General features: G+C 56.4%; 111 protein-coding genes, 5 tRNA genes, 2 pseudogenes and 1 other annotated feature (1 of these 119 cut by a window edge). Of the genes and pseudogenes, 43 read left to right on the top strand and 75 right to left on the bottom strand.

Features of this window, described 5'->3' with window-relative positions; translation table 11 throughout:
* Positions 1-369: 369 nt before the first annotated feature.
* The 3 genes from clpB to rluD form a co-directional block, all read right to left on the bottom strand.
* Entirely contained in the window at positions 370-2,943 is a 2,574-nt protein-coding gene (clpB, locus tag S7A_RS00005) for an ATP-dependent chaperone ClpB (protein ID WP_009086781.1), read from the bottom strand.
* A 125-nt stretch (positions 2,944-3,068) separates the two neighbouring features.
* Positions 3,069-3,797 carry a purine nucleoside phosphorylase YfiH gene (gene yfiH / locus S7A_RS00010; protein ID WP_009086783.1) on the bottom strand — a complete coding sequence of 243 codons (729 nt, stop codon included), beginning with the start codon at positions 3,795-3,797 and terminating at the stop codon, positions 3,069-3,071.
* The gene (gene rluD, locus S7A_RS00015; RefSeq protein ID WP_009086786.1) at positions 3,797-4,774 is read right to left on the bottom strand and encodes a 23S rRNA pseudouridine(1911/1915/1917) synthase RluD; all 978 of its coding nucleotides are present in this window, start codon (positions 4,772-4,774) and stop codon (positions 3,797-3,799) included. The genes yfiH and rluD overlap by 1 nt, the downstream gene beginning before the upstream one ends.
* A gap of 129 nt (positions 4,775-4,903) precedes the next feature.
* Here rluD and bamD point away from each other — a divergent pair, with 129 nt between their 5' ends.
* From bamD to pheA, 4 genes are all read left to right on the top strand, one after another.
* Positions 4,904-5,635, top strand: a complete 732-nt coding sequence (gene bamD / locus S7A_RS00020; RefSeq protein ID WP_009086788.1) for an outer membrane protein assembly factor BamD — start codon at positions 4,904-4,906, stop codon at positions 5,633-5,635.
* A 279-nt stretch (positions 5,636-5,914) separates the two neighbouring features.
* On the top strand, positions 5,915-6,250 hold the full coding sequence (gene raiA / locus S7A_RS00025; RefSeq protein ID WP_009086789.1) for a ribosome-associated translation inhibitor RaiA: 336 nt from the start codon (positions 5,915-5,917) through the stop codon (positions 6,248-6,250).
* An 88-nt stretch (positions 6,251-6,338) separates the two neighbouring features.
* Positions 6,339-6,463 (top strand) — a sequence feature (Phe leader region).
* The gene (pheL, locus tag S7A_RS21545) at positions 6,340-6,387 is read left to right on the top strand and encodes a pheA operon leader peptide PheL (RefSeq protein ID WP_193387678.1); all 48 of its coding nucleotides are present in this window, start codon (positions 6,340-6,342) and stop codon (positions 6,385-6,387) included. It overlaps the preceding feature by 48 nt.
* Positions 6,464-6,485: 22 nt before the next feature.
* Positions 6,486-7,649: a bifunctional chorismate mutase/prephenate dehydratase gene (gene pheA / locus S7A_RS00030; RefSeq protein ID WP_009086794.1), complete on the top strand. Its 1,164-nt coding sequence runs from the start codon at positions 6,486-6,488 to the stop codon at positions 7,647-7,649.
* A 31-nt stretch (positions 7,650-7,680) separates the two neighbouring features.
* Here the strand turns inward: pheA and tyrA are convergent, their stop codons facing one another.
* Entirely contained in the window at positions 7,681-8,802 is a 1,122-nt protein-coding gene (gene tyrA, locus S7A_RS00035) for a bifunctional chorismate mutase/prephenate dehydrogenase (RefSeq protein WP_009086795.1), read from the bottom strand.
* Positions 8,803-8,807: 5 nt separating this feature from the next.
* Entirely contained in the window at positions 8,808-9,887 is a 1,080-nt protein-coding gene (locus S7A_RS00040) for a 3-deoxy-7-phosphoheptulonate synthase (RefSeq protein WP_009086797.1), read from the bottom strand.
* Between the two features lie 288 nt (positions 9,888-10,175).
* On the opposite strand from S7A_RS00040, the gene S7A_RS00045 reads away from it, so the two are divergent.
* Positions 10,176-10,712: a GNAT family N-acetyltransferase gene (locus S7A_RS00045; RefSeq protein WP_009086799.1), complete on the top strand. Its 537-nt coding sequence runs from the start codon at positions 10,176-10,178 to the stop codon at positions 10,710-10,712.
* A 213-nt stretch (positions 10,713-10,925) separates the two neighbouring features.
* Here S7A_RS00045 and S7A_RS20605 read toward each other — a convergent pair whose 3' ends face one another.
* The 4 genes from S7A_RS20605 to S7A_RS00055 are packed head-to-tail and all read right to left on the bottom strand — an operon-like array spanning position 10,926 to position 13,982.
* Positions 10,926-11,834, bottom strand: a complete 909-nt coding sequence (locus S7A_RS20605; RefSeq protein WP_071987787.1) for an FRG domain-containing protein — start codon at positions 11,832-11,834, stop codon at positions 10,926-10,928.
* Positions 11,818-12,873 carry a tyrosine-type recombinase/integrase gene (locus S7A_RS00050; protein ID WP_009086804.1) on the bottom strand — a complete coding sequence of 352 codons (1,056 nt, stop codon included), beginning with the start codon at positions 12,871-12,873 and terminating at the stop codon, positions 11,818-11,820. Before S7A_RS00050 ends, S7A_RS20605 begins: the two co-directional genes overlap by 17 nt.
* Before the next feature lies 1 nt (position 12,874).
* Positions 12,875-13,123 (bottom strand): hypothetical protein, encoded by a 249-nt coding sequence (locus tag S7A_RS21135; RefSeq protein ID WP_141629797.1) that lies wholly within the window; start codon positions 13,121-13,123, stop codon positions 12,875-12,877.
* Positions 13,124-13,130: 7 nt separating this feature from the next.
* Complete coding sequence (locus S7A_RS00055; RefSeq protein WP_009086806.1) at positions 13,131-13,982, bottom strand: phage repressor protein CI; 852 nt, start codon at positions 13,980-13,982, stop codon at positions 13,131-13,133.
* 122 nt (positions 13,983-14,104) lie between these two features.
* On the opposite strand from S7A_RS00055, the gene S7A_RS00060 reads away from it, so the two are divergent.
* The 9 genes from S7A_RS00060 to S7A_RS00095 all read left to right on the top strand — a co-directional run bounded on the left by S7A_RS00060 (position 14,105) and on the right by S7A_RS00095 (position 19,442).
* Positions 14,105-14,329, top strand: coding sequence for a hypothetical protein (locus S7A_RS00060; protein ID WP_009086808.1), 225 nt, complete (start codon positions 14,105-14,107; stop codon positions 14,327-14,329).
* A gap of 35 nt (positions 14,330-14,364) precedes the next feature.
* Entirely contained in the window at positions 14,365-14,874 is a 510-nt protein-coding gene (locus S7A_RS00065; protein WP_009086810.1) for a phage regulatory CII family protein, read from the top strand.
* A gap of 3 nt (positions 14,875-14,877) precedes the next feature.
* The gene (locus S7A_RS20610) at positions 14,878-15,066 is read left to right on the top strand and encodes a phage filamentation protein Fil family protein (protein ID WP_009086812.1); all 189 of its coding nucleotides are present in this window, start codon (positions 14,878-14,880) and stop codon (positions 15,064-15,066) included.
* A complete protein-coding gene (locus tag S7A_RS00070; protein ID WP_009086814.1) occupies positions 15,030-15,368 on the top strand; it encodes a DUF5347 family protein in 339 nt (112 codons plus the stop codon). The genes S7A_RS20610 and S7A_RS00070 overlap by 37 nt, the downstream gene beginning before the upstream one ends.
* Positions 15,369-15,437: 69 nt before the next feature.
* Positions 15,438-15,665: a DUF2732 family protein gene (locus S7A_RS00075; RefSeq protein ID WP_009086816.1), complete on the top strand. Its 228-nt coding sequence runs from the start codon at positions 15,438-15,440 to the stop codon at positions 15,663-15,665.
* Complete coding sequence (locus tag S7A_RS00080) at positions 15,665-15,892, top strand: TraR/DksA family transcriptional regulator (RefSeq protein ID WP_009086818.1); 228 nt, start codon at positions 15,665-15,667, stop codon at positions 15,890-15,892. The genes S7A_RS00075 and S7A_RS00080 overlap by 1 nt, the downstream gene beginning before the upstream one ends.
* Positions 15,889-16,689, top strand: coding sequence for a DNA adenine methylase (locus S7A_RS00085; RefSeq protein WP_009086820.1), 801 nt, complete (start codon positions 15,889-15,891; stop codon positions 16,687-16,689). The genes S7A_RS00080 and S7A_RS00085 overlap by 4 nt, the downstream gene beginning before the upstream one ends.
* Positions 16,689-19,058 carry a replication endonuclease gene (locus S7A_RS00090; protein WP_033736015.1) on the top strand — a complete coding sequence of 790 codons (2,370 nt, stop codon included), beginning with the start codon at positions 16,689-16,691 and terminating at the stop codon, positions 19,056-19,058. The genes S7A_RS00085 and S7A_RS00090 overlap by 1 nt, the downstream gene beginning before the upstream one ends.
* Positions 19,059-19,256: 198 nt before the next feature.
* The gene (locus S7A_RS00095) at positions 19,257-19,442 is read left to right on the top strand and encodes a hypothetical protein (protein WP_009086824.1); all 186 of its coding nucleotides are present in this window, start codon (positions 19,257-19,259) and stop codon (positions 19,440-19,442) included.
* Positions 19,443-19,713: 271 nt separating this feature from the next.
* Here the strand turns inward: S7A_RS00095 and S7A_RS00100 are convergent, their stop codons facing one another.
* The 5 genes from S7A_RS00100 to S7A_RS00115 all read right to left on the bottom strand — a co-directional run bounded on the left by S7A_RS00100 (position 19,714) and on the right by S7A_RS00115 (position 26,505).
* Complete coding sequence (locus S7A_RS00100) at positions 19,714-21,939, bottom strand: S8 family peptidase (RefSeq protein WP_033736016.1); 2,226 nt, start codon at positions 21,937-21,939, stop codon at positions 19,714-19,716.
* Positions 21,940-21,942: 3 nt separating this feature from the next.
* Positions 21,943-22,890 (bottom strand): AAA family ATPase, encoded by a 948-nt coding sequence (locus tag S7A_RS00105; protein ID WP_237712291.1) that lies wholly within the window; start codon positions 22,888-22,890, stop codon positions 21,943-21,945.
* Positions 22,891-22,901: 11 nt separating this feature from the next.
* The gene (locus S7A_RS21565; protein ID WP_237712293.1) at positions 22,902-23,048 is read right to left on the bottom strand and encodes a hypothetical protein; all 147 of its coding nucleotides are present in this window, start codon (positions 23,046-23,048) and stop codon (positions 22,902-22,904) included.
* Between the two features lie 656 nt (positions 23,049-23,704).
* Positions 23,705-24,739: a phage portal protein gene (locus tag S7A_RS00110; RefSeq protein WP_009086830.1), complete on the bottom strand. Its 1,035-nt coding sequence runs from the start codon at positions 24,737-24,739 to the stop codon at positions 23,705-23,707.
* Positions 24,739-26,505: a terminase ATPase subunit family protein gene (locus S7A_RS00115; protein ID WP_009086832.1), complete on the bottom strand. Its 1,767-nt coding sequence runs from the start codon at positions 26,503-26,505 to the stop codon at positions 24,739-24,741. Before S7A_RS00115 ends, S7A_RS00110 begins: the two co-directional genes overlap by 1 nt.
* 142 nt (positions 26,506-26,647) lie before the next feature.
* Between S7A_RS00115 and S7A_RS00120 the strand changes: the two are divergent.
* The 11 genes and pseudogenes from S7A_RS00120 to S7A_RS00160 form a co-directional block, all read left to right on the top strand.
* Positions 26,648-27,469: pseudogene (locus S7A_RS00120) on the top strand (capsid scaffolding protein); the annotation flags it as partial.
* A 6-nt stretch (positions 27,470-27,475) separates the two neighbouring features.
* Positions 27,476-27,904: an Rz-like lysis system protein LysB gene (lysB, locus tag S7A_RS21460; RefSeq protein ID WP_192810375.1), complete on the top strand. Its 429-nt coding sequence runs from the start codon at positions 27,476-27,478 to the stop codon at positions 27,902-27,904.
* Positions 27,798-28,037: an Rz1-like lysis system protein LysC gene (lysC, locus tag S7A_RS21570; RefSeq protein ID WP_233267932.1), complete on the top strand. Its 240-nt coding sequence runs from the start codon at positions 27,798-27,800 to the stop codon at positions 28,035-28,037. The genes lysB and lysC overlap by 107 nt, the downstream gene beginning before the upstream one ends.
* Positions 28,000-28,431: a phage tail protein gene (locus S7A_RS00125; RefSeq protein ID WP_009086839.1), complete on the top strand. Its 432-nt coding sequence runs from the start codon at positions 28,000-28,002 to the stop codon at positions 28,429-28,431. The genes lysC and S7A_RS00125 overlap by 38 nt, the downstream gene beginning before the upstream one ends.
* A complete protein-coding gene (locus S7A_RS00130; RefSeq protein WP_009086840.1) occupies positions 28,424-28,870 on the top strand; it encodes a phage virion morphogenesis protein in 447 nt (148 codons plus the stop codon). The genes S7A_RS00125 and S7A_RS00130 overlap by 8 nt, the downstream gene beginning before the upstream one ends.
* A 76-nt stretch (positions 28,871-28,946) precedes the next feature.
* On the top strand, positions 28,947-29,525 hold the full coding sequence (locus S7A_RS00135) for a phage baseplate assembly protein V (protein WP_009086843.1): 579 nt from the start codon (positions 28,947-28,949) through the stop codon (positions 29,523-29,525).
* Positions 29,522-29,878 (top strand): GPW/gp25 family protein, encoded by a 357-nt coding sequence (locus S7A_RS00140; protein ID WP_009086845.1) that lies wholly within the window; start codon positions 29,522-29,524, stop codon positions 29,876-29,878. The genes S7A_RS00135 and S7A_RS00140 overlap by 4 nt, the downstream gene beginning before the upstream one ends.
* Positions 29,865-30,779 (top strand): baseplate J/gp47 family protein, encoded by a 915-nt coding sequence (locus tag S7A_RS00145; protein WP_009086846.1) that lies wholly within the window; start codon positions 29,865-29,867, stop codon positions 30,777-30,779. The genes S7A_RS00140 and S7A_RS00145 overlap by 14 nt, the downstream gene beginning before the upstream one ends.
* Positions 30,776-31,387 carry a phage tail protein I gene (locus S7A_RS00150; RefSeq protein ID WP_009086848.1) on the top strand — a complete coding sequence of 204 codons (612 nt, stop codon included), beginning with the start codon at positions 30,776-30,778 and terminating at the stop codon, positions 31,385-31,387. Before S7A_RS00145 ends, S7A_RS00150 begins: the two co-directional genes overlap by 4 nt.
* On the top strand, positions 31,384-32,442 hold the full coding sequence (locus tag S7A_RS00155; protein WP_009086850.1) for a phage tail protein: 1,059 nt from the start codon (positions 31,384-31,386) through the stop codon (positions 32,440-32,442). The genes S7A_RS00150 and S7A_RS00155 overlap by 4 nt, the downstream gene beginning before the upstream one ends.
* Complete coding sequence (locus S7A_RS00160) at positions 32,442-33,032, top strand: tail fiber assembly protein (RefSeq protein ID WP_009086853.1); 591 nt, start codon at positions 32,442-32,444, stop codon at positions 33,030-33,032. The genes S7A_RS00155 and S7A_RS00160 overlap by 1 nt, the downstream gene beginning before the upstream one ends.
* A gap of 294 nt (positions 33,033-33,326) precedes the next feature.
* Here S7A_RS00160 and S7A_RS00165 read toward each other — a convergent pair whose 3' ends face one another.
* Both S7A_RS00165 and S7A_RS00170 read right to left on the bottom strand, forming a co-directional pair.
* The gene (locus S7A_RS00165) at positions 33,327-33,728 is read right to left on the bottom strand and encodes a tail fiber assembly protein (protein WP_009086855.1); all 402 of its coding nucleotides are present in this window, start codon (positions 33,726-33,728) and stop codon (positions 33,327-33,329) included.
* Entirely contained in the window at positions 33,729-34,097 is a 369-nt protein-coding gene (locus S7A_RS00170; protein ID WP_009086857.1) for a hypothetical protein, read from the bottom strand. It abuts the gene before it with no gap.
* A gap of 60 nt (positions 34,098-34,157) precedes the next feature.
* Between S7A_RS00170 and S7A_RS00175 the strand changes: the two genes are divergently transcribed.
* The 9 genes from S7A_RS00175 (at position 34,158) to S7A_RS20630 (ending at position 41,597) form a co-directional block, all read left to right on the top strand.
* A complete protein-coding gene (locus tag S7A_RS00175) occupies positions 34,158-34,781 on the top strand; it encodes a recombinase family protein (RefSeq protein ID WP_009086858.1) in 624 nt (207 codons plus the stop codon).
* 45 nt (positions 34,782-34,826) lie between these two features.
* Complete coding sequence (locus S7A_RS00180) at positions 34,827-35,996, top strand: phage tail sheath protein (RefSeq protein WP_009086860.1); 1,170 nt, start codon at positions 34,827-34,829, stop codon at positions 35,994-35,996.
* 12 nt (positions 35,997-36,008) lie between these two features.
* On the top strand, positions 36,009-36,524 hold the full coding sequence (locus S7A_RS00185; protein ID WP_009086863.1) for a phage major tail tube protein: 516 nt from the start codon (positions 36,009-36,011) through the stop codon (positions 36,522-36,524).
* 55 nt (positions 36,525-36,579) lie between these two features.
* Complete coding sequence (locus S7A_RS00190) at positions 36,580-36,888, top strand: phage tail assembly protein (protein ID WP_009086865.1); 309 nt, start codon at positions 36,580-36,582, stop codon at positions 36,886-36,888.
* 14 nt (positions 36,889-36,902) lie between these two features.
* Entirely contained in the window at positions 36,903-37,022 is a 120-nt protein-coding gene (locus S7A_RS00195) for a GpE family phage tail protein (RefSeq protein WP_009086867.1), read from the top strand.
* Entirely contained in the window at positions 37,015-39,720 is a 2,706-nt protein-coding gene (locus S7A_RS00200; RefSeq protein WP_009086868.1) for a phage tail tape measure protein, read from the top strand. Before S7A_RS00195 ends, S7A_RS00200 begins: the two co-directional genes overlap by 8 nt.
* Complete coding sequence (locus S7A_RS00205; protein ID WP_009086869.1) at positions 39,717-40,199, top strand: phage tail protein; 483 nt, start codon at positions 39,717-39,719, stop codon at positions 40,197-40,199. Before S7A_RS00200 ends, S7A_RS00205 begins: the two co-directional genes overlap by 4 nt.
* Complete coding sequence (locus S7A_RS00210) at positions 40,196-41,296, top strand: phage late control D family protein (RefSeq protein ID WP_033736017.1); 1,101 nt, start codon at positions 40,196-40,198, stop codon at positions 41,294-41,296. The genes S7A_RS00205 and S7A_RS00210 overlap by 4 nt, the downstream gene beginning before the upstream one ends.
* 70 nt (positions 41,297-41,366) lie before the next feature.
* On the top strand, positions 41,367-41,597 hold the full coding sequence (locus S7A_RS20630) for an ogr/Delta-like zinc finger family protein (protein ID WP_071987788.1): 231 nt from the start codon (positions 41,367-41,369) through the stop codon (positions 41,595-41,597).
* Positions 41,598-41,743: 146 nt separating this feature from the next.
* Here S7A_RS20630 and rplS read toward each other — a convergent pair whose 3' ends face one another.
* The 5 genes from rplS to ffh all read right to left on the bottom strand — a co-directional run bounded on the left by rplS (position 41,744) and on the right by ffh (position 45,252).
* Positions 41,744-42,091 carry a 50S ribosomal protein L19 gene (gene rplS, locus S7A_RS00220; protein WP_003849035.1) on the bottom strand — a complete coding sequence of 116 codons (348 nt, stop codon included), beginning with the start codon at positions 42,089-42,091 and terminating at the stop codon, positions 41,744-41,746.
* 42 nt (positions 42,092-42,133) lie between these two features.
* The gene (gene trmD / locus S7A_RS00225) at positions 42,134-42,898 is read right to left on the bottom strand and encodes a tRNA (guanosine(37)-N1)-methyltransferase TrmD (protein ID WP_009086876.1); all 765 of its coding nucleotides are present in this window, start codon (positions 42,896-42,898) and stop codon (positions 42,134-42,136) included.
* Between the two features lie 35 nt (positions 42,899-42,933).
* The gene (rimM, locus tag S7A_RS00230) at positions 42,934-43,482 is read right to left on the bottom strand and encodes a ribosome maturation factor RimM (RefSeq protein WP_009086878.1); all 549 of its coding nucleotides are present in this window, start codon (positions 43,480-43,482) and stop codon (positions 42,934-42,936) included.
* Positions 43,483-43,500: 18 nt separating this feature from the next.
* Positions 43,501-43,749, bottom strand: a complete 249-nt coding sequence (rpsP, locus tag S7A_RS00235) for a 30S ribosomal protein S16 (protein WP_009086880.1) — start codon at positions 43,747-43,749, stop codon at positions 43,501-43,503.
* 141 nt (positions 43,750-43,890) lie between these two features.
* The gene (ffh, locus tag S7A_RS00240; RefSeq protein ID WP_009086882.1) at positions 43,891-45,252 is read right to left on the bottom strand and encodes a signal recognition particle protein; all 1,362 of its coding nucleotides are present in this window, start codon (positions 45,250-45,252) and stop codon (positions 43,891-43,893) included.
* Positions 45,253-45,416: 164 nt separating this feature from the next.
* On the opposite strand from ffh, the gene S7A_RS00245 reads away from it, so the two are divergent.
* Positions 45,417-46,217 (top strand): inner membrane protein YpjD, encoded by an 801-nt coding sequence (locus tag S7A_RS00245; protein WP_009086884.1) that lies wholly within the window; start codon positions 45,417-45,419, stop codon positions 46,215-46,217.
* A gap of 15 nt (positions 46,218-46,232) precedes the next feature.
* On the top strand, positions 46,233-47,519 hold the full coding sequence (locus S7A_RS00250; RefSeq protein ID WP_033736021.1) for an HlyC/CorC family transporter: 1,287 nt from the start codon (positions 46,233-46,235) through the stop codon (positions 47,517-47,519).
* 61 nt (positions 47,520-47,580) lie between these two features.
* Here S7A_RS00250 and luxS read toward each other — a convergent pair whose 3' ends face one another.
* The 22 genes and pseudogenes from luxS to S7A_RS00360 form a co-directional block, all read right to left on the bottom strand.
* Positions 47,581-48,096: an S-ribosylhomocysteine lyase gene (gene luxS, locus S7A_RS00255; protein ID WP_009086888.1), complete on the bottom strand. Its 516-nt coding sequence runs from the start codon at positions 48,094-48,096 to the stop codon at positions 47,581-47,583.
* 150 nt (positions 48,097-48,246) lie between these two features.
* Positions 48,247-49,853, bottom strand: a pseudogene (gene gshA / locus S7A_RS00260) (glutamate--cysteine ligase).
* Between the two features lie 31 nt (positions 49,854-49,884).
* Complete coding sequence (locus S7A_RS00265; protein WP_009086892.1) at positions 49,885-50,313, bottom strand: YqaA family protein; 429 nt, start codon at positions 50,311-50,313, stop codon at positions 49,885-49,887.
* The gene (gene yqaB, locus S7A_RS00270) at positions 50,310-50,876 is read right to left on the bottom strand and encodes a fructose-1-phosphate/6-phosphogluconate phosphatase (RefSeq protein WP_009086894.1); all 567 of its coding nucleotides are present in this window, start codon (positions 50,874-50,876) and stop codon (positions 50,310-50,312) included. Before yqaB ends, S7A_RS00265 begins: the two co-directional genes overlap by 4 nt.
* A gap of 399 nt (positions 50,877-51,275) precedes the next feature.
* Positions 51,276-51,352, bottom strand: a tRNA-Arg gene (locus tag S7A_RS00275).
* A 194-nt stretch (positions 51,353-51,546) separates the two neighbouring features.
* Positions 51,547-51,623 (bottom strand) — tRNA-Arg (locus S7A_RS00280).
* 60 nt (positions 51,624-51,683) lie between these two features.
* Positions 51,684-51,760 (bottom strand) — tRNA-Arg (locus S7A_RS00285).
* Between the two features lie 84 nt (positions 51,761-51,844).
* Positions 51,845-51,921 (bottom strand) — tRNA-Arg (locus S7A_RS00290).
* Positions 51,922-51,929: 8 nt separating this feature from the next.
* Positions 51,930-52,022 (bottom strand) — tRNA-Ser (locus S7A_RS00295).
* Positions 52,023-52,304: 282 nt separating this feature from the next.
* On the bottom strand, positions 52,305-52,490 hold the full coding sequence (gene csrA, locus S7A_RS00300; protein ID WP_008927091.1) for a carbon storage regulator CsrA: 186 nt from the start codon (positions 52,488-52,490) through the stop codon (positions 52,305-52,307).
* A gap of 249 nt (positions 52,491-52,739) precedes the next feature.
* Positions 52,740-55,367 carry an alanine--tRNA ligase gene (alaS, locus tag S7A_RS00305; RefSeq protein WP_009086895.1) on the bottom strand — a complete coding sequence of 876 codons (2,628 nt, stop codon included), beginning with the start codon at positions 55,365-55,367 and terminating at the stop codon, positions 52,740-52,742.
* Between the two features lie 133 nt (positions 55,368-55,500).
* Positions 55,501-56,025: a regulatory protein RecX gene (locus S7A_RS00310; protein WP_009086897.1), complete on the bottom strand. Its 525-nt coding sequence runs from the start codon at positions 56,023-56,025 to the stop codon at positions 55,501-55,503.
* Between the two features lie 123 nt (positions 56,026-56,148).
* Positions 56,149-57,216 (bottom strand): recombinase RecA, encoded by a 1,068-nt coding sequence (gene recA / locus S7A_RS00315; protein WP_009086899.1) that lies wholly within the window; start codon positions 57,214-57,216, stop codon positions 56,149-56,151.
* A gap of 95 nt (positions 57,217-57,311) precedes the next feature.
* Entirely contained in the window at positions 57,312-57,806 is a 495-nt protein-coding gene (pncC, locus tag S7A_RS00320) for a nicotinamide-nucleotide amidase (RefSeq protein WP_009086901.1), read from the bottom strand.
* A 101-nt stretch (positions 57,807-57,907) separates the two neighbouring features.
* Entirely contained in the window at positions 57,908-58,681 is a 774-nt protein-coding gene (gene tam, locus S7A_RS00325; protein WP_009086903.1) for a trans-aconitate 2-methyltransferase, read from the bottom strand.
* A 178-nt stretch (positions 58,682-58,859) separates the two neighbouring features.
* Positions 58,860-59,195: a zinc ribbon domain-containing protein YjdM gene (locus tag S7A_RS00330; RefSeq protein ID WP_009086905.1), complete on the bottom strand. Its 336-nt coding sequence runs from the start codon at positions 59,193-59,195 to the stop codon at positions 58,860-58,862.
* Positions 59,196-59,274: 79 nt separating this feature from the next.
* Positions 59,275-60,357: a lytic murein transglycosylase B gene (gene mltB, locus S7A_RS00335; protein WP_033736026.1), complete on the bottom strand. Its 1,083-nt coding sequence runs from the start codon at positions 60,355-60,357 to the stop codon at positions 59,275-59,277.
* Positions 60,358-60,507: 150 nt separating this feature from the next.
* Positions 60,508-61,185 carry a respiratory nitrate reductase subunit gamma gene (gene narI, locus S7A_RS00340; protein ID WP_009086908.1) on the bottom strand — a complete coding sequence of 226 codons (678 nt, stop codon included), beginning with the start codon at positions 61,183-61,185 and terminating at the stop codon, positions 60,508-60,510.
* Positions 61,182-61,910: a nitrate reductase molybdenum cofactor assembly chaperone gene (gene narJ / locus S7A_RS00345; protein WP_009086909.1), complete on the bottom strand. Its 729-nt coding sequence runs from the start codon at positions 61,908-61,910 to the stop codon at positions 61,182-61,184. Before narJ ends, narI begins: the two co-directional genes overlap by 4 nt.
* Positions 61,907-63,451, bottom strand: coding sequence for a nitrate reductase subunit beta (narH, locus tag S7A_RS00350; RefSeq protein WP_009086911.1), 1,545 nt, complete (start codon positions 63,449-63,451; stop codon positions 61,907-61,909). Before narH ends, narJ begins: the two co-directional genes overlap by 4 nt.
* The gene (locus tag S7A_RS00355; RefSeq protein ID WP_009086913.1) at positions 63,448-67,209 is read right to left on the bottom strand and encodes a nitrate reductase subunit alpha; all 3,762 of its coding nucleotides are present in this window, start codon (positions 67,207-67,209) and stop codon (positions 63,448-63,450) included. Before S7A_RS00355 ends, narH begins: the two co-directional genes overlap by 4 nt.
* 99 nt (positions 67,210-67,308) lie before the next feature.
* A complete protein-coding gene (locus tag S7A_RS00360; RefSeq protein WP_009086915.1) occupies positions 67,309-68,703 on the bottom strand; it encodes a NarK family nitrate/nitrite MFS transporter in 1,395 nt (464 codons plus the stop codon).
* Between the two features lie 313 nt (positions 68,704-69,016).
* Here S7A_RS00360 and narL point away from each other — a divergent pair, with 313 nt between their 5' ends.
* On the top strand, positions 69,017-69,667 hold the full coding sequence (narL, locus tag S7A_RS00365; RefSeq protein WP_009086917.1) for a two-component system response regulator NarL: 651 nt from the start codon (positions 69,017-69,019) through the stop codon (positions 69,665-69,667).
* Between the two features lie 23 nt (positions 69,668-69,690).
* Here the strand turns inward: narL and S7A_RS00370 are convergent, their stop codons facing one another.
* Entirely contained in the window at positions 69,691-70,614 is a 924-nt protein-coding gene (locus tag S7A_RS00370; RefSeq protein WP_009086919.1) for an amidohydrolase family protein, read from the bottom strand.
* Positions 70,615-71,199: 585 nt separating this feature from the next.
* Between S7A_RS00370 and mutS the strand changes: the two genes are divergently transcribed.
* Positions 71,200-73,761: a DNA mismatch repair protein MutS gene (gene mutS, locus S7A_RS00375; protein WP_009086921.1), complete on the top strand. Its 2,562-nt coding sequence runs from the start codon at positions 71,200-71,202 to the stop codon at positions 73,759-73,761.
* Between the two features lie 120 nt (positions 73,762-73,881).
* On the opposite strand, the gene rpoS is transcribed toward mutS, so the two are convergent.
* The 13 genes from rpoS to cysG all read right to left on the bottom strand — a co-directional run bounded on the left by rpoS (position 73,882) and on the right by cysG (position 85,253).
* Positions 73,882-74,874: an RNA polymerase sigma factor RpoS gene (rpoS, locus tag S7A_RS00380; RefSeq protein WP_009086923.1), complete on the bottom strand. Its 993-nt coding sequence runs from the start codon at positions 74,872-74,874 to the stop codon at positions 73,882-73,884.
* Between the two features lie 57 nt (positions 74,875-74,931).
* Complete coding sequence (gene nlpD / locus S7A_RS00385) at positions 74,932-76,032, bottom strand: murein hydrolase activator NlpD (protein ID WP_009086925.1); 1,101 nt, start codon at positions 76,030-76,032, stop codon at positions 74,932-74,934.
* A 162-nt stretch (positions 76,033-76,194) separates the two neighbouring features.
* Positions 76,195-76,821, bottom strand: a complete 627-nt coding sequence (locus S7A_RS00390) for a protein-L-isoaspartate(D-aspartate) O-methyltransferase (protein ID WP_009086927.1) — start codon at positions 76,819-76,821, stop codon at positions 76,195-76,197.
* On the bottom strand, positions 76,815-77,576 hold the full coding sequence (surE, locus tag S7A_RS00395; RefSeq protein WP_009086929.1) for a 5'/3'-nucleotidase SurE: 762 nt from the start codon (positions 77,574-77,576) through the stop codon (positions 76,815-76,817). The genes S7A_RS00390 and surE overlap by 7 nt, the downstream gene beginning before the upstream one ends.
* Positions 77,577-77,767: 191 nt before the next feature.
* Positions 77,768-78,808, bottom strand: coding sequence for a tRNA pseudouridine(13) synthase TruD (truD, locus tag S7A_RS00400; RefSeq protein WP_009086931.1), 1,041 nt, complete (start codon positions 78,806-78,808; stop codon positions 77,768-77,770).
* Positions 78,805-79,287 carry a 2-C-methyl-D-erythritol 2,4-cyclodiphosphate synthase gene (gene ispF, locus S7A_RS00405; RefSeq protein WP_009086933.1) on the bottom strand — a complete coding sequence of 161 codons (483 nt, stop codon included), beginning with the start codon at positions 79,285-79,287 and terminating at the stop codon, positions 78,805-78,807. The genes truD and ispF overlap by 4 nt, the downstream gene beginning before the upstream one ends.
* Complete coding sequence (gene ispD, locus S7A_RS00410; protein ID WP_009086935.1) at positions 79,287-80,003, bottom strand: 2-C-methyl-D-erythritol 4-phosphate cytidylyltransferase; 717 nt, start codon at positions 80,001-80,003, stop codon at positions 79,287-79,289. Before ispD ends, ispF begins: the two co-directional genes overlap by 1 nt.
* A gap of 3 nt (positions 80,004-80,006) precedes the next feature.
* Positions 80,007-80,324 (bottom strand): cell division protein FtsB, encoded by a 318-nt coding sequence (ftsB, locus tag S7A_RS00415; protein ID WP_009086936.1) that lies wholly within the window; start codon positions 80,322-80,324, stop codon positions 80,007-80,009.
* A 176-nt stretch (positions 80,325-80,500) separates the two neighbouring features.
* Positions 80,501-80,821 (bottom strand): DUF3561 family protein, encoded by a 321-nt coding sequence (locus tag S7A_RS00420; protein WP_009086937.1) that lies wholly within the window; start codon positions 80,819-80,821, stop codon positions 80,501-80,503.
* 54 nt (positions 80,822-80,875) lie between these two features.
* Positions 80,876-81,481, bottom strand: a complete 606-nt coding sequence (gene cysC / locus S7A_RS00425) for an adenylyl-sulfate kinase (protein WP_009086939.1) — start codon at positions 81,479-81,481, stop codon at positions 80,876-80,878.
* A complete protein-coding gene (gene cysN, locus S7A_RS00430) occupies positions 81,481-82,908 on the bottom strand; it encodes a sulfate adenylyltransferase subunit CysN (protein ID WP_009086941.1) in 1,428 nt (475 codons plus the stop codon). The genes cysC and cysN overlap by 1 nt, the downstream gene beginning before the upstream one ends.
* Positions 82,909-82,919: 11 nt before the next feature.
* Positions 82,920-83,828, bottom strand: a complete 909-nt coding sequence (cysD, locus tag S7A_RS00435) for a sulfate adenylyltransferase subunit CysD (protein WP_009086943.1) — start codon at positions 83,826-83,828, stop codon at positions 82,920-82,922.
* Positions 83,829-83,837: 9 nt separating this feature from the next.
* Positions 83,838-85,253, bottom strand: coding sequence for a siroheme synthase CysG (gene cysG, locus S7A_RS00440; RefSeq protein ID WP_009086945.1), 1,416 nt, complete (start codon positions 85,251-85,253; stop codon positions 83,838-83,840).
* Between the two features lie 364 nt (positions 85,254-85,617).
* Here cysG and S7A_RS00445 point away from each other — a divergent pair, with 364 nt between their 5' ends.
* Together S7A_RS00445 and S7A_RS00450 are read left to right on the top strand one after the other, a co-directional pair.
* On the top strand, positions 85,618-86,631 hold the full coding sequence (locus tag S7A_RS00445) for an aminopeptidase (protein ID WP_033736029.1): 1,014 nt from the start codon (positions 85,618-85,620) through the stop codon (positions 86,629-86,631).
* A gap of 9 nt (positions 86,632-86,640) precedes the next feature.
* Positions 86,641-86,925, top strand: a complete 285-nt coding sequence (locus S7A_RS00450; protein WP_009086949.1) for a YciI family protein — start codon at positions 86,641-86,643, stop codon at positions 86,923-86,925.
* A 59-nt stretch (positions 86,926-86,984) separates the two neighbouring features.
* Here the strand turns inward: S7A_RS00450 and S7A_RS00455 are convergent, their stop codons facing one another.
* From S7A_RS00455 to cysJ, 3 genes are read right to left on the bottom strand one after another with little or no spacing between them, the layout of a single operon-like run.
* Positions 86,985-87,719, bottom strand: a complete 735-nt coding sequence (locus tag S7A_RS00455; protein WP_009086951.1) for a phosphoadenylyl-sulfate reductase — start codon at positions 87,717-87,719, stop codon at positions 86,985-86,987.
* Positions 87,716-89,437: an assimilatory sulfite reductase (NADPH) hemoprotein subunit gene (cysI, locus tag S7A_RS00460; protein WP_009086953.1), complete on the bottom strand. Its 1,722-nt coding sequence runs from the start codon at positions 89,435-89,437 to the stop codon at positions 87,716-87,718. The genes S7A_RS00455 and cysI overlap by 4 nt, the downstream gene beginning before the upstream one ends.
* On the bottom strand, positions 89,437-91,248 hold the full coding sequence (gene cysJ, locus S7A_RS00465) for an NADPH-dependent assimilatory sulfite reductase flavoprotein subunit (RefSeq protein ID WP_009086955.1): 1,812 nt from the start codon (positions 91,246-91,248) through the stop codon (positions 89,437-89,439). The genes cysI and cysJ overlap by 1 nt, the downstream gene beginning before the upstream one ends.
* Before the next feature lie 299 nt (positions 91,249-91,547).
* On the opposite strand from cysJ, the gene queD reads away from it, so the two are divergent.
* On the top strand, positions 91,548-91,907 hold the full coding sequence (gene queD, locus S7A_RS00470; protein WP_009086958.1) for a 6-carboxytetrahydropterin synthase QueD: 360 nt from the start codon (positions 91,548-91,550) through the stop codon (positions 91,905-91,907).
* A gap of 105 nt (positions 91,908-92,012) precedes the next feature.
* On the opposite strand, the gene queE is transcribed toward queD, so the two are convergent.
* From queE to rlmD, 6 genes are all read right to left on the bottom strand, one after another.
* The gene (gene queE, locus S7A_RS00475; RefSeq protein ID WP_009086960.1) at positions 92,013-92,684 is read right to left on the bottom strand and encodes a 7-carboxy-7-deazaguanine synthase QueE; all 672 of its coding nucleotides are present in this window, start codon (positions 92,682-92,684) and stop codon (positions 92,013-92,015) included.
* Between the two features lie 229 nt (positions 92,685-92,913).
* Positions 92,914-94,209, bottom strand: coding sequence for a phosphopyruvate hydratase (eno, locus tag S7A_RS00480; protein WP_009086962.1), 1,296 nt, complete (start codon positions 94,207-94,209; stop codon positions 92,914-92,916).
* Positions 94,210-94,285: 76 nt separating this feature from the next.
* On the bottom strand, positions 94,286-95,923 hold the full coding sequence (pyrG, locus tag S7A_RS00485) for a glutamine hydrolyzing CTP synthase (protein WP_009086964.1): 1,638 nt from the start codon (positions 95,921-95,923) through the stop codon (positions 94,286-94,288).
* 232 nt (positions 95,924-96,155) lie between these two features.
* Positions 96,156-96,941: a nucleoside triphosphate pyrophosphohydrolase gene (mazG, locus tag S7A_RS00490; protein ID WP_009086966.1), complete on the bottom strand. Its 786-nt coding sequence runs from the start codon at positions 96,939-96,941 to the stop codon at positions 96,156-96,158.
* Between the two features lie 156 nt (positions 96,942-97,097).
* Complete coding sequence (relA, locus tag S7A_RS00495; protein ID WP_009086968.1) at positions 97,098-99,329, bottom strand: GTP diphosphokinase; 2,232 nt, start codon at positions 99,327-99,329, stop codon at positions 97,098-97,100.
* A gap of 29 nt (positions 99,330-99,358) precedes the next feature.
* On the bottom strand, positions 99,359-100,675 hold the full coding sequence (gene rlmD / locus S7A_RS00500) for a 23S rRNA (uracil(1939)-C(5))-methyltransferase RlmD (RefSeq protein WP_009086970.1): 1,317 nt from the start codon (positions 100,673-100,675) through the stop codon (positions 99,359-99,361).
* Positions 100,676-100,767: 92 nt separating this feature from the next.
* On the opposite strand from rlmD, the gene barA reads away from it, so the two are divergent.
* Positions 100,768-103,497: a two-component sensor histidine kinase BarA gene (gene barA, locus S7A_RS00505; protein WP_009086972.1), complete on the top strand. Its 2,730-nt coding sequence runs from the start codon at positions 100,768-100,770 to the stop codon at positions 103,495-103,497.
* Positions 103,498-103,515: 18 nt separating this feature from the next.
* Here the strand turns inward: barA and S7A_RS00510 are convergent, their stop codons facing one another.
* From S7A_RS00510 to S7A_RS00535, 6 genes are all read right to left on the bottom strand, one after another.
* Positions 103,516-104,655, bottom strand: coding sequence for a glycerate kinase (locus S7A_RS00510; protein ID WP_009086974.1), 1,140 nt, complete (start codon positions 104,653-104,655; stop codon positions 103,516-103,518).
* 75 nt (positions 104,656-104,730) lie between these two features.
* Complete coding sequence (gene garR, locus S7A_RS00515) at positions 104,731-105,615, bottom strand: 2-hydroxy-3-oxopropionate reductase (RefSeq protein ID WP_009086976.1); 885 nt, start codon at positions 105,613-105,615, stop codon at positions 104,731-104,733.
* A gap of 18 nt (positions 105,616-105,633) precedes the next feature.
* On the bottom strand, positions 105,634-106,404 hold the full coding sequence (garL, locus tag S7A_RS00520; RefSeq protein WP_009086978.1) for a 2-dehydro-3-deoxyglucarate aldolase: 771 nt from the start codon (positions 106,402-106,404) through the stop codon (positions 105,634-105,636).
* A gap of 42 nt (positions 106,405-106,446) precedes the next feature.
* On the bottom strand, positions 106,447-107,778 hold the full coding sequence (gene gudD, locus S7A_RS00525; RefSeq protein WP_009086980.1) for a glucarate dehydratase: 1,332 nt from the start codon (positions 107,776-107,778) through the stop codon (positions 106,447-106,449).
* 10 nt (positions 107,779-107,788) lie between these two features.
* Positions 107,789-109,135, bottom strand: coding sequence for an enolase C-terminal domain-like protein (locus tag S7A_RS00530; RefSeq protein WP_009086982.1), 1,347 nt, complete (start codon positions 109,133-109,135; stop codon positions 107,789-107,791).
* A complete protein-coding gene (locus S7A_RS00535) occupies positions 109,132-110,493 on the bottom strand; it encodes an MFS transporter (RefSeq protein WP_009086984.1) in 1,362 nt (453 codons plus the stop codon). The genes S7A_RS00530 and S7A_RS00535 overlap by 4 nt, the downstream gene beginning before the upstream one ends.
* A 505-nt stretch (positions 110,494-110,998) precedes the next feature.
* On the opposite strand from S7A_RS00535, the gene garD reads away from it, so the two are divergent.
* Positions 110,999-112,558: a galactarate dehydratase gene (gene garD / locus S7A_RS00540; RefSeq protein ID WP_009086986.1), complete on the top strand. Its 1,560-nt coding sequence runs from the start codon at positions 110,999-111,001 to the stop codon at positions 112,556-112,558.
* Positions 112,559-112,613: 55 nt separating this feature from the next.
* Here the strand turns inward: garD and S7A_RS00545 are convergent, their stop codons facing one another.
* The 3 genes in view from S7A_RS00545 to S7A_RS00555 are tightly spaced (at most 12 nt apart) and all read right to left on the bottom strand, a layout consistent with a single transcriptional unit that may run on beyond the window.
* Positions 112,614-113,060, bottom strand: a complete 447-nt coding sequence (locus tag S7A_RS00545) for a flavodoxin (protein ID WP_009086989.1) — start codon at positions 113,058-113,060, stop codon at positions 112,614-112,616.
* 12 nt (positions 113,061-113,072) lie between these two features.
* On the bottom strand, positions 113,073-113,852 hold the full coding sequence (gene truC / locus S7A_RS00550) for a tRNA pseudouridine(65) synthase TruC (protein WP_009086991.1): 780 nt from the start codon (positions 113,850-113,852) through the stop codon (positions 113,073-113,075).
* Positions 113,852-113,971: the final stretch of a YqcC family protein gene (locus S7A_RS00555; RefSeq protein WP_009086993.1), read on the bottom strand. The gene runs 210 nt beyond the window's last position; 120 of the gene's 330 nt are visible here — the last part of the coding sequence; its start codon lies beyond the right edge, outside the window; it ends in the stop codon at positions 113,852-113,854. Before S7A_RS00555 ends, truC begins: the two co-directional genes overlap by 1 nt.

Genomic DNA, 113,971 nt, shown 5'->3' on the forward strand with positions numbered 1-113,971 from the left:
GGAGACGCTGATATCAATCCTGCGAGTGCCCACACAGATTGTCTGATAAATTGTTAAAGAGCAGCGCGAACAGTGCGTTAGCGTCCTGTCGCGAGGTGGCGTATATTACGCTTTCCTCCTTCAGAGTCAACCTCTTTTTCAGAAGTTTTTCTCCGGCGGCTCAGTCTCCTGAACCTTCAACCCGTTTCCCGTTGCCGGTGTGCCGTGTCGATGGAGGCGCATTATAGGGAGCGGTTCAGATAGCGCAAGTGCAAATGACAACTTTTTTACCGACCGTTCACTTTGCACTCAATTCGCTGCCTTATTAAACAAAACTCAGGTAAACGGGCATAAAAAAACGGGCCAGCGGCCCGTTTTTATCTCGCAGGATTACTGATGAGCTGTAATCACATCGTTTTCCACATCCATCTGGATTGTTTTGCCCGGCACCAGTGAACCAGAAAGGATCTGCTGTGCCAGCGGGTTTTCGATCTGCTGCTGTATCGCCCGTTTCAGCGGACGCGCACCATAGACCGGATCGTAGCCATTCTCCGCCAGCAACCGCAGAGCCTCCTCGGAGATCTGCAACTGATAGCCCCGCTCCTCCAGACGGTGATACAGCCGCTGCAGCTGAATCTGAGCAATAGAGGCAATATGTTTCTCAGCCAGCGGATGGAACACCACGACCTCATCAATACGGTTGATGAATTCAGGACGGAAGTGCTGGCCAACCACACCCATCACAATCTCTTTCATTTCCGGATAGCCGAGATCGCCGAACCGCTCCTGAATTAAATCTGACCCAAGGTTAGAGGTCATGATCACCACGCTGTTACGGAAATCGACCGTTCTGCCCTGTCCATCCGTCAGGCGTCCATCATCCAGCACCTGCAGCAGAATGTTAAAGACATCAGGATGCGCCTTTTCGACCTCATCCAGCAGGATGACGGAGTAAGGACGACGGCGTACCGCTTCAGTCAGATAACCGCCCTCTTCATAACCGACATAGCCCGGAGGGGCACCCACCAGCCGTGATACCGAATGTTTTTCCATAAATTCGGACATGTCGATTCGCACCATGGCATCGTCACTGTCGAACAGGAAGTTAGCCAGCGATTTACACAGCTCGGTCTTACCTACACCGGTCGGCCCCAAGAACAGGAACGAACCGATAGGACGGTTAGGATCCGACAGACCAGCACGGCTGCGACGAATCGCATTGGATACCGCCTCAACGGCTTCATCCTGTCCGATAACCCGGCCATGCAGCTCCTGCTCCATCCGCAACAGCTTATCGCGCTCGCCTTCCATCATTCGTGCTACCGGGATACCGGTCCAGCGGGCCAGCACATCGGCAATCTCCACATCTGTTACCCGGTTACGCAGTAACTTCATGGTTTTGCCTTCCGCCTGGGTGGCTGCAGCTAACTGTTTTTCCAGGGCAGGAATTTTACCGTACTGCAGCTCTGACATCTGAGCGAGATCGCCCTGACGACGGGCCTGCTCTAAATTGAGACGCGCCTGCTCCAGTTCAGCTTTGATGTTCTGCGTGCCGGATAATGAGGCTTTCTCGGTTTTCCACTCATCTTCAAGCTCGGCATACTCCCGCTCTTTCTGATTCAGCTCGCTCTCCAGCATCTCAAGGCGTTTGATGCTGGCATCATCAGCCTCTTTCTTCAGTGCCTGCTGCTCCAGCTTCAGCTGAATGATGCGACGCTCCAGGCGATCCAGTGACTCCGGCTTCGAGTCCATCTGCATACGAATGCTGGATGCCGCCTCGTCGATCAGGTCAATCGCCTTGTCAGGCAGCTGCCGGTCCGCAATGTAACGATGAGAAAGCGTTGCAGCCGCGACGATCGCCGGGTCAGTGATCTGCACATGATGATGCAGTTCATAACGCTCTTTCAGGCCGCGCAGAATGGCGATGGTATCTTCGACACTCGGTTCAGCCACAAAGACTTTCTGGAAACGGCGCTCCAGCGCAGCATCTTTTTCAATATACTGCCGGTACTCATCCAGCGTAGTGGCACCGACACAGTGCAGCTCGCCACGCGCCAGCGCGGGTTTAAGCATATTGCCGGCATCCATCGCGCCGTCAGCTTTACCGGCACCGACCATCGTGTGCAGCTCGTCGATGAACAGAATGACGTTTCCTTCCTGCTTCGACAGATCGCTCAGCACCCCTTTCAGGCGCTCTTCGAATTCACCGCGATATTTAGCACCGGCCACCAGCGCACCCATATCCAGCGCCAGAACCCGCCGGCCTTTCAGACCTTCAGGCACTTCGCCATTGATAATGCGCTGCGCCAGCCCTTCAACAATCGCTGTTTTACCCACGCCGGGTTCACCAATCAGCACCGGGTTATTTTTGGTACGGCGCTGCAACACCTGGATGGTGCGACGGATCTCTTCATCACGGCCGATAACCGGATCGAGTTTGCCCTTCTCGGCGCGCTCGGTCAGATCGATAGTATATTTCTTCAGTGCCTGGCGCTGATCTTCAGCCCCCTGATCGTTCACGTTGTCTCCTCCCCGCATTTGTTCAATCGCACTGGTGATTTTTTCGCGAGTGGCACCTGCCGCTTTGAGCAGATCGGCCAGAGAGCCGCGTGATTCCAGGGCAGCCAGAACAAATAATTCAGATGAAATAAAGTTGTCGTTGCGCTTCTGCGCCAGTTTGTCGCACAGGTTTAATACCCGGACGAGGTCAGATGAGGGTTGAACATCCCCTTCGCTGCCTTCAACCTGCGGCAGGCGGTCAATGGCCTGCTCAACCTGCGCGCGAAAAGGTGTCACGTCGACACCGGCCGACGTCAGTAAAGGCGAAACCGATCCGCCTTCCTGTTTGAGCAATGCGCTCATCAGGTGCAGAGGTTCAATAAATTGGTTGTCGTGTCCCAGAGCCAGGGACTGCGCGTCGGCGAGAGCCAGCTGAAATTTGTTGGTAAGACGATCCAGACGCATAATTCCTCCCATTACAGGTCAAAATGCTACTGGAGATTAAATGAGGTCATCCCTCAAATTTTCAAGGTTAATGACCTGAGATTTGAGTAAAAAATACGCTAACTGGACCGTCTTATCGCGTAAGGTTATAACAGCCAGATCAAAGTTGCCATACGCCCGGTGATCCCATCGCGGCGGAAAGAGAAGAAATCGTCACGCTGTGTAAAGGTACAGCGGCTGTCGGCGCTGATGGAACGGACGCCTGCAGCCTGCAGTCGCCTGCGCGCCAGCAGCCAGATATTGGCGTAGAATCGCTCTCCCGACGGATGAAAAGCCTGTCCGGCGTGGGGGTCCTGAGCCACAAAGGCGTCGCGCACTTCGGCACCGACCTCAAACGCATCCGGGCCGATTGCCGGCCCCAGCCAGGCATGAATCTGATCGGGCGGCGATCGGAACTGCGCCAGGGTATTTTCCAGAACGCCGGCACAGAGGCCACGCCAGCCGGCATGCGCGGCCGCCACTTCAGCACCGTCCTGCGAACAGAACAGCACCGGCAGACAGTCAGCCGTCATAATGGCGCAGACCACGCCAGGCTCGGAGGTAATGCAGGCATCAGCGCGTAATGGCGTCTCTCCGCCCTCAGCCAGACGCACGACGCCGGTGCCGTGCACCTGATCCAGCCACTGTGGCATCGCAGGCAACCCCGCCTCATCAACCAGCAACTGACGGTTACGCGCAACCGCGCCGGGATTATCCCCCACGTGCCCGCCCAGGTTAAGCGCATCCCACGGGGAATCACTGACTCCGCCCTGGCGGCGGGTTGAGCAGGCCCGGACACGCGCCGGTGCGGGCCATTGAGGAATAATCAGATCCATTACCAGTCCATCTGGTCTTTAAATTCTGCGGTGTCTGCTTTTAACGCCGCAATCAGATCGACCATGTCCTGCGGGATGGCCGCATGAAACTCCATTTCAATACCGCTGATAGGATGGTAAAGACGCAGCATCGTAGCGTGCAGCGCCTGACGGTCGAAGCCCCGTAGCGTAGCGATAAACGCCTCTGACGCGCCTTTTGGCGGACGCGGGCGACCACCGTAGAGCGGATCGCCCACCAGCGGATGGCTGATGTGTGACATATGAACGCGGATCTGGTGAGTACGCCCGGTTTCCAGACGCAGACGCAGACGCGTGTGCGCACGGAAATGCTCCATGATGCGGTAGTGCGTGACCGCCGGTTTCCCCATCGGGTGTACGGCCATGTGCGTACGTTTGGTGGAGTGACGACTGATCGGCTCTTCGACCGTGCCGCCCGCGGTCATATTACCTATCGCAACGGCTTCATATTCGCGGGTAATTTCACGCCGCTGCAGTGATTCCACCAGATGCGTCTGTGCCGGTACGGTTTTCGCCACGACCATCAGGCCGGTCGTGTCTTTATCCAGGCGGTGTACGATGCCCGCACGAGGCACATCCATGATCGCAGGATAGTGATGAAGCAATGCATTCAGCACCGTGCCATCCGGATTACCGGCACCGGGATGCACCACAAAATCGCGGGGTTTATTGATGACAATGATGTCTTCATCTTCGTAAACGATGTCGAGTGGCAGATTTTGCGGTTCCCAGCGCTGTGCCTCCTCAATCTCAGCGTTAATCGCGACCAGCTCGCCGCCCAACACTTTTTCTTTTGGGGTATCGACCATGACGCCGTTTACCGTCACGCGACGATCGAGGATCCACTCTTTTATGCGTGAACGTGAATAATCAGGGAACAATTCCGCCAAAGTCTGATCTAAGCGTTGTCCGAGTTGTGATTCGGATACCGTTGCGGTGAGTTGAACTTGTTGTGCCATATACAGCTTCTTCGTTAACGTTGGGTTTTCACGGCGATGCCGTTTAATATAATGTGCTATCGTACCTGGTCATTACCGGGAGCTATACGGACAGCTTCCGCCATAACATTTGAGGATAATCACTTCGTCATGACGCGTATGAAACATCTGGTGGCTGCTGCCACACTGAGCCTGGCACTTGTTGGTTGTTCCGGCTCAAATGACGCGGTACCGGACAGCCCGCCTTCTGAAATCTATGCCACAGCGCAGCAAAAGCTGCAGGACGGTAACTTTAAAGCTGCGATTAAGCAACTGGAAGCGCTGGATAATCGTTATCCGTTCGGTCCTTACTCGCAGCAGGTGCAGCTGGATTTAATCTACGCGTACTATAAAAATGCCGATCTGCCTCTGGCACAGGCTGCCATTGCGCGCTTTATGCGCCTCAACCCGACCCATCCGAACATCGACTATGTCATCTATATGAAAGGTCTGACGGACATGGCGCTGGATGATTCAGCACTGCAGGGCTTCTTCGGTATCGATCGTTCTGACCGCGACCCGACGCACGCACGTGATGCTTTCCGTGACTTCTCACAGCTGCTGCGCAGTTACCCGAACAGTCAGTATGCCGCTGACGCGCAGAAACGTCTGGTCTACCTGAAAGATCGCCTGGCCAAATATGAGCTTTCAGTGGCGCAATTCTATACTAAGCGTGAGGCTTATGTCGCGGTTGTTAACCGGGTTGAAGGGATGATGCGCGATTATCCGGATACGCAGGCGACACACGACGCACTGCCGCTGATGGAGAATGCCTACCGCAACCTGCAGCTGAACGCTGAAGCGGATAAAGTGGCGAAAATCATCGCGGCTAACAATAGCTGACAGCAGGCTGCGTTTCAGCCATAAAAAAAGCAGCCGGAAAGGCTGCTTTTTTTTGCTCACAAAACAGTCATAACTGGATCTGAAATCAGCGAGCTAACCCATCAAGAATGCCGGGTTTATCGGTTCGCTTCAAGGTATTTCCGCCCGTTTCTGAGCCTTTCTCACAGATTGTCAAAACTGACAAAAAGTGACATTTTTCCGTGATAGAAATCTCACATTCAGCGCTTTTTCGCGCTATGCTGAGAAGACCAAGACGGAAATGACAGAGAGGTAAGAACGATGATTCTGAACATTACCAGTAAGCAAATGGAAATCACCCCGGCCATCCGAAGCCATGTTGAAGACCGTCTCGCCAAGCTCGAAAAATGGCAAACCGACCTGATTAATCCGCATATTGTTCTGTCGAAAGAGCCCAAAGAATTCGTGGCCGATGCCACCATTAACACCCCAAACGGGACTCTGGTGGCCAGTGCCAAACATGACGATATGTACACCGCGATCAACGACCTGATTGCGAAGCTGGAGCGCCAGCTCAACAAAGTACAGCACAAGTCTGAAGCACGCCGCGCCAGTGCCAGCGTGAAAGACATCATTCCTGCTGACGAAGCGTCCTGATTTTCTTAACGCGCCTCCGGGCGCGTTTTTTATTGACAGCTTTTAAGCTGTACGGTTACTCTCCCCCTACTCCTTTTACGGACATTTCCATGAAACATGATCTGTTTTTCTTCGCTTTCTTTTTTACCTTCCCCTGAACGGGAGGCCATTCGTCGTGAGAAAATGAAAGCGAAGACGAACAACCAAGCCTCCCAGCCGGGAGGCTTTTTTTTTGGATAGCATACAGGTGAGCCCTATGAATCCCGACAATCCATTGCTGGCGCTACGCGATAAGATCAGCGCAGTGGATAAAAAACTTCTGACGCTGCTGGCTGAGCGTCGTCTGCTGGCAGTGGAAGTTGCGCAGGCCAAGCTGGCTACACATCGCCCGATTCGGGATGTCGAGCGCGAACGCGCGCTGCTGGAAAATCTGATTGTGCTGGGTAAGGCCCATCACCTGGATGCGCATTATATCACCCGTCTGTTTCAGCTGGTCATTGAAGATTCCGTTCTGACCCAGCAGGCGCTGCTGCAAAAGAACCTCAACCACCCTCATGCCCATGCGGCGCGTATCGCCTTCCTCGGTCCTAAAGGCTCTTACTCCCATCTGGCGGCACGCAACTATGCATCGCGCCACTTCGATAATATGGTGGAGTGTGGCTGCCTGAAGTTTCACGACATCATCAAACAGGTCGAAAATGGCGCAGCCGATTACGCCGTCATGCCGATTGAGAACACCAGTTCAGGCTCCATCAATGATGTTTATGACCTGCTGCAGCAGACCAGCCTCTCCATTGTGGGTGAACTGACGCTGCCTATCGACCACTGCGTCCTGGTGAAGGGTAGCAGCGACCTGCAGCAGATAGAGACGGTTTACAGCCATCCTCAGCCGTTCCAGCAGTGCAGCCAGTTTATTAACCGTTTCCCGCACTGGAAAATCGAATATACCGAGAGTACGGCCGCGGCAATGGAAAAGGTCGCAGCGCTCAACTCCCCTGCCGTTGCGGCCCTGGGCAGTGAAGCCGGTGGTGAACTCTATCAGTTGCAGGTGCTGGAGCGGAATCTGGCCAATCAGCAGCAAAACCACACCCGCTTCATCGTGCTGGCGCGTAAGGCGATCGATGTGTCAGATCAGGTGCCAGCCAAAACCACGCTGATCATGGCAACCGGTCAGCAGGCGGGCGCGCTGGTCGATGCGCTGCTGGTACTGCGTCAGCACAACCTGATTATGAGCAAACTGGAATCACGCCCGATTCACGGTAATCCGTGGGAAGAGATGTTCTACATTGATGTGCAGGGCAATCTGCAATCAGAGCGGATGCAGCAAGCGCTGCAGGAATTACAGACAATGACCCGCTCGCTGAAGGTGCTGGGCTGTTATCCCAGCGAGAATGTCGTGCCCGTTGAACCTGCCGAATAGAAAAAAGGCATCCGGAAGGATGCCTTTTTCTTTATGGGCGGCTGTCGTTCGCCGATCGCAGCAGGCTGCGACTCTCAATGAGGAAGCGTCGGGCATGATCGCCAAACCACTGCTCTACGCGATTAAAGCTGGCGATAAACGCCTGTTTGTCACCCTGCTCCAGCAGCGCAATCGCTTCACCAAACCGCTGGTAGTAACGTTTAATCAGCGCCAGATTACTCTCTGAAGACATAATGATATCGGCGTAAAGCTGCGGGTCCTGAGCGAATAACCGCCCGACCATTGCCAGCTCCAGCCGGTAAATCGGTGATGAAAGCGCCAGCAGCTGGTCAAGATTGACGTTCTCTTCGGCTAAATGCAGGCCATAAGCAAAGGTGGCAAAGTGACGCAGCGCCTGGATAAACGCCATGTTCTGATCGTGCTCAACCGCACTGATGCGATGCAGGCGCGCACCCCAGACCTGAATCTGCTCCAGGAACCACTGATACGCCTCCGGCTGCCGGCCATCACACCAGACCACCACCTGTTTCGCCAGGCTGCCACTGTCCGGGCCGAACATCGGATGCAGACCCAGCACCGGACCATTATGGGCGGCCAGCATCGCCTGCAGAGGGCGGTTTTTGACCGACGCCAGATCGACCAGAATGCAGTCGTCTGGCAGAGGGGGTAATTGTGCAATCACCTGTTCAGTCAGGTGAATTGGCACGCTGATGATGACCATACCGGCATCACGGAGTAAGGTCTCCGCCTGCGGCCAGTCCTCTTTATCCAGCGTTTTCACCGTATAGCCTGACAGGCCGAGCATCTTTTCAAAGAGTCGGCCCATCTGGCCCTTGCCGCCAACGATCACCACCGGACGCAGTGCCGGGCATAGGGTTTTAAAGCCTTTATCATTCTCGCTGGTATAGGATTCGCGCATCACGCGACGCAGCACATCCTCAATCAGATCCGGCGGCACACCGAGCGCTTCAGCCTCTTTGCGACGGGAAGCCAGCATTGACGCTTCCCGTTCAGGCACATAGATAGGCAGGCCGTAACGGCTTTTAACTTCCCCTACCTCAGCGACCAGCTCCAGACGTCTGGCCAGCAGATCAAGGAGCGCTTTATCAACACTATCAATTTGATCGCGTAACGCGGTCAGTTCAGCCACCATTCCTCTTATACCTCTTGTGACAGACGCGCCGACAGCACTCCCTTCAGATCCTGATGCATCTCACGCAGCAACGTTTCGGTCACGTCCCAGCTGATGCACGCATCGGTGACGGAAACGCCATATTTCATTTCGCTGCGTGGCAGTTCAGAAGACTGGTTACCCTCATTGATATGGCTTTCCAGCATCAGACCAATGATTGAACGGTTCCCGTCTTTGATCTGGGCGATAGCGGATTCCGCTACGCCAGGCTGACGGCTGTAGTCTTTGTTCGAATTACCATGGCTGCAATCTATCATTAAGGCAGGACGCAGTCCCGCCTTCTGCATCTCTTTTTCACACTGTGCGACATCTTCAGGACCGTAGTTCGGCGCTTTACCACCACGCAGAATCACATGCCCATCCGGGTTGCCCTGCGTCTGCAGCAGGCAGACCTGACCCGCCTGATTGATGCCGACGAAGCGATGCGGCATTGCCGCGGCGCGCATCGCATTGATCGCCGTGCCAAGGCTGCCATCGGTGCCATTTTTAAAGCCTACCGGCATGGAGAGACCCGAAGCCATTTCGCGGTGCGTCTGGGATTCGGTCGTGCGTGCGCCAATCGCGGACCAGCTGAACAGATCACCCAGATATTGCGGGCTGTTTGGATCGAGCGCTTCTGTCGCCAGCGGCAGGCCCATTTCAACCAGGTCCACCAGCAGCTTACGAGCGATGTGCAGACCCGCTTCCATATCGAACGAGTTATCCATGTAAGGATCGTTGATCAGCCCTTTCCAGCCGACGGTGGTGCGGGGTTTTTCAAAGTAGACGCGCATAACGATATAGAGCTGATCGCTCAGCTGTTCAGAAAGAGTTTGCAGACGACGCGCATAGTCCAGTGCGACTTCGGTATCGTGAATTGAACAGGGTCCGCATACCACCAGCAGACGCGGATCGCGCCCGGCAATAATGTCAGAGATGGTCTGGCGTGAAGCCGCAACCTGCTCCTGCTGTTCCGGCGTCAGTGGAAACTTCGCTTTCAGCTCTTCAGGTGTAATTAAAACCTGTTCACCGGCGATGTGCACATTGTTCAGCGCGTCTTTTTGCATGATGGCGATCCTTTATCTCGTATTAGCGGTTCTGGACTCCTCGCTGAGGATTGACGTCACTGTATCACAGCCGGTACAGAGCGCAAGATAGTATGTACACATTAATTACCACAGATCAATAACCGTCGCAGCTCACTATAAATTAAGCAATAAAATCATATATATAAATAATAACACAGAAGAAAGCACCAAGGCTAAAATGTAATTATATCTTTACACCCGCTTTTGTTGTTTTTCTTACCGGCGCAGGCAAAATGAAACGATTAAGGGTTTGCATCCGGGAATGATATGCCTTCTTCACCACGCACGACGCATCTGCGACCTTTCCTGTTAAGCGATGTCCCTGCGTTTACCGCTGCGGTGAACGCCTCGCTGGACAGCCTGATCCCCTGGATGGCCTGGGCACATCACGACTATCAGTCGCATGAGGCGGAAAGCTGGATCCGCTTTACCCACTGGCAACGGATGCGGGAAGAAGCTGAAGAGTTTGCGATTGTCGATCAGCACGATCAGCTGCTGGGAGGCGCAGGCGTGCGCTTTGCCCGCCATCCCGGCGCTGCCAGTGCAATTGGCTACTGGGTGCGTAGTGATGTTCAGCGTCAGGGGATTGCGACCCGTGCCGTCGCCGCTTTATTGCCGCTGGGGTTTTCACGACCTGAAACACGGGTAATTGAGATTCTGGTGGCCGAGGATAATCTCGCCAGCAGAGCCGTCGCGGAGAAGTCGGGCGGCGATTTTATTGGCTGTCGTTACGGCCTGATCGTGCTCAATGACGGGCCGGTCAATACCGCGATTTATCATTTTCAGCGGCCAGAGACTGCTTAACGGCAGGCAACAGGACAAAAAAAAGGGGCTGGCAGATGCCAACCCCTTGTTTGCTATTAACTTTCAGATGTCGCGTTAGCGATACCTTAGTTAAGACGCTTTTTCAAGACACCATTGATATATAACGATTTTCATTATAAAACAGTTAGTTAATACTATATCTGGTGCATCCAAAGGCAGTCACGTACATGCTGTGTAGTCAGTTTGTGGACACTATAAAGAACTGTCGTCACCTCGCCCGCTTCGACCAAATCCATATGACTCAGAGATAAATTTTGCTGATTTGTCAATTTCTGGAAACAAGGTTCTTTCATGTATCCCTAGCATCGCAAGGTCTTCCCTTATTTTTGCTTTATCATCTTCATGTATCCAAATTCGATCTTGCCGTATACGATTACTCATTCTGCCAGTATTTTTTAATATTCCATGCAATAAAAAAGCTCCAGACTGGGCAATTATTCTTTTATTAGACATTTTGGGTTTGACATAAATAGGCCGCAGCAAATCCTCAGGATCTATAATATTCCGAAAATGAGACTTCTCCATTCTAACGTGGGAAACCAAAATATCAGCTATTTCTGATAAATTAAACGCTGGAACATCATCCGTAGAAATTATTGCATCAAGAAGAAGCTCTTTTTGCTTTTTTGTTAAGTTAGCAATATTAGCCATGCAGCTCACCCTATCACTATCATAGTATCGCTGCCTATCTTTTGGTATTGATAATGCCTGAACTGCTCCATGAAATTCGTCAGCATCCAAACTTGGTTCAGAAGCAAACCATAAAGCTACTAAGGGGTTAATGGTAACATCTAGCAATCGCGTGGGCAGTCCGAAGTGTTGCATTCTCACTAACCTATCAAACATCGTCTTATCAGAATCAAACTCTCCCGGATGCAAAGAAACGATATCTCTTACAGCTAAGTTTTCGCTGTTGTAAACATTATTGTCATTCCTAAATATTTTAGGAGACGATTGCCACCCATAATGTCGCTGACCTCGAAACGCTGTAGGAGGCGAATCATCTAAATTCCAATTTACGACATGATTAACAAACTCTGAAACGGTTTCAATTCTATTTACAGGGCGAAGCCTTTTAATATCCTTACTCAAAATTTTCATTAAGCAGTCCTTTGGGATTTTTTACTCTTGCTAAGGGATTCAACGAAGCTGCCTCTTCTAAATGATCAGGAGCAAAATGAGCATACTTCATCGTCTCACGTATGTTTGCATGACCGAGAATTCTTTGCAGTACCAGAATATTGCCACCATTCATCATAAAATGGCTGGCAAAAGTGTGCCGGAGAACATGAGTTTTCTGGCCTTCTATAAGCTGGATAGTTGTAGTAGCTAGCATCTTCTTGAAGTCCTGATAGCATGGCTTAAACATCCTTCCTTGCCGCTCCTTTAGCTCGTCATAAAGCCATTGCTGAATAGGAACCGTTCTGTTTTTGCCGCCTTTAGTTTTAAAGAATGAAAGTTTATTAGGTGACAGCTGCGAACGGGTCAGTGTTTCCGCTTCGGTCCAACGCGCACCTGTAGCCAAGCAAACTTTGCATATCATCTTTAAATCTGGCTTTCCGTAAAGCTCGCACCCATCCAGAAGCTCGGTGATCTGCTTTAAGGTAAGCCAGGACATTTCCTTTTCGTCTTCCCGGAATGTCCGAACGCCTTCAAGTGGGTTAGGTAAAGACCATTCCCCTAGTCTCTTAAGCTCATTGAAAACAGCGGCAAGATAGTTTTGCTCTCTGTTAACCGTTATGGGTTTTACTTTCCATTTAGAAGGGTCATCGTGATAGCCGTTGGAAATCTCACCCTTAAGACGGCGATCACGATAATGCGCCCAATCTTTTGCCGTCAGCTGAGAAGCTATCGGGTCCCCTAATCCAGCACACACTATATCTAGTTTTGCCTTTCGAGATTTAACGGCCTTGAGTGACTGCCCGTGCAAAGAGTCCCAGAGTTTAATTAATTCGCTTAGCTTCCTGCGATCTTCCTTTTCCTTTATCCACGGTTTATTTTCAGCCTCAGCGCGTGTGAAATCTTCAAAGGCTACCGCTTCCCCTTTTGTTGTAAAGCTTTTCCTGATGCGTCTACTGCCACGTCCATCTAAATAAAAATCAGCAAGCCATTCGCCAGATGAAAGTTTTTTAATGGACATGTTATCTAACCAGTGTTTTTTTGTATTCAGAAATATTATTAATTAGGATGATAACGCACATAGCCGCTAATAAATATGAAACCCAAGTTGGCGTAAAAAAACTGAAAAGCATAATTGTGCCTAAAGCAGCACCACCAAGGCATAGACTTATGAAAGCCTTGAAACCTACGATGCTTTTGGTTTTGCAATTGTAGTGAGCTGAACCAATGCCGCTCACTATTGCTATTATTAATAAAATAAATTCAGCCATAGTTTACCTATAAACATTTAGATATAGTCAGCATGACAAACCCTATAGGGGTTACATCAGTATCTAAGCATTCAAATGAAGATGTATTGTTGGTAACTTTAATTCTATTACCCGGAAGGCGCGACACGGTATAAATATCTTTATAGCCATCTATATCTAATAACCAATCACCATTTCCAATAGTTTGAGCGCCCCCCTCAACAATCCAAGAAATCGAGCCGCGCTGGATAAATATAGGGTTAGTTAAGTCAAGGCCAAACAGAGAAAGATTGAAACTCACATTATCCTGATTCTCTAAGGTGCCTCCAGAGAGTTTTCGTGATGGTATGGATGGTATCATTTGCTCAGTTGTATTCCTCGCTGGTAATGCCTCATCCTCATGACCAGTAGCTAACCAAGATAGAGAAACCCCCGTATCTAGGGCGCAAGTAATGACCACATCACCAGGGAAGTAATCTCTCCGGACCCAGGCGCTCATCGTGGCTGAAGGAATATCAAGCAAGTCACCAAGCTGCTTCTGCATATTGAAGCCATATGCGTGCATTATGCGATCTAAGACCGCCCGCCCGCCATTAGCCAGCATGGCATCGTGTAGTTTTTTCCCTTTAAGAGATGAATGCCTCTCGCCCCCACAACTTACATTTGTAAGTTCACCGCTAACGAGCCATTTGAGATTCGCACCAGTATCCAGTGCGCACTGAACGATGTAGTCCCCTGGCAGGCTCTGACGAGATACCCAGTTCTGGATTGTAGGCAAAGGAATTTTAAGCAGTTCGGCCAGCTCTGGGCGTGAGCTAACACCATAAGATTTAAGGATTCTTTCAAGTATGCCCTTCACATCGCTGTTGTAATCGGTCATATGCCCTTCAACTAATCCAAAATGATCTGTTTACACAGATACAATTGGAATATATCATCCATTTCGTTAATGAAAATGCACGCCAATGCACCATACATACTGCCAACTGGAGATAATCCCCGATGACCAATCAAATTACAATACCTAGTGGCCCCGACCTGATGACGTATGAACAGTTCGCGCAAACCTATGGTTACTGCCTCCGCACCGTAAAACAGATGGTTGAAGACGGCGATTTGCTTGTAATGCCTCGCAAAAAAGCCGGTGGTGCAGCCCGGATCAATATGGTTGCCTTTCGCGCGCGTTTGCTCGCTCAGGGTATCAATTGCCACTACGTCGCTGCGTAACAACTTAATTATTTAAGTTGAGCAAAGGAATGACCATGTTTGATTTTAAGACATCCACCCATAACCACTATGACGATGCGTGTCGCAAGTTTGCGCTGACTCACAACATGCGTGAGCTGGCCCAGCAAGCGGGCATGAAAGTGCAGACGCTTCGCAACAAACTTAACCCTGATCAGATGCATCAGCTGACCGTCGCAGAGTTGCTGTTGCTTACAGACCTGACCGAAGACGCGACTTTGATCGATGGGATGCTGGCGCAGCTGCACTGTCTGCCGTGTGTTCCAGTTAACGAGCACGCTGCTGAGAAGTTCCCGGCCTATGTTCTCAACGCTTCTGCACAGGTAGGAACTCTGGCTGCCAGTGCGGCTAATCACGCCAGCATTACAACCTCATGCCGTCGCGGGATCGTTGAAGCAGCTAATACCGGCATTCGCTGCATGATGCTGGCAGCCCTTGCCGTACAGACTCGCGTTCAGTCAAACCCTGCGCTGTCAGGTACTGCCGATGTGTTAAGCGGTATCGGTGCATCAATCGGGATGGTATGAGGCATGGCATTTTCAGTGGCCCCGCTTCTGAAGCGGCAAAGCCCGTCCCACGCATACGGCCACGGCTGGATTGCGGCAGATAAGGGCAGGCGCTGGCACCCGGCAATTTCACAGGCCGAACTGCTGGCAGGATTAACCGGTAAGAGGAAAGAATCATGGCTTACAAGGCTGAAAGTATCACTGTTCAGATGAACGCTGGGCAGCGTGCCAGTGCGCTTAATCACATCTCTGCGCTTCGCACCATGATGCACGGCGATTGCAGCAATGAACTGAAACGCTTTATCGCAGACATGCGTGATAAGCGCGATCACCAGGCAGAACATAATAGCCGCGCACTGAGCGCGATTTTCTTCCTGGCAAATATCAGCAAAGAACGTCACGGCGTTGATTTTAGTGAACTGACGAGTGACGAAAAAACGGCGCTGATTTGCGCAATGAATCACTTAAAAGCAGTCGTGAGTTTATTTCCAAAGAATCTGACGTTACCTAATTAATTAACCCAAAGAAATTAAATGGCGTAAACCCGCCGGGCATTCTTTTGCCCGAATTCAGGAGAATGAGAAATGCGAAATATCCAGACCCGTAGTTTTAAAGCTGACGACGACGCGCTTAATGCCCTGCTGAGCAAGGCCAAATCTGAGCAGCGTAGTGATGATGCCATGTCAGTTTCTATCCGCTTGGCCGCGCTGGCGATTCATGCCCGCAAAGAGGAAATGTCTGCGGCGGAAATCATCGAGCTTCTGGACAAAGAAGCAGATCGCTTTGAGAACCAGGCGCAGGAGATGCACTGATGGCCGATTCAATGGATCTGGTACAGCAGCGCGTGCAGGAAGAGCTGGCGCGCAATCTGGCAAACGCGACTCACCGCCCCGCAGGGGCGAGTGAGTTTTTCTGCCTTTCATGCGGCGAAGAGATTCCGGAGCAGCGCCGCCGCGCACTGCCGGGCGTTTCCCTCTGCGTAACCTGCAAACAAATCAGTGAGCTGAAAAGCGCGCATTACAAAGGTGCAGCGTTATGAAAACCATTCTGAAATGGGCCGGCAGCAAGTCCGGCCTGATGCCTGAACTGATTAAGCACCTGCCCGCCGGTGATCGTCTGGTTGAGCCGTTTGCCGGTTCCTGTGCGGTCATGATGAATACGGATTACCCGGCTTATCTGGTAGCCGACGTGAATCCCGATCTGATTAACCTCTATCGCCAGGTTAAAGAACATACGCGCCCGTTTATTGTCGTGGCGTTATCACTCTTTAATCAGAACAAAACGGAAGAGAGTTATTATCAGGTCCGCAAAGATTTTAACTTCAACGCGGCACTGCCACTGCTGGAACGTGCTGCGCAATTCCTCTACCTGAACCGCCACGGCTACCGTGGCCTTTGCCGTTATAACAAGCGCGGCGAATTTAATAATCCTTACGGCCATTACAAACAGCCATATTTCCCTCTGGCCGAAATTGAGGCTTTTGCCCTGAAGTCCCAGCGCGCTACGTTTGAATGCCTGGGCTACAGCGAAACCCTGAACATGGTCCGTGCCGGTGATGTCGTGTACTGCGATCCGCCTTATCACGGCACGTTTACCGCTTATCACACCGATGGGTTCAGCGAAGATGATCAGCATTCGCTGGCCTGCATCCTGCTGGGTATCTCTGAGCGTAACCCGGTCATCGTTTCAAACAGCGACACGATGTTTACCCGCAGTATCTACCGCGAATTTGGCCTGACCAAAATCACTGTTGCCCGCTCTGTTGGCGTGGCCGCCGGTGAAGGTAAGAGCGCGCCAGAAATCATCGCGGCGCGTCACATGAGTCTGGCGGTGTAATGGCTCAGGTATTCGCATACCCGTGGAATGCCCCTAAAAGGGCAATAAATCCACAGCTGGACCCGGCGGAAGTTGCGCCGGTGTCTGCGCTTTCAAACCTGATCGCTCTCTATGCTGCTGACAACGAGCAGGAGCAGCTGCGCCGTGAGACATTGAGCGATCAGGTTTGGGACCGCTACTTTTTCAACGAATCCCGCGATCCTGTTCAGCGCGAAATTGTGCAGGACAGAATCATCAGCCGGGCAAAGATGGCCCGCGAACAGCAGCAGTACAATCCTGATCTGGTCATCGTGGCAGATGTCAGCGCCCAGCCGTCGCACATCAGCAAGCCTCTCATGGACCGCATTGAGTTTTTCCACAATCTCGGCAGGCCGCAGGCTTATTCCCGCTATCTGCGCGAAACTATCCGCCCCTGCCTTGAGAGGCTGGCACGCGTGCGCGAAAGCCAGATTTCACCCTCATTCCGGTATATCGCCGGTCACGACGGGCTGGACGGCCTGCTGGCCTTGCCTGAAATGAACCAGAATCATGTCAAGCGTTTGTCAACGCTGGTTGCTGCTCACATGAGCATGTGTCTCGATAAAGCCAGCGGGCATCTGTTCGTCAGTGACGATGTGACGCCGGAGCAGGTCCGCCAGGCATGGGAAGCTGTTGCAGCGGAAGCAATGCGCCTGGACGTAATCCCCCCGGCCTTTGAGCAACTGCGCCGCAAAAAGCGCCGCCGCAAGCCAGTGCCCTATGATCTGATCCCGCCATCGCTGGCCCGTATGCTCTGCGCGGATTGGTGGTATCGCAAGTTATGGCAGCTGCGTTGTGAATGGCGTGAAGAGCAGCTGCGTGCCGTCTGCCTGGTCAACAAAAAAACGTCCCCCTACGTCAGCTATGAAGCAGTGATCCATAAGCGCGAGCAGCGCCGGAAATCTCTGGAGTTCTTCCGCTCACATGAGCTGGTCAGCGACGACGGCGATACGCTGGATATGGAAGACGTGGTGAATGCCAGCAACAGCAATCCGGCACACCGCCGTAATGAAATGATGGCCTGCGTTAAGGGGCTGGAGCTTATCGCAGAGATGCGCGGCGACTGCGCCATGTTTTACACCATCACCTGCCCTTCGCGTTTCCACGCCACCCTGAAAAACGGCAGACCCAATCCTAAGTGGACCACGGCCACGGTTCGCCAGAGCAGTGATTATCTGGTTGATACGTTTGCCGCCTTCCGCAAGGCCATGCACAAAGCCGGGATGCGCTGGTATGGCGTGCGGGTTGCGGAGCCGCATCATGATGGAACCGTACACTGGCACCTGCTGTGCTTCATGCGCAAAAAAGAGCGCCGTTCAGTCACTGCCCTGCTGCGGAAATTTGCCATTCGTGAAGACCGCGAAGAGCTTGGCAGCAATACAGGTCCGCGCTTTAAGGCTGAGCTGATCAATCCGCGCAAAGGTTCACCGACCAGTTATATCGCCAAATATGTGAGCAAGAATATTGACGGGCGCGGACTGTCGGAAGAGATCAGCGCAGAAACGGGTAAATCACTGCGTGACAGCGCGGAGAACGTGGGCGCTTGGGCATCACTTCATCGTGTGCAGCAGTTCCGCTTCTTTGGCATTCCGGGCCGCCAGGCTTACCGGGAACTACGTCTGCTTGCCGGTCAGGCGCTGAGAAATCAAAGCGATAAAAAAGCCGGGGCGCCGGTGCTTGAAAACGCGCAGCTGGACGCCGTGCTGGCCGCTGCAGATGTGGGCTGCTTTGCCACCTACATCATGAAACAGGGCGGCGTGCTTGTTCCGCGCAAACATCACATTGTCAGAACCGCTTATGAGCTTAACGATGAGCCTACCCCTTACGGCGATCACGGCACCCGTATTTATGGCATCTGGTCCCCGTTAGTGGCGGGCCGCATCTGCACGCACGCAACGAAATGGAAAATGGTCCGTAAGGCCGTTGACGTTCAGGAGGCGACAGCCGACCAGGGCGCTGGCGCCCCTTGGACTCGTGGCAATAACTGTCCCCCTGATGAAAAACTGAACATTTCAGGGGGTAAGCCGGTATCTGTTGAACCTGTCGAGCCGGGTGAAACGCCTGTGTATGGTCCGGCAGACTTCAACAACATGACCAGAAAACAGCGCCGTGATCTGCTGGCGCGTCTCCGGGTGGTTAAGCCGCGCCAGAAACGGAGTTATAAGCAGGAAATTGACGATGATCAGCGGGCGCTTCTGGTTGCAGAACTGAGGGTAAGAGGATTTACCGGGGATGAAAGAGAAACAAACCTGCTTCTGTCAGGGGGGAGTCTGGATTCTGGTGCAGGTATGCGCATTTTCTACCGGAACGCGCGGCTGCAGGAAGACAATAAGTGGCATCAATGGATCTGAACTAATAAAGCTGGCACAAGCGAAGCCGCTAACGGCAGGTAGTAAACGCTTTATCCAATCAAAATAACAGTTTGTAATCGCTGAATATCGCAGTTTTCATTTTCAGATTAGGACCGATTGAAAGAAAAAACATTTCACATTTCGCAACGCACCCACTACTGTATGCTTATACAGTTTTTAGAGTAAAGGGAGGGTTAGATGGACACTCAAGATTTGGCACCGATAAATCGTAAGATGGCTTGCGTTCAGTTCATTGCTGAGGTATCGCTTATAGCAAATTGCAAGCAATCTGACATGAAACTGGCAATGAGTATCATTGCAGAGTTAGCACATTCGAGTTATGAGAATGTCTCTGAAGATGAAATTTTTTACGCTGTAGAATAGGGAATCTTGTGGACAACTTGCAGGCAGTATGGGAAGACGATAGCTGCATCACTGATAACCGCGCTGGCGTCAAAAGATGTGTTTGGCACAAGCGTGGTTAAAACAGATAAGATTAGCTGTTAATTCACCCTTCCTTTAGGTACATATGAATATGTAAATAAAGGATTTCGTCCATAATCTTGAAATATTTTAATATTCCTAGCAAGTGTAAAAATTTAAAAAAATCAGGCGATACATAAAATTAACCGCCTGATTTTAATAGCATTATTCTTTAAACAAGACCATCAAGATTGATATCTTGCTCGATGTTTGCAACTTCAACTTTATTACCTAATCGTTGCGTCATCGAGTTATAAATGGCTGGATCTTTTCCGTGAGTTTTGAAGGTTAAAACAAAAGCAACATCTTGTTCCTCAATCTCATGATGGGTTGAAAAACCAAATTGGAATAAATCCCTTGTAAAAATTCTTGCATATAATCTTACTTTATCATTATCAACAGAAACTCCCTTGAAGGATTTTCCATGGTGTCTTACAGGACTCCATTTTGCTAACTCTTGACGAGAATCAACTTCTTTATCAGTCGATTCCCGCATTGAACCAAGCAAACTCTTCGTTTTTCCATCATTAGAAACATGCTGTAAGGCGCACTGTAATCTTGTAGAAAAATAATTATCGCCACCTAATTCGGATACCAAAGGTTTAATAATAGCAGTTAAGATTATATCCCCTTTTATTTTCCCACCAATAATCATCTCAGATGGTAGAGGGATATCGTTCCAGTAGTATGAACTCCCTGCTTTTAACTTTGAATTCCATGCCAGAGTGACAGTGCCGTCATCGCACAACCAAGGCATTGCATTTCCTTTATGCCAAGGTGTTCCCCATCCAAGACGTACGTCATGCTCAATTTGTTCAGCTTTGTTTATCAGTAAAGCTTTTACTAAGTCAGGTGTTGGGTTCTTGATATTTTTGAAAGTGTGGGCCGCTATAGATGATACAAGTGGGGCGCTAAAACTAGTGCCAACATCTACATCGCCTCCAATCATCCTTAGTGTTGAGAACCATGAAAGCTCAGGTTTCTTCATCCCAGCTGGAGCCGGGCCACGTAAACTGTGTGGACAGGCTTGATCAACATCACCATTATTATTCGCCGTTCTTCCGGCAATAGTAAGAGCCGCCTCACAATCTGCTGGAGGACACAACTTTGATTTATTAGAATTATCAATATTCCCAATTGAGATAACTGGTAATATATTAAACTCCCGAGCTATTGCATTAATTTCATGGCCAAGATAACTTATTTCTTCAAAATTTTTTGAAGGACTTGATTCATTGAAGGATAGATTCCATACAGAAGCTTCTCCTTTTGTTCTTTCTGCGACGCGTCTTAGATAGTTTATGAACTGCTCGGAAGTTGGCTGATTAGCTACTCCAACCTTGTTAATTGCTTGAACACTTATGAATTTACACTCTAAGCTTGGAAGTGATAAATTATTGTTCCAGCCTGAAGCTTGACAGATTATAGATGTTACTCGATTTCCATGTTTTAGATCGGCGTCAGACTGTTCAATTAAAGGTCTTATTTTCATTACGTTAAGTGGCAAGTATGATGGTGCCGAGCAACCTCCATCGACAATAACTACTACTGGTGCATTTTCATGATCAATTCTCTTAGGTGAAGGTTCTTCACCGCTTCCAGGAGGTGTCGATTTAGTTGTAATAGAATTCACTGGTTCAATTCTATATATAGCACCTGAACTAATTAATTTCTGAAAGTCATTTTTTGTTTTTAAAATGGTTGTAAAAGAGAGATAACCTTCAGCTAAATATCTATTAAGTCGTTCAATAAAATTACTGTCAGCTGAATTATTTTCAGCCTCTTCAAATACATTGGTAAATTTTTTGTCACCAAACTTAAGCGTTCCGTCTTTGACTAAGCTTTTAAGTTCATTTGCAACCGAAATGCGCGCATTAGAATCATGAAAAGGCAAAAGCCAAACATTAAATTCTTTTTCCGCCTTCTCGTTAATATCAAATAAATCATCGTTATTTCTTAAAATTTCTTTTTTACCAAACCCCGATATACTTTTTAGCCTAGAAATATCTACTTTAATCTTATCCGTCTGAGCAGATTTGATTCTATTAATAACATCATCCAATTTGGCTTTATAGGTTTCAACGAGAAACCCCTTATATGCTGGAGATACGATTCTTGTGAGTGAGTTAGTTTCAAAAAGGTCATTAGGGGTCCATGAAGGAGCCAAAGAATCATCAAACATTTTAACCAAAAGATGTATTTTACCGGAGTGTGGGATTAACTCCTCATCACTCTGGATATCCTTAAGGCTTTCGCTCAAGGACTCTTTTTGCGCTTCTAAACGTGACCAGCTTATTCCGTCAGCATTTTTACCCCCCCCGGTCACTCCTTTCGGTACAGGCTTTTCCAAAAAACTTAATATCGGATTTATTGTAGCTTTACCATTGCCAGTTGCCATGACTTATTCCTTTATATAATTAGAAACTGTTTGCCTACTAATATTAAGTAAACTTGCAACTTCAGACTGTGTGAAAAGTTTAGTGCTATAAAGAATGTTACTTACTATCTTGTTTTTTGCTGAATCGAGTTCATTTACACCTGGCATGGCAAAGTTTTTTAAATCACTATCTACAATAGAAAAAATAACTGATGGTACGTTTAATTTTTTATTTTTTAACAACGAATCTCTTCGCGCGGATATGGCAATAGTTTCAATATCTGCACCGCTCAAGCCTGAGGATACAGCTCCTAATGCTTTTAAATCTTTAGCATCACCATTATCCTTAAAGAGGAAATGGTTCCATAATTCTTCCCTTAAATCCTGATTAGGTAAGTCAAAACTAATCTTGAATGGAAATCTCCTCCATATGGCAGGATCTAACAATTCGGCATGATTAGTTGCAGCTATTACTATTGAGCTATCATCTAAAGAATCTAAGCCCTGTATTAATGTGTTTACCACGCGCTTTAGCTCACCGATTTCATGTCTGTCATCCCTTACCTTAGCTACTGCATCAACTTCATCCAACAACAGTATTCCATTATTCGAAGGTACAAAATCAAATATTTGACGCAGATTTTTTGCTGTATCGCCCAAAAGAGAAGAGATAACTGAATCTAACCGGACTACATATAATGGCCTATTAAGTTGAGAGGCAATATGTCCAGCAATTAAGGTTTTCCCCGTTCCTGGCGGGCCTGAAAGCAGTAAGCTGAGTCTGCTTGAAAGACCATTTTCGATAAGTTTTTCTTGATATTTAACACTTTCCACAAAAGTTGTAAAGGTATTGCGTTCTTTTTCATCGAGAAAAAGCGGAGTTACAGGCCATTGATGCTCTTCAATCAAAGGCATTCGGGATTTGGGGTCAACGGGCAAACTTGCGCTATATCCTGAGCTACGTAAGGGCACGCCTTTACGCCTTAAGACGGATTTAATTTTTTTGCATTATCCAGGTCTTCGGCGCTCACTGCACGAGCAATACGATTACTAACACTGCGTACCTCTGAATAATTCGCATCTAATGATGCTTCAATCAAAGCTACAATATCATCTACTAAAATTTCCATGAGTATTCCTAACTAACAAATGACAAAACAAAAATGCTTTTTGTACTGTAAAATCCATCTATTGTTAACGTTAATGGCTACTTTGTCAAACATCCACCCGGATACGCTTTTGAGAAAGAATGATGCAAAAAAGAAAAGAATAGGTTAACTATTTTTACTAAATATACATATAAATAGCTTTTTTAAATTAGTCACTTACACCTGAATTTCAGATCAAGGCACAGATTTTCTATGTGGGATTTTAATGGGTAACCTTTGGAAAACTAAGTTGGAGTTGTCGACTAACCTAATATCGAGCAACTTATAAAATTTTGACCAACGTCCCGCATTGAGTTTCAAGTTGAATGCATGCCTATGCTGCATGGATTCGCATGATCCCAAAAGGATCTCCGCTGCTCCAGCACGCCAGTGATGGCGGGCTTTTGCTTAAATCATGCAGGTGCATGAAAACCACTGCATAAAGCGGGCAGGCGTGGCGGGGGTACGAGCGCGCGCTGAGGGGTGCAGGCGGTCAGAATGCGGCGCAATTTCCGGGCCGCTGGCGTGTCGTTGAGGCTGGGGCGGGTCAGAGGCTCAAAAAAAAGAGCGCCCCGCAAAATGGTGCTGGGGCGCTCTGGTGGCGTATGTGGTGAATCAGTCGGGGCGTCGGTGTCTTTCTATTCGAGAATGTAAGGGCCGAACCGTATAACCTCTTCACCCAGCCAGCTGTTCAGTTCCTCAAAGCGTCTCTGCAATGGGATGAGTTCATTACGCACAAACACCTTACTGGCTTTTTCCACGTCACCGAATCCGCCGGTGTTGCTGGGGATAATCCCCATAAGCTGCGGCGGAACGCGATGCACGGCCAGCATATCGTCACGGCTCACGTTCTTGATGTTCAGAAACTCATCCTTTGCCGCCACCTCTGACAGCGGGATGATCTGAATGCCGTCCTTTTTCCCGTTCGGACTGTACATGAACAGGTTGCGGAAGTTGCCAGGGCCCTTCGCGCTTTTCATGGCGCTGCGGATATTATCTACGTCCTGCTGACTTTGCGCCGGGTCTGTCATGTACATGATGAACCCCGCGTGGCTGCCGTTGAGGTAATACTTGCGGCGGAACAGCGTAGCCGATTCATTGAGCAGCGCCGAAGGAATAGCTGACAGGTAGCCCGGCACACCGTAGAGCTCCTGATTGATGTCCGGCTCCATCAGGTGGAAGACGCTGCCCTTTGCAAACTCATACGGCTCCGCATTAATGCCATAGTGCGCATACCAGTACGTGTCAAGGTCGAGGCCGCGCCGGGTGTACTTCGCCAGCGACGGTTCCAGCTTCAGCACGTTACCCAGGCGGCTGGTCCGCTTTTCAAGATAGGCGTTTGCAAAGACAAGATAGTCCATCGCAAAGCGGGTAAAAGCCTGCTGACTCAGCAGCGGGTGCGGGATAAAGGTACTCGCCAGAATATTGCACTTTACGCTGATCGGTGAGCTGTGATGCACAGCAGCGCGGAGTGTGCGTGAAAGTCCATCAACGCTCACGGGCGGTTCATACCAGCGATCATTAGCTACGCACTCCACGTAGTCCAGCAGTTCGCGGCGGTCCAGGACCGGGACCGGGTCGCCAAAGGTAAACGCCTCCGACGCCGCCCCGCTGGTCATGTTATCCGGCTGAGGCACGGGCTGCGTGCGGGTGCGGTTCCTGCGTTTACTCATCAGTAAATCTCCACAATGTTCTGCGTGTGTGCCGCCTGTCCCTGCAGCGGCTCGTTTGCCAGCGCGTGCATGGTCGCCCAGGCTAAATCGCCGTGGCTGACTTCTTCGCTGCGGCTGGTTTCATAGGTCGGACGGTTGCCGCTGGCCGTAGTGGCCTTGCGGATAGACATAAATGACTGCGCAATGTCGAGGTGGCTGGCGTCAAATTCCAGCCGCCCGCTGGCGATGGTGTCGTAAGCCTTCAGCACCAGGGCGTTCTTCACGTTCGGGTTATAGACAAACTCCTTCACCTGCGGGAAGAAGGATTTGACGTTCTCGTATACGCCCAGCCCGACGCCGGTGGAGTCGATGCCGATATAGGTCACGTTATACTGCTGCGTCAGCGTCCTGATGGCGTCAGCCTGCGCCCGGAAGTCCATGCCGCGCCACTGGTGGCGCTCAAGGATGCGGAACTTACCGCCCGGCACGGCGGGCGGCGCCATGACCACGCACCCGGCGCTGTCGCCGTTCTGCGTGCCCTTCGCCGGGTCATAGCCGATCCAGACTTCTTTCCAGCCAAACGGGCGCAGCGCCAGCGCCTCAAAGTCGGTCCAGACTTCCCAGCTGTCCACCATGCACTTCTGCAGCATGGCCAGCTGAAAGACCGACGCCAGATCGTCCATAAAGACGCACATCAGCAGGTTCTGGTAATCCTCCGGGCTGTAGCGCGTGCGCAGCTGCTCCAGGTCAAACAGGTCACAGCCGCCGCGCACTGCATCTTCAACGGTGACGATCTGGCGAAACTGACCGTCTTCACAGAGGCGGCCTGCGGCCAGTGACTGATGGCTGAGGTCAATATCAACCCGGTCCGCTTTGGCCCGGCCCTTGTTAAACTGCGAACCGGACCAGAACGGATAGGCGCTGTGTGTGAGGCTGGAGGGCGTGGAAAAGTATGTTTCGCGCCACTTTTTATGCAGCGCCATGCCTGAAGCCACTTTCTGCAGTTCCTGAAACTTGGGAATCCAGAAATATTCATCCAGGTAAAGATTTCCGTGATAGCTCTGCGCGGTACGGGCGTTGGTGCCTAAGAAGTACAGGCACGCGCCGTTACTGAGCGTCATCGGGTCGCCCTTCAGGTCTACATCCACCTCGCGGGCAAATTCGATAATGTACTGTTTAAAGACGTGCGCCTGCGCCTTACTGGCTGACAGGAAAACCTGATTACGCCCGGTGGTCAGCGCATCCATCAGCGCCTCGCGGGCAAAAAAGAATGTCGCCCCGATCTGGCGCGACTTCAGCAGGTTGCGGACCGAGTATTTATTTCCGGCCTCCCACCACTGGCGCTGGTAGCCGAACATCGAGCCGTGGAAAATCTCCTGCAGCTTCTCAATCTGCTCATCGGTGAACAGGTTCTTTATTGGCGCTGAACGCGGGCCTTTGTTGCGATTTTCCACGTTCGGGTTCAGGTCCGCTTCATTGCCGCCGTTGCTGAACTTGCCGATCCGGGCGTGGCGCTCGGACTGGCGCGCCAGCAGGTCAATTTCCTTAAAGTCTTTCCCTTCCTTCTGCTCCTTCATGATGAGCTGGCAGTAACGTGCGGCAGTGGTCAGCTGCATCTGATCGAGCGGGCCGTAGTCGCCCCACCTGTCGCGTTTCTTCCAGCTGTGAACGGTTGCGGGTTTCTCTCCCAGCATTTCAGCAATGCGGGCGATGCGGTATCCCTGAAAGTACAGCAGTAAAGCCTGCCTGCGGGGATCGAGGTCGTCGGGGGCGGGTGTCATGTTCATGCAGCCAAAATACGGCCCCGCTGCCACCTTTTCTGCTGCCCCTCATTGTGTGGTTTCCCGCACAACGTCCGCGCGTTGTTTCGATACCCCTGCCGCCGCAAACATAGGGCCTCACAGAGTTTTACTGACCGGAGCCTGGACAATGGCAAAGAAAGCAAAGCGTTTTCGTATCGGGGTGGAAGGTGCCACCACGGACGGGCGCACCATCGAGCGCAGCTGGCTTGAACAGATGGCGGCAAATTACAGCCCTGAGCTGTACACCGCCGTGATCAACATGGAGCACATCAAGGGTTACACCCCTGACAGCCCGTTTCGCCGCTTTGGTGTGGTAGAGGCGCTGGACGCTGAAGAAATCAGCGACGGCCCGCTGAAAGGCAAGCTGGGACTGTATGCCGTAATTAACCCGACGGATGAACTGGTCACGCTGACCGGTGCCATGCAGAAAATCTTCACCTCTATGGAAATCCGCCCGGAGTTCGCGGACACCGGAGCGGCCTATCTGATTGGCCTGGCCGTGACCGATGATCCGGCCAGCCTCGGCACCGAAATGCTGCAGTTCAGCGCCAGCGCCGGGGCGAACCCGCTGGCAAACCGCAAGCAGCACCCTGACAACGTTTTCTCTGCCGCTGAAGAAACCCTTATCGAGTTTGAGGACGTGGCAGACGAAAAGCCCGCTCTGTTTGCACGCATCAAGGCGATGTTCAGCAGACAGCAGCAGACCGATGCGGCCCGCTTCAGCGACGTGCATCAGGCCGTGGAGCTGATTGCCACGGAGCAGCAGGACCTGAGCGCGCGCCTTCAAACGGCACTGAGCGAACAGGCTGACAGCCTGAAATCACATTTCAGCAGTGCGCTGGGTGAGGAAGTGCTGAAGCGCGAACAGCTGCAGGCGGACTTCACCGAACTGCAGCAGCAGCTGAGCCGGGAAGATGGCCGCCAGCAGGTCCGCCCGCGCACGCCGGGTAGCGGCATGACGCGCGCACTGGCGGCCATCGTACTGATCCTGCTGGTATTCGCTGGCGTGCAGTCTTACCGGCTGAGCAGCGCCCACGGCAGGATCGATGCGCAGCAGACCACCATTGCGGGCCAGGGCAAAAAGCTGAGCCAGAAAAACAGCCAGCTGATCGCCCTTAACATTCTGACGCAGACCAGCAGCCAGGCGCAGACGCAGCTTTACGCCGCCGCCGAACGCAACGGCCAGCTGCTGCGCGACCGGCAGCGAAAGATTGAGGAGCTGAAACGTGAAAATGAAGACCTGCGCCGCTGGGCTGATGCCGCTCTGCCTGATCCTGTTGTCCGGCTGCGCCAGCGACCGGCCCTCTCAGGAGGTGAATCTTACCGTGAGTGGCTGTCCGAAAATCACCCGCTGCCAGCTGGACCCGGCAGCACCGCGCACTAACGGCGACCTTCTGGCCCTGCTGGACGAAACGGAAGCCGCCTGGGCGGCGTGTGCCGGTAAGGTTGATACCATCATCAGCTGTCAGGAAAAAGACGATGAACAAGCCGCAGTCCTTACGCAGCGCCCTGAATAAGTCGGTCCCTTATGTGGCCGACAACCCGGACCGCCTGCACCTGTTCGTGGACAGCGGGCAGGTGGTTGCCACGTCTGCCCCGTCCCTGTCGTGGGAATATCGCTACACGCTGAACGTGGTGATCACCGACTTCACCGGCGATCAGAACCTGCTGATGGCCCCGGTGCTTTTGTGGCTGCGGGAAAACCAGCCCGACGCGCTGCAGAACAGCGAGGCGCGCGAAAAGCTGTTTTCGTTTGAGGTGGATATTCTGGCAAATGACCGCTGTGACATCAGCATGGATCTGAAACTGACAGAACGCATTGTGGCAACGACGGTGGACGGTAAAACCAGCGTTGAGGCGGTGCCGGAACCGGACGTGCCGGAGGAAATCTGGACGGTGAAACGTGGCTGAACTGCATGAAGTGGATGCCTGGCTGGCGGCGCTGCTGTCGCAGCTGGAACCGGCGGCACGGAAAAAGATGCTGCGCGAGGTGGCGCGCGACGTGCGCCGGATTCAGCAGGCAAACATCACCGCGCAGCGTTCCCCGGACGGCACCGCATGGGAACCGCGCCGCGTAACCGCCCGCAGCAAAAAGGGGCGCATCCGTCGCGGCATGTTCGCAAAAATGAAAACAGCAAAATATCTGAAGGCGCAGGCGAGCGCAGACGCCGCAGAGGTTGCCTTTGTTCCGGCGGTGCAGAAGCTGGCCCGCGTCCATCACTACGGCCTGCGGGACCGGGTAAACCGACGCGGCACAATGGTGAAATATGCTGAACGTCCGCTTCTGGGCGTGAATGGCGACGTGGAAAGCACGGTGCGGGAAACTCTGCTGCGCTGGCTTGCTGAATAGCGATTCGTATGTTGTGCCATGCCTCAGACAACGCCGGGCTGATGCCCGGTTCCTGCCAAAGTGACACTCTCAGACCATGAACGAAAAACTTACCGAAATCATGCGCCTTATCACCAACCTGATCCGCACCGGCACCGTGTCCGAAGTGGACCCGGTGAACTGGCTGTGCCGGGTGAAAACGGGCGACCTTGAAACCAACTGGATTAACTGGCTCACCCTGCGCGCCGGTAGCACCCGCACATGGTGGCAGCCCACCGTCGGGGAACAGGTTGTGCTGCTGAGCCTGGGCGGCAATCTTGAAACCGCCTTTGCGCTGCCCGCCATTTATTCCGAAGCCTTCCCGCCGCCCGACTATTCAGAAGATGGCACCACCACCGTGTTTAAGGACGGCGGCTGGTTTCAGTACGAGCCGGAAAACGGCCAGCTGCTGATAAAGAACATTAAAAGCGTGCGCATCGAGGCGGAGGACGGCATTCAGCTGATAACCGACGCGCTGGGGATTGAGTCCAGCCAGACCCGGATTAACGGTGACACCACGATGAACGGTGATGTGACCCACGGCGGCGGCTCAATGAGTTCAAACGGTGTGGTGGCTGATAAGCACGTACACGGCAAGGTGAAAAATGGCACCGACACGTCAGGAGGCCCGCAATGATGTATCTCGGCATGAACCGCGACACCGGCAAAGCCATTACCGATATCGATCACATTCGGCAGAGCATACGCGACATACTGATCACCCCGGAAGGCAGCCGCCTTGCCCGGCGTGATTACGGTTCGATGCTGTCCGCGATGATTGACTGGCCGCAGAACGATGTCACCAAACTGCAGGTAATGGCTGCCACCTATACCGCACTGAGCCGCTGGGAGCCACGCATCCGGCTGGCCTCGGTAAACATCACGCGAAATGCGGACGGCTCTATGCAGGTTGATCTGACCGGCCAGCGCGCTGACGGCTCGCCGGTTGCTATGTCTGTTTCAACGGGGGTGAGCAGTGGCAGTAATTGACCTTTCCCAGCTGCCCGCGCCGCAGGTTATTGAGGTGCCGGACTTTGAAACGCTGCTGGCAGAGCGTAAAGAGGAGCTGATTGCGCTTTATCCGGCGGATGAGCAGGCCGCCATGCGCCGTGTGCTGGCGCTGGAATCTGAACCGATTGTGAAAAACCTGCAGGAGAACACCTACCGGGAAGTCCTGCTGCGCCAGCGTATTAACGAGGCGGCTCATGCGGTAATGGTGGCCTATGCCATCGGCAGCGATCTGGACCAGCTGGCCGCCCGTAACAACGTGAAGCGGCTGACGATTACGCCTGCGAATCCTGACGCGGTGCCGCCGGTGGATGCGGTGATGGAGTCAGACGACGCGCTGCGCGTGCGCGTGCCGGAGGCGTTTGAGGGACTGAGCGTGGCCGGACCGACGGGAGCCTATGAGTTTCACGCGAAAAGCGCCGATGGCCGTGTGCAGGACGTATCCGCGACCAGCCCGTCAGGGGCGACGGTGCTGATCACCGTTCTGAGCCGTGAGGGCGACGGCACGGCAGCAGATGATCTGCTGGTTAAAGTGAACACCTCGCTGAGTGCCGAAAGCGTGCGCCCGGTGGCGGACCGCGTGACGGTTCAGGGGGCGAAGATTCACAGCTACAGCGTGAAGGCCAGGCTGCATCTTTTTGACGGCGTGGCCGCCGGTCCCTGTCTTGAGGCGGCAAACGCGGCGCTGGCGGCTTACCTTGTCGAGCAGAAAAAGCTGGGGCGCAGCGTGCGGCGTGAGTCTTACGGGGCGGTGATGCGCGTGGCCGGTGTGGACTGGGTGGAAATCACCGAACCGGCGACAGACATCATCATGGACCGGACGGAGGCGGGCTACTGCACCGGCACGGACATTTCCGTGGCAAATGATCAGGGGGTGACATGAGCAACAGCAGCCTGATGCCGCCCGGTTCGTCTGCGCTGGAACGCCGCCTGGCAGAAGCGTGCAGCGGCATTTCCGGGCTGAGTGTGCCGCTCCGGGATTTATGGAATCCGGCCACCTGCCCGGTGAATTTTCTGCCTTATCTGGCCTGGGCGTTTTCGGTGGACCGCTGGGACGAAAGCTGGGCGGAAACCGTCAAGCGGCAGGTTGTCAGCGATGCGTTTTACATCCATCAGCACAAAGGCACCATCAGCGCCATCCGCCGCGTGGTGGAGCCGTTCGGATTCCTGATCCGGGTTGTTGAGTGGTGGCAAAACGGTGAAGAGCCCGGCACGTTCCGGCTGGACATCGGCGTGCAGGACCAGGGCATAACTGAAGAAACCTATCAGGAGCTGGAACGCCTGATCAGCGATGCGAAGCCCTGCAGCCGCCACCTGCTGGGGATGTCTATCAACCTGCAGGTCAGTGGCGAAACGCGGATAGCGGCAGCCAGCTATGACGGTGATGACCTGACCGTTTACCCGTACACCCCGGAAATTATTTCCGTCAGCGGCGCACTTTATGGCGGCGCGGCGGTTCACGTTATAGACATGATGGAAGTGGGACCATGACACAAAAATACTATGCCATTGTAACCAGCCAGGGTGCGGCGAAGATTGCCAACGCTGCCGCGCTCGGCAATAAACTGAACATCACGCAGATGGCCGTGGGTGACGGCGGCGGCACGCTGCCGACACCGAACGCCAGCCAGACAAAGCTGGTTAACGAGTGGCGACGTGCTGCCATCAACACGCTGAGTATTGACCCGGCCAACGCCAGCCAGGTAATTGCCGAACAGGTGATCCCGGAGAATGAGGGCGGATTCTGGATCAGGGAAATGGGCCTGTTCGACGCAGACGGCACGCTGATTGCCGTGTGTAACACGCCTGAAACTTACAAGCCCGCGCTGCAGGAAGGCAGCGGGCGCACGCAGACCGTGCGCATGATCCTGATCGTTAACAGCACCGACGCCATCACCCTAAAGATTGACCCGTCCGTGGTGCTGGCAACGCGGAAGTATGTGGATGATGCTGTGATCGAGGTGAAAGCCTACGCTGACAGCATAATGAAAACGCACACCGATGCAAAAAACCCACACAGCCAGTACCTGCAAATCGCAAGCGCCCTGGCAGAAATCAAAGACGCCGGGCTGGTTGCAGACGTTCTCAAAAACCTCGGTTTAGGCGAAGGCGCGCCGGTGATAGGGTCACCTTTCCCTTGGCCTCACGCCAAAATGCCTAATGAGCTGTTTGATTCAATGGCTGGCATGGTCTTCCTGAAAAGTAACGGGGCGACATTCAGCGGCACGTTATATCCAAAGCTGGCGCTGGCTTATCCGGGCCTGAAACTTGCTGACCTACGCGGCGAATTTATCAGGGGCTGGGATGACGGTCGCGGAGCAGACAGCGGGCGCGAGCTACTGAGCACACAGGGGCACGCCCTTCAGCAGCACACTCACACAGTCGTAATGCCGCTTCGGGTTGCAGACAGTGATCGCGGTAGTCTGGATTCAGCTTACAGCGTTGATAATACGCAGACGGTGACAACAAGCGGGGCATCTGGCAGCACCGCAACCGAAACCCGCCCGCGCAACGTGGCATTTAATTACATCGTGAGGGCAGCGTAATGGCAAAGGTAACGCTTGATAAGAATGGTCTGGCTAAATCGGCCGGCACACTGACGATTTTTAACTTTGACGCAGTAAGCGGTGAGTTTACCGGCTCCAGCAATGAGTTTCTGGCTCAGGGCGTTGGCCTGCCTGCTAATTCCTGCATTACAGCGCCGCCCGCCGCTGAAGCAGGTAGCGTGGCGCTTTATCTTAATGGCAACTGGCAGGTAACTCCCGATCATCGCGGTGAAACGGTTTATTCAATTAATGACGGCTCAGCAGTATTAATCAGCGCACCGGGCGAATACCCGGCAGACACAACGCCGTTCAAACCTGCAACCACCTGGGATAAATGGGATGGTGAAAAATGGGTAACTGACACCGACGCGCAGCGGGACGCAGTGGTGAGTAAGGCCGCCAGTGAAAAATCAGCGATGATCAGTGAGGCAAACGGCGTCACTCAGGCATGGCAGACGCAGCTGCTGCTTGGGATTATTACGGAAGAAGATAAAGCCTCGCTCACGGCTTGGATGAAATATATCCAGGCAGTGCAGGCGGTGAGTGCCACTGACGCGCCGAATATTATCTGGCCGCAAAAACCTGAATAATACCAGCGCCCGCGGCAATATGACCTCAGCATAGGTTTACTGAAAATAAAAAATACCCGCTCCCTCAAAGTTAGGAACAGGCATAAGGTCGCGGTGAGGCGCTATGAATACCATGAGTATTCAGATCTTATTTTCATCTGTTTATCGTGCAAAGAAAATGAGCGTTTCTGGCTTCTTCCTTTACATTCCGCCGGTAGGAGCGGCTAGAATTACACGATAATGCTTAGTCTATAAGCATGTAAGTTAATCACAAGCGTAAGCGGTAAATAAAACGCACTTTTATGGCCCGTCTGATTACACTGGCATTTCAGGCCATGCGATGCTTACGGTATCCTCCACACTTATCCGCATCAGCATAACGCGATATTTTTTCCAGGCGACGAGCTGACCTGCTTCATCATCTGTCGCTATCCCTAAATCGCTCGCATCCTGCAGGGGCTGTATAGCCGCATCAGCTTCAGCCCGCAACCTGCTGCGCTTGTCCTCAGATTGGCTGATGAGTTCCTCAGCTGTCGGTAATGGCTGTTCAGTCAGGCAGGGCAGCATATCAGCACCACAGGTAATCAGCTTTCCTTCTGCCTGCCCGGACAGTAAATCAGCCCAGGCCTGTTCGGTAATATTGATCGCATCTTCCGGGATATCCCGATTAATGGCGGTATCATAAAAGGCATTATTCGAAGGCGAATATTTTTTCATTTAAATTCCTAACGCTATCCACCAGATGCCCTGCTGAGTAGTTTCCGGGCCGCTGTTTGTAAGAGAGAAAGATGATTTATCGCGAAACTGCACACCTACTGCGTATTCGCCTTTTGACGGAATTGACGATCCCTTATTAGCAACAAGTGAAAATCCGGCACTTGGAAACGATACAGGAAGCGTAACAGTCGTGGTTGACTGCTGTGCAAAGGTGCCACTCCCCCATTGCAGGATCAGGCCGTTCGGGAATTTGCAGTACCCGTTACCGCTTTTAACGATTGAGAAGAAACTCATGTCAGGCAGCTGGCCGGTGCCATTACCTACGGTCTTTTTTGCCGCGTCGCCTAAACCGAGGTTTATGAGAAACAAGAGCCTGGCCCTGCGGCGGGCTGCGCTGGCACACTTGCGCCCATTTGCGGAGAAATCAGCGTGCTTATTGGCTACATCAGGGTGTCAACAAATGACCAGAACACGGACTTACAGCGAATTGCGCTGCAGAGCGCAGATTGTGAGCTGATTTTTGAGGACAGGATAAGCGGAAAGACCAGCGACAGGCCGGGGCTGAAGAAGGCGCTGCGGTGCCTGCAGCCCGGTGACACGCTGGTAGTGTGGAAGCTGGATCGGCTCGGCAGGAGTATGCGCCATCTGGTAATGCTGACGGAGGAGCTGCGCGAACGTGGCGTTAACTTCCGCAGCCTGACTGACAGTATTGATACCAGCACGCCAATGGGCCGTTTTTTCTTCCACGTCATGGGCGCCCTGGCGGAAATGGAACGCGAGCTGATCGTAGAGCGCACCCGCGCCGGGCTGGCCGCCGCGCGTGATAAAGGGCGCATCGGCGGCAGGCGGCGGAAGATGACGCCGGAAACCGCAGAACGTGCCCGGCGGATGCTGGCGCAGGGCGCAACGCTGCTGCAGGTGTCACTGGTGCTGGACGTGTCCGTGAAGACGATTTACCGCTACATACCCGCCCCGGAACAGAAAGCCCTGCGCGAAAATCGTTTGTCTGTTGTGCCAGAGACGGCACAACGGCCAGCGCGTGCCCCGGCATAGCGGACCATAGACCATAGCGGAACCCCTTCACAGGAGAACCGCCACATGGCACAGGATTATCATCACGGCGTGCGCGTTGAGGAAATCAACGAGGGCACCCGAACCATCACCACCGTCAGCACCGCGATTGTGGGGCTTGTCTGCACCGGCGACGATGCCGACGCGGCCACCTTCCCGCTGAACCGCCCGGTGCTGTTAACCGACGTACTCACCGCCAGCGGCAAAGCAGGGGAATCCGGCACGCTGGCCCGCTCACTGGACGCCATCGCGGACCAGTCAAAACCCGTGACCGTCGTTGTGCGCGTGCCGCAGGGCCAGACCGAAGCGGAAACCACCGCCAACATCATCGGCGGCGTGACCGACGGCCAGCGCACCGGCATGAAAGCGCTGCTGGCTGCACAGTCTCAGTGCGGCGTTAACCCCCGTATTCTCGGCGTGCCCGGCCACGATAACAAAGCCGTCGCCACCGAACTGCTGAGCGTGGCGCAGAGCCTGCGCGGATTTGCCTACCTGTCCGCGTATGGCTGTAAGAGCGTTGAAGAGGCAATTGCCTACCGCGCCAATTTCAGCCAGCGCGAAGGGATGCTGATCTGGCCTGACTTCATCAGCTTTGACACCGTGCTGAAGGCGGACGCGAAGGCCTACGCCACCGCACGCGCGCTGGGCCTGCGCGCCAAAATTGACCAGCAGACCGGTTGGCACAAGTCCCTGTCAAACGTTGGCGTTAACGGCGTCACCGGCATTTCAAAAGATGTTTTCTGGGACCTGCAGGACCCGGCCACTGATGCGGGCCTGCTGAACCAGAACGACATCACCACGCTGATCCGCAAAGACGGCTTCCGCTTCTGGGGTTCCCGCTGCCTGAGCGATGACGCGCTGTTTCAGTTTGAGTGCTACACCCGCACCGCTCAGGTGCTGATGGACACGATGGCAGAAGCACAGATGTGGTCCGTTGACGGTGCGCTGAACCCGTCACTGGCCCGCGACATCATCGAGAGCATCCGCGCGAAGCTGCGCAGCCTGGTGAATCAGGGTTATCTGATTGGCGCGGACTGCTGGCTGGATGAAAGCGTGAACGATAAGGACACGCTGAAGGCGGGCAAGCTGCTGATCGATTACGACTACACGCCGGTGCCGCCGCTGGAAAACCTGCTGCTGCGTCAGCGCATCACTGACCAGTATCTGGTCGATTTCAGCAGCCGCGTCAGCGCATAAGGAGAAGGAAAGATGGCATTACCCCGCAAACTCAAGCACCTGAACGTGTTCAACGCAGGCAACAACTGGCAGGGGCTGGTTGAGTCCGTGACGCTGCCGAAAGTCACCCGCAAGTTTGAAAAATATCGCGGCGGCGGCATGGCCGGTGCGGTGGATATTGACATGGGCCTGGACGACGGCGCGCTTGATACGGAGTTCACCGTGGGCGGCACCGAAGCCCTGCTGTTTAAGCAGCTTGGCACCGAAACCGTGGACGGCATTCAGCTGCGCTTTACCGGCTCCATTCAGCGCGACGACACCGGCGAAGTGCAGGCGGTCGAGCTGGTCACGCGCGGACGATATAAAGAGCTGGATTCCGGCGAATGGAAAACCGGCGAATCCAGCACCACCAAAGTGTCCGCAACCAACAGCTACGCAAAGCTGACCATCAACGGTGAAGTGGTTTACGAGATCGACATCGTGAACATGATCCACATCGTGGACGGTAAAGACCTGATGGAAGCGCACCGCAACGCGCTGGGCCTGTAATCACACCGGCAGGCGCTGCGCCTGCCGCTTATCTCTTTTTTAACGGAACCACATCATGACAGACAAAATTGCACCTAATGAAAAAGCCGTTGAGCTGGACACCCCGATTCTGCGCGGCAAAACCGAAATCACCTCCGTCACCGTGCGCAAGCCACAATCCGGCGCGCTGCGCGGCACCCGCCTGCAGGCATTGCTGGACATGGACGTGAACGCACTGATCACCGTGCTGCCGCGTATCACCACCCCGGCGCTGACCACGGCGGAAATTAACGAAATGGACCCCGCCGATCTGGTAAGCCTGTCGGTAGAGGTGGTCACTTTTTTGCTGAAGAAGTCGGTCCTGTCGGATTTAGCGACGGCCTGACGGTAGACGATCTGGTGGCGGACATCGCCACCGTCTTTCACTGGCCGCCCTCCGTTACCGAATCCATGACGCTGACCGAGGTGCTGGAGTGGCGGCACAAAGCAATCCTGCGACACGGGGCCAGCGATGAGTGATAAAAATCTGCGTCTGCAGGTCGTGCTGGGCGCGGTCGATAAGCTGACGCGCCCCTTCCGCAGCGCCCGCGACAGCACCCGCGAGCTGGCTGGCACGCTGCGCGACACCCGCAACACCCTGAAAGAGCTGGACGCGCAGGCCGGGCGTATTGACGGCTTCCGTAAAACCCGCTCACAACTTGCCATCACCGCAAACAATCTCAAGGCCGCCCGCGAAGAAGCGGCGCGGCTGGCCGTGCAGTTTACGGAAACAAGCAGGCCCACAGCTGCACAGGCCCGCGTGCTGGAGCAGGCAAAAAACCGCGCCAGCCAGCTGCAGCAGACTTACAACGGGCTGCGCCTGTCGGTGCAGCGTCAGCGTGAGGCGCTGGGCGCTGCCGGTATCGACACGAAGAAACTGAGTCAGGCACAGCGCGAGCTTAAAAGTCAGGCTGACGAGGCGCGCGCCGCGATTGACCGGCAGCAGCTGTCGCTTAAAAAGCTGGGAGAACGGCAGGCAAAGTTGAGCGCGGTACGTGAGCGATATTCCCGATCGCTTGAGGTTCGCGATCGCGTGGCCGGTGCCGGTGCGGCAACGTCTGCCGCCGGTCTGGCAATGGGCGCGCCGGTGCTGGCCGCCGTGAAATCTTCAGCGGCAATGGAAGACGCCATGAAGGGCGTGGCAAAGCAGGTTAACGGGCTGCGCGACAACAACGGAAACCGCACGAAGCAGTTCTATGACATGCAGGCCGCTATCAAGGCCGCCAGTGAGCAGCTGCCGATGGAAAACGGCGCGATAGATTACGCCGCGCTGGTTGAGGGCGGCGCGCGCATGGGCGTGACGAACCAGAACGATTCTTATGAGGATCAGAAGCGCGACCTGCTGGCCTTTGCCACCACGGCGGCGAAGGCTTCAACCGCGTTTGAGCTGCCCGCCGGTGAGCTGGCCGAAGGGCTTGGCAAGATTGCGCAGCTGTACAAAATCCCTACCCGCAACATCGAGCAGCTGGGCGACGCGCTGAACTACCTGGACGATAACGCCATGTCCAAAGGTTCGGACATCATCGACGTGCTGCAGCGTATGGGCGGCGTGGCCGACAGGCTGGACTACGGCAAGGCCGCCGCGCTTGGCTCAACTTTCCTGAGCCTGGGCGCAACGTCGGAAACCGCCGCCAGTGCGGCGAACGCAATGGTGCGCGAGCTGTCCGTTGCGACCATGCAGGGCAAGTCGTTTATGGGCGGCATGGCGCTGCTGAAACTCGATCCGGCAAAGATTGAAAAGCAGATGACCACGGACGCGATGGGAACCATCCAGCGCGTGCTGGAAAAGGTGAATAACCTGCCTGACGATAAGCGCCTGACGGCCATGACGATGATTTTCGGTAAGGAGTTCGGCAAGGACGCGGCCAAACTCGCTAACAACATGCCAGAGCTGAGGCGACAGCTGCAACTGACGCAGGGCAACGGGGCGAAAGGCTCCATGCAGAAAGAGTCGGACATCAATAAGGACTCGCTTTCTGCGCAGTGGATGCTGACCAAAACCGGCGTTTCCAACACCATGAGCGGCCTGGGCGATTCGCTGCGCACGCCGCTTATGGACATCATGAACATGGTGAAAAAAGTCACCGGCGTGACCCGCCGCTGGGTAGAGAACAATAAGGAGCTTGCAGGCACGCTGGTAAAAGCAGCGGCGATGATATCTGCGGTGGTGCTCGTGCTGGGAACGTTCATGATTGGCCTTGCGGCGGTGCTGGGGCCGCTGGCGCTGCTGCGCCTGAGCTTTAATGTGCTGGGGATTAAAGCCTTTAGCTCATTTGGGCTGATTAAAAGCGCCATCGGAACCGTGGGGAACGGCGTGCTGTGGCTGGGGCGGCTGATGATGGCAAACCCGATTCTGGCCGTGATCGGGCTGATTGCTGCCGGGGCGCTGCTTATCTGGCAGAACTGGGACACGCTGGGGCCAAAACTTGCCGCGCTGTGGGATGGTATCAGCACAAAGGTCAGCAGCGTCTGGACCGCGATCCGCACCTACATCAGCACAAAGTGGAACGAGATTGTAGCCGACGTGCAGGCCCTGCCCGCAAGGTTTCAGGAGGCAGGTTCGCAGATGATTGACGGACTGATGGCGGGTATCAGCCAGAAGTGGGACGCCATCAAAAACAAGCTATCTTCACTGACCGACTATCTGCCGGACTTTCTGAAGCCGGGCGGCGATAAGCCCGGCGCACCGCAGCTGCCGCGACCGGCAACAGTAAAAGCGGGTAGTGGTGCAACCCTGCCGCCGGGCGGATTCCCCGGATTTGCGGGCATGTACGACAGCGGCGGCTTTATTCCGTCCGGGCAGTTCGGCGTGGCCGGTGAGAACGGGCCGGAGCTGGTCAGCGGTCCGGCGAACGTGACCAGCCGCCGGAGCACAGCACGGCTGGCAGCACTGGCGGCGCTGACGCTGGGTGGTGCCGGAGCGACGGCGGAGGCGAAGCCTCTGCATCCGCTAAGCCTGCCAGTTCAGGCGTACCGGCAGGAAGCACCGCGCATGAGTGGCAGCGCTCCACAGGGAGCTGCACCGCAGATTCATGCCTCCTTCACCATAGTGCAGCAGCCGGGCCAGAGCCAGCAGGATCTGGTTGATGAGGTGATGCGCAGGCTTGAGGCAAAAGAGCGGCAGGCGCAGGCCCGCGCCCGCAGCAGTTACCGGGACAGAGGAGGGTTTGAGGAATGATGATGACGCTGGGCCTATTTGTTTTCATGCTGAAAACGGTGCCCTATCAGGAGCTGCAATATCAGCGCAGCTGGCGCTTTCCGTCAAACAGCCGGGTTGGCGTGCGGCCTTCGCTGCAGTTCTTAGGCCCGGACAACGACACGCTGACGCTTTCCGGCGTGCTTCTGCCGGAAATCACCGGCGGCAGGCTGTCGCTGCTGGCTCTGGAAAAGATTGCGGATCTGGGCCGCGCGTGGCCGCTTATTGAGGGAAGCGGGACAATTTACGGCATGTTCGTGATCGAGAGCTTCAGCCTGACTAAAACGGAGTTCTTCAGCAGCGGCGTTTGTCGTCGGATTGAGTTTACGCTGACCCTGAAACGTAATGATGAGTCACTGAGTGAAATGTTTGGCAGCCTCAGCAGCCAGCTACCTGCCCTGCAAAGCCCGGCGCTTGCGGCTGGAGCCTCAGCCGGTGCTTTAGTGGGAGGAATTTTATGATGATCGCCTCAAACTGGATAACCGGCCAGCAAGGTGCGCCAGCCTTCCGGCTGACGATGGACGGGGCAGACATCACGCAGAAGCTGGAAAAGCGCCTGCTGAGCCTGACGCTCACGGATAATCGGGGATTTGAGGCGGACCAGCTGGACATCGAGCTGGACGACGCGGACGGTCAGCTGCAACTGCCGCGCCGTGGTGTCGTGCTCTCGCTGTCGCTGGGCTGGCAGGATGAGGCGCTTTTCCCGAAGGGCAGCTATACGGTTGACGAAATCGAGCACAGCGGCACGCCTGACCGCCTGACGCTGCGGGCGCGCAGCGCAGACTTCCGGCAGACGCTCAACACGAAAAGGGAGAAGTCCTGGCACAAAACCACCGCGGGCGAAATTATCCGGGATATTGCCGGGCGCCATAAGCTGAATGCGGCGATGGGTGATGACATGGCGGCAAAAGAAATTGACCACCTTGATCAGACCAATGAATCAGACGCCAGCTTTCTGATGCGCCTGGCTAAGCAGTGCGGCGCGGTGGCCTGCGTCAAAAATGGAAACCTGTTATTTATCCGGCAGGGCCAGGGCAAAACAGCCAGTGGCAAGGCGTTACCAGTGATTACCCTTCAGCGCAGCGACGGAGACAGCCACCGCTTCACTCTGGCGGACCGCGACGCTTACACCGGCGTAATCGCCAGCTGGCTGCATACGCGCGAACCAGAAAAAAAACCGGTGGCAAAGGTGAAGCGCAGACGTAAATTCACGACAAAGAAAAAAGAGCCTGAAGCGAAGCAGGGAGATTACCTGATCGGCACCGATGAAAATGTGCTGGTACTGAGTCGCACTTACGCTAACCGGGGCAATGCAGAACGTGCTGCGAAAATGCAGTGGGAACGCCTGCAGCGTGGTGCAGCAACGTTTTCCATTCAGCTGGCAAAGGGGCGCGCCGATCTTTACACGGAAATGCCGGTGAAGGTCAGCGGCTTCAAACAGCAGATAGATGCAGGAGATTGGATCATCACTACGTTGTCGCACAGCCTGAGCGCAGATGGCGGGTTTACTACCAGTATTGAACTAGAAGTAAAAATTGAAGATTCAAGTATGCAATAGTGCAATAAACTATCCAGTTGGATCATTTGAAGGTATCATTCAACAAAAATTCAAACAGGACGAATCCTAAATGATGAACTGCCCTAAATGCTCTCACGCAGCCCACACACGCAGCAGCGTACAGCTTTCTGAAAACACTAAGGAGCGATACAACCAGTGCCAGAATATTAACTGCGGATGTACGTTTAAATCTCTGGAAACGGTAACAGATATTATCATGTGTCCGGGCAAGGTAAATCCAGCCCCACCCCATCCATCACGAGTCACGACCAAAACAGCGCAAGGGCAACTCTGGCTATAACCCGCTACGGCGGGTTTTTTAATGCCTACATTTGACTACAAAAAAATCCTGCGTAGGCAATGCGTGGACAAGACCAAAAAAAGGGGGTTAGCCTTAAGCTAACCCCCTGATTATTATTAACTATTTTGGACGGCGTGAGCCGTTTATTAGTTAAGACGCTCTTTAATACGAGCAGACTTACCAGTACGCTCACGCAGGTAGTACAGTTTGGCTTTACGCACAGCGCCACGACGTTTAACAGCGATGCTGTCAATGACCGGCGAGTGAGTCTGGAATACACGCTCAACGCCTTCGCCGTTAGAAATTTTGCGAACAGTGAATGCAGAGTGCAGACCGCGGTTACGAATAGCGATAACCACGCCCTCGAATGCCTGCAGACGTTTTTTAGAACCTTCAACGACCCATACTTTCACTTCCACGGAATCACCCGGGCGGAAGGAAGGTACGTCCTGTTTCATCTGCTCTTGTTCAATTTGCTTGATAATGTTGCTCATAATTAAATCTCATATCCTGGGTAAACTGATAGTCGGGGAAGATTACTCTTCCACATCATCGTTTTGTTGCTGCTGATGTTCCCGCTGGAACTCATTCAGCAACCTTGCTTGCTCTTCAGTCAGAGCCAGGTTTTCCAGAAGTTCAGGTCTTCTTAGCCAGGTACGGCCTAGCGACTGCTTCAGACGCCAGCGGCGAATATCGGCATGGTTACCTGACAGTAAAACTGCCGGGACTTCCACGCCCTCTAACACTTCAGGTCGGGTATAGTGCGGACAATCCAGCAAGCCATCAGAGAACGAATCCTCATCGGCTGACGCCTGCTTGCCGAGTACGCCGGGAATAAACCGGGCGACTGCGTCAATCATCGTCATGGCTGGCAGTTCCCCGCCACTGAGAACGTAATCACCGATTGACCATTCTTCATCAATTTCGGCGTGGATTACGCGCTCATCTATCCCTTCATAACGGCCACAGACCAGAATTAACTTGTCTCGTGCCGCCAGTTCGCAAACGCCCTGTTGGTCCAGTTTGCGCCCCTGAGGTGAAAGATATATCACCCTGGCGCCATCACCTGCCGCTGCTTTCGCTGCGGAGATGGCATCCCGTAAGGGTTGTACCATCATCAGCATTCCCGGTCCGCCGCCGTAAGGACGATCATCCACGGTACGGTGCCGGTCATGCGTGAAGTCACGCGGACTCCAGCTTTGAATGCTGAGCAGACCGTTTTTTACAGCCCGGCCAGTTACCCCGTAGTCGGTAATAGCGCGAAACATTTCTGGAAACAGGCTAATAACACCAATCCACATTGTATTCGCCGTTACGTTACCGCTCGATTCGGAGCTCAAAAACCAGGATCCCAATCTACCTCAATGACGCGGGTAGAGAGATCGACTTTCCTGATAACCTGTTCATCAAGAAACGGAATTAACCGCTCCTGAACACCGAATGCATCCTTCAGGTTTGCCTTAACGACGAGAACGTCGTTCGAGCCGGTTTCCATCATATCGATGACTTTGCCCATCTCGTAGCCTTCAAGGTTAACCACCTGGCAGCCCATAAGGTCTTTCCAGTAGTAGTCACCCTCTTCCAGCGATGGCAACTGCGTCGAGTCAACCTGAATTTCGCAATTGGTTAACTGAGCCGCCGCATCCCGATCTTCAATGCCTTTGACTTTGATGATCAGGTCCTGATTGTGGTGCTTCCAACTTTCCAGTTCGACATGCTGCCATTTACCGGCGCGCTGGATGAACCAGGGTTGGTAGCTGAAGATGCTTTCAGCGTCTTCAGTGGAGGAAAACACTTTGAGCCAGCCGCGAATACCGTAGGCGGCTCCCATCTTGCCCAATACAATCGGGTTGACAGGAGGCTGTGCGGCAATTTGTCTGCTCATGCTCACCACCGTGACAGATTAAGCTGCTTTCTTAGCTTCTTTGACCAGCGCGTTAACGCGATCAGAAAGCGTTGCGCCCTGGCCAACCCAGTGCTCGATACGATCCATATCCAGACGCAGACCTTCAGCCTGACCAGAAGCGATCGGGTTGAAGAAACCAACGCGCTCGATGAAACGACCGTTGCGTGCATTGCGGCTGTCAGTAACGACGACCTGATAGAACGGACGCTTTTTAGCGCCGTGACGTGCCAAACGAATTGTTACCATAACATCCTCTTCAGTTAATAAAACACCCGGCCCCCATCGAGGAACGGGGTCCGGGTGCTGTATAAAAAGCCCGAAAATTTTACTCATTTTGGCGCAAAAAGCAACCTAAACCGCGTCCTTTCGGGCTTTTTTGTGGAACCCTTAGCGGCCGGGGAATCCTGGCGGCATCATACCTTTCATGCCGCGCATCATTTTCGCCATACCGCCCTTCTTCATCTTCTTCATCATACGCTGCATGTCGTCGAACTGCTTTAATAAGCGGTTAACGTCCTGCACCTGCATGCCGGAGCCGGTGGCGATGCGGCGCTTACGCGAGCCTTTGATGATCTCTGGCTTCTCACGCTCTTTGCGTGTCATCGAGTTGATGATGGCTTCCATGCGCACCAGAACCTTGTCATCCATCTGCGACTTTACGTTGTCAGGCAGCTGTCCCATGCCGGGCAGTTTACCCATCAGGCTGGCCATGCCGCCCATGTTGCGCATCTGCTTCAGCTGCTCAAGGAAGTCGTTGAGATCGAAACCGTCGCCGGTTTTCAGCTTCTTCGCCAGCTTCTCCGCTTTATCGCGGTCAACCTTGCTTTCGATATCTTCGATCAGTGACAGCACGTCCCCCATGCCGAGGATGCGTGATGCAATACGGTCCGGATAGAACGGCTCCAGGGCTTCGGTTTTCTCGCCGACACCCATAAATTTAATTGGCTTGCCGGTGATATGACGAATCGACAGCGCCGCACCCCCACGTGCATCACCGTCAACTTTGGTCAGGATCACGCCGGTGAGCGGCAGCGCTTCGTTGAAGGCTTTGGCCGTGTTGGCCGCATCCTGACCGGTCATGGCATCGACCACAAACAGCGTTTCTACCGGATTAATCGCGGCATGAACCTGTTTGATTTCGTCCATCATCGCTTCATCAACGTGCAGACGACCCGCGGTATCCACCAGCAGCACATCGTAGAATTTCAGGCGCGCTTCACGCAGCGCATTGTTGACGATCTCTACTGGCTTCTGGCTGAGGTCAGAGGGGCAGAAATCCACGCCAACCTGCTGCGCCAGCGTTTCCAGCTGTTTGATTGCCGCCGGACGATAAACGTCGGCAGAGACAACCAGCACTTTCTTTTTGTGCTTCTCGCGCAGGAATTTACCCAGCTTACCCACGCTGGTGGTTTTACCGGCACCCTGCAGACCCGCCATCAGCACCACGGCTGGCGGCTGAGCGGCCAGGTCGAGAGCATTGTTCTCTGCCCCCATCGCCGCAACCAATTCGTTACGAACGATTTTGATGAACTCCTGACCCGGCGTCAGGCTTTTGTTTACATCATGGCCGACCGCGCTCTCTTTCACGCGGTTAATGAAGTCACGCACCACCGGCAGCGCAACGTCAGCTTCAAGCAGTGCCATGCGCACTTCACGCAGGGTCTCTTTAATGTTCTCTTCAGTCAGCCTTCCGCGGCCGCTGATGTTTCGCAGGGTTTGCGACAAACGATCGGTTAAATTATCAAACATGGTCTCTCACTTAAAAAGATCGCGAGGCGCCTGATCGGCAGAATGCGGCGGATTATAACACGAAGCCGCCGCGATCTCTGCAATTGCCCCTCAGATCGTTTGGAGCCTGCTGCGGCTGGCGCTATACTGCCTTTTTCCTTATCTGACTGAACCTGAAAGGATCTATGTTCGTTTTCCCGATAGTGGCGCTGTTAGCCTACTCCTTAAGTCTTGCCCTGATCATTCCGAGCCTGCTGAAGCGTAATGGCGGCTGGCGGCGAATGGCGATGCTCTCTGCCTGTGTGGCGCTGGTGACACACGCGGTAGCCCTGCAGCAGCGCATATTTGCGGTTGATAGCGGCCAGAATTTAAGCCTGCTCAACATCGGTTCACTGGTCAGCCTGTTGATCTGCGCCATTATGACCATTGTGGCGTCACGCAACCGCGGCTGGTTGCTGCTGCCGATTGTCTACAGCTTCGCGCTGATCAATCTGGCCTTTGCGACCTTTGTCCCTAATGCCTTCATCACCCACCTGGAAACGACGCCAGGGATGATGATCCATATCGGCCTGTCGCTCTTCGCCTATGCAACGCTGATTATCGCTGCCCTCTATGCGCTGCAGCTGGCATGGATCGATTACCAGTTAAAAAACAAGCGTCTGGCGTTTACGCAGGATATGCCGCCGCTGCTGACCATCGAACGCAAGATGTTTCATATCACGCAGGTCGGGGTCGTTCTGTTAACGCTGGTGCTCTGCACCGGTCTGTTTTACATGCAGGATCTTTTCAGCGCCGAAAACGTCGATAAAGCCGTGCTTTCGATTATCGCGTGGTTTGTTTATATCGTTTTGCTCTGGGGACACTATCATGAAGGCTGGCGTGGTCGCCGCGTCGTCTGGTTTAACTGCAGCGGTGCGGTGCTGTTGACCATGGCTTACTTCGGCAGTCGCATCCTGCAGCATCTGCTTGTCCCTGTCTCTCATTAAAAAGGAAGTTCTGCGTTGGAACATGTTTCAACCACCACGCTGATTATTATTCTGTGCGTCATGGTTCTGGTCTCCGCCTGGTTTGCCGGGTCGGAAACCGGCATGATGACGCTTAATCGCTATAAGCTGCGCCATCAGGTTAAAAACGGCAGTCGCGCTGCGCGCCGGGTGGAAAAGTTACTGCGGCGTCCCGATCGGCTGCTGAGCCTGGTATTAATCGGCAATAACCTGGTGAATATTCTGGCCTCCGCCCTCGCCACTATCGTCGGCATGCGCCTGCACGGTGACGAAGGGGTCGCCGTCGCGACTGGTATCCTGACCTTCGTCGTGCTGGTCTTTGCTGAAGTGCTGCCGAAAACGGTAGCCGCGCTCTATCCGGAGCGGGTCGCCTTTCCCAGCAGCCTGCTGCTGGTCCCGCTGCAATACATCATGCTGCCGCTGGTCTGGCTGCTGAATACCATTACCCGTCTGCTGATGCGGATGGTGGGAATCCGGGCTGAAGGCGCAATCAGTTCTGCGCTGAGCAAAGAGGAGCTTCGCACCATCGTCTATGAGTCACGCAGCCTGATGTCGCGCCGTAATCAGGATATGCTGCTTTCGGTACTCGATCTGGAGAAGGTCAGCGTTGATGACATCATGGTGCCGCGTAACGAGATTGTCGGTATCAACATCAGCGATGACTGGAAATCAGTCGTCCGCCAGCTGAGCCACTCACCGCATGGCCGCATTGTCCTGTTCCGCGACTCACTGGATGACTGTGTCGGCATGCTGCGGGTGCGCGAAGCCTGGCGCATGATGACCGAGAAAAAAGAGTTCACCAAAGAGATGCTGCTGCGCGCTGCGGATGAGATTTACTACATCCCGGAAGGGACACCGCTCAACACCCAGCTGGTAAAATTCCAGCGCAACAAAAAGAAAACGGGCCTGGTGGTGGATGAATATGGTGACATCAAAGGACTGGTGACCATAGAAGACATTCTGGAGGAGATCGTGGGAGATTTTACCACCTCAATGTCGCCGTCGCTGGCCGAAGAGGTGATGCCCCAGAATGATGGTTCCGTGCTGATCGAAGGCAGTGCCAGCGTGCGTGAAATCAACAAGGCGTTTAACTGGCATCTGCCAGAGCAGGAAGCCCGCACCATCAACGGTATGCTGCTGGAAGCGCTGGAGGAGATCCCCGCTATCAACACCCGCGTTCAGATCGGTCACTACAACATCGACATCCTGGACGTGCAGGACAACATGATTAAGCAGGTGCGCATCACGCCGAAGACCCCGCTGAAAAAATCGGTCGGTTCCTGAAGCCATAAAAAAACGCCGCAATCGACACGATGCGGCGTTTTTTTTAGCCGGACAGCTCTGACTAGATGTGCAGTTCTTTCAGCTTTTCAGCAGGCAGTTTCAGATCTTCGTTACGGTTAACGCCGATCTCATGCGCCAGCACGTTACGGGCAATCTGCTGCGCTTCATCCAGTGAGTGCAGTTTGTAGCTGCCACACTGGTATTCGTTCAGCTCAGGGATCTGGTTCTGATCTTTCACTTTCAGAACGTCTTCCATCGCCCCTTTCCACGCTTTCGCCACGCGCTGCTCATCTGGCGTACCGATCAGGCTCATGTAGAAGCCGGTACGGCAGCCCATTGGCGAAATATCGACGATTTCCACACCGTCACCGTTGAGGTGATCACGCATAAATCCGGCAAAGAGATGCTCCAGCGTATGAATGCCACGCTCAGTGAGGATATCAATGTTCGGGCGGCAGAAACGCAGGTCAAAAACGGTAATCGTATCGCCATGCGGAGTCTTCATGGTTTTCGCAACGCGGACCGCCGGTGCGCCCATGATGGTGTGATCAACGGTAAAACTATCCAGTAGTGGCATACGTCACCTCCTGTTCTGAGAATTTTTTTAAAAACGATGAAACTTTTCTGTTCGCCCAACGTCTGAATATATGAAAGACGCGCATTTGTTATCATCATCCCTGACAACAGAGATGTTAATTTGGCCACATTGATGTGGCCTTTTTCTTTTCTACCCTTCCCGGCTTGCCAGATACGCTTCAAAATCCAGCTTATCGTTCGCTTCCAGCTGCTGCTGCGCCGCGACAGATTCCTGCGCCTGACGCGTGAAGTCCTCTTCGGTCAGCACCTCCAGCGGCTCTTCGCAGAGCAGATGACGATACTGTTCAGCCAGCGCTACGCCGGTTCCGGTCACACCATTGTCCTTCATGGCCTGAAGAATGCGCGCCGAGTAGGTTAGCTCAGGATCGTCGAACGATGCTACCAGTTGATCGCAAACCTGCTGATATTCCGTGCTCGCCTGATTGTTGCTGTCTAACACTTCAGCAACCCGACGCAGATCGGCAAACAGGGTTTTGCCCACTTCAACCAGCGAATGTTCCGCTTCACCACAACCCACGGCAATTTTCTGATCCGGTTTACGGCCTTCCAGCACCACGCGGTTCCAGTTTTTACGGGTACACTGCAGCTCTTCTGCACTCATCTCCGGCGCATCGGCCAGCGTACACCAGATCAGGAACAGGTCGAGGAAGCGCACCTGGTTCTCATCGACCCCGATAGCCGAGAACGGGTTGATATCCAGTGAACGGACTTCAATGTACTCAATGCCACCCCGCAGCAGCGCGTCAGATGGCGCTTCACCGGAACGGGTCACCCGTTTTGGCCGGATTGGCGCATAGAGTTCATTCTCAATCTGCAGCACGTTGGTATTGAGCTGCAGCCAGTTGCCGTCAGCATCTTTCGTGCCCATGCCCGCAAACTCTTCTGACGGCGTTTTGATCGCTTTCTTCAGCGCCGTGACATAGCCTTCCAGCGAGTTGAACGTAATGCCCAGCGAGCTCTGCGATTTATTGGTGTAGCCGAGATCGCTCAGACGCAATGAGGTTGCATAAGGCAGCCACATTGTATCTTTGTCGTTGGTTTCAAACGGCAGCGGACTCTCACGGCCCTGCAGGAAGCTAGAGCTAATCGCTGGCGATGCGCCAAACAGATAAGGGATCACCCAGCCGAAGCGATAGTAGTTGCGGATCAACCGCAGGTAGCCCGCCGAGATGGTCTCTTTTCCGCTCTCCACATCTTTCACATCCGCCCACTCCTGCCAGAAGGAAAGCGGCAGCGAGAAGTTGTAGTGAATGCCGGAGATGGTCTGCATCAACGCGCCGTAGCGGTTTTTCAGGCCCTGACGATAGAGGGTCTTCATCTGACCAATGTTGGATTGACCATACTGTGCCAGCTCAATATTGTCCGCATCGTCAATCACGCACGGCATACTGAAAGGCCACATACGCTCGTCACCCAGCTCACGGGCAACGTGACGATGGATATCGCGCAGGAAAGCCAGCATGTGATCGATACTGTGATCCACTGGGGTAATAAACTCCAGCAACGTTTCGGCAAAATCGGTGGTGATCCAGTCATGCTTCAGCGCCGACCCCAGCGAGGCCGGGTGGCCGCTTTTTGCCAGGTCGCCATTTGCCTGTACGCGCAGTGTTTCACGCTCGATGCCACGGCCAATGCCTTTGAGAGCATTGGGATGCGCTTCCAGCCAGGAGAGCGCTTTAGAGACGTCCGGGATCACATTCCCCCCCGCTGTGATAATAATTTATTTTTGTTCAGCATAATCTTAACCGTAGCCTCGAATCTGTGCGAATCAATGCCACCATTCCATACCCTGTAATGTGGCTATCGCGATAACGATATAACGCAGTGTTTTACCGACAGCGAGAAACAGCATCACTGGCAGCCAGGCGAACCGTAACCAGCCCGCGAGAACGCAGAGCAGGTCACCTATCACCGGTAGCCAGCTGAAGAGCAGCGCTGCAGGTCCCAGCCGGTGCAACCACGTCATTGCTGTGTCATGCCATCGCCCCTGACCTTTTAACGGCAGCAGGCGACCAATAAAAATGTTCGTTAAGCCGCCCAGTGTGTTTCCCAGTGATGCGGCTAAAAGCAATCCGTAAACTGATGTCTTTTTTGCTATCAATAGTGCTATCAGCAGTGCTTCAGAACTTCCAGGCAGAAGCGTCGCACTCAAAAAACTGCTGCCGAACATGGAGGCATAGGTGAGGATGTCACTCACAGTAAGCGGACATCCACCACATCCATCCCTGCCGCTTTCGCGGCCTGAATGCCAAAATCGGCATCCTCAAAAACCACACACCGTTCAGGCGCCACCCCCATCAGCGCTGCGCAGCGCAGAAAGGTTTCTGGCTCGGGTTTGTGTCGCTTCACATCATCAGCACCCACCACAGCCGAAAACAGCTCACGCACGCCCAGTTGCGTCAGTAACGCCTCCGCCATGCTGTGCTCGCTTCCGGTGCCCACCGCCATCGGACGACGTCCGTGGTACGCTTTAGCCACTTCCAGTAAAGGCAGCGGCCTGACGTTGTCCAGCAGCATCGCTTTCACGGCAGCGGTTTTCTCTGCGGCAAGAAGATGGGGATCGAGAGACGACTGATTGGTGTCAATGATGAACTGCGCAAGCCGCCAGGCGGGTGCGCCATTGAAGTCGATAATACATGCTTCATCCAGCGTTAATCCGTAGTGCGCCAGTACCTGACGCCACGCTTTTCGATGTGTCGGCTCTGTATCCAGGATCGTGCCGTCCATATCGAAAATCAGGGCGTCATAGTGATCGTACATTGTCACTCCGGACATTCATCAAATGAGACATTACTTTAGCCTAATGTGGACAGGTTGTCGCCAGGGGGGATGAACAGCAAATGCTTTGAAAGCATTAACAATTTTTCTTTTCAGATAAAGGTGATCGTGCGCGACCAGCGATAACAGTACGAATTTTCAGCAATTTTTTAACAATCGTCTGGTGCCGGGGCGGCGGCGCACCTGCATGAGGGGCAAACTGCAGCGGGTTATGCAGGACAGGTGTGGCTGGGCGTTGATTAAGATGAAATGATGAATCTGTTACGCAGATGAGGCTGAAAAGCCGCGTGGATGGAGCCAGAGAAAAAGAGAAGAGCGAGAATGCGGCCTGAACGCAAATTACGTCATGGCACACTGAGGCGCTGACAATATCTGAGAATATGGTGCATCCAGGAGGATTCGAACCTCCGACCGCTCGGTTCGTAGCCGAGTACTCTATCCAGCTGAGCTATGGATGCATTGAGGGTATTGCGTTTTTTATGGACGTTCAGAAACTAACCTGAGGATGTTACAAAGAATGGTGCATCCAGGAGGATTACTCAGCTTGCGCTTCGCCCTGCGGGCCGTTGCTGATGCAACGTTATCCTCCTTAGTGCGGCCTGAACGCTAACTACGTCATGACATACTGAGGCAATCACCATATTGAAGAATATGGTGCATCCAGGAGGATTCGAACCTCCGACCGCTCGGTTCGTAGCCGAGTACTCTATCCAGCTGAGCTATGGATGCATTGGGGTGTTGCGTTTTTTTATGGACGTTCAGAAATCAACCTGAGGATGTTACAAAGAATGGTGCATCCAGGAGGATTCGAACCTCCGACCGCTCGGTTCGTAGCCGAGTACTCTATCCAGCTGAGCTATGGATGCATAAATCTGATTCTTGTACAACGCAGGGTGCTGACTACTCACCATGAAAGGAATTGCTAATTCGCTTTATTTCTTTATTTTCGATGGTGCATCCAGGAGGATTCGAACCTCCGACCGCTCGGTTCGTAGCCGAGTACTCTATCCAGCTGAGCTATGGATGCATCGAAAATGGCGGTGAGGGAGGGATTCGAACCCTCGATACAGCTTTTGACCGTATACTCCCTTAGCAGGGGAGCGCCTTCAGCCTCTCGGCCACCTCACCTTACGCTTTCTTTCGAACCGTGCTTCTGAACTTGTTTCTGCTCATCGGCACTGCGTGGCGCACATATTACTTTCCCGGACTTTTAAGTCAAACAATTTTTCCGAAACTTTGTTTGATTGAGCAAATCACACACAATTGGAACAAAATGGCGGCAAAAAGAGTGAATTATCAACAATGAAAGAGGAGGACGTTAACAAAACGGAGAACAGCGGGAGAGAACAAAGGGTGGGATTTTTTGCAGAAAGCGGTAGCGCCTCGCACAGGTGCGAGACGCTGAATCCGTTAAACGCTGGTCTGTTGCGTTTTTTCAGCCTGGATGCGTTGATAGATCTCTTCGCGATGCACAGACACTTCTTTCGGCGCGTTAACCCCTATACGAACCTGGTTACCCTTAACACCCAGCACCGTTACCGTTACCTCATCACCGATCATGAGGGTTTCACCAACTCGACGAGTTAGAATAAGCATTCTTTGCTCCTTGAAAGATTAAAAGAGTCGGGCTTGTACAGGCTCCCGGCATTATCCATCATTTAACGCTGCGCATTGACTATGAGGAATACACCAATGCACATCGATGCGCCAATACATTCTGCTGATAGTTAGTTTAGCCGAAATACACTACATCAACCTGACTTTGTCATTTGCTGCTTTAGCATCGTATTAAAAAGCGCCGGAACCGGGGTTCTGACGCTTCTGACCATGCTTTGTTTTATTTCATTACAGGCGGCTGCTAACCCAGCTCTCAACCCCTGCCAGCGCGCCTTTCAGCGCCTCAGCATCGTTACCACCCGCCTGAGCCATATCCGGACGACCACCGCCCTTCCCGCCTACCTGCTGCGCCAGACCGGCAATCAACTCGCCTGCTTTAACACGGTCGGTCAGATCTTTGGTCACACCCGCGATGAGCGATACCTTGCCTTCCGCCACCGTCGCTAACACGATAATCGCCGATTCCAGCTGATTCTTGAGATCGTCAACCATGGTACGCAGCATTTTCGGGTCAACATTGCTGAGCTCGCTCACCAGCAGCTTCGCCCCTTTGACATCAATGGCATTGCTGCTCAGTGACGCGCTCTCCTGCGCAGCCTGCTGATCGCGCAGTTGCTGCAACTCTTTCTCCAGAGCCCGGACGTGGTCAACCAGACCGCGTACCTTCTCGTTCAGGTTGCTGCTGTTCGCTTTTACCAGCTGCGCAATATCCTGCAGCTGGCTGCTCTGCGCGTTGACCTGAGCCAGCGCACTTTCACCGGTAATCGCCTCGATACGACGGATGCCGGCAGCGGTGCCTGATTCAGCCTGAATGCGGAACAGACCGATATCGCCAGTGCGTGCCGCGTGGGTTCCCCCACACAGTTCGACAGAGAAGTCACCCATGGTCAGCACGCGAACACGCTGATCATACTTTTCGCCGAACAGGGCCATCGCCCCTTTAGACTTCGCCGCATCAAGATCCATCACCTCGGTTTCCACCGGCAGGTTGCGACGAATCTGTGCATTGACGATATCTTCGACCTGACGAATCTCCTGAGGTTTCATCGCTTCAAAATGCGAGAAGTCGAAACGCAGATATTTGTCATTAACCAGAGAGCCTTTCTGCCCCACGTGCTCACCTAAAACCTGGCGTAATGCGGCGTGCAATAAGTGGGTGGCAGAGTGGTTAAGACGGATGCGTGCACGACGTGCCGCATCAACCTGCGCCTCAAGGCGGTCGCCGATACGCAACTGCCCGGCGGTCAGCTTACCGACATGACCGATTGCCTGACCATATTTTTGTGTATCCTGGACGCTAAATTCAGCATTCTTCCCTTTCAGCAGACCGGTATCGCCAACCTGACCACCCGATTCGCCATAGAATGGCGTTTCATCCAGCACAACGACGGCATCCTGACCTGCGGACACTTCATCCACCGCCTCACCTGCAACATAGAGTGCTTTTACTGTGGCGGCTAAATCGAGCTGGTCGTAGCCTTTGAAGGAGGAAGCCGCATCGATGCGGATTACGTTGCTGTAGTCAGCGCCGAAGCCGCTCGCTTCACGGGCACGCTGACGCTGCTGCTCCATCGCCTGCTCGAAGCCCGCTTCGTCGATTTTCAGATTGCGTTCGCGGCAGACGTCAGCGGTTAAATCCGCCGGGAAACCAAAGGTGTCGTAGAGACGGAAGACGATCTCACCATCCAGGGTATCGCCCTGCAGTTTTGCCAGCTCCTCGTCCAGCAGCGCCAGTCCGCGTTCCAGCGTGCGGGCAAACTGCTCTTCTTCGCTTTTCAGCACCTGCTCAACCTGAGCCTGCTGGCGCTGCAACTCTTCGCCTGCGGCACCCATGACCTCAACCAGCGGCGCAACCAGCTTATAGAAAAAGGCCTCTTTGGCACCCAGCATGTTGCCATGACGCACGGCACGACGAATGATACGACGCAGCACGTAGCCGCGGCTCTCATTGGACGGGATCACACCATCGGCAATCAGGAAGGCACAGGAGCGGATGTGGTCGGCAATCACGCGCAGCGATTTATTGCTGAGGTCAGTCGCACCGGTAACCTGCGCCACAGCCTGAATCAGTTTCTGGAACAGGTCGATTTCGTAGTTAGAGTTGACGTGTTGCAGAACGGCAGAAATGCGCTCCAGACCCATCCCGGTATCAACCGAAGGTTTGGGCAGCGGCAGCATGGTGCCATCCGCCTGGCGGTTGAACTGCATAAAGACGATGTTCCAGATCTCGATGTAACGGTCACCATCCTCTTCCGGGCTGCCTGGCGGGCCACCCCAGATGTGATCGCCATGATCGTAGAAAATCTCGCTGCACGGACCACACGGACCGGTGTCACCCATCTGCCAGAAGTTATCTGACGCGTAGGCGCCGCCCTTGTTATCGCCGATGCGAATAATGCGCTCGCGTGGCACACCGATCTCTTTTTCCCAGATCGCGTAGGCTTCATCATCGGTTTCATAAACCGTTACCCACAGACGCTCTTTTGGCAGGCCGAACCACTGTTCGCTCGTCAGCAGTTCCCAGGCAAAACCAATCGCCTCTTTCTTGAAGTAGTCACCAAAGCTGAAGTTACCCAGCATTTCAAAGAAGGTGTGGTGACGCGCGGTGTAGCCGACGTTTTCAAGATCGTTGTGTTTTCCGCCCGCGCGCACGCAGCGCTGCGACGTGGTCGCCCGTGTGTAATCACGTTTGTCCTGACCGAGGAACACATCTTTAAACTGGTTCATCCCGGCGTTAGTAAACAACAACGTTGGATCGTTATTCGGTACGAGGGAGCTGCTGGTTACAACCTCATGTCCCTTGCTATGAAAAAAGTCGAGAAACGCCTGACGGATCTCAGCAGTGCTCTTGCTCATATATGTCCTGGAATCACGCTAACGAACGTTCCCACCGATCGGTGCGACCCCATTTTCCTGGTGCCGGATCAGCGGAACAAAAAGTGGGAATAAGATAAATTTTCTTCAGTGGGAAGTAAAATTACATCGGCCCTTAGTCATCAAAATTTCTGAAAACAGACTGGATATCTTCGCTCATAAACCCTTTTGACTGCAGGTAGCGTAGTACTTTCGCTTTCTCTTTCCACTCGACAGGCAGCGGATGCCCGAATTTTCGTTCGGCCAGTTCCGCCGCACAGGCAGCCCAGTCCACCTCCGTTTCTTCCATCGCAATATCAATGGCTTCACGGTCAATGCCTTTCTGGGCCAGTTCAAGACGGACACGCTGGGACCCAAAGCCTTTCCGGCTGCGGCTCTGAATAAACCGTTCAGTGAAACGCGCGTCGTTCAGCCAGCCGTTCTCCTGACACCAGTTCAGCACCTGCTCCAGCAGCGCATCGGTGATGATCTCAGGCTCTTTTTTCTGCGCCCATGCCGCACGCTGCGCCGATTGCTGCAGCTTACGCGCCAGCTCTGCACGGCTGTGATCGCGCTGGCCCAGAATACGCATCGCGCGGTCAAGCAGGCGGGAATAGGAGACAACATTGGATTGGGGTTGGGGCTGAGTAGATTCAGTCATACTGCGCACCTTGTACAAACAGGGGAAAGATTATGGCGACAGAACAGGACAGAGGGAAGGCAGGAGAGGTACAGAGGGAAGTAAAAACAACGGGAGAGGCCTTCGCCTCTCCCGTCTTAGTCATCAGAAGTCTTCGTTCGCTTCGCTGGCTGCGTTCTCATTCTCAGCAGATTTGTCTGCTTCGAGTGATTCATCCGCGCCGTTGAGCAGTAACTCACGTAACTTCAGATCGATTTCGTTTGCCACAGCCGCATTCTCTTTCAGGAAGTTGCTGGCATTCGATTTACCCTGACCAATCTTGTCGCCATTGTAGCTGTACCATGCACCCGCTTTTTCAATCAGCTTGTGCTTCACGCCCAGGTCAACCAGCTCACCGAAGGTATTGATCCCTTCACCGTACATGATCTGGAATTCAGCCTGTTTAAACGGCGCGGCGATTTTGTTTTTCACCACTTTAACGCGGGTCTCACTGCCGACCACGTTATCGCCCTCTTTAATCGCACCGATACGGCGGATATCAAGACGGACAGAGGCGTAGAACTTCAGCGCGTTACCGCCGGTGGTGGTTTCCGGGTTACCAAACATCACACCAATCTTCATACGGATCTGGTTGATGAAGATCAGCAGGGTGTTTGACTGCTTCAGGTTACCGGCCAGCTTACGCATCGCCTGGCTCATCATACGTGCCGCGAGGCCCATGTGTGAGTCACCGATCTCACCTTCGATTTCCGCTTTCGGCGTCAGCGCCGCAACGGAGTCGACGATGATGACATCGACCGCGCCAGAGCGGGCCAGTGCATCACAGATCTCCAGCGCCTGCTCACCGGTGTCCGGCTGCGAGCAGAGCAGGTTGTCGATATCGACGCCCAGCTTCTTGGCATAGACCGGGTCAAGCGCATGCTCGGCATCGATAAAGGCACAGGTTTTGCCTTTACGCTGAGCCGCGGCGATGACCTGCAGGGTCAGCGTCGTTTTACCGGAAGACTCAGGTCCGTAGATCTCAACGATACGACCCATTGGCAGACCGCCAGCGCCTAACGCGATATCCAGCGACAGCGAACCGGTAGAGATGGTTTCCACATCCATTGAGCGGTCTTCACCCAAGCGCATGATGGAGCCTTTACCAAATTGTTTCTCAATCTGGCCCAGCGCGGCAGCTAAAGCCTTCTGTTTGTTTTCATCAATCGCCATTTCAACTCCTAATCAAGCCGGGTAAACACGCACTCAGGGTGCCTGCACTCTTTCTGTTGCCGACAATTATACTGTATAGTCATACAGTATCAAGTTTAATTTGTCAGAAATTCGCCATACAGTGTCTGCAGGGCCCATGCCACCGACTGGCGGCGTACGGCATCACGATCGCCGCTGAAATGCTGCTGAAAAGTCAGCACTTTATCGCCAGGGCCGGCCAGGCCAAACCACACCGTGCCAACCGGTTTTTCTTCACTGCCGCCATCCGGGCCGGCGATGCCGCTGACTGAAATGGCATAGTCTGCCTGAGCGGCCTGACGGGCACCCTGCGCCATCTCCCGCACCACCGCCTCGCTGACCGCGCCATACCGTTCCAGCGAGGCTGCCTGTACGTTCACCAGCTGCTGTTTTGCCTCATTACTGTAGGTCACAAAACCGCGTTCAAACCAGGCGGAACTGCCACTGATATCGGTAAATACCTTTGCAATCCATCCGCCGGTGCAGGATTCCGCACAGGTGACGGTGGCGTTGCGCTGCTTCAGCTTCTCACCTATCTGCGCGCTAAGCACCTGCAGTTGCTGATCATCCATTGCGACTCTCCCGTGGGGTGTGGATTGAAGGTGGTGCAGAAAGCGCACTTTTTCAAGGGCTCTCTGCACTATTGCCCTGTTTTTGCGGCTGAGTTTCCAGCTCACGCCCCTTTTTTCACCGCCACCATAAAAAGACGCGGGAAAGCCAGCAACACCTGACCGTCGGCCCGGGCCGGATAGGCGCTGAGCAGTTGCTGATGATAATCAGCGAGAAACGCCGCCTTTGATGCCTCATCCAGTGACGCCAGGAACGGGCGCAAGCCTGTTGCCTGCAGCCAGCTGATAATCGCCTGCGCATCAGCCATGACGTGATAATAGGTGGTGCGCCAGATATCCACCTCGCAGCCCGCCTGGGTGAGCAGATCGTAATAGGCGCCGGCAGAGAGCAGCGCGACACGATCAGCGGTGCGGATCTGTGAACGCCAGCGCGAGGTTGCGGCGACCTCACGCATCAGCTGGTGCGAGGGTTCATTGAGGTTATCCGGCATCTGAACCGCCAGTACACCACCGGGGGCCAGCTGCCTGACCAGATGGGGGAACAGCGCAGTGTGATCATCCAGCCACTGCAGGGAAGCGTTGGCGTAGATGACCTGCTGCGGGACCTCTGCCTGCCAGCTGCGGATGTCCGCCTGCACAAAGCGGCAGTGTGGCAGGCGTTCACGGGCCTGCGTTAACATCGCCGCGGAACTGTCCAGTCCGGTAATCTGCGCCAGCGGCCAGGCATCAGCGAGCAGCTCCGTGCTGTTGCCCGGCCCGCATCCCAGATCGGTGACCTGCTCAACCTGCTCCGGACGGATACGCGCCAGCAGCTCATGCGCCGGACGTGTGCGTTCCGCTTCAAATTTACGATACAGCACGGGATCCCACTCTTTCATCCTGACCTCTCATTCAGCAATCAGCTCTTCGTTTACTGAGACGGATGAAAGGCAAAAAAGTGCGACCCGTGACGGCGTTTTACTGACTGTACAGTTAGCGGCGGCGGAAAAAGGGGGGAGAGGAAGGCGGAACCGGATAAGGCAGAGTGAGCGCGGGCGCGTCCGTGCGCCCCTGATCTCAGTTCTTTTTCACAAACTCAGATTTTAATTTCATCGGGCCAAAGCCGTCGATTTTGCAATCGATGTTGTGGTCCCCTTCAACCAGACGAATGCTTTTCACTTTGGTGCCGATCTTCAGTGAAGAGGAGCTGCCCTTCACCTTAAGATCTTTGATCACCGTGACGCTGTCGCCATCTGCCAGCAGATTGCCGTTGGCATCACGCACCTCCAGGGGTGCGTTGCTGCTGTCACCCTCTCCTTCGGTCCAGATATGACCGCAGGAGGGGCAGTTGAGGTTGTCACCATCTTGCCAGGTATAATCGGCGTGACAGGCTGGGCAGGCAGGTAAAGACATAACGACTCCAGAGATAACTGTGGCTGTGTGGCCTGAAAAGGCCGACATCATATAACCTTACAGTTAACAAGGGTAGCCTTTATAACAGACCACCCTGTCGCGCTTTGCCGACCGCCTCACCCAGCTGCCACACCGCCATCGCATAGTGGGTGCTGTGGTTGTAGCGTGTGATGACATAAAAATTGGGCAAGCCATACCAGTACTGATAACTGGTGCCGAGATCGAGCCGCAGCAGACTCACCTCATCGTTGCCGTCCAGCGAGCCCTGAGGAGATAATCCTGAGGCCGCCAGCATGCTCACGCTGTAGCGGGTTTTGAAGCCATCATCCAGCATCGGTGCCTGACCGCTGGCCGGAACGGCAACATTTTCACCGCTGCGCCAGCCATGTTTCTGGAAGTAGTGCGCCACGCTGCCGATCGCATCCACCGGATCCCAAAGATTGGCATGACCGTCGCCGTTGAAATCAACCGCATACTCCTGATAAGAAGAGGGCATAAACTGACCATAGCCCATCGCGCCGGCGAAAGAGCCTTTCAGCGCCAGCGGGTCATCCTGCTCTTTACGCGACATCAGCAGGAAGGTTTCCAGCTCGCTGCTGAAGTACTCAGCACGGCGTGGATAGTTGAACGACAGGGTCGCCAGCGCATCCAGAATGCGCGTTTTCCCCATGACGCGCCCCCAGCGGGTTTCCACGCCGATGATGCCGACAATAATTTCCGGCGGCACGCCGTAAACCTGCTGCGCGCGCTGCAGCGCATCCTGATACTGGTTCCAGAACGCTACCCCGTTTTGCACGTTATCCGGCGTAATGAATTTGTTGCGATAGCGGATCCAGGCCCCGTTAGGACCCGGCGCGGGCGTATAGCTCGGGGCCTGACGATCCATCAGCCGCAGCACATAATCCAGCCGTTTTGCCTGACCGATAATGTCGTGCAGTTGCTGACGATCAAAGTCATGCTCTTTCACCATCTTATCGATAAATTTCTCGGCGGCCGGATTGCCGGCAAAATCGCCAGACATGCCCGATCCGTTATGCGACGGCTGCAGTAAAAAACCGCCCTGCGGCGCAGCCAGCATCTTCTGCCGGGAGGGAACGTCAGGTTTGCTGCTGCAGGAGGCCAGAAGCGGAATAAGGGCAAGGAGGGCTAGCTTGAGACGCATCGGTTATCCATAAACGAGGGGGTAAAATCAGATGCGGTAATAGTAGACGTTCAGCGCAGCGACATACAGGGCAAAATCTTAAAAAAACGTCAAGGCTGCCGCCGGTGAAAACCGCCGCAGGGCTGCCCTGCCCCCGCGGCGGCTCAGCATTCAGCGACGGTTTCTGACCAGCTGATAGCGCCGGGTCAGGTACTCAACCGGTGCGCTCCAGATATGCACCAGCCGGCAGAAGGGGAACAGCAGGAACAGGGTCATCCCCAGCACCATATGGACGCGGTAGATCACTGCCACCCCGGCCAGATGCTGTGAAGCACCGCCGTGGAAAGTCACCACCGCCTGTGCCCAGCCCACCAGCTTCATCATTTCACTGCCATCCATATGCTGAGCAGAGAAGGGAATGGTCAGCAGGCCCAGCGTGGCCTGCACCACCAGCAGGGTCAGGATCAGAATATCGCCGACGCTGCTGGTCGCCCGCACCCGCGGATGGGTCAGACGACGCTTCAGCAGCAGCGCTCCCCCGGCCAGCGTCATCGCCCCGAACAGGCCACCCGCCACCATCGCCAGCTTCTGCTTCACGTCGATCGGCAGAAACGACTCATACACCCAGTGCGGCGTCAGCATCCCGACGAAATGCCCGAAGAAGATGCCGATAATGCCGATGTGGAACAGGTTAGAGGCGAGCCGCATCCCCTTTTTATCCAGCATCTGACTGGAACCGGCCCGCCAGCTGTACTGCCCGTAGTCATAGCGCAGCCAGCTCCCCACCAGAAAAACCGTTCCGGCAAGATAGGGGTAAATATCGAAGAAGAAAGTGTTCAGAACATTCATGCTGATTCTCCTGTGCGGCGTGCCGTCGCCGCGGCAATATCCAGATAGTGCGGCGCGACCGCATCGGCGAAGCGACGCTGATGCATCGCCTGCTGCGCTGAGACACAGCCCTGCTCGCCGAGAAATTTAATCTGCTCCTCTTCCCAGACCGCATCCAGCGCCGCCGGGGTGTCGTCACGCGCTTCCTTCGCCACCTGCGGCCGGAGGGTGGCCGGGTCAGCCGCGCTGCCCGCCAGCGTCAGTAACAGCGTGAAAAGGTCGGCATAGGGACTCTGGCGCGCTTCCAGACGCGCCGCCAGCAGAGCCAGAATCGGCACGATATCCTCCAGTCCCTGGCGCGCCGCCTCGTCACTTTGACAGGCGAGATACTCCAGATAGAGCGGCAGATAATCGGGCAGCTCTCTGCTGTCCAGCTCCAGACCGGCGGCCCGGTAGTGCGCCAGCAGATCGACCATTGCCTGACCGCGATCGCGGGATTCGCCATGCACATGCTCAAACAGCAGCAGCGAGGTGGCGCGGCCGCGATCAAACAGGGCGCAGTAGTCCGCCTGCGCATCCAGCAGTGGCCGCGCACAGAGCTGCTGAATAAACTGCCCCAGCCCTGCCCGCTGCGGCAGATCAAGTTCATCTGCCGCGTCCAGCGCCGCGATCAGCTCAGAGTGATGAGCAAACAGCGCCTCGTCCGGGTAATCCAGCAGCCGTGACAGCATCCGTAACGTCATCATGAGGCATCCTCCTGGCGGCGGGTTTGACTGGCGATGTTGATGGCATCAATGCGACGGCTGTTAAACAGATTGAACCGGCTGTCGCTGCCGTGGCAGCCATCGCCAAAGCTAAAGCCGCAGCCTTTACTTTCCGGGAAGGCTTCACGCGCCAGCTCACGATGGCTGGAAGGCACCACAAAACGATCTTCGTAGTTGGCGATCGCCAGATAGCGGTACATCTCCTGCGCCTGCGCTTCGGTCAGGCCGACCTGTTCCAGCGCCCGGCTATCGCGCTGCCCCTCCACGCTCTCAGCGCGTTTGTAGTGGCGCATCGCCAGCATCCGTTTCAGTGCCCGCAGCACCGGCGCGGTGTCGCCTGCGGTCAGCAGGTTGGCCAGATACTCAACCGGAATCCGCAGGCTCTCCACATCCGGCAGCACGCCGGTGTGAGCCAGTGCGCCACCATCCACCGCCGACTGAATCGGTGACAGCGGCGGCACATACCAGACCATCGGCAGCGTGCGGTATTCCGGATGCAGCGGCAGCGCCAGCTTCCACTCCATCGCCATTTTGTAGACCGGCGAACGCTGCGCTGCGTCGATCACGCTCTGCGCCACGCCATCTTTCAGCGCCTGGGCGATCACTGCCGGATCGTGCGGATCGAGGAAGATATCCAGCTGACGCTGGTAGAGATCTTTTTCGTTTTCCGCTGACGCCGCCTGTTCAATGCGATCAGCGTCATAGAGCAGCACGCCGAGATAGCGGATCCGGCCGACACAGGTTTCCGAACAGACGGTCGGCTGGCCCGATTCAATGCGCGGATAACAGAAGATGCACTTCTCAGATTTGCCGCTTTTCCAGTTGAAGTAGATCTTCTTGTAGGGACAGCCGGTGAGGCACATGCGCCAGCCGCGGCATTTATCCTGATCGATCAGTACGATGCCATCTTCGCCGCGCTTGTAGATGGCGCCGCTGGGACAGGTTGCCACGCAGGCCGGATTAAGGCAGTGCTCACAGAGGCGCGGCAGGTACATCATGAAGGTGTGCTCAAACTGGCCATAGATCGCCTTCTGGATGTTATCGAAGTTCTTATCCTGCGAGCGCTTCGCAAACTCGCCGCCAAGGATCTCCTCCCAGTTCGGGCCATTCTCGATCTTTTTCATCCGCTGACCGGTGATCAGCGAGCGCGGGCGGGCGATCGGCTGCTGTTTTCCGGCGGGTGCATTGTGCAGATGCTGGTAGTCGAAATCGAACGGCTCGTAGTAATCATCCAGCGCGGGCACGTCCGGGTTAGCAAAGATCTTCGACAGCAGCCCGACGCGGCTGCCCATGCGCGGCTCCAGCCTGCCGTTGATCTTCCGGATCCAGCCCCCCTTCCACTTCTGCTGATCTTCCCAGGCGTGCGGATAGCCGACGCCGGGCTTGCTCTCGACGTTGTTAAACCAGGCGTATTCCATCCCCTCGCGGCTGGTCCAGACGTTTTTGCAGGTCACCGAGCAGGTGTGGCAGCCGATACATTTGTCGAGGTTCAGCACCATGCCGACCTGTGAGCGAATTTTCATGGTTTCACCTCCTGCTGGCCGCCCTGGCAGGCGTCGTGGCCTTCCCCGTCTAACCAGTCAACGTTATTCATTTTTCTCACCACCACGAACTCATCGCGGTTCGACCCGACGGTGCCGTAGTAGTTAAAGCCCCAGGAGAGCTGGGCGTAGCCGCCGATCATATGGGTCGGTTTCGGGCAGGCCCGGGTCACGGAGTTGTGGATCCCGCCGCGCTGGCGGGTGATCTCCGAACCGGGGATATTCACGATGCGTTCCTGAGCGTGATACATCATGGTCATACCGGCCGGGATGCGCTGGCTCACCACCGCACGGGCGGTCAGGGCACCGTTGGCGTTGAACGCCTCGATCCAGTCGTTATCCGCAATGCCCAGTTCGCGGGCATCCTCTTCACTCATCCAGACAATCGGGCCGCCGCGCGACAGGGTCAGCATCAGCAGGTTGTCGCTGTAGGTGGAGTGAATGCCCCACTTCTGATGCGGCGTCAGGAAATTCAGCGCCTTCTCCGGGTTGCCGTTGGGTTTACTGTTGAGCAACGGCTTCGCTGCCCGGGTGTCAATCGGCGGACGGTAGACGATCAGGCTTTCGCCGAAGGCGCGCATCCACTCATGGTCCTGATAGAGCTGCTGACGGCCACTCAGGGTACGCCACGGGATCAGTTCATGAACGTTGGTGTAGCAGGCGTTGTAGGAGACATGCTCATCTTCCAGACCTGACCAGGTCGGGCTGGAGATAATTTTGCGCGGCTGCGCCTGGATATCGCGGAAGCGGATCTTCTCATCTTCTTTGTTCAGCGCCAGGTGCGTGTGGTCACGACCGGTAATCGCGCCCAGCGCCTGCCAGGCTTTGACCGCCACCTGACCGTTGGTTTCCGGCGCCAGCGCCAGAATCACCTCGGCCGCATCAATGGCCGTGTCGATATTGGGCCGTCCCGCAGCCGGGCCATCCGCTTTGACATAGTTCAGCTGCTTCAGGAGATCGACCTCTTTGCAGGTGTTCCAGCTAATCCCTTTGCCGCCGTTGCCCTGCGCCTCCAGCAGTGGCCCCAGCGTGGTAAAGCGCGCCCAGGTCGCCGGATAGTCACGCTCCACCACCATGATGTGCGGTGCCGTTTTACCGGGGATAAGATCGCACTCCCCTTTTTTCCACTCTCTGGCTTCAAACGGCTGCGCCAGTTCGGCGGGCGAGTCGTGCAGCACCGGCAGCGTCACCACATCCGTTTCAACGCCTAAATGACCGGGGCAGAGGTCGGAGAAGGCTTTGGCGATGCCTTTGTAGATCTCCCAGTCACTTTTTGACTCCCAGGCGGGGTCGACCGCCGCCGAAAGCGGATGAATAAACGGATGCATATCCGACGTATTCATGTCGTCTTTTTCATACCAGGTGGCGGTCGGCAGCACCACGTCGGAGTAAAGGCAGGTGCTCGACATACGGAAATCGAGGGTCACCACCAGATCCAGTTTTCCTTCGGCGCCCTGCGCCTGCCATTCGACCTCCTCCGGCTTCACGCGTCCCTGCTGGCCTAAATCTTTTCCCTGAATGCCGTTTTCGGTGCCGAGCAGATACTTCAGCATGTACTCATGCCCTTTCCCTGACGAGCCAAGCAGGTTAGAGCGCCAGACAAACAGGTTACGCGGAAAGTTCTGCGGATCGTCCGGCTGTTCAGCGGCAAAGCGCAGGGTGCCCTGCTTCAGGCTCGCCACGGTATAGTCAATTACCGACTGCCCGGCGGCGCTGGCCCGGGCGGCGATGTGCAGCGGGTTGACGTTAAGCTGCGGCGCGGAAGGCAGCCAGCCCATGCGTTCGGAGCGGACGTTAAGGTCGATCAGGCTGCCGCCGAAGCGGCTTTTATCGGCCAGCGGGGAGAGCAGTTCTTCGGTCGCCAGGGTTTCATAGCGCCACTGGCTGGAGTGGTTGTAAAAGAAAGAGGTGCTGTTCATCTGGCGTGGCGGACGCTGCCAGTCGAGGCCAAAGGCCAGCGGAGCCCAGCCGGTCTGCGGACGGAGTTTCTCCTGACCGACGTAATGCGCCCAGCCTCCGCCGCTCTGACCGACGCAGCCGCAGAAAATCAGCAGGTTAATCAGTCCCCGGTAGTTCATGTCCATGTGATACCAGTGGTTCATACCGGCACCGACAATGATCATTGAACGTCCGTGGGTTTTCTCCGCGTTCCCGGCAAACTCGCGCGCGAGGCGGATGATGTTCTGCCGGGAGACGCCGGTGATCTGCTCCGCCCAGGCGGGACTGTAGGCTTTGATCTCATTATAGTTTTGCGCGCAGTGAGCATCGCCCAGACCGCGATCCAGCCCGTAGTTCGCCAGGGTCAGATCGTAGACGCTGGCGACCCGGGCTTCGCTGCCATCTGCCAGCGTCAGGAGTCTGACGGGCAGCTTATGCAGCAGGATCTCATCCAGCGCGACGCTGTTAAAATGGTCGCTGGTGATGCCGCCGAAGTAAGGGAAACCGACCTCGACCACCTCATCGTGACTGCCGAGCAGACTCAGCTGCAGCTCCACCTCTTTTTGCGACAGGCCATCGCGCTGCTCCAGATTCCATTTCCCTTTTTCACCCCAGCGGAAGCCGATCGCGCCCTGAGGGGCCACCAGATCGCCGGTGGTCTGATCCAGCGCCACCGTTTTCCATTCCGGGTTGTTTTTCTGACCCAGCCCATCGACCAGATCGCTGGCGCGCAGCTGGCGACCCGCGGCATAAAATCCGCCTTCGCGCGGCTCCAGCAGTACCAGCATCGGCATGTCGGTGTAGCGGCGCACATAGTCGCGGAAATAGGGGACATCACGGTCGAGGTGAAACTCTTTCAGCATCACGTGGCCCATCGCCAGCGCCATCGCGCTGTCGGTGCCCTGCTTCGGACTCAGCCACTGGTCGCACAGCTTCGCGACTTCGGCATAGTCCGGGGTGATCGCCACGGTTTTCGTCCCCTTGTAGCGGACTTCGGTAAAGAAGTGCGCATCCGGGGTGCGGGTCTGTGGCACGTTTGAGCCCCAGGCGATGATGTAGGAAGCGTTATACCAGTCGGCGGATTCCGGCACGTCGGTCTGCTCGCCCCAGGTCATCGGTGAGGCCGGTGGCAGGTCACAATACCAGTCATAGAAGCTCAGGCAGGTGCCGCCAATTAACGACAGGTAACGCGCCCCGGCGGCATAGGAGACCATCGACATGGCCGGAATCGGCGAGAAGCCGACCACGCGATCAGGGCCGTAGGTTTTGGCCGTGCAGATATTCGCGGCGGCAATCAGCTCATTCACCTCCTGCCAGCTGGATCGCACAAACCCGCCGCGTCCGCGCGCCTGTTTATAGCTGCGCGCTTTTTGCGGATCGCGGATGATGGAGGCCCAGGCCTCCACCGGATCGCTATGCTGCGCCTTCGCCTCGCGCCAGAGCTGGATCAGCGTCTTACGCATCAGCGGATATTTCAGGCGGTTGGCGCTGTAGAGATACCAGGAGTAGCTGGCACCGCGTGGACAGCCGCGCGGTTCATGGTTCGGCAGATCGGGACGGGTGCGGGGGTAGTCAGTCTGCTGGGTCTCCCAGGTGACCAGCCCGTTTTTGACGTAGATTTTCCAGCTGCACGAGCCGGTGCAGTTAACGCCGTGGGTGGAGCGCACGACTTTATCGTGCTGCCAGCGACTGCGGTAGCCATCTTCCCAGTCACGGTTGCTGTTCAGCGTCTGACCATGCTGGCCGGAAAAGGGCTCAGCCAGCTGTTTGAAATAGCGAAATCGATCGAGAAATTTGCTCATCCGGAAGGCTCCTGAAGGCCTGGTGTCACATTGCTCACTCTGCATGCGTGCTGCTGCAGAAAATAAAGTGGGTGCCGGTGCGCCACACCGGCGTTGTCGTTATCCGGCGCGCGCTTTTCGTCCGTAGACCCGCCAGGTGACGGCGATACAGCAGAGGTAGAAAACCAGAAAGATTTTCATCGCCCCGGCCGGAGAGCCGGTCATGGCAAGCGAGAGGCCAAAGGTCTGCGGAATAAAGAAGCCGCCCAGCGCGCCGATAGCGGAGATAAAGCCAAGCGCCGCGGAGGTTTCTGTGGCGGCTTCCCGCTGTGCCAGCGCCTCGTCACCGCCTTCGGCTTTGATGCGTTCCAGCGTCAGCCGGCGGAAGATCACGGCAATCATCTGGTAGGTGGAACCGCTGCCGAGGCCGGAAGTGAGGAACAGGCCCATAAACAAGGCGAAGAAGGCGATGAACGATCCCTGATGTCCGGCTCCCGGCAGCGTGAGGAACAGCAGTGCAGCAAACAGCGCCATCAGCACGTAGTTGATCAGGGTGACGCGGGTTCCGCCGAAGCGATCCGAGATCATGCCGCCTGCTGAGCGCGCCAGTGCGCCAATCAGCGGGCCAAAAAAGGCGTAGTGCATAATCACCACGCCGGGAAACTGCGTCTTTGTCAGCATGGCGAAACCGGCCGAAAAGCCGATAAAGGAGCCGAAGGTCGCCAGATAGAGCAGCGCCATGATCCAGAGGTGCGGACGTTTCAGCACCGGCAGCTGTTCGCGCAGCGAGGATTTCGCTGCCGCCAGATCGTTCATCCCCAGCCAGGCGGCCAGCGTGCCGATGGCCAGAAACGGCACCCAGATCCAGGCCGCATTTTCCAGCCAGAGGCTATCGCCGCTCGCGGTGACTTGCCCCCCATCGGCAAAACCAAAAATGGCGCAGGAGATCGCCAGCGGGGCAACAAACTGCATAACGCTGACGCCGAGATTCCCCAGGCCGCCATTGATGCCCAGCGCGCCGCCCTGACGGGCTTTGGGAAAGAAGAAGCTGATATTGCCCATGCTGGAGGCGAAGTTCGCTCCCCCGAAACCGCACAGCAGAGCGATCGCCATAAAGGTGGCGAAGGAGGTCTGGCTGTCCCTCACTGCAAAACCGAGCCACAGGCAGGGGACGATCAGGATGCCGGTGCTGAAGGCGGTCCAGCGGCGTCCGCCAAAGACGGGAATTACAAATGAGTAAGGCACACGCAACAGCGCGCCGGAGACCGACGGCAGCGCGGTCAGCAGAAAGAGCTGTTCGGTGCTGAAGCGGAAGCCGACCTTATTCAGGTTAACCGCGACGGTGCTGAACAGCATCCAGACGCAGAAGCTCAACAGCAGACAGAAGACAGAGATCCAGAGGTTGCGGCTGGCGATGCGTTTACCCCGCGCCTGCCAGAAGGCCGCATTTTCCGGTTGCCACTCCTGGATCGGTGCGCCGCGCGTCGGGGTTTGCAAAGGGGCAGATTGGGTCATGACTCTCTCATCAGCAGAAGAATAATGGGGCATATCCTGCGTATCCGCCCTGCCCGCTTGCTTGATACAAATCAACGGCAATGCAGGTTATCCGGGCGTGGTCATCCTGTCTCAGCCGGGATAAGTAGCGGAGAGGCAGCAGAGAGTCATTGCAAATCATAGGGTTAATCGGCTGCACTGAAAATGGCGTGCCGGGAAGAGGTAAAAATGGAAATAAAGGAGTAGTCCTTTGGGGGTATATAGCGCCCCCGCCTCACCGGTAAGATAGGCCCACGCCCGATCCGGACGGGCAGCGGCGACAGGAACAGGAGTCATGGTGACGGCAGAGACATTTACGCTTTTATTGATCGACGACCACCCCATGCTGCGCAACGGGCTGAAGCAGCTAATCGCGCTGGATGAGAGACTGCAGGTGGTTGCCGAGGCGGGAAACGGTGCGCAGGGCGTGGCGCTGGCGCAGCAGCACGATCCTGACCTGATCCTGCTGGATCTGAATATGCCGGGACTGAATGGGCTGGATACCCTGACCCGACTGCGCGAAGCCCCCCTCTCCGGGCGGGTGGTGGTGTTCAGCGTGTCGGATGAGGAAGAGGATGTCGTCAGTGCACTGCAGCGGGGCGCCGATGGCTACCTGCTGAAAGATATGGAGCCGGAAGCGCTGCTGAAAGCCCTGCATCAGGCGGCAGCCGGTCAGATCGTGCTGAGCGAGGCGTTAACGCCGATACTGGTCACCCGGCTGCGCGACGCCCGGCCTGCCCGGCCGCGTGACATCACGCAGCTGACCCGACGCGAACGCGAAATCCTGCAGCTGATCAGCGACGGGATGACCAACAAAGCGATCGCCCGTAAGCTGACCATCAGCGAAAGCACCGTTAAGGTCCACGTCAAATATCTGCTGAAGAAGATGAACCTTAAATCCCGGCTGGAAGCCGCGGTCTGGGCGCTGCAGCACGGGCTGAACTGACCTGGCTGCCTGTAAATGCTGCGTCAGAAGTCATAGAGCTTAACGGGGTTATCACGCAGTATTCTCTGCTGATCCCGGCTCTCCGGCGCCCAGACCTGCATCAGATCGAGTAACACCGCATCGTCCGGCTTATGGCTGTCCGGTTCGGTCGGATGCGGCCAGTCGCTGCCCCACAGCAGCCGTTCCGGGTTAATCTGCACCAGTTTCCGGGCCACCGGCATCACATCGTTATAGCCCGGCGCGCCGGTTAAGGAGTCGATATAAACCCCGGAGAGTTTTATCCAGCTTTTCCCGCCATCCAGCATCCGCTGCAGCGTGGCCAACACCGGCGACGTAATGCCTTCCGGCTGCGGCACGTGCCCCATATGATCGATCACCACCGGGGTCGGGAGTTTTTGCAGCCGGCTTTCCAGTTCGGTTAAGTGTTTACCAGAGGTCACCACCTGAATATGCCAGCTCAGGGGATTCACGCGTGCTGCTAGCTTCTCCATATCATCGAGGTTAACCGCGCTGTAACGCAGATTGAACCGGATCCCCCTGACGCCCGCCTGATGCAGCTTCTGCAGTTCATCATCGGTGACCGACGAATCCAGCACCACCACACCGCGCGCATTTCCCCCGCTCGCCGCCAGGCCATTCAGCAGGACGCTGTTATCGGTTCCGTAGCGGGAGGGCGTGACAATCACCATCCGGTTGATGCCCAGTCTCTGCTGAAGCTTCCGATAGTCTTCCAGTGAGGCGTTCGCCGGGTTCATCAGTTTTGTGCCAGGCACGGCAGGACAGCGGCTGTCGTACAGATGCATATGGCAATCGACGCTGCCTGGCGGTGGAATCAGCTGAGGTTTTTTCTCGCCCGAACTGTAAGGCACGTTTGCGAAAGCGGGAAACGTCGCAGCGAAAGCCAGCGCCGCGCCTGAGTGTAAGAAATGCCGACGGGTCAGTGACATTTATCCTCCTGATAATTAAGGTCATTAAAGCCTTTATTCAGACTTTCCGTTCCATCCTGAGCGCGACGTCATCATCCCGGCAAACTCTCCCGGTCGCCGCTATGACGGCGTGATGCTGACCGGACTTCACCGGGTAAATTTTGCGCGCTGAAAATATAACCCGTTGATTCAAGCACTTTTGTCCGCCGGGTGCAGATGTGCGTGCCGCTTCTTTGACCTGTGTCTCTTTTTCAGGCGGGCACGGCGGACTGATTTCCTTTAATCCGCGCGACCCTGCCGGTGAACCGCACGCTCCGCGCGCAGCCGCCTGATCGGCAATCCCCCGGTGCGCTATCCTGTCAGAAATCGCGAGCCGCCTCGCAACAGAACATCAGAGAGTGCAAAAGTGACACTTTTCTGTCGCCAGCCACCCTGCCATTTGCCAGGATGCCTCCTGTCCGGTCAGGTTCACGGTCTGCGCATCAGGCTGGCATATGCCCTGCCCTATTCGTTATCATCTGATTATCCTGCGCGCCTGGAATCCCTTTCGGTTTCATGGGCGTTGACCGCCAGAAATTTACCGCATCAAAGATGAGTTAAAACCTTATGCAAGAGCCAACCGAAAAGGACTTTCCTTCTCACACGCCCATGATGCAGCAGTACCTGCGCCTCAAGGCCGAGCACCCTGACATTCTGCTGTTTTACCGTATGGGTGACTTCTACGAGCTGTTTTATGACGACGCGAAACGTGCCTCACAGCTGCTGGAGATTTCGCTGACCAAACGCGGCGCGTCGGCAGGCGAACCGATCCCGATGGCCGGTGTGCCCTATCATGCGGTTGAGGGGTATCTGGCTAAGCTGGTGCAGCTGGGCGAATCCGTGGCGATCTGCGAGCAGATCGGTGACCCGGCGCTGAGCAAAGGTCCGGTTGAGCGCAAAGTGGTGCGTATCGTTACGCCGGGAACCATCAGCGATGAGGCGCTGTTACAGGAGCGGCACGACAACCTGCTGGCGGCGATTGTGCAAAGTCCGCGGGGATTTGGCTACGCCACGCTCGATATCAGCTCGGGCCGTTTTCGCCTCAGCGAACCTGCCGATGCCGAAACTATGGCGGCAGAGCTGCAGCGCACCAACCCGGCCGAGCTGCTCTACCCTGAAGATTTCCAGGCGATGTCACTGATCGATCAGCGTCGTGGCCTGCGCCGCCGTCCGCTGTGGGAGTTTGAGATCGACACCGCCCGGCAGCAGCTCAATCTGCAGTTCGGCACCCGTGACCTTAACGGGTTTGGCGTGGAGAATGCGCAGCTCGGACTGAGTGCGGCGGGCTGTCTGCTGCAGTATGCCAAAGATACCCAGCGCACTACCCTGCCACACATCCGCTCGCTGAGCATGGAACGGCAGCAGGACAGCATCATTATGGATGCGGCCACCCGCCGTAATCTGGAGATCACCCAGAACCTGGCAGGCGGCACCGACAACACCCTGGCGGCCGTGCTGGACAAAACGGTCACCCCGATGGGAAGCCGGATGCTCAAACGCTGGCTGCATATGCCGCTGCGCGACGTGCGCACGATCACCCAGCGTCAGGAGTCGATTGCAGAACTGCAGCCTCTCAGTGAGGTGCTTCAGCCGGTGTTGCGTCAGGTCGGCGATCTGGAACGAATCCTGGCCCGCCTGGCGCTGCGTACCGCCCGCCCGCGCGATCTGGCCCGCATGCGGCACGCTTTTCAGCAGCTGCCGGAGCTTAACCAGCTGCTGGCCGATGTTGAAGCGCCACAGCTGCAGAAGCTGCGCACCCAGATGGGCGAGTTCGCCGCGCTGCGTGAGCTGCTGGAGCAGGCGATCATCGACTCCCCGCCGGTGCTGATCCGCGACGGCGGCGTGATTGCCCCCGGTTACAACGCCGAGCTGGATGAGTGGCGTGCGCTGGCCGATGGTGCAACGGACTATCTCGACAGGCTGGAGATTCGCGAACGCGAGAAGCTGGGACTGGATACCCTCAAGGTTGGCTTTAACGGCGTACACGGCTACTTCATCCAGGTGAGCCGCGCGCAGAGCCATCAGGTGCCGATGCACTATGTCCGTCGTCAGACGCTGAAAAATGCGGAACGCTACATCATCCCGGAGCTGAAGGAGTACGAAGACAAGGTACTGACCTCGAAGGGGAAAGCGCTGTCGCTGGAAAAAAGCCTCTATGAGGCGCTGTTCGATCAGCTGCTGCCGCATCTTGAAGCGTTGCAGCTGAGTGCCGCGGCGCTGGCAGAGCTGGATGTGCTGAGCAATCTGGCCGAGCGCGCCTGGACGCTGAACTACTGCCGGCCGGTGTTGCAGGATAAAGCCGGGATCAAAATCAGCGGCGGTCGTCATCCGGTAGTCGAGCAGGTGCTGAAAGAGCCGTTTATTGCGAACCCGCTTTCCCTGGCCCCTCAGCGCAGAATGCTGATCATTACCGGTCCGAACATGGGTGGTAAAAGTACCTATATGCGTCAGGCGGCGCTGATTGCGCTAATGGCGTGGATTGGCAGTTTTGTTCCCGCCGATGAGACGCTGATTGGCCCGCTGGATCGCATTTTCACCCGCGTCGGTGCCGCTGACGATCTCGCTTCCGGACGCTCGACCTTTATGGTGGAGATGACCGAAACCGCCAATATCCTGCACAACGCCACCGAAAACAGTCTGGTGCTGATGGATGAGATTGGACGCGGTACCTCCACCTACGACGGCTTATCGCTGGCCTGGGCCTGTGCCGAAAACCTGGCCAACCGCATCAAGGCGATGACGCTGTTCGCGACCCATTACTTCGAGCTGACCACCCTGCCGGAGAAAATGGAGGGCGTGGTCAACGTTCACCTGGACGCGGTGGAGCACGGTGACACCATCGCCTTTATGCACAGCGTGCAGGAGGGGGCCGCCAGCAAGAGCTATGGTCTGGCCGTGGCAGCGCTGGCGGGGGTGCCCAAAGAGGTCATCAGGCGCGCGCGCAGCAAGCTGAAAGAGCTGGAGACCGTCTCCAGTCACTCCGCCTCATCGACGGTCGATGGTTCTCAGCTGCCGCTGCTGGTTGAAGAGACCTCACCGGCGGTAGAAGCCCTGGAGGCGCTGGACCCGGATACGCTGACGCCGCGTCAGGCGCTCGACTGGATCTATCGCCTTAAGTCGCTGGTCTGAAGGGTCGCCGTGCCGCGTGAAAGCGCGGACCGGCCCGCTACGTTTCTGCCTGACCTTTTCTGCAGGCATAAAAAAAGCGGTGGTTTTCACCACCGCTTTTCGCATTCATGCTCAGATCAATTATTCACGAAACAGTGCTTCAATGTTGAGGCCCTGCGCCTGCAGGATTTCGCGCAGACGGCGCAAACCTTCAACCTGAATCTGACGGACACGCTCACGGGTTAAGCCGATTTCACGGCCGACATCCTCAAGCGTTGCCGCTTCATAGCCCAACAGGCCGAAACGACGTGCCAGCACTTCACGCTGCTTGGCGTTCAGTTCGAACAGCCATTTGACGATGCTTTGTTTCATGTCATCGTCCTGCGTGGTGTCTTCCGGGCCGTTGTCTTTCTCATCGGCCAGAATATCCAGCAGCGCTTTTTCAGAATCCCCGCCTAATGGCGTGTCAACCGAGGTAATGCGTTCGTTGAGACGCAACATACGGCTTACGTCATCAACCGGTTTATCAAGCTGCTCCGCGATCTCTTCCGCACTCGGCTCATGGTCGAGCTTGTGGGACAGTTCACGCGCAGTACGCAGATAAACGTTCAGTTCTTTAACAATGTGAATCGGCAGACGGATAGTACGGGTTTGATTCATGATCGCCCGTTCAATGGTCTGACGAATCCACCAGGTGGCGTACGTTGAGAAACGGAACCCGCGCTCCGGGTCAAATTTCTCAACGGCGCGAATCAGGCCGAGGTTACCTTCTTCAATCAGGTCCAGCAGGGCTAAACCACGATTGCTGTAACGACGGGCGATTTTCACCACCAGGCGTAAGTTACTTTCGATCATACGGCGACGGGAAGGAATATCACCCCGCAATGCACGGCGAGCGAAGAAAACTTCTTCCTCTGCCGTTAACAACGGAGAATAGCCAATCTCCCCAAGATAGAGCTGCGTCGCATCTAAAACACGCTGCGTCGCACCCTGTGATAGCAACTCTTCTTCCGCTACGTCGCTATCACTGGCTTCGTTTTCAACGAGTGCTTTCTCGTCAAAAATTTCAGCTCCGTTCTCATCGAATTCCGCGTTCTCATGTAACTCGTTTACTTTCAGCGTATTCTGGCTCATAAGCGGCTCCTACCCGTGATTCCAGGGCAGAACATAAAAAGGGTCTGTTCTGCCGGATTATCGCTGCGGTAAATAACGCAACGGGTTTACGGATTTCCCCTTGTAACGAATTTCAAAATGTAATCTGACTGAACTGGTTCCGGTGCTACCCATGGTAGCGATCTTCTGCCCCGCCTTAACTTCCTGTTGTTCCCGAACCAGCATTGTATCGTTGTGGGCGTAGGCACTCAGGTAATCATCGTTGTGTTTAATGATGATTAAATTACCGTACCCCCGGAGTGCGTTACCTGCGTAAACCACGCGTCCTGATGCGGTGGAAACGACAGATTGTCCGCGCGTTCCGGCGATATCGATCCCTTTATTGCCACCTTCGGCGGCAGAGAAGTTATCGATAATCTTCCCATCGGTCGGCCAGCGCCAGCTTCCGACCGGCGTTGAACTGTTGGTGGTACTGCTCACCGTTGGGGGGGCGGTAACGACTGGAGCTGTTGTCGTTGCAACATTTGCTCCTTTCGAAGGCAACAATTTGCTGCCACCCGAATTACCCGAATCATCAGAATACGTAATAACAGGTTGCTGTGCAACAACAGGCGCTTTAATTTGTGGCGACGCCGGGACACCGCCCTGCGTTGCATCAGCAACGGTAATGGGATTTCCGCCCGTAATCGGCTGACCTGACCCATTTCCAATCTGCAGCGTTTGCCCCACATTCAGGCTATAGGGCGCCGGAACGTTGTTGCGCTGGGCTAAATCGCGGAAGTCGTTGCCGGTAATCCAGGCAATGTAAAACAATGTGTCACCGCGCTTAACGGTATATGTTTCACCGGAGTAACTACCCTTTGGAATATTCTGATAACTGCGGTTGTACACAATCCGGCCATTTTGTGTCTCAACATTATCGCTGGTACTAATCATTCCACCGCTGCGGGGAGCAGATCCTGAATTTGTGCTTAACATTTGTCCCTGGGCAGGTGTGGCAGGTACGCCGCCCGAAACCATGCCTGTGTCAGACGGGCTGCTGTTCATGCCGCCATTGTCGCCCACGCGACTGATGGGCGCCTGCGAGTTGTCGCTGGAGCTGCAGCCTGCCAGCCAGAAACCTACCAGTGAAAGCGCCGCCAGACGGCGTAACTGAAAAAGTGTGCTTCCCGTGCTCATTAATCCCCCGTGATGGCAACTCTAATCTATCTGTTTCACTGTATCTGCCAGCAGAATGCTCTGCGTGACGCGATAAAAGCTGTGTTTTCGTTAGGTAAACCGGATAGTAACAACATCAGGTACGTGGTGCCATGAAACAGTTGTGAAGAAATACGTAGAGGGTCAGGCCAGGTCGCCCTGCACCAGCGGAACAAAACGCACCGGCTCGATGGTCTCTTCCGTCACCTCTTTTCCCTGACGACGCAGCCGTTTCAGTACCTGCTGATCTTCCCCCACCGGCAGCACCATAATGCCGCCTTCTGCCAGCTGCGCTATCAGCGCAATCGGAATTTCCGGCGGGGCCGCCGTGACGATAATCGCATCGAACGGGCCTCGGGATGGCCAGCCCTGCCAGCCGTCGCCATGGCGGGTGGAGACATTGTGCAGATCGAGCTGTTTCAGCCGGCGCTTGGCCTGCCACTGCAGCCCTTTAATCCGCTCCACGGAATAGACGTGATCAACCAGGTGGGCCAGAATGGCGGTCTGATAACCCGAACCGGTGCCGATTTCCAGCACCCGCGAATGGGGATTCAGCCCGAGCAGCGCGGTCATCCGCGCTACCATGTAAGGCTGTGAGATGGTCTGACCGGAGCCGATAGGCAGGGCGACATTGTCCCAGGCCTTGTGCTCGAACGCCTCATCGATAAAGCGTTCGCGTGGCACCTCGCTGATGGCTTTCAGCAGGTTTTCGTCATGGATGCCCTGCTGACGCAGTTGTGACAGCAACGTCTCAATACGCCGATTCACCATGCCAGATTCACCTCAGCTTTCGCCAGCCAGTCGCTGAGCACCTCCTGTGCACTGTGCGCCGTTAAATCGACGTGCAGCGCGGTGACAGAGACATAACCCTGATCCACGGCGGCGAAGTCCGTATCCGGCCCGGCATCCAGTTTTTCACCCGGCGGGCCAATCCAGTAGAGGGTATTGCCGCGCGGGTCCTGCTGCGCAATCACCTGATCGGCCGGATGGCGGCTGCCACAGCGCGTCACGCGAATGCCCCGGAGTTCGGAGAGCGGCAGATCGGGCACGTTGATATTGAGAATGCGACCGGTGCGCAGCGGCTCATGCGTCAGCGCCCGGAGAAGCGCACAGGTCACCGCCGCGGCTGTCTCATAGTGCTGATGACCATTGAGCGAAACGGCGATCGCCGGTAAGCCCAGGTGTCTCCCCTCCATCGCCGCCGCGACCGTACCGGAGTAAATCACATCATCCCCCAGGTTGGGACCGGCATTGATGCCTGACACCACAATATCGGGCCGCGGCTGCATCAGGGCATTCACCCCCAGATAGACACAGTCGGTCGGGGTACCCATCTGCACCGCGATATCGCCGTTTTCATGGGTGAACGTTCGCAGGGGCGTTTCCAGGGTGAGCGAGTTTGACGCACCGCTTCGGTTACGATCGGGGGCAACCACCTGCACGTCAGCAATCTGCCGCAGGGCTTTCGCCAGAGTCTGAATACCTGGCGCATGAATGCCGTCATCGTTGCTGAGCAATATCCGCATTTCGTTCTGACCTTTTTTTATTCGACTGGTCGCCGCGACTGAACCTGTCTGAACGGCATGGCAACAGGTGAGGAATGGGCGGCGATTTTTGCATTCTAGCGAGGCACGCAAGGAAGTGGTAGGCGTAAATCACACAGCAGAGGGGGGTTGCCGCAACATTCCCCACACAGCGGGTCAGGTTGCGGCGAAGATTACTCATCAATCTGATCGGACGCGTCGGCCTGAACCAGCAGTTCTCTGACGACGCTGGTGGCGAAGCTGCCTGCGGGCAGCCAGAACGTCAGCTCCAGCGTCACCTCATCCCACCAGCTCCAGCGCAGATCGCGCGGCACGACCAGCATGGCACGGCGTGCGGCATCCACCCGCTCGCGCTCAATCAGGCCGGTCAGCAGGGTTTCGCCAGCCAGCACCTGCTCTTCAAAAGCCAGCGCATCCGCCTGCGGACCCGGCTCGCCCCGCCCCGGCAGCGGCGCGGTGATGCGCAGTTCATGCTGTTCAACCCGGCGCTGGCACGCTTCCAGCTCATCCGGCTGCGCAACAAACCAGCTGCCTCGCCCGGTCAGCTGCAGGGCATCGCCGTTAAGGACCTGACTCAGGCCACCCTGCTGCGCCAGACGCGCACTGGTCACCTGATTAAACAGCGCACTGCGCGCGGCAGAGAGCATCAGGCTGCGCTTGTTGCGATCGCGCAGGATAATCTCGTTACGCGCCCACTTCTCTGCGATCACCAGGTTATTGCCGCCGCGCCCGAAACGCTGCTCACCGAAATAGTTCGGCACGCCCGCGTCACGAATCTGCGTCAGGCGCGTCTCAACCGCCTCACGGTCACTGATCTGGCGGATGACCAGCCGGAACGCATTTCCGGCCAGCGCGCCGGTGCGCAGCTTGCGCTTGTGGCGTACCGCCTGCAGGATCTCTACCCCCTCCAGCGCAAAGCCGCGCAGATCGGGCATCGCATTCCCCGGCAGACGGAAACAGAGCGTCTGCTCCGTCACGGCATGGCGATCCTTCATCCCGGCATAGCTCATGTCACGCTGATGCACACCGAGATATTTCGCCAGCGCCTCCGCCACGAAGCGGGTATTCGCGCCCACTTTACGGATGCGCACCAGCAGATGCTCACCTTCCCCATCCGGGCCATAACCGAGATCTTCAACCACCACAAAATCTTCCGGGCTGGCCTTGATGACGCCGGTGGCAGCGGGCGTGCCGTGCAGATAGTGAAGCGTCATTGAGTGTCGGCTTTCAGCAGCAGGGCCACCGCTTCGCAGGCGATCCCTTCACCGCGCCCGGTAAAGCCCAGCTTTTCGGTCGTGGTGGCTTTGACATTGACCGCATCCATGTGACATCCCAGATCTTCCGCGATGTTGATGCGCATCTGCGGCACATGCGGCAGCATTTTCGGCGCCTGGGCAATCAGGGTGACATCCACGTTACCGATGCGATAGCCTTTGGCTTCGATACGACGCCAGGCCTCGCGCAGCAGGCCGCGGCTGTCCGCGCCTTTAAACGCGGGATCGGTATCCGGAAACAGCTTGCCAATATCGCCCATGGCGACCGCGCCCAGCAGCGCGTCCGTCAGCGCATGCAGCGCCACATCACCATCGGAATGGGCAATAAACCCCTGCTCAAACGGGATCCGCACACCGCCAATCACTAACGGACCCTCTCCGCCAAAGGCGTGAACGTCAAAACCGTGACCGATACGCATCATGCGCTCTCCTTTAATTGAATCTGACTCAGATAAAAAGCCGCCAGCGCCAGATCTTCTGGCCGGGTGACTTTGATGTTATCACTGCGTCCGCTGACCAGCAGCGGATGGTAGCCGCAATACTCCAGCGCCGAGGCCTCATCCGTAATGGTTGCGCCCTCGGTCAGTGCCCGCGTCAGGCAGGCTGTCAGCAGCGCATGCGGGAAAAACTGGGGGGTTAAGGCGTGCCAGAGATCGTCACGCTCTACCGTGTGGGCCACCGCGGCTTTGCCCGGCTCGCCCCGCTTCATGGTGTCGCGCACCGGTGCGGCCAGAATCCCGCCGACGTGGCTCTGTTCGCGCACGTTGAGCAGCTGCTGCAGGTCGTCGGGATGCAGACAGGGACGGGCAGCATCGTGAACCAGAACCCACGCGGCACCCTGCGCGGCCTGCAGGCCAGCCAGCACCGATTCGGCGCGGGTTTCTCCGCCGGTAACCCTGAGCACGCGCGGATCGCGCGCCAGCGGCAGTGAGGCGAAGTGCTGATCGTCGGGACTGAGGGCGACAATAACCTGTTTAATGGCAGGATGGGAAAACAGACGTGCAATGCTGTGTTCCAGAAGGGTGAGCTGACCAATCGTCAGATACTGCTTAGGACAGGTTGCCTGCATGCGGCTGCCGATCCCGGCCGCGGGCACCACGGCAATCACATCCGCAAGGGAGGCCAGAGTATTCATGTTTTATCGTTGTTGGTTTTGCGCTGATTGTTGCGCGTTGCGTTTGTTCTGGTCAGGCACCAGACGATAGAAGGTCTCACCGGGCTTAATCATGCCCAGCTCATTGCGTGCACGCTCCTCGATCGCTTCCGAGCCGCCATTGAGGTCATCAATTTCGGCAAACAGCTGATCGTTGCGCGATTTCAGTTTGGCATTGTTAGCCTGTTGCACCGCGACATCATCATTGACGCGCGTATAGTCGTGGATGCCATTTTTCCCCAGCCACAATGAATATTGCAGCCAGCCGAGCAGCACCAGTAACAGTAACGTCAGTTTTCCCATCCCGCCCCCTAAAAACGGCCCAATCATCCCATAACTTTGCACAGGACTCCACACCAGCGGAGAAAATGGCGCGCTTTGCCGCGCGTCTGCACAAAATATGAATCAGCAGCGATTCCAGGGGGAAAAGATTTGTAACCGGCCGATGCGTTTGCACATCAGCGCAGGGGCATCAGCGCTTACCAGCCGGAGAGAAAAGAGAACATTAACCAGAAGAGGGAGACCACCAGAATCACGGTGGCGAGTGCGGTCCAGAGCCACTGTCCGCTGAGCAGGGTATTCAGGGCAATACCGGCGACCACCGCAACCGGCAGCAGCGCCAGAAAGAATGGCCAGGTATACAGAAAGAAAAACAGCGTGTTAGAGCCGAACAGCAGGAACGGGATCGCCAGCGCACACCAGTAAGCGAGAAAGCCGATCACGCAGCCCGGCAGCAATGAGCGCGGCTCATCCGGGGCAGTGTCATCTTTACGAGCGAGCAGTGGGGTTATGTTCTGCATAGGCATCCTGTTGGTGCGAGGGCGGCAAATCAGAGACGATTTGCCGCTGTCTCTTCAGGATCTGATGATATCGCGGTCACGCAGCAGGTCTAACAATTGGGCGGCCAGTTTTGTAACCAATTGTTCGCCATCCAGCTGAATTTCCGGGCTCTCCGGGGCTTCATAAACGCTGTCGATACCGGTGAAGTTTCGCAGTTCTCCGGCCCGGGCTTTGCGGTATAACCCTTTAGGATCGCGCGCCTCACACACCGCTAACGGCGTATCGACAAACACCTCGATAAACTGTCCCGGTTCCAGCAGATCGCGCACCATCTGCCGCTCGGCGCGATGCGGTGAAATAAAGGCGGTGAGCACCACTAATCCGGCATCCACCATCAGTTTCGCCACTTCGCCGACCCGACGGATATTCTCTTTGCGGTCGCCATCGCTGAAACCGAGGTCACGGCACAGGCCGTGACGCACATTATCCCCATCCAGCAGATAGGTGCTGACACCGATGCGGTGCAGCGCCTGCTCCAGCGCACCGGCGACCGTGGATTTCCCCGAGCCCGACAGCCCGGTGAACCACAGCACCACGCCCTGATGGCCGTGCTGCTGTTCGCGTGCCGCGCGGGTGACCGGATGGTCATGCCACACCACGTTGTCGTCGTGCTGCGCCATTATTGACCGCCCAGCAGATCGCGCGCGTTCCAGTGTGGGAAGTGACGGCGCACCAGCGCATTCAGTTCCAGCTCAAAGGCGCTGAACTCACCTGTATTGACCGGCACATCCTGGTTGGGCTGATGGATCATGCCCGCCCCGACCGTGACGTTGCTCAGGCGATCGATAAAGATCATGCCGCCGGTCACCGGGTTCTGCTGATAGCTGTCGAGCACCATCGGTTCATTGAAGACGATCTCAATGCGGCCGATTCCGTTCAGCGGCAGCGCATCGACCTGATGGGTCGCCAGCGAGTTGATGTCGACCTGATGCAGCACCTTTTCGACCCGGCCACGGGTTTTCTTACCGGCGATTTTCAGATCGTAGCTCTGACCCGCCTGCAGCGGCTGCTCCGCCATCCACACCACGTCTACGCTGGCCGACTGCACCGCCGTCAGCGTTTCGCTGGCGTCCACCAGCAGATCGCCACGGCTGATATCAATCTCATCCTGCAGCACCAGGGTAATCGCCTCCCCTGCTCCCGCGTCCTGCAGATCGCCATCAAAGGTCACAATGCGGGCAATCGTCGACTCCACGCCAGACGGCAGCACTTTAACGCGCTGTCCTACCTGCACGCTGCCTGACGCCAGGGTACCGGCATAGCCACGGAAATCGAGGTTAGGACGGTTCACATACTGCACCGGGAAACGCATCGGCTGATGGTCGACAACGCGCTTCAGCTCCACGGTCTCCAGCACGTCCAGCAGCGTCGGGCCGGTGTACCACGGCATGGTCTGGCTGGCCGTCGCAACGTTGTCCCCTTCCAGCGCCGACATCGGCACAAAGCGGATGTCGAGATCGTCCGGCAGCTGGGCGGCGAAATCGAGATAATCCTGTTTGATCGCCTCGAAGCGATCCTGACTGTAGTCCACCAGATCCATCTTGTTGATCGCCACCACCAGGTTTTTAATGCCCAGCAGCGTTGAGATAAAGCTGTGACGACGGGTCTGATCCAGCACGCCTTTTCGCGCGTCGATCAGCAGGATCGCCAGGTCGCAGGTAGACGCCCCGGTCGCCATGTTGCGGGTGTACTGCTCATGGCCCGGCGTGTCGGCAATAATGAATTTACGCTTTTCGGTCGAGAAGTAGCGGTAGGCCACGTCGATGGTAATGCCCTGCTCACGCTCCGCCTGCAGACCGTCTACCAGCAGCGCCAGATCGAGCTTCTCGCCCTGGGTGCCGTGACGTTTGCTGTCGTTGTGCAGTGAAGAGAGCTGGTCTTCATAGATCTGACGGGTGTCGTGCAGCAGACGCCCAATCAGGGTACTTTTTCCATCGTCCACGCTGCCGCAGGTCAGAAAACGCAGCAGGCTCTTGTGTTGCTGAGCGGTCAGCCAGGCTTCAACGCCGCCCTGGTCGGCAATCTGTTGTGCAATTACGGTATTCATCTGGCGTCTCCTTAGAAATAACCCTGGCGTTTTTTCAGTTCCATCGAACCGGACTGGTCGCGGTCGATCATGCGGCCCTGACGCTCACTGGTGGTGGACACCAGCATCTCTTCGATGATCTCCGGCAGCGTCTGCGCTTCGGACTCTACTGCACCGGTCAGCGGCCAGCAGCCGAGGGTACGGAAACGGACCATCCGCTGGGTGATCTCTTCACCCGGCTGCAGATTGATACGATCGTCATCAATCATCATCAGCATGCCGTCACGCTCCAGCACCGGACGCGGGGCGGCGAGATAGAGCGGCACGATCTCGATGTTTTCCAGGAAGATGTACTGCCAGATATCCAGTTCGGTCCAGTTCGACAGTGGGAAAACGCGGATGCTTTCGCCCTTGTTGATCTGACCGTTGTAGTTGTGCCACAGCTCAGGGCGCTGGTTTTTCGGGTCCCAGCGATGGAAGCGGTCACGGAACGAGTAGATACGCTCTTTGGCGCGCGACTTCTCTTCATCGCGACGTGCGCCGCCGAAGGCCGCGTCAAAACCATATTTGTCCAGCGCCTGCTTCAGCCCTTCCGTTTTCATGATATCGGTGTGTTTGGCGCTGCCGTGGACAAACGGGTTAATGCCCATCGCCACCCCTTCCGGGTTGCGGTGAACGATCAGCTCGGCACCCATCGCTTTCACGGTGCGGTCACGGAATTCATACATCTCGCGGAATTTCCAGCCGGTGTCCACATGCAGCAACGGAAACGGCAGCGTGCCCGGATAGAACGCTTTGCGTGCCAGGTGCAGCATGACCGAAGAGTCTTTGCCGATGGAGTACATCATCACCGGGTTGCTGAACTCTGCAGCCACTTCGCGAATGATATGGATGCTCTCCGCCTCCAGCTGACGCAGATGAGTGAGTCGTTTTTGGTCCATGATTTTCCCTCAAGCCAGATTGACAACGGCGGACTCGCGAGCCCCCTGCTGTGCTGAATGTTTAAACCAGGCGAGTTGCCCGTGCAGATTAACCACCTCTCCGATCACCAGCAGCGCCGGAGTAGGTGCCGAGGCGGCCAGCGCCTCAAGGTGTTCTAAGGTGCCGGTCAGCACCTGCTGATCCTGACGGGTGCCGCGACTGATCACCGCCACCGGCGTTGATGGTGCACGACCATGCTGAATCAGCGCCGCGCTGATAGCAGCCGCTTTAACCGTGCCCATGTAGATCGCCAGCGTCTGACGCGCACGCGCCAGCGATGGCCAGTCAATATCATCGCCATCGGGACGGCAGTGACCGGTAATAAACATCACGCTCTGGGCATAGTCGCGGTGGGTCAGCGGAATCCCGGCATAGGCCGTCGCACCGGCAGCCGCGGTGACGCCCGGCACCACCTGGAACGGCACGCCCGCCTGCTGTGCCGCCTGCAGCTCTTCGCCGCCGCGGCCAAAGATAAAGGGATCGCCGCCCTTGAGGCGGACAACGCGCTTACCTTTCAGCGCCAGTGAAACCAGCAACTGATTAATCTCTTCCTGCGGCAACGTATGCGCGCTGGCGCGTTTACCGACGCAGATGCGGTCGGCGTCACGACGCACCAGGTCCAGCACCTCTTCGCTGACCAGATGGTCATAGAGCACCACATCGGCTAACTGCATTACCTGCAGGCCACGCAGCGTCAGCAGGCCGCTGTCGCCCGGCCCGGCACCGACCAGAAAGATCTCGCCCTGACGGGTTGGCTCTTCCAGCAGTTCACGATCCAGGGTGCGTTTCGCCTCTTCGACGTTACCGGCGGACATCTGACTGGCGAACAGACCGTCGAAGGCCCGCTCCCAGAAACGCCGACGATCGGACATGCGGCTGAAGCGCTGTTTGACCTTATCGCGCCACAGCCCGGCTACCTCCGCCATCTGACCCAGACTGGCGGGCAGCAGCGTTTCGATTTTTTCGCGCAGCATGCGTGCCAGTACCGGCGCGGTGCCGCTGGAGGAGATCGCTACTACCAGCGGTGAGCGGTCAACAATCGACGGGAAGATGAAGGTGCATTTTGGCTGGTCGTCGACCACGTTAACCAGCTTATGCCGCGCGTTAGCGGCTTCAAAAACCTGGGTGTTGAGATGGTTATCGTCGGTGGCAGCAATCACCAGGAAAACGCCATCCAGCTGGGACGGATCAAATTCGGTCGCCACCCACTCCAGCTCCTGCTTATCCAGCAGTTCCTGCAGCTCCGGGCAGAGTTCACGAGAGGCGATCTGAACACGCGCGCGCGCGCGACGCAGCAGTTCAATTTTTCGCGCCGCAATATCTCCACCGCCGACAACCAGAACCGGGCGGCCAGAGAGATCGGCAAAAAGAGGCAAATAGTCCACGTTAACCCTGATGTTTTAACTTTGTATTAACGGGACTATACGTCGCTGAGTTTATCCAGATGAAATTACGAATTGGAATGAGTAGTTACCGAATGGAATAACGGTGACGCAAAGCACAGAACAATTTGATCTTAACAGATGAAATGTAATGGCTTTTTCGTGAACAGGCTCACAGATTCCTCCGCACCTGCTGCGCTGCAAAAGCAGATAAGTGCCAGCGCAAAGGTCTGCCTCTCTGTGCCGGAGGCGACAGCGCCCGATTCCACTAACAGGATTGCGGAACAAAAAGCGTATAATACGCCCGGCATGAGCGGCCCTGGCCCCTGTACAGGCCCGCTCCGGACAAATAAAAAAAGGATGCACTATGTTTTGTTCCCTCCGTCTGAGGGTTGCCACTCTTTTGTCTGGCGCACTCCTCTCCCCGCTGGCACTGGCCACGCCGCCCGGCCAGTTTGCTGAGCAGCAGGTCCGGCACATCGCCACCTTTTTCCCGGGCCGGATGAGCGGCAGCCCGGCAGAGCTGATGGCGGCTGACTATCTGCAGCAGCAATTTACCGCGCTGGGTTATCAGACCAATACCCGCCAGTTCAACACCGGTTACAACTGGCAGGAAGAGGATGGCTCGCGGCGCTGGCACAAGCTGACCGCCACCTCGGTCATTGCCGCACGCGCCGGCAGCGTGCCGCAGGAGATCCTGATCGTGGCCCATCTGGATACCTGGACGCCGCTGAACAGTGCCCAGGTTCACCGCAATCTGGGCGGCCTGCGTCTGCAGGGGGTGGATGATAACGCCTCAGGGCTGGGCGTGATGCTGGAACTGGCGCAGCAGCTGAGTCAGAAACCGCTGCACTATGGCGTCCGCTTTGTGGCGCTGAGCGCCGGAGAAGCCGATCTGCACGGCATGGATGACTACGTGGAGCGGATGAGCGCGCGTGAGAAGAAGAACACCCTGCTGGTCATCGATCTCAACAGCCTTATCACCGGCGACCACCTCTATTTCAACAGCGGCATGAATACGCCCCGGGCGGTACGCAAGCAGACCAGCGATCGGGCGCTGCTGCTGGCCCGCCAGCTCGGCATTCCCGCCGCCAGTCATCAGCTGACCCGCAAAGATGTCAGCGGGCTGAATGCCTTTGACAGGGCGGGCTTTCCGCTGCTGGATGTGACCGCCAGTAACTGGACGCTGGGGAATAAAGATGGCGCGCTGCAGCGTCACCGCAGCCGCCACTTTCCCGATGGCGTCACCCGCCATCAGACTGACCTGGATAATCTGAACTACCTTGACCGCTGGCTGCCGGGTCAGATAGCCCGGCGAACCCATGACAGTGTCAGCGTGCTGCTGCCGCTGCTCAGAGAACTGACCAATCCCAACGTGTGAGGATCTGACATGTACGTCGTCTTTCTGAATTACATTCGTCCGGTAGAGGAAGTTGAAACCCTGCTGGCTGGCCATATCGACTGGCTCAATCGCTATTTTGACGCGGACATTTTTATTGCGGCGGGACGTAAAGATCCGCGCACCGGCGGCATGCTGCTGGTGAGGGATATTGAGCGTGAACGGCTGGAGGCGATCTTAGCGGAAGATCCTTTTGTCGCCGTGGCGCAGTATGAGGTGACAAAGGTGAATGTCACGCGGGCAGCGGAAGCCTTCAGTGGCTTAACCGGCGTCTGAGACCGGGCAGTGACGCCCTTCTCTCCCGCCAGCCAGGGGGGAGAGAAGAGGCGCGGGATTCAGCCTTCGTGCAGGCCGCACTCACGCTTGAGACCGAAGAAGCGGGTCTCTTCTTCTGCCATACCCGGCTCCCACTTGCGGGTGGTGTGGGTATCGCCCACCGAGAGATAGCCCTCATCCCACAGCGGATGGTATTTCAGCTTGTGCTGTTCCAGATACTGATGAATCTTCCGGTTATCCCAGTCGATAATCGGCAGCACCTTAAAGACGCCGCGCTGCACGCCCAGCACCGGCAGATTCGCCCGGCTGCCCGACTGATCGCGGCGCAAACCGGCAAACCAGGTCTGCGCGCCCAGGGTTTCCAGCGCGCGGTTCATCGGTTCGACTTTGTTAATCTCGTTATACTTCTCAATCCCCTCGACGCCCTGCTCCCACAGTTTGCCGTAGCGCGCTTCCTGCCAGGCCGGGGAGGTTTCGGCGCGGAACACTTTGAGGTTGAGATTGAGCTGGTCTGCCAGCTCATCAATAAAACGATAAGTCTCCGGGAAGAGATAGCCGGTGTCGGTCAGGATCACCGGAATATCGGGCTGCTGACGCGTCACCAGGTGCAGCGACACCGCGGCCTGAATACCGAAGCTGGAGGAGAGCACATAGGCGCCCGGCAGATGCTCCAGCGCCCAGCTGACCCGCTCTTCTGCTGACGCCTTCTCCAGCTGCGCATTGGTCGCTGCCAGCGCCATTGCACGCTGGACTTTGGACATCTCATTCAGTGCTGCGAGGTCAGGATGACTCATTTTGCCTCCTCCCAAAAGTCGCGTGCCGGGTCCAGCACCGGCGCGACAATGCCCGCGCGGATGGTGAAGTCACCAAAGCCTTCTGCGGCCTGGCGCTCGGTGGCCCAGCGTCCCACCAGCTCATCAATGGTGGCGAGAATTTCGCTTTCGTTAATGTTCTCACGGTACATGCGGGGAATACGCGTTCCGGTGCGGTTTCCGCCCAGATGCAGGTTATAGCGGCCTGGCGCTTTACCCACCAGACCCAGCTCTGCCAGCATGGCACGACCACAACCGTTCGGACAACCGGTAACGCGTAACACTATGTGCTCATCACCGACGCCGTGCGCATGCATGATGCCCTCGACTTTGGTCACGAAGGCGGGCAGGAAGCGTTCTGCTTCCGCCATCGCCAGCGGACAGGTCGGGAAGGCCACGCAGGCCATCGAGTTTTCGCGCTGCGGCGTGACGTGATCCATCAGACCATGTTCACGGGCGATCGCTTCAATCTTCGCTTTCTCGCTCTCCGGCACGCCCGCCACAATCAGGTTCTGGTTGGCGGTCAGGCGGAAATCGCCCTGATGAACTTTCGCAATTTCGGCAATGCCGCTCTTCAGCGGACGGCCCGGATAGTCGAGCAGGCGACCATTCTCGATAAACAGCGTCAGGTGCCATTTATTGTCGATGCCTTTAATCCAGCCAATGCGATCGCCACGGGTGGTGAATTCATACGGGCGGATCGGCTCAAAGGTCACACCGGCACGTTTTTCCACTTCCGCCTTAAAGGTCTCGACGCCCACGCGCTCCAGGGTGTACTTGGTTTTGGCGTTTTTACGGTCGGTACGGTTACCCCAGTCGCGCTGGGTGGTGACAACCGCTTCAGCCACGTCGAGGATCTTATCCACCGGGAAGTAGCCAAACTCGCTGGCGGTGCGTGCGTAGGTCGCTTTGTTGCCGTGCTCGATCGACAGGCCGCCGCCTACCAGCAGGTTAAAGCCCACCAGCTTGCCATTTTCAGCGATCGCCACGAAGTTCAGGTCGTTGGCGTGCAGATCCACGTCGTTGTGCGGCGGGATCACCACCGTCGTTTTGAACTTACGCGGCAGATAGGTTTCACCGAGGATCGGCTCTTCATCGGTGGTCGCGATCTTTTCCTTATCCCACCAGATCTCGGCATAGGCACGGGTGCGCGGCAGCAGATGCTCAGAGAGCTTCTTCGCCCACTCATACGCTTCCTGATGCAGTTCCGACTCAACCGGGTTCGAGGTGCAGAGCACGTTACGGTTGACGTCGTTGGCGGTCGCCAGCGCGTCCAGCCCCACTTCGTGCAGCATCTGATGCGTCGGCTTCACGTTCTTTTTCAGAATGCCGTGAAACTGGAAGGTCTGACGGTTGGTCAGACGGATGCTGCCATAAAGGGTTTTGTCGGTAGCAAATCTGTCGATAGCCAGCCACTGGGTCGGCGTAATGATCCCGCCCGGCAGACGGCAGCGCAGCATCATGGCGTGGCGCGGCTCCAGCTTCTGCTCAGCACGCTCGGCACGGATGTCGCGATCGTCCTGCTGGTACATGCCGTGGAAACGGATCAGCAGGAAGTTATCGCCGGTAAATCCACCGGTCAGACCCTCTTCCAGATCTTCTTTAATGGTGCCGCGCAGATAGTTGCTCTGCTTCTTCAGACGCTCGGCGTCGGTTAATTTGCCTTCTACAACCAGCGGTCCAGGGTGTTTATCGCTCATTAGTAAACGTCTCGCTGATAACGGCGCTCAATGCGCAGCTCACTTAAAAATTCGTCGGCCGTTTCACGATCCATTCCGCCGTGTTCGACCACCACATCCAGCAATGCCTGCTCGACGTCTTTTGCCATGCGATTGGCGTCGCCACAGACATAAAGATGCGCGCCCTCCTGAATCCAGCGCCACACTTCGGCACCTTTCGCGCGGATCTTATCCTGAACGTAAATCTTTTCAGCCTGATCGCGTGACCAGGCGAGGTCGATATGGGTCAGCAGACCATCCTTCACATATTTCTGCCACTCGACCTGATAGAGGAAATCCTCGGTGAAGTGGGGATTGCCAAAGAATAGCCAGTTTTTGCCGCCCGCACCGTCGTTATCGCGCTGCTGCATAAAGGCGCGGAAGGGAGCGATGCCGGTGCCCGGCCCGATCATGATGACCGGAGCATCCGGATCGGCCGGCAGGCGGAAGTTGTCGTTATGTTCGATAAATACCCGGACCTCACCCTCTTCTTCGATGCGATCGGCCAGCCAGGTGGATGCGCCGCCGCCACGCTGGCGACCTTCAATATCAAAGCGAACGGCACCCACGGTGATATGCACTTCGGTATCGGTTTCTGCCTGAGAGGAGGCGATAGAGTAGAGTCGCGGCGTCAGCGGACGCAGCAGTCCGGTCAGCTGTTCTGCGCTGAGCTCAGACGGAGCCAGGCGCACCATGTCGACGATGGGGTACTGCTGCGCATAGTGCTGCAGTCTGGCTTTATCATCCACCAGAGCCAGCAGTTCGGCGTTACGCGACAGCTGAGCGTACTGCGCAACAATCTGCGCCGTATTCACCGTCAGCTCGAAATGCTTCTGCAGCGCCTCGGCCAGCGGCAGCGTGCTGCCCTGAACCTCAACCGGTTCATCGCCTTTCAGCCAGACCAGCTCCAGCAGTTCGCTGACCAGCGCCGCGTCGTTTTCATACCAGACGCCCAGCGCATCGCCGGGCTGGTAGCGCAGACCGGAGTCGCCCAGATCGATTTCGATATGGCGCACATCTTTGTCGGAATCCCGTCCGGTGATTTTCTGATTCACCGCCAGGCTGGCGCTGAGCGGCGCCTCTTTGCTGTAGGGGCTGGTGGTCACTTCGTTGACGCTGCCTGCCACTGTCGCGGCCGCCTGCGCCGGCGATTCGGTCGGCACGCGCGCTTTGAGGATCGCTGTCAGCGCACTGCGCCAGGCCGTGGCCTGCTCCGCATACTCGACATCCGCATCCACGCGATCAAGCAGGCGCTCGCCGCCCAGCTCGGCCAGACGGCTGTCAAAATCTTTGCCCGCCTGACTGAAGAATTCATAGGAGGTGTCGCCCAGGCCAAACACGGCAAAGGCGGCCCCCTCCATTTTCGGTGCCTTTTTCGACATCAGGAACTTATGCAGCGCCACCGCCTCTTCAGGCGGTTCGCCCTCGCCCTGGGTCGAGGTGACGACGACCAGCATCTTTTCCTGGCCAATCTGTTTGAACTTGTAATCACCGGCGTTCACCAGGTTGACGTTCAGCTTCGCGGCCAGCAGGTCATCACGCAGCTGCTCGGCCAGACGACGGGCATTGCCGGTCTGTGAGGCGGAAAGCAGTGTGATAACCGGTGCTTCAGCGGCCGCCGCAGGCGGTGTGCTGCTGGCGACGGCGCTACCCGGTGCCTGTTCTACCCTGCCCCAGAAATAGCCTGACAGCCACGCCAGTTGAGTCGGGGAATAATCTGTCGTCGCCGCCTGTAAGCGGGCGAGTTGTTCCGGAGAGAGCGGAAGCATTGAACCAGGTGCCTGAGTCGTCATCGCGTTAAAAATTCCAGTATCAGAAGTCCGGACCGTAAAATGGCGGAAGAGTGCGTAGGTTACCGGGCTGTATATTAACGATTAAATACGCCTTCGACATATCAAATAACCAAAATGACTAAATGGTTTTTCAGGTAGGATTAATCAGCAAAAGTGGTAAGCAAAGCGGCGCTATATCAGTTAATTAGCTGGACGTCAGAGGAAGACGGGTAAAGAAAAAGAACGCTTCGTGCGCAGCGGGTGCGAAAAAAGCGGTAATCAGGTAGAATCCAGCGGTTTTTTAATGTCTGAGAACCACTATGTCTACCACCCTGTTTAAAGAATTCCAGTTCGAGGCCGCGCACCACCTTCCGAATGTGCCGGCCGGACACAAATGTGGCCGTCTGCACGGTCATTCGTTCCTGGTTCGTCTGGAGATTACCGGCGAAGTGGATGCGCATACCGGCTGGGTTATGGATTTTGCTGAACTGAAAGCGGCGTTTAAGCCGGTCTACGATCGGCTGGATCACTACTACCTGAACGATATTCCCGGCCTGGAAAATCCCACCAGCGAAGTGCTGGCGAAATGGATCTGGGATCAGATGAAGCCGCAACTGCCGCTGTTAAGCGCGGTCATGATCAAAGAAACCTGCACTGCGGGCTGCGTTTACCGCGGCTGACCCTGTCGGATCGAATCCTTCGATCCGACGCGGCTCCCCCTTTTTCGCCTCTGCCATCCCCTTTTCTTCACTCCCCTCCGCGCGCAGAAACCGCCGCGATGAAAATCAGGCGATATTGAGATATTTGTGAGTCTGCATCGACAGACGCCAGTTGCGGGCGATGCAGGTCTCAATGCAGAGGCGGGTCGCCTCCTCTTTGCGGCTGATGGGCTGAAGCGCGATGATGCGCGTTTTGCTGTCCTCAATGCCCGCCAGTAGCGCATCCAGTGCCTCGACATCACGCTGGCGCGCCACCGGATGTTTGATTTCATCAGCCCGGCTCAGGGCCTGCGGCAGCACGTCGTAGCCGCCGCGCATGTTCACCTTCGGCGACACCGTCACCCAGGTCCGTTCAGAGCAGTGGATTTCGTGAGTGCCACTGGTCTCAATCTGGCACTGAAAACCCTGCTGTTCCAGCGCAGCGGTTAACGGGCGCAGATCGTATATCGCCGGTTCACCGCCGGTAATCACCACGTGCCGCGCCGTCCAGCCCTGCTGTTCGATGGCGCGAAGCAGGGTCGCCGCGTCGGCATCGCCCCAGGCGTCACTCTCCACCGTTTTAATCAAAATGTCGCCCAGCGAGGTCTCCCGATCTGCCCGTTTGTCCCAGGTATGTTTGGTATCGCACCAGCTACAGCCCACCGGGCATCCCTGCAGGCGGATAAAGAGAGCAGGCACGCCGGTGTAGTAACCTTCGCCCTGCAGTGTCTGGAACATTTCGTTAATCGGGTAGAACATTTTTTACTCGCCTGGATAAATCGGGGCGCTGATTATGGCAGATTTGTCGCGCAGCTCAACCACGCGTTGTGCCTTTTCTCCGCGCGCAGGGAACTGCACGGGCCGGCAGGAATGCCGCTTGATCGGGCCCTGCCATCCGTGACTGTACACTGCATAAACAGAAAGCCCCGCACAGGGCGGGGCTTTCTGTTTATGCGATGCCACGCAACGTGGCATCAGCACCGGGTCATTACTGACCTTTAACTTCTTTCAGACCGTTGAATGGCGCTTTAGAACCCAGCGCTTCTTCGATACGGATCAGCTGGTTGTACTTAGCAACACGGTCAGAGCGGCTCATTGAACCGGTTTTGATCTGGCCTGCTGCAGTACCAACCGCCAGGTCAGCGATGGTCGCATCTTCGGTTTCACCTGAACGGTGAGAGATCACCGCAGTGTAGCCCGCGTCTTTCGCCATTTTGATCGCAGCCAGAGTTTCGGTCAGAGAACCGATCTGGTTGAATTTGATCAGGATGGAGTTAGCGATACCTTTTTCGATACCTTCTTTCAGGATTTTGGTGTTGGTTACGAACAGGTCATCACCCACCAGCTGGATTTTGTCGCCCAGAACTTTGGTCTGGTAAGCGAAGCCGTTCCAGTCAGATTCGTCCAGGCCATCTTCGATAGAGACGATCGGATACTGTTTAGTCAGATCTTCCAGGAAGTGGGTGAACTCTTCAGAGGTGAACGCTTTACCGCCTTCACCGGCCAGAACATATTTGCCATCTTTGTAGAACTCAGATGCCGCACAGTCCATCGCCAGGGTGATGTCTTTGCCCAGCTCGTAGCCTGCTGCTTTTACCGCTTCTGCGATAACAGCCAGTGCTTCAGCGTTGGAACCCAGGTTTGGTGCGTAGCCGCCTTCGTCACCGACAGCGGTGCTCATGCCTTTGCTTTTCAGCACTTTTGCCAGGTTGTGGAACACTTCAGAACCCATACGGATGGCTTCTTTCACGTTAGCTGCGCCAACCGGCTGAATCATGAACTCCTGGATGTCGACGTTGTTGTCAGCATGTTCGCCACCGTTGATGATGTTCATCATTGGCAGAGGCATAGAGTATTTGCCCGGGGTGCCGTTCAGTTCAGCGATGTGCTCATACAGTGGCTGACCTTTAGACGCCGCCGCCGCTTTTGCCGCCGCCAGGGAAACAGCCAGAATGGCGTTTGCACCGAAGTTAGATTTGTTCTCAGTACCGTCCAGGTCGATCATGATCTTGTCGATGTTCGCCTGATCTTTCGCGTCTTTGCCTTTTACCGCTTCAGCAATCGGACCGTTTACTGCAGCAACGGCTTTGGTTACGCCTTTGCCCAGGAAACGTGATTTGTCACCGTCACGCAGTTCCAGCGCTTCGCGTGAACCGGTAGAGGCACCTGATGGCGCAGCGGCCAGGCCTACGAAACCGCCTTCCAGATGCACTTCAGCTTCAACAGTCGGGTTACCACGTGAGTCGATAATTTCGCGACCGATGACTTTTACGATTTTGGACATTACGATTTTCCTCAGTACAAGTTAGTCAATCCTAAGACAAACAACGCGCGAAAAGTTCGCGCGCTGTTTGTGAAATTTACTTCGCTAAACGCTTCTGATGCTCATGCGCGGCTTTCACAAAGCCGGCAAACAACGGATGGCCGTCGCGTGGGGTCGAGGTGAACTCCGGGTGGAACTGGCAAGCCACAAACCACGGGTGGTTCGGGATCTCGATGATCTCAACCAGCTGATCATCACCAGAGCGACCCGCTACGCGCAGACCGGCTGCTTCAATCTGCTTTAACAGCATATTGTTGACTTCATAGCGGTGACGATGGCGCTCAACGATGGTGTCAGAGCCGTAGAGCTGGCGAACCTGGCTGCCCGGCGTTAACTGACACTGCTGGCTGCCCAGACGCATGGTACCGCCCAGATCGCTCTGCTCGCTGCGGACTTCGACGTTGCCCTCTTCGTCACGCCATTCGGTGATTAATGCCACCACCGGGTATTTACAGTCTGGCACAAATTCGGTGGAGTTGGCGCCCGGCATCCCGGCGACATTGCGCGCAAACTCCATCAGCGCAACCTGCATGCCCAGGCAGATACCCAGGTACGGCACATTGTTTTCACGCGCATACTGCGCGGTCATCAGCTTGCCTTCAACACCGCGGTAACCGAAGCCACCCGGAATCAGAATCGCATCCAGATCTTTCAGCAATTCGACACCGCGTGATTCCACATCCTGCGAATCGATCAGTTTGATGTTCACGGTCACGCGATTTTTCAGGCCGCCATGTTTCAGCGCTTCGATCACGGACTTGTAGGCATCCGGCAGCTCAACATACTTGCCCACCATACCGATGGTGACTTCGCCACCCGGATTGGCTTCTTCGTAAATGACCTGCTCCCACTCGGCCAGGTTGGCTTCCGGTGCGTTCAGGTTGAAGCGCTTGCAGATATAGTCATCCAGGCCCTGCGATTTCAGCATGCCAGGAATCTTGTAGATGGAATCGACGTCCTTCAGCGAGATCACCGCTTTTTCAGGGACGTTACAGAACAGGGCGATTTTGGCGCGTTCGTTAGCCGGTACGGCACGGTCAGAACGGCAAATCAGCACGTCTGGCTGGATACCGATCGACAGCAGCTCTTTAACAGAGTGCTGAGTCGGTTTGGTTTTCACCTCACCCGCCGCCGCCATATAAGGCACCAGCGTCAGGTGCATGTACATGGTGTGCTCGCGGCCCACATCGACAGCCATCTGACGAATCGCTTCCAGGAACGGCAGCGATTCGATATCGCCTACCGTGCCGCCGATTTCGACCAGCACGACATCATGACCTTCACCGCCTTCAATGATGCGCTCTTTGATGGCGTTGGTGATGTGCGGGATAACCTGAATGGTTGCGCCCAGATAGTCGCCCCGGCGCTCTTTGCGCAGGACATCTGAGTAGATACGACCCGTGGTGAAGTTGTTGCGACGCGTCATTTTGGTGCGGATGAAGCGCTCGTAGTGACCCAGATCCAGGTCAGTTTCGGCGCCGTCGTCAGTGACGAAAACTTCGCCGTGCTGCGTCGGGCTCATGGTGCCTGGATCCACGTTGATATACGGGTCCAGCTTCATGATGGTCACGTTCAGACCACGGGCTTCGAGAATGGCTGCGAGGGAGGCTGCGGCAATGCCTTTACCCAGAGAGGAAACGACCCCGCCGGTCACAAAAATATAATTCGTTGTCATGCTGAACCTGAGAGTTTAGGTTTAAAGACGGTGGAATAACCAGGACGGGAAAACAGTATACTGGAAACCGCTATCAGCCACAATTGATGAATCACAGCCATCCTCCAACGCATTGCTGCGGCTAACATAGCGGATAGCCGCCAAAGAAATGTTGACGTGCGTCACAAAGTTGATGGCGCGCTGAATCGTGTAAGCGCAAACGGCGACTTTATGCACAGCGCTGGAATAATCATCACTTCTCCCCGGCTTTGACCTGCTGCCAGGCGGCCTCCATCTGTTCCAGCGTCGCACCCGGCATACTCAGTCCCTGCGCGGCAATGATCGCTTCCACCGCGCGGAAGCGGCGCTCAAACTTGTCGTTGGCCTTCTGCAGCGCGGTTTCTGCTTTGCTGCCCAGATGGCGCGACAGGTTGACGGTGGCAAACAGCAGATCGCCAATCTCCTCTTCCAGTTTTTCGCTGTCCACCACGCTCTGCTGCGCCTCATGCATGACCTCATCAATCTCTTCATGCACTTTCGCCACCACCGGCCCCAGGGTGGTCCAGTCGAAGCCGACATTATGACAACGCTTCTGGATTTTATGGGCGCGCATCAGCGCAGGCAGTGCTTTGGGGATATCGTCCAGCGCCGAATGCTGCGCTTTCTCTGCCCGTTCGGCGCTCTTAATCGCTTCCCAGTTTTTCAGCACCTCCGTGCTGGTTTCCGCCGTGGCCTCGCCAAAGATGTGCGGATGACGGCGCTCCAGCTTGTCGCTGATGGCGTGGCAGACATCCTCAAAGTTGAATCGATCCGCTTCACTCGCCATCTGGGCATAAAAGACCACCTGAAACAGCAGGTCGCCCAGCTCGCCGCGCAGGTCACTGAAATCTTCGCGCTGGATGGCGTCCAGCACCTCATAGGTCTCTTCCAGCGTATAGGGCGCGATGGTGGCAAAGGTCTGTTCACGATCCCACGGACAGCCATGCTCGGGATCGCGCAGGGTTTTCATAATGCCAAGCAGGCGCTCAATAGCGTTCATTCGGGTAGATCCTTGATTGATGGTCAGATGACAGGAAACAGAGAGGCGCATGAAAGGCGCTGACGGATGCAGTAACGCGCGTCCGGCAGCGCCCCGGGGTGCAGATTGCGCCCGCGCAACCGCACGCTGCCGGTTGCCGCAGGGCCTGACTGACAATCAGTGCAGGCGACGGGCGTCAATGATATCAGAGACCTGGTTCAGACGCGCCAGGACACGTCCGAGTACCTGATGGTTGTAGATCTCGATGTCCATGTCGATGGTGGCGAGCTGTTTTTTGGTGTCGCTGCGGCTGGACACGCCCAGCACATTCACTTTCTCATTGGCAAGAATGGTGGTGATGTCGCGCAGCAGCCCGCTGCGATCGTTGGCCGTCACCCGCACCACCAGCGAATAGCCGCTGGAGTAGCTTTCGCCCCACACCGCATCGACGATGCGTTCCGGGGCGTGAGAGATCAGTTCGGCCAGCTGGTCGCAGTCGGCGCGGTGGATAGAGATGCCGCGTCCCTGGGTGATGAAACCGACAATATCGTCGCCCGGGATCGGCTGGCAGCAGCGGGCGATATGGTGCATCAGATTGCCCACCCCTTCCACGACCACGCGCCCGCTCTCTTTGCGCGCCGGCGGAGTGTAGGCTTTCTGCGTCAGCTGGCGCAGCGCCTCACGATCTTCCTCTTCGGCGCTCGGCTTATTCAGCTTCGCCTGCAGGAAGTTCACCATCTGGTTGAGACGAATATCGCCGCCGCCAATCGCCGCCAGCAGCTCTTCAAGCGAGGTCACGTTATAGCGCGGCAGCAGCAGTTTTTCCGCCTCGCGCAGGCTGATATCGAACTGGTTCAGCTCGTTATCCAGAATCTGCCGTCCGGCGGCAATGTTCTTGTCGCGATCCTGCTTGCGGAACCAGTTGTGGATCTTCGAGCGTCCGCGGCTGGTGGTGATGTAGCCCAGGTTCGGGTTGAGCCAGTCGCGACTCGGGTTTGGCTGCTTCTGGGTAATCACCTCAACCTGGTCGCCCATCTGTAACTGATAGGTAAACGGCACAATGCGGCCGCCGATTTTTGCGCCGATGCAGCGGTGACCGATGTCGCTGTGAATATGGTAGGCAAAGTCGAGCGGTGTCGATCCGGCAGGCAGATCCACCACGTCCCCTTTCGGGGTAAAGACGTAGACCCGGTCATCAAACACCTGGCTGCGCACCTCTTCAAGCAGCTCGCCCGAGTCCGCCATCTCCTCCTGCCAGCTGATCAGCTTACGCAGCCAGGCGATGCGCTCTTCGTGGCCGGCAGCACCACGCGCGCTGCTCGAGGTTGGGCCCTCTTTGTATTTCCAGTGCGCCGCCACCCCCAGCTCCGCATCTTCATGCATCTGGCGGGTACGGATCTGAATCTCCACCGTTTTGCCCTGCGGGCCTAACACCACGGTATGAATCGACTGATAGCCGTTGGGTTTCGGGTTAGCGACGTAGTCATCAAACTCGCTGGGCAGATGGCGATAGAGCGTATGCACCGTGCCCAGCGCGCCGTAGCAATCCTGCAGGCGATCGGCCACGATGCGCACCGCCCGCACATCAAACAGCTCATCAAAGGCCAGCGACTTTTTCTGCATCTTACGCCAGATGCTGTAGATATGTTTCGGACGACCGTAGACCTCGGCGCGCACGCCCTCTTTGGCCATCTCTTTGCGCAGGTTGCTGACGAAGTTGTCAATATACTGCTCGCGGTCGATACGCCGCTCATGCAGTAACCGGGCGATATGCTTGTATTCGTCGGGATGCAGATAGCGGAAGCAGTAATCTTCCAGCTCCCATTTGAGCTGACCGATGCCGAGACGGTTGGCCAGCGGGGCATAGATGTTGGTGCTCTCTTTGGCCGCCAGCACCCGCTCATCTTCCGGCGCATCTTTCATTTCGCGCAGGTTCATGATGCGTTCGGCCAGCTTCAGCACCACGCAGCGGAAATCTTCGACCATCGCCAGCAGCATACGGCGGACGTTATCGACCTGTTCAGAGGCCATGGAGTCGTTGTGAATCGCTTTCAGCTGGCGGATGGCGTCCATGTCGCGCACGCCGTGCACCAGCGAGACGATGCCTTTGCCGACGGCGGTTTCCAGCTCCTCCTCACTCACCACTTCATCGTTAGCCAGCGGGAAGATCAGCGCCGCACAGAGGCTTTCGATATCCATGCTGAGCATGGAGAGGATTTCCACCATCTCGATCCCGCGCCACAGCAGCAGCGACTGATCGGGATGGTCCTGCGTCTGCGCTTCACAGTAGCGCCAGGTATCGGCAACGCGTTGACATGATTGCGGGTTGGCGATACCGAGACTGGCGATCCACTGGTCGAGGGCAAATTCCCCCTCAGTATTTAAATGCGCACTTCTGACCGCAACCATAACCTCTCCTGCACAACGACATACATCGCTTATGTTTTTCTGAACAGCACCATGGATTCGAGATGACGGGTATGAGGGAACATATCCAGCATCGCGACCCTTTCCAATTGGTAGCCTGCTGACAGCAAGACCTGACTGTCGCGGGCGAGTGTTGTTGGATTACACGACACATAGACCACGCGTTCTGGCGCAAGTTTAACCACATGTGCCATTACGCCCGCAGCCCCGGCGCGTGCCGGATCGAGTAATACCTTGTTAAATCCCTGTGCCGCCCACGGCTGGCGCGACACCGTCTCTTCCAGATTATGCTGAAAAAAACTGACGTTTTTAAGATTATTCGAATCAGCATTATACGCTGCCTGCCGCACTAATGCTGCAACCCCCTCCACACCAACCACATTTTGTACGAAGATTCCTATAGGAAGTGTGAAGTTTCCCATGCCGCAAAAGAGATCCAGAACCCGGTCTTCCGGTTGCAGATCGAGCCAGGCTATCGCCTTTGCCACCATCTGCTGATTCACCGCATCGTTAACCTGAATAAAGTCCTGTGGACTGAAGGTTAGCTTAAGCTGGTGAGAGTGATAAAAAGGTGTCTGAGTCGTTAGCGACGTTAACCCTTCATCACCCGCATCCAGGAAGAGCATCAGCTGATGCTTATGCGAAAACTGTTCCAGTTTTTCACGGTCGTCCGGGTGCAGCGCATCAAGATGGCGCAGGATCATCAGCGGGCCGTTATCCGCCAGCACCAGTTCCACATGACCGAGACGCCTGACGGCGCGCAGTGCACTCAGGCAGTGGTGCAGCGGCACCAGCAATGCCTCAAGTTCGGGCACTAAAACGGGGCAGTGCTGGATATCGACCAGATCGTTGCTCGCCTCCTGGCGAAACCCCATCTGCAGCCGCTGCGCTTTATTCTGCCACTGCAGACCCAGACGGGCGCGACGCCGGTAGCCCCAGGGTTCACCGGCGATCACCTCCTCCACCGCGATCGTCTGCGCGGCGGCCTGGCTCAGCATCCGGCTCAGCGCCTGAGCTTTGCTCTGCTGCTGCAGCTCCACCTCTGCATGCTGCTGCTGGCAGCCACCGCAGCGATCAAAGTGGGGACAGTGCGGTGCAACGCGTGCCGGACTGCGGCTGAGCAGCCGTTTCACTTTCCCCCGGGCAAACTGGCGTTTATCCTCTGTCAGCGTGATCTCCGCCTGTTCACCCGGCAAGGCACCGGCGACAAAAATCGTTTTGCCTTTGTGACGCGCCACGCCCTGACCGAACGGATCGAGCTCATCGATGGTGACGGTGATCCGCTGTTGTGTCGCCACGCGCTGTTTTGCAACGTAAAATTGCGCCATAGTGTTATCAGTTCTCTTTATCGAAACGACCTGCACGGTGCTGTCGACAGGATGTGCAGGGAGGTTAATGCCGGAGTAGCCAGGCGACTATTATGACCAAATACAGCCTGCGGGCGCGAATGATGATTTTAATTCTGGCACCCACGCTGATGGTTGGCCTGCTGCTCAGCTCATTTTTTGTGGTCCATCGCTACAATGAACTGCAGCGCCAGGTAATCGATGCCGGGGCGAATATCATCGAACCGCTGGCTATCTCCAGCGAATACAGCATGACCTGGGACGATCGCGATGCGATGCGGGAGCTGGTGAGTTTACTGCACCGCCGCCACTCCGGCATCGTCCGGGCGATCTCGGTGTTCGATAATCATAACCAGCTCTACGTGACCTCCAATAACCGGCAGAATCTCAGCCTGCTGCAGCAGGAGGATATCCACGCCCTGCCCGATGATGTCTCCATGGAGCGTCACGGTAATCTGTTGATTCTGCGCACGCCGATCACGGCCGAGCGTTACGATCTGGATGAATTGCCCGATGAAAAGGTCAAACCCTCGGGCAACCCCCTGGGCTATGTGGCGATTGAACTCGATCTGCAGTCGGTGCGCCTGCAGCAGTATAAAGAGGTGTTTGTCGCGACCCTGATGCTGCTCTTCTGCCTCTGCCTTGCGATGCTGTTTGCCTATCGGCTGATGCGTGATGTCACCGGCCCCATCCGCAACATGGTGACCACCGTTGACCGCATCCGCCGCGGTCAGCTCGACAGCCGCGTTGAGGGGTACATGCTGGGCGAACTCAGCACGCTGAAAAACGGCATCAACGCCATGGCGATGTCGCTGACCGCCTATCACGAAGAGATGCAGCACAACATCGACCAGGCGACGTACGATCTGCGGGAAACGCTGGAACAGCTGGAGATTCAGAACGTCGAACTGGATCTGGCGAAGAAGCGCGCTCAGGAAGCGGCGCGCATCAAATCGGAGTTCCTGGCAAACATGTCGCACGAGCTGCGAACGCCGCTTAATGGCGTGCTGGGCTTTACCCGCCAGATGCTGAAAACTCAGCTGCGCACGACCCAGCGCGACTACATGCAGACCATCGAGCGCTCGGCCAACAACCTGCTCAGCATCATTAACGACGTGCTCGATTTTTCGAAGCTGGAAGCGGGCAAGCTGATGCTGGAGGCGATCCCCTTCCCCCTGCGTGCCACCCTGGATGAGACCCTGGTGCTGCTGGCCCCGTCGGCGCATGACAAGGGGCTGGAGCTGACGGTGGTGTGCGACAGCAGCGTGCCGGACAACGTCATCGGCGATGCGCTGCGCCTGCAGCAGATTCTGATCAACCTGATTGGCAACGCCATCAAGTTTACTGAACAGGGCCATATCGGCCTGCGCGTCACGCAGCGCGTTATGACCCAGACGCGCGTCGAGCTGGAGATTCAGGTAGAGGATAGCGGCATCGGTATCTCTGAGCAGCAGCAGACGCAGCTGTTTCAGGCGTTCCGCCAGGCCGACGCCAGTATTTCGCGCCGTCATGGCGGCACCGGGCTGGGGCTGGTCATCACCCAGAAACTGGTGCGGGAGATGGGCGGGGATATCACCTTCAGCAGCCAGCCGGATCAGGGCTCTACTTTTGTGATTCGTGTGCAGCTGGATCTTAACCCCAACGCGCCCGGTATGCCGCGCGTGCTGGAAGCGCTGTCACAGTCCCGCATCGCCTATGTCGAGGCGGATGCCACCGTCGCCCGCGCGGCGCTGGAGATGCTGAGCGCCACGCCGTTGCAGATCGACTACAGCGAAACGCTGGAGGGCCTGCCGGCGTCCCACTATCCGCTGCTGCTGATGGCGATGCCGGTCAGCATCAGCCAGCCCGAGCTGCTGAACGAGGGGAGGATCAATGCGCTGCTGGATCGGGCAGATAATGTGCTGATGGCCCTGCCCAGCCCGATGATGCTGCTGGCTGATGAACTGAAGGTGCGCGGCATTGACGGCTGCATTGCGAAGCCAATCTCCCTGACGCGACTCCTGCCGATGCTGCTGGATCTGCACACCCGCCAGATCAGCGAGCTGCCCTTCTCCCCGCGCCTGCCGCTGACGGTGATGGCTGTGGATGATAACCCTGCCAACCTCAAGCTGATTGGTGCGCTGCTGGAGGAGCAGGTGCAGAATATCCTGCTGTGCAGCAGCGCCGAACACGCTATCCGCGAGGCGCGCCAGCAGTCGCTGGATGTGATTCTGATGGATATTCAGATGCCTGACATCGATGGCATTCGCGCCAGCGAAATCATCCGTGGTCTGCCGCTGCACGCCACGACCCCCATCGTGGCGGTGACCGCTCACGCCATTGATGGCGAACGCGAGCAGCTCATCAAAGCGGGCATGAATGACTATCTCGCCAAACCGATTGATGAGAGCAAGTTAAGGCAACTGCTGGCGCGCTATACACCCGCACCGGTGGTCGCCGTGCCGGAACTGCCGCCGATACTGCCGACGCTGGACTGGCAGCTGGCACTGCGGCAGGCGGCGAATAAACCCGACCTGGCACGGGATCTGCTGCGGATGCTGCTGGAGTTTTTACCGGAAGTTCACGCGAAGATGGCGCAGTTTATGGCCGCTAATGAGGTCACGGCCCTGCGGGAGATCATTCACAAGCTGCACGGCAGTGCCAGCTACAGCGGCGTGCCACGCATGAAGCAGCTCTGCCACCAGCTGGAGAGAGAGCTGCTGCAGGCCAGCGATATCGCCGCCCTGGAGCCGGAACTGCTGGAGCTGCAGGATGAGATGGAGAACGTGGCGCGTGAAGCCCGACAGCTGCTGGGCATCGGGTAATCCGGGCTGGCCGCAGGATCAGTGAAAGCCGGCCAGCTTTAGCGTGGCGGCGACGTTACGCGCCGTCATCGTTACATTTTTGCCGGCCGTGGCGAGCGCCTCATCCAGCGTGCAGATACTGTAGAGCACGCTGAACACCGCATCAATACCATGCTGATGCACCACCCCCACATCCGCCGTCAGGCTGCCGGCGATGCCTATCACCGGCTTGTTGAAGCGCTTTGCCACGCTGGCGACCCCCACCGGCACCTTGCCATTGATACTCTGGCTGTCGATGCGACCTTCCCCGGTAATCACGAGGTCGGCATCTTTTACCTGCTCCGCCAGCCCCAGCGCCTCCGTGACAATTTCGATGCCGCGCCGCAGTTCTGCCTGGCAAAAGGCGTGCAGCGCCGCCCCCATGCCGCCCGCCGCACCGCCGCCGGGGATATGCAGCACGTCGATATCAAGGTCGCGCTGAATAATCGCGGCGTAGTGGGTCAGCGCCTGATCGAGCTGCTGCACCAGTGCCGGTGTCGCCCCTTTCTGCGGACCGAAAACAGCCGAAGCGCCCTCCTTTCCGGTCAGCGGATTGGTGACGTCGCATGCCACCTCAATGCGACACTGCCGAAGACGGGCATCCAGTGCGTCAATCTCAATGGTGGCGAGATCAGGCAGCGCCCCGCCGCCGTAACCAATCTGCTGGCCGCGATCGTCCAGCAGCCGGGCGCCCAGCGCCTGCATCATCCCGGCACCGCCATCGTTGGTCGCACTACCGCCAATGCCAATAATGATGTGGCCGACGCCTTTATCCAGCGCATGCCGGATCAGCTCGCCGGTGCCGAACGAGGTGGTGATCAGCGGATCGCGCTGGGCGGCGGGCACCCGCTCCAGTCCGCTGGCTGCCGCCATTTCGATATAGGCGGTGGACGCATCGCCGGAGAGGCCATAGAAAGCCTCGACCTGTGTGCCCAGTGGCCCGGTCACCTTCAGCCTGACGATGTTTCCTTTCGTCGCCGCGACCATCGCTTCTACCGTTCCTTCGCCGCCGTCGGCGACCGGTATTTTCACGTAGTGGGCATCGGGAAAGATGTCACGGAATCCCGCTTCAATCGCCGATGCCACCTCCAGGGCGGATAAACTCTCTTTATATGAATCCGGTGCGATTACGATTTTCATAGGCAATCCGAGCACAGTTGAGTCATTGAAACGGCGCTGAACCCGGCCGGTTTCCGCGGAGACCGGCACCGGGATTTAGCGGGCGATTTCAACCTTCGCTAACTTCTCATAATAGCAGGCCAGCGCACTGTGGTCGGACGTTCCCTGGCCATCATTACGCAGCGCCTGCATCATCTCCATCACCGCCGCCGTCAGCGGCAGATGCGCGCCCAGCGTGTGCGAGGTATCCAGAGCGTTCGCCAGATCCTTGATATGCAGGTCGATGCGGAAGCCCGGTCTGAAGTTGCGATCCATCACCATCGGCGCTTTCGCCTCCAGCACCGTGCTGCCCGCCAGGCCGCCACGAATCGCCTGGAACACCAGCTCCGGACTGACCCCCGCTTTGGTCGCCAGCGACAGGGCTTCGGACATCGCCGCGATGTTCAGCGCCACAATCACCTGATTGGCCAGCTTGGTGACATTGCCTGCGCCGATGTCACCGGTGTGCACTACCGATCCCGCCATCGCCTTCATGATGTCGTAACAGCGATCAAACACCGCTTTATCTCCGCCGGCCATGACGGAAAGCGTGCCTTCAATCGCTTTCGGCTCCCCGCCGCTGACCGGGGCGTCCAGCATGCTGATCCCTTTCTCAGCCAGCGCATCGTGCACTTCCCGACTCGCCAGCGGCGCAATCGAGCTCATGTCGATCACCACCAGGCCCGGCTTCGCGCCTTCGATAATGCCGCCCTCTCCCAGGCAGACCGCTTTCACCTGCGGCGAGTTGGGCACCATGGTAATAACCACCTCACACTGCTCAGCCACCTCTTTCGGCGAGGTTGCCACGGTCGCGCCCAGTTCAGCCAGTTCAGCTTCGTTGCTGGCGTGGTGATCGCGCACCACCAGTGAATAGCCCGCTTTCAGCAGATTTTTGCTCATGGGTTTACCCATGATGCCCAGGCCAATAAATCCAATCTTCATTGCATGTCTCCTTGCTGCTTAGCGCTTAAATTTGTCGCACAACGCCTGGGTGGCGCTGCGGAATACCCCGAGATCGCTGCCGACCGCCACAAAGGTGGCTCCCCACTCCAGATAACGACGGGCGTCCGCCTCCACCGGGGCCAGAATGCCCGCTGGCTTCCCGGCCGCTCTGGCACGGTCAAAAATGTGTTTAATCACGTTCAGCACCTCCGGGTGGGCGGGCTGGCCGAGGTAGCCCAGCGCCGCAGAGAGATCGCCCGGTCCGACGAAGATGCCGTCCACGCCGTCGACCGCGGCTATGGCGTCGATGTGGTCAACCGCCTGCCGGGTTTCGATCTGCACCAGCACGGTGATGTTGTCATTGATGCTCTGGTTGTAATCCGGCAGGGTGCCGTACATGTTGCTGCGATGGGAGACCGACACGCCGCGAATACCGGCGGGCGGATAACGGGTGGAGGCGACCGCGCGCCGCGCCTCCTCTTCTGTCTCAACAAAGGGCACGAGGAAGTTGTTAAACCCGATATCCAGCAGGCGCTTGATGATCACCGGCTCGTTGCAGGGCGGCCGTACGACCGGCGCACTGTGGCTCCCTTTCAGCGCCATCAGCTGTGGCACAAACGTGGTGATATCGTTGGGCGCATGCTCCCCATCCAGCACCAGCCAGTCAAAACCGGCCAGCCCCAGGATTTCGGTAGAGATCGGATTGGCCAGCGCGCACCAGCTGCCAATCAGGGTTTCACCCGCTAACAGGCGACGACGAAATCCGTTGGGCCAGGCTGTATTACTCATGGTTGAACTCCTGTGACGACGGCTCCGCGTGAGCCAGAAAGATTAACGAACCAGGCACGGACGTTTGTTATCGAAAGTCCAGCCTGGCACCAGGAACTGCATCGCTTCGGCATCGTCACGCGCGCCCAGCCCCTGCTTCTGATAGAGCGCGTGGGCCTGCATCACCTGATCCATATCCAGCTCGATACCGAGACCGGGCTTCTGCGGCACCTGCACCATGCCGCCTTTGATCAGGAACGGCTCTCTGGTGAGACGCTGATTCCCCTCCTGCCAGATCCAGTGGGTATCGATGGCGGTGATCGCGCCCGGTGCGGCCGCGGCAACGTGGGTAAACATCGCCAGCGAAATGTCAAAGTGATTATTGGAGTGGGAGCCCCAGGTCAGGCCGAAGTCGTGGCACATCTGTGCGACCCGCACCGAGCCCTGCATCGTCCAGAAATGGGGGTCGGCCAGCGGAATGTCGACCGACTGCAGCGACAGGGTGTGTCCCATCTGCCGCCAGTCGGTGGCGATCATATTGGTGGCGGTAGGCATGCCGGTCGCGCGGCGGAACTCCGCCATCACTTCCCGCCCGGAGTAGCCCTGCTCCGCGCCACAGGGATCTTCTGCGTAGGCGAGCACGCCCTTGAGCTGTTTGCCGAGCAGGATCGCCTCATTGAGCGACCAGGCTCCATTGGGATCGAGGGTAATACGCGCCGTGGGAAAGCGTTTTGCCAGCGCCGTCACCGCTTCGGCCTCTTCGCCGCCGCGCAGCACGCCGCCTTTGAGTTTGAAGTCGTTGAAGCCATATTTCTCATAGGCGGCCTCCGCCAGGCGCACCACGGCCTCGGGGGTCAGCGCCTCTTCATGACGCAGGCGATACCAGTCGCACGGATCGTCCGGCTGGCTCTGATATGGCAGGGCGGTTTTTCTGCGGTCGCCGATATAGAAGAGGTAGCCGAGCATCTCCACGCGGTCGCGCTGTTGCCCGTCACCCAGCAGCGAGGCAACGTTAACGCCCAGGTGCTGACCCAGCAGATCCAGCAGTGCTGCCTCAATGCCGGTGACCACATGGATTGTGGTGCGCAGATCAAAGGTCTGGTTGCCGCGACCGGCCGCATCCCGATCGGCAAACGTCGTGCGCACCAGGCTGAGGGTATTTTTATATTCGCCCAGCGTTTTGCCGACCACCAGCGAGGCGGCATCTTCCAGCGTCTGACGAATTTTCTCCCCGCCGGGGATTTCACCGACGCCGGTATGTCCGGCGTTATCTTTGATAATGACAATGTTGCGGGTGAAGAATGGCGAGTGCGCGCCGCTGAGATTCAGCAGCATACTGTCGTAGCCGGCAACCGGGATCACCTGCATGGCGGTCACTTTAGGTGTTGAACTCATCTCCTGCTCCTTATGCTGTTGCACGGCCAAATGCCGGGCGCTTGCGCTCAAATGTCCAGCCGGGGATCAGATACTGCATCGCCGTGGCGTCGTTGCGCGCACCGGCGGGCAGTGACTGATAGAGCTCACTGGCTTTGTGCACCTGGTCCCAGTCGAGCTCGATCCCCAGACCCGGCGCATCCGGCACGGCAATCTTTCCGTTGCGGATTTGCAGCGGGTTTTTCGTCAGGCGCTGATCGCCCTCCTGCCAGATCCAGTGGGTGTCAATCGCGGTCGGGTTACCTGGCGCGGCCGCACCGACATGGGTGAACATCGCCAGCGAAATATCGAAATGGTTATTGGAATGGCAGCCCCACGTCAGGCCCCACTCATCGCACAGCTGGGCGACCCGCACGGCCCCGCTCAGCGTCCAGAAGTGCGGGTCCGCCAGCGGGATGTCGACCGCGTTAACCATCACCGCGTGGTTCATCTCCCGCCAGTTGGTCGCGATCATATTGGTGGCGACCGGCAGGCCGGTCGCGCGCCGGAACTCGGCCATCACTTCACGTCCCGAATAGCCCTGCTCTGGCCCGCAGGGGTCTTCGGCGTAGCTCAGCACATCCTGCATCCCCTTACAGAGGGCGATGGCCTCATCCAGCCGCCATGCCCCGTTGGGGTCCACCGTGATGCGCGCGCCGGGAAAACGCTGTTTCAGCGCCACCGCGGTGGCGATCTCCTGCTCGCCCGGCAGCACGCCCCCTTTAAGTTTGAAATCTTTAAAGCCATAGCGATCCGCCGCCGCCTCCGCCAGCCGCACGACCGCTTCGCTGGTGAGCGCCTCCTGATGACGCAGGTGATACCAGTCGTGGCTGGTCTGCTCGCCACTCTGATAGGGCAGATCGGTTTTGCGGCGGTCACCGAGATAGAAGAGATAGCCCAGCACCGTGACTTCATCCCGCTGTTTGCCCGGCCCCAGCAGTTCCGCCACCGGCACGCCCAGACACTGTCCCAGCAGGTCGAGCAGCGCCGCTTCCAGCGCGGCCACGGCGTTGACCCGCAGCTCAAAGGTCCAGGCACCGTTGCCAAAGGTGGTGAAGTCAGCCGACGCATTCCCTTTGTGCACCTGCTGCACCAGACGATTCATGCGGGCAATCTGCTGGCCTTCGACCTGCGGAATGGCCGCCACCAGGGTCTGATAGATGGTGTCGCCGCCGGGCGCTTCACCCACGCCGGTGTGTCCGGCGCTGTCAGTGAGCACCACGATATTGCGGGTAAAACAGGCGTTATGCGCGCCGCCAATGTTGAGCAGCATACTGTCGTAACCGGCGACCGGGATAACCTGCATCGCCGTAATCACGGGTGAACTTTGCGTCGTCATGAGGCGTCCTTAACCGGCCGGGTTTTCAGTTCAACACGTTTGATATCACCGGCGATCACCAGGAAGCTGAAGGCGGCGACAAAGGCATGGATACCGACATAGATCAGCGCACCCTCAAAGGAGCCGCTGGTGGCGATGATGTAGCCGATAGCGATGGGCGTCACGATGCCGGAGAAGTTGCCGAACATGTTGAACAGGCCGCCGCTCAGGCCACTGATCTCTTTGGGGGCGGTATCCGCCATCACCGCCCATCCCAGTGCGCCGATCCCTTTACCGAAGAACGCCAGCGCCATGAAGAAGACCACCAGCCACTCGGTTTCGGTGTAGTTACACATCACCATTGAGATAGAGAGCAGCATGCCGAGCACAATCGGCGTTTTACGTGCAATATTCAGCGAGCCGGTTTTGCGCATCAGCCAGTCGGAGATCACCCCACCCAGCACCCCGCCGAGGAAGCCACACACCGCCGGCACCGAAGCGATAAAGCCCGCTTTGAGAATCGACATGCCGCGCGCCTGCACCAGATAGACCGGAAACCAGGTGATAAAAAAGTAGGTTAAGGCGTTAACACAATACTGGCCGAGGTAGATGCCGAGCATCATGCGGGAGGTCAGCAGCTGTTTGATCTGGAACCACTTTTCGCTCCAGCTCACCCTGCGGCTCTCCTTTTTGACATCCATATTGATCAGCGCCCCGCCCTGCTCCATGTAGGCCAGTTCGGCTTTGTTTACGCCGGGGTGGTCGGTGGGATCGTGGATCACTTTCAGCCAGATGAAGCTCAGGATGATCCCCAGCCCGCCCATGAACCAGAAGACGTGTGCCCAGCCCACTTCCGACACCAGCCAGCCCATGATGGGCGCAAAGATCACCGTGGCGAAATATTGCGCTGAATTGAAGATCGCCACCGCGGTGCCACGCTCCTGCGCCGGAAACCAGGCGGCCACGATGCGGCTGTTGCCAGGGAAAGAGGGGGCTTCAGCCAGCCCCACCAGGAAGCGCAGCAGAAAGAGTGACACGATGATGCCGAAGCCGCTGAAGATATCGACAAAGCCCTGCAGCAGGGTAAACAGCGACCAGGTAAAAATACTCCAGAAGTAGACGCGCTTTGAGCCAAAACGATCGAGCAGCCAGCCGCCTGGGATCTGACCAATCACGTACGCCCATGAGAAAGCAGAGAAGATGTAGCCCAGTCCGACCGAATCGAGGCCGATATCTTTGGACATCGCCGAACCGGCTATCGAAATGGTGGCGCGGTCGCCGTAGTTGAATGAGGTGACGATGAATAACATCACCACAATCCAGTAACGGGCGTTGGTGCGCTTCTGCACCGCTTCCGCAGTCTGGCTGAAACTATTCATGATGCACTCCTGAAATATAGCGTGAGCTACATTCGCTCTGACTGCATACACATCGCGTTGGGTATCAGAGAGAAGTTGGGTTAAACACGGCGATCTCTTTGGTTCAGGACGGGCTAATACGTCGTGACAGATAACCTGACTTTGGCTAACGGCGCTCAGTATAAAAACAGCCTGTGGCGAGCACATTGGCGTATCGCCCTGGAATAACAGCCGTTATGAAGTGATTGTCTGGCGGATGCACAAACCCCTGCGGCATGGCTCACGAAAGCGGCAAATAGCGCGGCCGAAACCGTGCCGGGTCGCCCTTTCCCCTCCGCTTTGTGAGGCGTTTCACTTGCTTCTGGAGAATCGACCCAAAACAGCGCGGCAGATCGGCGTAATAGTGGTCAGTTGCACAATGTGTGGCCTGCTTCCCCTCTTTATACTGAAGCTGGCTAATACACCGCAGGTAACAGGTCAGATTATGCGAGCCGGACAAGCCGGTGCGCCCGACAGGAGATGAGCGATGAACCCCACAACAGATGAACAGCCGCTCTGCATCAGAGTCCATGAGCATGACAACGTGGCGATTGTGGTCAACACGCTGGGTCTGCCCGCTGGCACGCAGTTTGCGGATGGCCTGACGCTGACGGAACATGTGCCGCAGGGGCATAAAGTCGCGCTGCAGACGATTCACCAGGGAGGGGCGATCGTGCGTTATGGCGAAGTGATCGGTTATGCCGTGCGGGATATTGCCTGCGGCAGCTGGATCGATGAGTCACTGGTGGCGCTGCCGGAGGCGCCGCCGCTGGCGAGCCTGCCGTTAGCCACCCAGGTCCCGCCCGACCTGCCGCCGCTGGAGGGCTACACCTTTGAGGGCTACCGCAATGCGGATGGCAGCGTGGGTACCCGTAACCTGCTCGGCATCACCACCAGCGTCCACTGTGTGGCGGGTGTGGTGGATCATGTGGTGCAGATCATCGAACGGGAGTTACTGCCGCGCTATCCGAATGTGGATGGCGTGGTCGCGCTGAATCACCTCTACGGCTGCGGCGTGGCAATCAACGCCCCTGCAGCGGTGGTGCCGATTCGCACGATTCACAACCTGGCGCTGAATGCGAATTTCGGCGGTGAAGTGATGGTCATCAGCCTCGGCTGCGAAAAGTTACAGCCGGAGCGTCTGCTGACCGGCACCCCCGACGTGCAGGCGATTTCGCTGGATGATGATGACATCGTGCGTTTGCAGGATGAAAAGCTGGTGGGGTTTGGTGCGATGGTAAAGGCGATTCTGCAGGTGGCAGAGCGTCATCTTCAGCGGCTGAATCAGCGTCAGCGCGAAACCTGTCCCGCCTCGGAACTGATTGTCGGCATGCAGTGCGGCGGCAGCGATGCGTTTTCCGGCGTGACAGCGAATCCGGCGGTGGGGTTCGCCTCGGATCTGCTGGTGCGCTGCGGGGCTACCGTGATGTTTTCTGAAGTCACGGAGGTGCGGGATGCCATTCACCTGCTGACGCCGCGGGTCATTAATGAAGAGGTCGGAAGGCGTTTACTTGAAGAGATGGCCTGGTATGACAATTACCTCGACCAGGGCAACACCGACCGCAGCGCCAATCCGTCACCGGGCAATAAAAAAGGGGGACTGGCGAACGTGGTGGAGAAAGCGCTCGGCTCCATCGCCAAATCGGGACGCAGCGCCATTGTGGAAGTGCTGTCCCCCGGTCAGCGCCCCACCCGCCGCGGACTGATCTACGCGGCAACGCCCGCCAGCGATTTTGTCTGCGGCACCCAGCAGCTCGCCTCCGGCATTACGCTGCAGGTCTTCACCACCGGTCGCGGCACCCCGTACGGGCTGGCGGCCATTCCGGTCATCAAGATGGCAACCCGTAACGCGCTGGCCGAGCGCTGGCACGATCTGATGGATATCAATGCCGGCACGATTGCCACCGGAGAAGAGAGTATTGAGCAGGTCGGCTGGCGGCTGTTTGCGTTGATTCTCGATATCGCCAGTGGCAGGAAGCAGACCTGGTCCGATCGCTGGGGCATCCGTAATCAGCTGGCGGTCTTTAATCCGGCACCGGTGACGTGAGCCGTGCCCGGCGTCTCCCTGCCGTCGGCTGGCAGAGAGAGCCCGGGCGAGGCGATCAGAGCAGCGCACCCCAGGCATCGACCCAGGGCGAGGTCACCGCTTCCGGCTCAGGGTTCTCGGTGGCATCCACCAGCAACACCTCACCGACCCGCTGTGCGCCCTGCTCCTGCAGCAGCGCATCAAAGGCTTTGCCCGCGCCACAGAAGTGGTCGTAACTGCTGTCGCCCAGCGCAATGACGCCATAGCGCAGCGCGGGCTGGTGCCCCAGCTGATCCTTTATCGCGTGGAACAGACCGGAAATGGTGTCAGGAAAATCGCCCTGACCGGTGGTTGAGGTGACGATTAACGCCACATCGCCTGCAAAGGCCTGCCAGTCCGCCAGCGTCGGGTCATCAAACAGGGTCACGCTGTGCCCCTGCTGCTGCAGAACCGGCTCGGCCTCTTCTGCCACCAGCAGCGCATTGCCGTAAACCGTCCCCACAAAAATGCCAATCTTTGCCATCTGATCTCTCCCTTATTCTGAAACGTTATCCTGTCCTGGCGCGGCGTCAAACTCAACCCGCGGCACCTCAGGAATGCAATCCTGCCAGCCAAACTGCGTCATCAGCCTCTGCCAGACGCTATCCAGCCCGGCGCGCAGCACCAGTGGCTCGCCGGTCACCGGGTGGGTCAGGGCCAGACTGCTGGCGTGCAGCATCAGCCGGTCAGCGCCAAAATGTTGCGCGGCGCCCCGGTTCTGACGCAGGTCGCCATGCGCCGAATCGCCAATAATCGGATGACGCAGGTGGGACATATGACGGCGCAGCTGATGTTTGCGACCGGTTTTAGGTGAGAGCTCAACCAGACTGTAGCGCGAGGTGGGGTAACGGCTGATGGCGACCGGCATCTCAACCGTGGCCAGCGACTGATAGTCGGTGACCGCGGGCTGCGCGGCGCGTGCTTCAGTGGCGTGCTTGTCCGCGATTTTGTCCCGCTCTTCAACCAGCGGATAGTCCAGCGTCCCGCTGCTCTCCAGCCAGCCACGCACCACGGCGTGATAGGTTTTCTGCATCTGATGCTGTTCAAACTGCTGAGAAAGCTGGCGGCCAACCTCACTCGAAAGGCCCATCAGCAGCACCCCGGAGGTCGGCTTGTCCAGACGATGGGCGGTAAAGACATGCTGGCCGATCTGATCACGCACGGTCTGCATCACAAACACGGTTTCATGCCGATCCAGCCAGCTGCGATGCACCAGCCAGCCGCTGGGCTTGTTGACCGCAACCAGCCACGCATCCTGATAGAGTATCTCCAGCATCAGTGGGCCGCATCCCTGAGTAACGCATCCAGCTGACGCAGCGTGAGCAGCAGCGGCGCAATGCCGGGCTGGTCAGGCACCAGCGCAACCTCATAGTAGGGCGCGACGGCAAAGTTTTG

Source organism: Pantoea sp. Sc1 (assembly GCF_000255315.1).
Taxonomy (GTDB): Bacteria; Pseudomonadota; Gammaproteobacteria; order Enterobacterales; family Enterobacteriaceae; genus Pantoea; species Pantoea anthophila.

What these genes read in the sequence shown, in the direction of transcription:
- cysI (WP_009086953.1), bottom strand. Translation starts at nt 89,437, where the DNA reads ATGAGCGATAAACACCCTGGACCGCTGGTTGTAGAAGGCAAATTAACC.
- S7A_RS00045 (WP_009086799.1), top strand. Translation starts at nt 10,176, where the DNA reads ATGCCTTCTTCACCACGCACGACGCATCTGCGACCTTTCCTGTTAAGC.
- S7A_RS20605 (WP_071987787.1), bottom strand. Translation starts at nt 11,834, where the DNA reads ATGAAAATTTTGAGTAAGGATATTAAAAGGCTTCGCCCTGTAAATAGA.
- S7A_RS00055 (WP_009086806.1), bottom strand. Translation starts at nt 13,982, where the DNA reads ATGACCGATTACAACAGCGATGTGAAGGGCATACTTGAAAGAATCCTT.
- S7A_RS00330 (WP_009086905.1), bottom strand. Translation starts at nt 59,195, where the DNA reads ATGTCTTTACCTGCCTGCCCAGCCTGTCACGCCGATTATACCTGGCAA.
- garL (WP_009086978.1), bottom strand. Translation starts at nt 106,404, where the DNA reads ATGAGTAATACAGCCTGGCCCAACGGATTTCGTCGTCGCCTGTTAGCG.
- S7A_RS00065 (WP_009086810.1), top strand. Translation starts at nt 14,365, where the DNA reads ATGTTTGATTTTAAGACATCCACCCATAACCACTATGACGATGCGTGT.
- S7A_RS00370 (WP_009086919.1), bottom strand. Translation starts at nt 70,614, where the DNA reads ATGTCACTGACCCGTCGGCATTTCTTACACTCAGGCGCGGCGCTGGCT.
- S7A_RS00355 (WP_009086913.1), bottom strand. Translation starts at nt 67,209, where the DNA reads ATGAGCAAATTTCTCGATCGATTTCGCTATTTCAAACAGCTGGCTGAG.
- ispF (WP_009086933.1), bottom strand. Translation starts at nt 79,287, where the DNA reads ATGCGTATCGGTCACGGTTTTGACGTTCACGCCTTTGGCGGAGAGGGT.
- narH (WP_009086911.1), bottom strand. Translation starts at nt 63,451, where the DNA reads ATGAAAATTCGCTCACAGGTCGGCATGGTGCTGAACCTCGACAAATGT.
- clpB (WP_009086781.1), bottom strand. Translation starts at nt 2,943, where the DNA reads ATGCGTCTGGATCGTCTTACCAACAAATTTCAGCTGGCTCTCGCCGAC.
- rpoS (WP_009086923.1), bottom strand. Translation starts at nt 74,874, where the DNA reads ATGAGCCAGAATACGCTGAAAGTAAACGAGTTACATGAGAACGCGGAA.
- S7A_RS00075 (WP_009086816.1), top strand. Translation starts at nt 15,438, where the DNA reads ATGCGAAATATCCAGACCCGTAGTTTTAAAGCTGACGACGACGCGCTT.
- S7A_RS00110 (WP_009086830.1), bottom strand. Translation starts at nt 24,739, where the DNA reads ATGAGTAAACGCAGGAACCGCACCCGCACGCAGCCCGTGCCTCAGCCG.
- S7A_RS00125 (WP_009086839.1), top strand. Translation starts at nt 28,000, where the DNA reads ATGAACAAGCCGCAGTCCTTACGCAGCGCCCTGAATAAGTCGGTCCCT.
- S7A_RS00200 (WP_009086868.1), top strand. Translation starts at nt 37,015, where the DNA reads ATGAGTGATAAAAATCTGCGTCTGCAGGTCGTGCTGGGCGCGGTCGAT.
- cysC (WP_009086939.1), bottom strand. Translation starts at nt 81,481, where the DNA reads ATGGCGCAGCACGACGACAACGTGGTGTGGCATGACCATCCGGTCACC.
- S7A_RS20630 (WP_071987788.1), top strand. Translation starts at nt 41,367, where the DNA reads ATGATGAACTGCCCTAAATGCTCTCACGCAGCCCACACACGCAGCAGC.
- S7A_RS00135 (WP_009086843.1), top strand. Translation starts at nt 28,947, where the DNA reads ATGAACGAAAAACTTACCGAAATCATGCGCCTTATCACCAACCTGATC.
- mazG (WP_009086966.1), bottom strand. Translation starts at nt 96,941, where the DNA reads ATGAACGCTATTGAGCGCCTGCTTGGCATTATGAAAACCCTGCGCGAT.
- S7A_RS00140 (WP_009086845.1), top strand. Translation starts at nt 29,522, where the DNA reads ATGATGTATCTCGGCATGAACCGCGACACCGGCAAAGCCATTACCGAT.
- S7A_RS21135 (WP_141629797.1), bottom strand. Translation starts at nt 13,123, where the DNA reads ATGGCTGAATTTATTTTATTAATAATAGCAATAGTGAGCGGCATTGGT.
- recA (WP_009086899.1), bottom strand. Translation starts at nt 57,216, where the DNA reads ATGGCGATTGATGAAAACAAACAGAAGGCTTTAGCTGCCGCGCTGGGC.
- S7A_RS00530 (WP_009086982.1), bottom strand. Translation starts at nt 109,135, where the DNA reads ATGACGACGCAAAGTTCACCCGTGATTACGGCGATGCAGGTTATCCCG.
- nlpD (WP_009086925.1), bottom strand. Translation starts at nt 76,032, where the DNA reads ATGAGCACGGGAAGCACACTTTTTCAGTTACGCCGTCTGGCGGCGCTT.
- tam (WP_009086903.1), bottom strand. Translation starts at nt 58,681, where the DNA reads ATGAAAGAGTGGGATCCCGTGCTGTATCGTAAATTTGAAGCGGAACGC.
- S7A_RS00095 (WP_009086824.1), top strand. Translation starts at nt 19,257, where the DNA reads ATGGACACTCAAGATTTGGCACCGATAAATCGTAAGATGGCTTGCGTT.
- S7A_RS00310 (WP_009086897.1), bottom strand. Translation starts at nt 56,025, where the DNA reads ATGACTGAATCTACTCAGCCCCAACCCCAATCCAATGTTGTCTCCTAT.
- yfiH (WP_009086783.1), bottom strand. Translation starts at nt 3,797, where the DNA reads ATGGATCTGATTATTCCTCAATGGCCCGCACCGGCGCGTGTCCGGGCC.
- narL (WP_009086917.1), top strand. Translation starts at nt 69,017, where the DNA reads ATGGTGACGGCAGAGACATTTACGCTTTTATTGATCGACGACCACCCC.
- narI (WP_009086908.1), bottom strand. Translation starts at nt 61,185, where the DNA reads ATGAATGTTCTGAACACTTTCTTCTTCGATATTTACCCCTATCTTGCC.
- lysB (WP_192810375.1), top strand. Translation starts at nt 27,476, where the DNA reads ATGACGCGCGCACTGGCGGCCATCGTACTGATCCTGCTGGTATTCGCT.
- garR (WP_009086976.1), bottom strand. Translation starts at nt 105,615, where the DNA reads ATGAAGATTGGATTTATTGGCCTGGGCATCATGGGTAAACCCATGAGC.
- S7A_RS00210 (WP_033736017.1), top strand. Translation starts at nt 40,196, where the DNA reads ATGATGATCGCCTCAAACTGGATAACCGGCCAGCAAGGTGCGCCAGCC.
- S7A_RS00185 (WP_009086863.1), top strand. Translation starts at nt 36,009, where the DNA reads ATGGCATTACCCCGCAAACTCAAGCACCTGAACGTGTTCAACGCAGGC.
- S7A_RS00545 (WP_009086989.1), bottom strand. Translation starts at nt 113,060, where the DNA reads ATGGCAAAGATTGGCATTTTTGTGGGGACGGTTTACGGCAATGCGCTG.
- S7A_RS21565 (WP_237712293.1), bottom strand. Translation starts at nt 23,048, where the DNA reads ATGGAAATTTTAGTAGATGATATTGTAGCTTTGATTGAAGCATCATTA.
- S7A_RS00160 (WP_009086853.1), top strand. Translation starts at nt 32,442, where the DNA reads ATGGCAAAGGTAACGCTTGATAAGAATGGTCTGGCTAAATCGGCCGGC.
- rpsP (WP_009086880.1), bottom strand. Translation starts at nt 43,749, where the DNA reads ATGGTAACAATTCGTTTGGCACGTCACGGCGCTAAAAAGCGTCCGTTC.
- S7A_RS00190 (WP_009086865.1), top strand. Translation starts at nt 36,580, where the DNA reads ATGACAGACAAAATTGCACCTAATGAAAAAGCCGTTGAGCTGGACACC.
- S7A_RS00155 (WP_009086850.1), top strand. Translation starts at nt 31,384, where the DNA reads ATGACACAAAAATACTATGCCATTGTAACCAGCCAGGGTGCGGCGAAG.
- raiA (WP_009086789.1), top strand. Translation starts at nt 5,915, where the DNA reads ATGATTCTGAACATTACCAGTAAGCAAATGGAAATCACCCCGGCCATC.
- S7A_RS00450 (WP_009086949.1), top strand. Translation starts at nt 86,641, where the DNA reads ATGTACGTCGTCTTTCTGAATTACATTCGTCCGGTAGAGGAAGTTGAA.
- mutS (WP_009086921.1), top strand. Translation starts at nt 71,200, where the DNA reads ATGCAAGAGCCAACCGAAAAGGACTTTCCTTCTCACACGCCCATGATG.
- rlmD (WP_009086970.1), bottom strand. Translation starts at nt 100,675, where the DNA reads ATGGCGCAATTTTACGTTGCAAAACAGCGCGTGGCGACACAACAGCGG.
- S7A_RS00360 (WP_009086915.1), bottom strand. Translation starts at nt 68,703, where the DNA reads ATGACCCAATCTGCCCCTTTGCAAACCCCGACGCGCGGCGCACCGATC.
- S7A_RS00390 (WP_009086927.1), bottom strand. Translation starts at nt 76,821, where the DNA reads ATGGTGAATCGGCGTATTGAGACGTTGCTGTCACAACTGCGTCAGCAG.
- S7A_RS00080 (WP_009086818.1), top strand. Translation starts at nt 15,665, where the DNA reads ATGGCCGATTCAATGGATCTGGTACAGCAGCGCGTGCAGGAAGAGCTG.
- S7A_RS00245 (WP_009086884.1), top strand. Translation starts at nt 45,417, where the DNA reads ATGTTCGTTTTCCCGATAGTGGCGCTGTTAGCCTACTCCTTAAGTCTT.
- S7A_RS00050 (WP_009086804.1), bottom strand. Translation starts at nt 12,873, where the DNA reads ATGTCCATTAAAAAACTTTCATCTGGCGAATGGCTTGCTGATTTTTAT.
- S7A_RS00115 (WP_009086832.1), bottom strand. Translation starts at nt 26,505, where the DNA reads ATGAACATGACACCCGCCCCCGACGACCTCGATCCCCGCAGGCAGGCT.
- surE (WP_009086929.1), bottom strand. Translation starts at nt 77,576, where the DNA reads ATGCGGATATTGCTCAGCAACGATGACGGCATTCATGCGCCAGGTATT.
- S7A_RS00455 (WP_009086951.1), bottom strand. Translation starts at nt 87,719, where the DNA reads ATGAGTCATCCTGACCTCGCAGCACTGAATGAGATGTCCAAAGTCCAG.
- trmD (WP_009086876.1), bottom strand. Translation starts at nt 42,898, where the DNA reads ATGTGGATTGGTGTTATTAGCCTGTTTCCAGAAATGTTTCGCGCTATT.
- pyrG (WP_009086964.1), bottom strand. Translation starts at nt 95,923, where the DNA reads ATGACAACGAATTATATTTTTGTGACCGGCGGGGTCGTTTCCTCTCTG.
- ftsB (WP_009086936.1), bottom strand. Translation starts at nt 80,324, where the DNA reads ATGGGAAAACTGACGTTACTGTTACTGGTGCTGCTCGGCTGGCTGCAA.
- S7A_RS00070 (WP_009086814.1), top strand. Translation starts at nt 15,030, where the DNA reads ATGGCTTACAAGGCTGAAAGTATCACTGTTCAGATGAACGCTGGGCAG.
- alaS (WP_009086895.1), bottom strand. Translation starts at nt 55,367, where the DNA reads ATGAGCAAGAGCACTGCTGAGATCCGTCAGGCGTTTCTCGACTTTTTT.
- S7A_RS00085 (WP_009086820.1), top strand. Translation starts at nt 15,889, where the DNA reads ATGAAAACCATTCTGAAATGGGCCGGCAGCAAGTCCGGCCTGATGCCT.
- truD (WP_009086931.1), bottom strand. Translation starts at nt 78,808, where the DNA reads ATGACGCTTCACTATCTGCACGGCACGCCCGCTGCCACCGGCGTCATC.
- narJ (WP_009086909.1), bottom strand. Translation starts at nt 61,910, where the DNA reads ATGATGACGTTACGGATGCTGTCACGGCTGCTGGATTACCCGGACGAG.
- bamD (WP_009086788.1), top strand. Translation starts at nt 4,904, where the DNA reads ATGACGCGTATGAAACATCTGGTGGCTGCTGCCACACTGAGCCTGGCA.
- garD (WP_009086986.1), top strand. Translation starts at nt 110,999, where the DNA reads ATGAACCCCACAACAGATGAACAGCCGCTCTGCATCAGAGTCCATGAG.
- pncC (WP_009086901.1), bottom strand. Translation starts at nt 57,806, where the DNA reads ATGGATGATCAGCAACTGCAGGTGCTTAGCGCGCAGATAGGTGAGAAG.
- mltB (WP_033736026.1), bottom strand. Translation starts at nt 60,357, where the DNA reads ATGCGTCTCAAGCTAGCCCTCCTTGCCCTTATTCCGCTTCTGGCCTCC.
- S7A_RS00205 (WP_009086869.1), top strand. Translation starts at nt 39,717, where the DNA reads ATGATGATGACGCTGGGCCTATTTGTTTTCATGCTGAAAACGGTGCCC.
- queE (WP_009086960.1), bottom strand. Translation starts at nt 92,684, where the DNA reads ATGTTCTACCCGATTAACGAAATGTTCCAGACACTGCAGGGCGAAGGT.
- rluD (WP_009086786.1), bottom strand. Translation starts at nt 4,774, where the DNA reads ATGGCACAACAAGTTCAACTCACCGCAACGGTATCCGAATCACAACTC.
- cysJ (WP_009086955.1), bottom strand. Translation starts at nt 91,248, where the DNA reads ATGACGACTCAGGCACCTGGTTCAATGCTTCCGCTCTCTCCGGAACAA.
- S7A_RS00420 (WP_009086937.1), bottom strand. Translation starts at nt 80,821, where the DNA reads ATGCAGAACATAACCCCACTGCTCGCTCGTAAAGATGACACTGCCCCG.
- gudD (WP_009086980.1), bottom strand. Translation starts at nt 107,778, where the DNA reads ATGAGTTCAACACCTAAAGTGACCGCCATGCAGGTGATCCCGGTTGCC.
- S7A_RS00040 (WP_009086797.1), bottom strand. Translation starts at nt 9,887, where the DNA reads ATGCAAAAAGACGCGCTGAACAATGTGCACATCGCCGGTGAACAGGTT.
- relA (WP_009086968.1), bottom strand. Translation starts at nt 99,329, where the DNA reads ATGGTTGCGGTCAGAAGTGCGCATTTAAATACTGAGGGGGAATTTGCC.
- tyrA (WP_009086795.1), bottom strand. Translation starts at nt 8,802, where the DNA reads ATGGTGGCTGAACTGACCGCGTTACGCGATCAAATTGATAGTGTTGAT.
- rplS (WP_003849035.1), bottom strand. Translation starts at nt 42,091, where the DNA reads ATGAGCAACATTATCAAGCAAATTGAACAAGAGCAGATGAAACAGGAC.
- cysD (WP_009086943.1), bottom strand. Translation starts at nt 83,828, where the DNA reads ATGGACCAAAAACGACTCACTCATCTGCGTCAGCTGGAGGCGGAGAGC.
- cysN (WP_009086941.1), bottom strand. Translation starts at nt 82,908, where the DNA reads ATGAATACCGTAATTGCACAACAGATTGCCGACCAGGGCGGCGTTGAA.
- csrA (WP_008927091.1), bottom strand. Translation starts at nt 52,490, where the DNA reads ATGCTTATTCTAACTCGTCGAGTTGGTGAAACCCTCATGATCGGTGAT.
- S7A_RS00180 (WP_009086860.1), top strand. Translation starts at nt 34,827, where the DNA reads ATGGCACAGGATTATCATCACGGCGTGCGCGTTGAGGAAATCAACGAG.
- S7A_RS00510 (WP_009086974.1), bottom strand. Translation starts at nt 104,655, where the DNA reads ATGAAAATCGTAATCGCACCGGATTCATATAAAGAGAGTTTATCCGCC.
- barA (WP_009086972.1), top strand. Translation starts at nt 100,768, where the DNA reads ATGACCAAATACAGCCTGCGGGCGCGAATGATGATTTTAATTCTGGCA.
- S7A_RS00060 (WP_009086808.1), top strand. Translation starts at nt 14,105, where the DNA reads ATGACCAATCAAATTACAATACCTAGTGGCCCCGACCTGATGACGTAT.
- S7A_RS20610 (WP_009086812.1), top strand. Translation starts at nt 14,878, where the DNA reads ATGGCATTTTCAGTGGCCCCGCTTCTGAAGCGGCAAAGCCCGTCCCAC.
- S7A_RS00165 (WP_009086855.1), bottom strand. Translation starts at nt 33,728, where the DNA reads ATGAAAAAATATTCGCCTTCGAATAATGCCTTTTATGATACCGCCATT.
- truC (WP_009086991.1), bottom strand. Translation starts at nt 113,852, where the DNA reads ATGCTGGAGATACTCTATCAGGATGCGTGGCTGGTTGCGGTCAACAAG.
- eno (WP_009086962.1), bottom strand. Translation starts at nt 94,209, where the DNA reads ATGTCCAAAATCGTAAAAGTCATCGGTCGCGAAATTATCGACTCACGT.
- ispD (WP_009086935.1), bottom strand. Translation starts at nt 80,003, where the DNA reads ATGAATACTCTGGCCTCCCTTGCGGATGTGATTGCCGTGGTGCCCGCG.
- S7A_RS00090 (WP_033736015.1), top strand. Translation starts at nt 16,689, where the DNA reads ATGGCTCAGGTATTCGCATACCCGTGGAATGCCCCTAAAAGGGCAATA.
- luxS (WP_009086888.1), bottom strand. Translation starts at nt 48,096, where the DNA reads ATGCCACTACTGGATAGTTTTACCGTTGATCACACCATCATGGGCGCA.
- S7A_RS00445 (WP_033736029.1), top strand. Translation starts at nt 85,618, where the DNA reads ATGTTTTGTTCCCTCCGTCTGAGGGTTGCCACTCTTTTGTCTGGCGCA.
- yqaB (WP_009086894.1), bottom strand. Translation starts at nt 50,876, where the DNA reads ATGTACGATCACTATGACGCCCTGATTTTCGATATGGACGGCACGATC.
- S7A_RS00100 (WP_033736016.1), bottom strand. Translation starts at nt 21,939, where the DNA reads ATGGCAACTGGCAATGGTAAAGCTACAATAAATCCGATATTAAGTTTT.
- pheA (WP_009086794.1), top strand. Translation starts at nt 6,486, where the DNA reads ATGAATCCCGACAATCCATTGCTGGCGCTACGCGATAAGATCAGCGCA.
- ffh (WP_009086882.1), bottom strand. Translation starts at nt 45,252, where the DNA reads ATGTTTGATAATTTAACCGATCGTTTGTCGCAAACCCTGCGAAACATC.
- S7A_RS00535 (WP_009086984.1), bottom strand. Translation starts at nt 110,493, where the DNA reads ATGAATAGTTTCAGCCAGACTGCGGAAGCGGTGCAGAAGCGCACCAAC.
- queD (WP_009086958.1), top strand. Translation starts at nt 91,548, where the DNA reads ATGTCTACCACCCTGTTTAAAGAATTCCAGTTCGAGGCCGCGCACCAC.
- rimM (WP_009086878.1), bottom strand. Translation starts at nt 43,482, where the DNA reads ATGAGCAGACAAATTGCCGCACAGCCTCCTGTCAACCCGATTGTATTG.
- S7A_RS00150 (WP_009086848.1), top strand. Translation starts at nt 30,776, where the DNA reads ATGAGCAACAGCAGCCTGATGCCGCCCGGTTCGTCTGCGCTGGAACGC.